Here is a 115,343-nt window from a genome sequence, read left to right as displayed (position 1 = left end):
TCTGCCCATAAATTTAGTAAATTACTCACGACTCTTTCGGCTCCACCTGATTCCAAAGAGTTTATGAGTATGACTATTTTTTTACTTTTCATAATACATTTCCATCCATTTGATATAAGATATTAAAGTCCATATTTGATGGTAGTTATTTTCTTTTCCATTCATATGATTTTCTATCATATATCTCCATTCATATATGTTTTTATATCATAGTCTGACATTCTTTCAAAAAAGTCTTTTTGACTATACAAATATTTTTTATATTCATCTTGACACAAAATGTTTTTTTGATTAAAAAGTTTTTCAAAATCAAATAACCTACCACTATATAAAAACAACTCTTCTAAATTATCAATATTTAAACCATCTGCTATTTTTTTGAAACGATAATTTGATGATTTATTTAATACAAAACTTGCACTGCTTCTTATGAATTTTGGAAGTTCATATAGTTTTCTAACTTTTGCCATCCTAAAGTAGTTGTTATAACCCCAAAAAAGTTCATCTCCTCCATCTCCTGAAAGAGCTACTGTTACATGTTTTTTTGTCTCTCTTGAGAGTATCATCATGGCTAGTGATGAAGAGTCATTGTATGGTTCATCATAATATTCATTTAGATTTTCAATCAGTTCTATCATATCTTCTGGTTTACACTCTAAAGTATGATGTTTTGTACCAAGGATAGTGGCTATCTCTTTTGCTATATTTGATTCATCAAACTCTGCCTCTGAAAACTTGATAGAAAAAGTATCAAGTTTTTGCCCTAATTCTTTTACAACTATTGAAGATACTAAACTACTATCTACTCCTCCACTTAAAAAGACTCCAACAGGTACATCACTATGAAGTCTTTGTTTTACAGAATCTACAATCAACTCTTTTAAATCTTTTTTTATAATTTCATAAGACTCAGTAAAATGCTCATTTGATATAGAGATATCCCAATACTGTTTTTTGGTAAATTCTGAACTACTCAAATTATAAATAAAACTATGACCTGCTTCAAGTTTATAAACATCTTCAAAAATAGTATAAGGCTCAGGTACATATCCATATCTAAAATATAACTTTTCACTTTTTTTATCTATTTTTAAATCTTTTTGAAATGTGATTTGTTTTAACTGTGAAGAAAACTCAAATATATCATCTTTTTTATAGTAATAAAATGGTTTTTTACCAAGCCTATCACGTGAACCAAAAAATATATTTTTAACAGGATCATAGATTACAAAAGCAAACATACCATTTAATTTATCAAGAATCTTTTCACCATAGGCTTTATATCCTATCAATAATACTTCAGTATCTGAGTTAGTATTAAACTTGTATCCAAATTTTATCAACTCATCTTTCAAAATTCCATCACCTAAAAAAAGAATTTCTAAATTATCATCTTCTTTTTGTAATTCAAAAAAAGCTGTTATCAAATCCATATTTCTTTTAAGAGGTATCAATCTACCAACAGAAATAATATATTTTTTGTTTTCTTTAAATTCAAAATCCACATCTTCACAAATATCTTTTTTACTATTTATATATTTTATATCAACTGGATTGTAAATTACTTTTGTATTTGTAGTTATGTTCATAATAGATTTTAAATCTTCATCTACACCTTTTGAGTTTGATATTATCAAATCTGCTTTATCAAATAAATTATTTATCAAAAATAAATTTATTTTACCTAATAAGCCCTCATTTTTATATCTTGAAGTTGTACTTCTTATATTTATAATACTCTTATGACTACTTCCAAAAACCTTAGCCAAAATATTTATATAGTTTGGTCTATACAAAAATGACATCACAGTATCAATGTCATTTTCTTTTATATACTTTTTTAACTTCAATGCAACAAATGGTAACTCTATAAGCTTTTGTACTCCACTTTTTTTTGAATTTGACAACACTATAGGAGTTATATATTTTGGTAAATCATAATCTATACCATCCTCCATCATCATAAAATGTACTTTTATGCTTCGTTCATTTTCAAGCTCTTTTAAAAGTAGAGATATTACTCTCTCTGCTCCACCTTTTTGCATGGAAGCACAAAATATTAAGATGTTTTTATTTTTCAAATTCTCAACCCTTTCAATTTATCCAACCAAAATATGGTTGCATTATTCTAGAACTATACATCATCATAAAGTATAAAACAAAAGCGAAATAAAACATTTGTTTTCGCCACTTAGTCAAACCTAGCCCTGTAAGCATCACAAGAATCAAAGCACTTTCAAACACTCTTGCAGTAGCTCCAAATAAAAAATATGTACTCAAATAAAAGATAAGTATAGAAATAACAAACGCATATCTTCTAGCAAACTGTTTACCTTCTAAAAAGTATAAGCTTAAAATACCAGTCCAAAAAATGAACCCTAAACCTGATGTTTCAGCACCATCTCCATAATAAACTTGTCTAGCTCCTAAACTACTTGCTATTAGGCTAATACTTACTCCTGTCACAATTCCAATAATAATATATACTACTGTTTTCAAATCTATTGCAAACTTCATTTTTGTCGCTAACCAATTTAATCCAAATAAGAAAACAATAAAAAAAAATGAAGCATGGATAAAAGGTGTCAAACCTATCAAAAATATACGCAATGTATTTTTCGAACTAAACCATCCTATAATAAAAAAAGCTATTGCTACACCCTGTCTTAAATGACTCACATGATTTTTCATTATTTGAGGTAAAAATAATAAAAATAATAAAAATATAAAATATTTAGGATTGTATCTTAATACATAATACGCAACGGCAAAAGCAGGTACACCCGCTACAAATCGTACAGTATCTTCTGGAGTAAAAAACTGAGAGAGTAAAATATTTATACCAAGCCATAATGGCTCATTTGTAAAAAAACTCAATACGCCTTGATGTAAATACCTTCCAGCCACTACAATAGAATAATCAGCATAGTCTAAGTAATTACCTCTATCAACAACACCCTCCATAGGAAAGCTTGCCATGAGCAATCCATACAAAAAAGCTAATAAAAGAATCAAAATCCTGTAAGAAACAGAAACTCTCTCCACCCCTCTTGGATCAAAAAAATAGCTAGTTATCACAATTCAAAAATCCTCTGTTCATAAATCTTAACAATATTTTTCACACTAAACCTCTCTGCACTTTTTTACTATTTTCTCAAAAGTTTTCTAGCTAAACTGTAAGCTACATAATAATACTTAGCTTTTATTTCTTCAATGGCGTCTTTAATGCTATATTTATATGTTTTATCTGACTGTATGTCATATTTTTCGATAAATATTGAAAGAGAAGCCAACCATGCCATTTGCCAGTCAAGCCTATCAGCATTTGGGTTATTGTCTGTTTTCCATTCTTTGCACCACATTTTTAAAGCTCTACTATTAAAAATGCCAATTTTCTGTAAATTTCCATTCATGATTTTTTCAATAACAAAATCTCTAAGATCATTTCTAAGCCAGTCTCCGTAGCGATGATGAGTTTTCAACAAATTATCTTCTACTGTTGCTTTATCTTGATTATATTTCTTTCCTGTTCTTGCCCATGGGATTTCCAGCAAATCTCCAGGAAGCTTTTGTAATAAATGCTCATACACATCGTCAGTTCTACACTGATAATCCAAACTCCACATAAAGCCAAACACCTCAGGGTCTGTAAACATCTGATACAGAGGTATCTTTTCATTTATAACTTGCATACATGAGTGCAGTTCTCTTCTCATGTAATGCATCTGCATCTCTATCTCTCTATATTCTTGTTCTCCTCTACCTGGAAATTTATCTCTTGCTATTTTCAAGACACTCCTAAGCTCTTTCATTGCATCTTTTTGTGCATCTTTTAGCATAAAACCAAAACTGTTAAGATCTACTTTTAATATATCTGGCAAGTTTTCAGCTCTCACTCCAGAATATTCAGCTCTACCTATACTATCTCCATAGCTCCCAGCAAGTACAGCATCTATATTTTGAAGTTCTGAAACAGCTTTCATGGCATGAAGATGCACAGGAGAATATAAAGCTCCTCTTTCTCCAGCTAAAATGATATTTTCTTTTAATATTTCAGGAGTTAGGTCAAAATGTATATGTTCCCATCCAAACTTACCTGCAATTCGTTTAGAATATATAACATCCCTTGAGTTTTTAAGTCCCCATGTTAAAGCTACTATTTCGCCTTTATATTCACCTCTTATTTGTAACTCTCTAATTATACCTGCCACAACTCTACTATCCATACCACCTGTTAGTAATATACCAACTCTTTTCTTGCCTTCAAGGAATTTCGATGCTTCATTTAATAGTCTTTTTTTTAGTTCATTTGAAATTTCATCATAAGAAAGTACATGCTTCTGATGCCTTGATAAATCAGTAATATTTGTTTGTGTATCTGTCATCCACGGCGAACAGTTCACACCTTCAATAGTAGTTTGCGTATCAAACGTATAGCCCTTAGTGAGTATCGATAAGACTGATGAGACATTAATTTTTTTGTCTGATAGTATAATAACATCCTTAATATTTGAAGATTTTTTTGATAGATCACTTTTGTGAATATAAATTTCATTACCAGCCAGATTGTTAAATTTATTCATTATTGTTCCTTTTTAGTCAAGAGTTTCTCTTGTCATTTATCACTTCATTAAAAAAATTCTCATACTCAGTTATCACTCTTTCATTTTTATAGATATCTGCCGTATTGTGGACTTTTGGAGGTTTAGCATTATCAAATATCAGATTCCCAATAGAGTAAAAAATAGGCTTACCATTATGGTATTCATAAGCCCCAGGCACATGTGGATGATGACACACTACAGCTTCTGCACCTAAATCTATATAATGCTTACAAAGTTTTCTAAGATTTGGTCGTGGGTATGGAAAGTATTCATTTCCTGCATGAAGTGTAACTATCACCATATCTGCTTGTTCTTTTGCTTGCATTATCTGATGATAATTATCTATAGCATCCATAGGTGATGAACCAGCTCTATTTTCATCTGCTTGATTAAACTCATGCTCTGCTAAGGCAATAAAAGCGACTTTAAATCCATCTTTTTCTATTACCTTAAACTTTTGTGCTTCTTTTATATCTGTTCCTGCTCCAACAGATGGTACATTTATAGACTCACAAGCTTTTAGAGTATCTTCTAACCCTTGTTTGTCAAAATCCATCACATGATTATTTGCAAGTCCGATGATACTAAAGTCTTTTAATGCTTTTACACACTTTGGATCTGCTTTAAGAGGTGGTCCAGATTTTTTTATAGCTTTATCATGGGTAGTCAAAGGACACTCTAGGTTTACAAATGAAATATCTGCATTTTGTATCAACGGCAATGCATCACCAAAAATAGTTTCTTTTTTTATTTTAGTGTTATTCACGACTTTTTTATATCCTCAAATTGTACTATTCTTGAATGATTATTATTATATTTCATGTTAATCCTATCTATTACTCTTGTAATTTCATACCAAATCTTATTATATTTAAAACTATCTTTAGGCATCTGTATATGTCGTAACTTTTCCATAGATTCTGAACAATACTCATTTGTAAAAATATCTATTGCATTTAAATGTTCTTTTTTAAGTTGCAGTCTTTGTTCATCGCTTAATGCAATATAATCTAAAATCATTTTTTCTATATCGTATAGTGGCAAACCTAAGCCTTTTATATTGTATTCTGCGTGATATACATCACTAAAATATCCATAAGTTTTTGGTTCTAACATATTTTCTATACCGACAATAGAAGCTACGCCTAATCCTGCTGCTTGAATTATAGCTGTGCCACTACCTATGAATATATCATACTCTTTTACTGTAGTATCAAAAAGGTCATATTCCAATGAACCTTTAAGTACCACACTATCTTCTAACTCTAACTCTTTTATTTTTTGAGCGATTTTTTCTTTGTCAGGTCCATCACCGTAAATATCGAAAACAACTGCAATTCCCTTGTCTTTAAGCTTTTTGATCACATCTAGCATAAAAAAGTTATATGTTTTAAACTCCACTAGTCTTCCTATTGCTATTATTCGCAGAGGACTATTTGTATCTGCAGAAAGTTCAATATCTTTTTTATCTACCACTCCTAGTCTAAAATTATTTGCACCTGTCAGGTCTAATCCCATCTGTTTTTTATAAAAGTCTTTAACCCCCTCAGTACAAAATAGTATTGACTTTCTAGGCAGATATTCAAAAACAAATTTTCTATTTATTTTCTCATAATAAGCAACATCCCATTTACCCCAAGCATATGTTATGTAGTGATAAAAGCCAAAAGTAATAGGTAAGTTTTGATTTGAGATTTTATTAAATCTGTTCGCCAACAAAAGGTGCATGCCTGAAAAACCATGAAATTGAGTTACACCATCTATAATTTCAATAAATTTATTTTTATCTATAGGAGCAATAAGTGGAAATCTTTTAGAAAATGGAGTAAATGTTGTGTACAATTCACTAGCAAAATAAACTTTAGCATATTTTTTCATCTCTTCTAGTAGTGCCTTATTGCTTTGTTCAGGAGCTGAAAATAATAATATTTTTGTCACCAGTCCTTGATTGTGCCTCTCTTTTGCCATTCTTACAAAAAAAGTTTCTATTCCACCTAAACCTAATGCACTGTATATGTACAACATATTATTTTCTCCTACTTTTATAATTTTTAATCTCTTTTATAGCTAAACTCACTCTATTTTTATATAATAATGTACTTATTAAAAATAAAAATATCCATACCAAATAAAAATATTGTATTTTTGCTTCTGTTAGAACAAGTACAATTGTTGTAATCATGTAACATATCAATAAAAAATAAATCTTTACTCTAGGTAAAGATACCCATAAGTACGCACTAGATTCAGTTCGTACCATAAAAAATATGAAAAATGATATAACGGTTGCTATAGCTGCACCTGATGCTCCATATTGAGGAATCAAAAAATAATTTAAAATTGCATTAGATACAAAAGCAGCTATAGATGCTGACATTGCAAACATCGAACGCTTTGTAATTCCTATTCCTACTACTGTAGTTTCTGAAAGCATATAAAAAAGTGGTATAGATACACAAGCTACTAAAAGATACTCTATAGAGCTATATTGTTCTGGTAAGAAATATAAAACTATCCATGATAGTAGTCCAACCATACTCCAAATAAAAACCACACCTAAAAACATATATTCAATAACTTTTTGAATAACTTGTGGTTCAACACCATCTTTTACCCATTTATACACTGTGGGATGCCAGAGGTTTGAGAATATTGTAGATATTATACTAACAGCCCCTGCGATGCTTACAGCAATAGCATACACGCCCAACTCTTCAAAACTAGATAAATATCGTATAAAAAATTTATCCATAGCAGTTAGACCCCAATAAGCAAGACTTCCTGCAACTAGTGGTAAACTAAATTTTAAAAGTTTTTTTATATATTTTTTATCAACTGTTGAAGTTATGGCAGGTATCCATATATCTTTTGTTATATATGAAAAAGTAAGTACTGAAAATACTATAGATACAGTATTTATAATCAAAAGATTAGTAAAACTATTTTCTAAATTTAAAAATATAACAAATCCAAGAAGTAGAACTAAAACTGCTTTTGGCATTATCTGTGTTATAGAAAAAGCTATACCTCTTTCTTGCATTCTTAAAACATGAGATAAAAAATTTATAAAAAAACTTGCAAATATACTTATTATAAAAAGTACACTAACAAATGATGATTCTATATCAAATAGTATTTTTGAAATGGAAAATGGTAGTATAGAAACTAGCAGTGTTACGCTAAACAGTATAATTAAGCCTGGAGATACTACAGATTTAAGTAATATTGATTTATTATTTATCTCATGGTATTCTCTTACATAAGCTTGATGCATAGCTAAACTAAAAAACATAACAGCAAAACTCAATGATACTTGTAGCATAGACATTTGTCCAACACTTTCAACAGGGAAATACCAAGCAACAAGTGGCAATGTAACAAAACCTAAACCTGCTGCTCCTATTGGACCTAATGAAAATTGCAGTATTTTTTTTAAAGTCAATTAAAAAAACCTTTCATACTTTTTATAACTTTTGATATTTCACTATCTTTTATCCCATAATACATAGGCAACCTCAAAAGCCTCTCACTCTCAACCGTAGTAAACTCATCAACTCCCTCAAATCTACCAAACTTCAATCCAGCAGGGGCAGAGTGAAGTGGTATGTAATGGAACACTGACCAGATCTCATTCTCTTTTAAGTGTTCTATTAGTTCACTTCTAGTTTCAAGATCTTTTACTTTTATATAAAACATATGAGCGTTATGAACACATTCTTTTGAAACTATTGGCAACTCTATCAATCCTTTAGTTTCCAATTCTTTAAGTCCATCGTAATATTTTTGCCAAGTGTTTAATCTATTTTGATTAATCTCATCTGCCTTTTCAAGGTTACCCCACAAATACGCCGCACTTACATCATTCATTAAATAGCTACTTCCTAAATCGACCCAAGAATATTTATCTACCATACCCCTAAAAAACAGGCTTCTATTAGTTCCTTTTTCTCGAATAATCTCTGCTCTTTGTATAAATCTTTCATCATTTATGATAAGGAGTCCACCTTCACCTGCGCTTGTGTAATTTTTCGTCTCATGAAAACTAAACGCACCTAAATGCCCTATAGTCCCAAGAGCTTTCCCTTTATAGCTACTCATCATCCCTTGAGCCGCATCTTCTACTACAAAAAGATTATGTCGATTTGCTATATCCATGATAGTACCCATTTCACACCCTACACCTGCATAATGAACTGGAACGATAACTTTTGTTTTATCTGTGATCGCTTGCTCTATCTTTGTCTCATCGATATTCATAGTATCTGGGCGAATATCTACAAATACAATTTTAGCCCCTCTTAGTACAAATGCATTTGCAGTACTTACAAAAGTATATGAAGGCATAATGACTTCATCACCCTCTTGTATATCTAGTAAAATAGCAGCCATCTCAAGAGCATGGGTACAGCTTGTAGTAAGCAGTGCTTTTTTACATTTTAGTTTTTCTTCAAACCATTGATGGCATTTTTTAGTAAATTGCCCATCACCTGATATTTTATTACTTCTCATCGACTCTATTACATATTTTTCTTCATTCCCTGTAAAAGGTGGTTTGTTAAATGGTATCATTATTCTCTTGCTCCAAAATATTCTTTTATTAATAACTTACAATTATCATCATTTTCATCCCAAACTTCAGGTAATAGCAAACTGTGTTCTATACAAAAATCTTCAATTTTCTCTATTGTTGCTTCACCTATTAATGCTCCATTTTTAAAAAGTAAAACTTTATTTTGAATTGATATAGAATACATTTTAATTCCTCCCTGCTTGTATAGCTGCATCTTTTACCCATTGACCTAAATTTTCATGACCTTTATGCTTGTTCCATAAATGTTTACTATATTTTTTTTCTAACATCCAGTTACATCTTGATGTTGTTTTCTTTTGCATGCATTTTATTTTACTGACATCAATCTCTAATAGACCGTTACCTCTTTTTATGCTCTCTTCTATCTCGTACTTTACCCATTTGCTCTGGCAAGTTTTTTCACCAACCAAAACTACAGTTACACTAGTACCTTTGAGTTGATTGTCTATCCAGTTTTTTATAGCTTGGTCACCTTTTTGTTTTACTTTTTCAAAATCTGCTTTATCTATAAAGCCAGCTGTTTCTTTATCAGGTTTTGTTACCCAACTATGTCTTACATTCATAGCACGACTCACATCTTCATATTTGAAACTAAAAAATACTTTTCTTGCCATTAGCTACACCTCATATACAAATAAATTAAAATTAAAAATAAACCCATACCAAAATAAAGTGGTAATATAGTCAGAGAACAAAAACTTGATACAAAAGTTTTATCTGTATACTTTGAAGCATTCATATTAAAATCTTCTATATCTTTATCTGCAACTTTATCGTTGTATAGTTCTCTATATCTTCTCTCCTGTGTCAAATAAAAACTATCAAGATACCAAAATAACAATATTGTAGGTAGTCCAGCTAATAAAAAATCTACATTATTACTTGATGCATATAATGCTAAAAAAGCAGAAACTATTGTAATACACCACCCTTTTATAGTAAAAGAGTTACTGTTCATTCTAGTAATCACATTTTGAATAAACTCTAAATGTTTTAGTTTTTCTTGACTCATTATCAGTTTATCCAATCCTCAAATTTTGCAATTTCAGTGCTTAGAAGCATATCTTTAAATAATCTTGCTGTTGAAGTACTTTTTTTATTCTCTTTTAATATTAAACCTCTCACTGATGAGTATGTGATATATGGATAAAGTCCTAAATACTCTTGCCCTTCATATGTAGTATCAAGATCATGTTTCATAATAGGTAATATTGCTACATGTCCATTCACACCATCAAAATAACCTAATTCCCATGGCATCCATTTTGAGGTTTCAGAGTTTTCGGTGGTAATATAGAGTAAACTTTTAGCACTATCCATTCTATTTTTTAATACTTGAGCTGTATTTTTAGTTACTTTATCCCTTTCAAGATGTTGATCTTCTATCCAATCTACATAAACACTATATTGATATTCATCTTCAAGTATTTCTTTAATACCCAAGATAAGATCTGCATCTTTGAAGCTATGAGATAAAAAAATATCATAGCTCTCTTCACTTGATTTAAGTTTTTCATTTGATTCTAGTAACAACTCTTCAGTAGATAATGACTTAAAACTTTTAGCTTGTGTAGCTTTTTGTCTTACTTGCGATTCTATAAAAAAACTCATTTAAACCTACTCCTAAAATTTATAAACATCTCATTGTCATTTTTATCTCTAATATCTTTCAATCCTATTAATCCCTCAACACAAACAACTATAGGCATCCCATCTTTGATAAATATCACTTTTCCTATATGTCGTTCTCTATGTTCAACTACTACATCTTCAACTATTTCAACATCAATAAACTTGACTATTTCACCATTTAGATATGCTTTTGCATTATCATATGGATATCCAACTGCATCTACAAATCTCTTGATTTTATCAGCACTCCAAGACCAATCTATAAAATAATCTTCACCATCAAGCCAAAGACTATAGGTAGCTTTGCTTTCATCTTGTTGTGTAGCTTTTAACTTATCTTTATCTTGAATAGTTGTAAAAATTTCATCTACAAGTTCAAAATAGAGAGGTTCTATTTGATTTATAGCTTCACTTATCTTTATAGGGTAATTTATCTCAAAACTTCTTTGAGCGATAATATCACCTTTATCGTATTCATTACTAGCAAACAAAGCTGTTACCCCCCCCCCCGATTTTCATTATTGACTAAGCAATTTACAAGTGGAGCGAAGCCTCTGTATTTTGGCAAAAGTGAATCATGAAAAACGATTAAATCTCTCTCATCTTTGATAAGCCATCTCCAACCTATAGCAAACTTATATCCGTTAAACTCTTTTTCAATCGGTACAACATTTTCAAATCGACTAAAAAATATGATTTTCTCTTTTGTAGCCAACTCTTTTATCTCATCAAAAAAATCTTTTTGGATATTTTTATCTTCACCACTTACTACATATGCAACAGATGAGCTTCCAAACTTCTCTATAAAGTTTTTAAGTACATAAAACCCTTTTGAATTCATAATATAAAAAGCTATTTTATTCATAGTTGACCCTCATTTTCTATGTATTTTTTTTCAAGTTCTAATAAGTCTTTTTTTCTGCTTGTGATTTTTTTAGCTGGATTTCCAAGATATATGCTCCACTCTTCAGTTTTTTTTCTAACTAAAGACAATGCACCTACTGAAGTTCCTTCTGCCAATACAACACCTGGCATAATAATACTTCCAGCTCCTACTATAGAATGCTTTCCTAAAATAATTTCTTTTTTTGCTTCTTTTTTATACTCATCTGGAATAGTTGGATTTGTCAAAGTTCTGCCACTATAATCATCAGACTGAGTAAATACTTGAACTTGATAAGCAAGTCCTGAAAAATCTTCAAAAACAATCCCTTTTTCTCCACCTGCAACTAAACAAAATGGAGCAATATGAACATTTCTACCAATTTTGATTTTTCCAGAAATAACACAAAAGTCATCTATTCTTGAATTATCACCAATTTCAATTTGGTCACAGTTATAAATACTTGCCTTGTCACTTACTTTTACATTTTTTCCAATATTCTTAAAACCTAATCGTTTTAATTGCTCTTCTGTATAATATGCCATTATTTATATTTCCTTAAATACCACTCAATAGTCTTAACAATCCCACTCTCAAAATTCTCATCTGCTTTCCAACCAAGCTCATTTTCTAGTTTTGTAGCATCTATCGCATATCTTCTATCGTGTCCTGCACGATCCTCAACAAAAGTTATCAAATCTTTATAACTCTTCGGACGTGAGGTTTCAACCTCACCTGTTTTAGGTGCGACTGAAGTCGCACGTCCGTTTGATGGAGGTACTTTTTCATCTAAAATAGTACAGATTCTATCAACTATTTGAAGATTTGTTCTCTCATTTCTCCCACCGATATTATATGTTTGTCCAATTTTTCCATTATGGAAAACTAGATCTATACCTTTACAGTGATCAAGTACATACAACCAATCTCTTATATTCTTTCCATCTCCATAAATTGGGATTGGGTTTTGTTTCAAAGCATTTCTTATAATCGTAGGGATTAATTTTTCATCATGTTGTTTTGGACCATAGTTATTTGAGCAGTTTGTAATAACTGTATTTAATCCATAAGTTTCATTATATGCTCTTATTATCATATCACTTGAAGCTTTTGAAGCGGAGTATGGAGAGTTTGGAGCATATGGTGTTTTTTCTGTAAACAGATCATTTGGATTTAGAGTAAGTGTTCCATACACTTCATCAGTTGAGATATGGTGAAATCGTGGAAGCACTTTGTTTGGACGTGAGGTTTCAACCTCACCTGAGTTTTCTACAGTCTCATTAGGTGCGACTGAAGTCGCACGTCCGAAATGCTCTTTATAGACAAATGGTTTATCCATCCAGTGTTTATAGGCTACATCTATTAGTGTAAATGTTCCATTTACATTTGTTTGCACAAACACACCTGGATTTTTAATAGAGTTATCTACATGAGATTCAGCTGCAAAGTGAATAACTCCTTGAATATCATATTCACTAAATATAAATTCAACTAATTCTCTATTACAGATATCACCTTTGATAAATTTATATCTTGGATTTGTTTCACACTCTTTTAGGTTTTCTAAGTTACCTGCATATGTTAGTAGGTCTAGGTTTATGAGATTGTACTCTGGGTATTTTTCTAAAAAGTATGGAACGAAGTTTGAGCCTATGAAGCCTGCTGTTCCTGTTAATAAAATATTAGTCATTTTTCACCAACTCTTTTAAGTATTGTCCATAGCCATTTTTACTAAGTGGGTCTGCTATTTCTAATACTTTTTCTTTATTTATCCAGCCATTATTATAAGCTATCTCTTCTAGACAAGCTATTTTGTAGCCTTGTCTATGTTCTATAGTCTGTACAAATGAACTAGCTTCTAAAAGGCTATCATGTGTACCCGTATCTAGCCAAGCGAAACCACGACCGAGTAGTTCTACTTGGAGTTTGTCTCTTTGTAAATACTCTTCATTTACAGTTGTAATTTCTAGTTCACCTCTATGAGATGGTTTTATACTTTTAGCTATTTCTATTACTGAATTATCATAAAAGTAAAGTCCCGTTACTGCAAAATTTGACTTTGGGTGAGCTGGTTTTTCTTCTATGCTTATCGCTTTTTGGTTTTCATCAAACGCGACTACGCCAAATCGTTCAGGGTCTTTTACTTGGTAACCAAAGACAACAGCACCCTCTTTTAAAGAAGCTGCTTTTTTAAGTAATGGAGTAAATCCATGACCATAAAATATATTATCACCAAGTACTAAACAGACACTATCATCACCGATGAACTCTTCACCAAGTATAAATGCTTGTGCAAGCCCATCTGGAGAAGGTTGAATCTTATAGCTAAGATTTATACCCCAGTCACTCCCATCACCTAAAAGCTCTTCAAATTTATGTAAATCTTCAGGAGTTGATATGATTAGTACATCTTTTATGCCTGCAAGCATAAGAACTGACAATGGATAATAAACCATAGGTTTATCGTATATTGGAAGTAGTTGCTTACTTATGCTTCTTGTTACTGGATATAGTCGTGTCCCACTTCCTCCTGCTAAGATAATACCTTTCATTTTCTATAATCTTCCATCACTATCTTTTAAAATTGATTTAATATCATAAACAATTTGATTTTTATTTTCAAATGTTAAATTTTTATATTTATCATGTGATACAGCTAAGATTATAGCTTCATAATCATCATAGCTCACATCATTATCTAAGTTTAGATTGTACTCATGTTTTACTTCGTCTTTATCTGCCCAATAGTCAGAAACTGTGATATCACATCCAAACTCTTTTAGCTCTTCTATTACATCTATCACTCTGCTATTTCGTATATCTGGACAATTTTCTTTGAAAGTGATACCAAGGACTAAAACTTTTGAACCTTCGATTTTGTGACCTTTTTTTATCATCAATTTTATTACTTGATTTGCTACATAGATTCCCATATTATCATTTAGTCTTCTTCCTGCTAGTATAATTTCTGGGTTATATCCTATACTTTGAGCTTTATGAGTAAGATAGTATGGATCTACACCAATACAGTGTCCTCCAACAAGTCCTGGTTTAAATGGCAAGAAATTCCATTTTGTTCCTGCAGCTTCTAGTACATCATTTGTATTGATACCAAGTTTATTAAAGATGATTGCAAGTTCATTTACAAATGCTATATTGATATCTCTTTGAGAGTTTTCTATAACTTTTGCTGCTTCTGCAACTTTGATAGTAGGAGCCAAGTGAGTACCAGCTGTGATGATACTCGCATAGAGCTCATTTACTTTTTGACCTATCTCAGGAGTTGAACCAGAAGTAACTTTTAGTATCTTTGTAACCGTATGTTCCTTATCACCTGGATTAATTCGCTCAGGAGAATAACCACAGAAAAAATCTTGATTAAATTTTAGATTAGAAAATTTTTCTAAGATAGGCACACAGTCTTCTTCTGTAGCACCTGGGTAAACAGTTGACTCATAGATGACTATATCATCTTTTTTAAGCACTTTACCTACTGTTTCAGAAGCCTTTATAAGAGGAGTTAAATCAGGTCTTTTATTTTTATCTATTGGAGTCGGTACTGTTACTATGTAGATATTACAATCTTTTATGTCATTTATATCTAAAGAAAATTTCATACCATTATTTATAGCTTCATTAACTTGTTCTTTTGAAAGTTCTAAAGTTCTATCATATCCACTTGTAAGTTCATCTATTCTCCACTTTGATATATCAAATCCTACTACTTCATACTTTTCACTAAATGCATGAGCTAGTGGAAGCCCAACATATCCAAGTCCTATTACACATATCTTGTTTTTCATTTTATTTAACTCCTTTAATATCATTTATATACCACTCTATTGATTCTTTGAGTCCAAGTTCAAGTGTATGAGTTGGTTCATATCCTAGCAACTCTTTTGCACTATCTATATTAGCATTTGAGTGCCTTATATCTCCAGCTCTAAAATCTCTATAGAGAGCATCTTTGATTTTTAGCTCTGGTAGTTTTGCTTCAAGTTCATTTCTGATAGCTTCAAAGAGATTGTTTAAAGTTTCTCTTCCACCTGCTGCTGTGTTGTAAGCCTTTGCAAAAGCTTGTGTATTTGTAGTAGTCCCTGCTAATATATTTGCTTGAACTACATTGTCGATGTAAGTAAAATCTCTACTTGTTTCACCATCACCATTTATATAGACATCTTCACCATTTAGCATTTGTGATATCCACTTTGGCATCACTGCAGCATAAGCTCCATTTGGGTCTTGTCTTTTGCCAAATACATTGAAGTATCTAAGCCCTATAGATTCAAACCCATAACATTTATAAAATACTCCCATATAAAGTTCATTGACATATTTTGTGACAGCATAAGGAGAGAGTAGATTACCTGTTCTGCTTTCCACTTTTGGAAGTTCAGCTGAGTCACCATATACAGATGAACTTGAAGCATAAACAAATCTTTTTACTCCATTCGCTTTGGAAGCTGTAAGCATATTTAAAAATCCACTTACATTTGAAGCATTTGAATTTATAGGATTATCGATAGACCTTGGAACTGATCCAAGTGCTGCTTGATGAAGAACTATATCTACATTTTTAGTGATTTCTATGCAAGTTTTATAGTCTGTTATATCACCCTCTGTAAAAGCAAAATTTACCCATTGATCTCTAGAAACAGAGTTTTTGATATGCTCCAAATTATGCTTATGTCCTGTAGCAAAATTGTCAAGCCCTATTACTTTTTGATTAAGCTTTAGTAATTGTTCTACTAGATTTGAGCCAATAAACCCTGCAACTCCTGTAACTAGCCAAGTTTTTTGATTGGTTAAAAGTTCTTTTTTTACTTCATTGTATTTCATTTATTATCCTCTTTCCTATAAAATTCTTTATACCACTTCACAAATCTTTCAATCCCCACTTCAAGCGATGTATCAGGCTTATAGCCAAAATCATTCACAAGGTCACTTACATCTGCATAGGTAGATACTACATCTCCATCTTGCATATCCATGAAGTTTTTTGTAGCCTCTTTTCCTATAGCTTTTTCTAGGGTTTTAATAAAATCTAAAAGTTGCACTGGAGAGTTGTTTCCGATATTGTATATTCTATATGGTGCAGTTGATATTGATGGGTCTGGATTGTTAGCATCGAATTTATCAGATTGTTTGGCTGGATTATCTATAACTTTGATAATACCATCTACTATATCACCTACATAAGTGAAGTCTCTAGACATATTTCCATGGTTAAATACTTTTATAGGTCTGTCATTTGTGATAGCATCAGCAAAAAGCATAGGTGCCATATCTGGTCGTCCCATCTCCCCGTACACAGTAAAAAATCTCAAAGAACTTGCCAAAATTCCATATAGATGAGAGTATGTGTGAGCCATCATCTCATTGCTCTTTTTAGTAGCTGCATAAAGAGATACTGGATGGTCTGTATGGTCACTAGTTTTGAATGGTTGTGATTTATTTAGTCCATATACTGATGAGCTAGATGCATAAGATAGGTTTTTTACACCATAGTTTCTACAAGCTTCTAGAATATTCATAAAACCTACTACATTACTTTGAATATAAGCATGGGGATTTTCTATAGAGTATCTTACTCCTGCTTGAGCTGCTAAGTTACAAACTGCATCAAATTTCTCAGTTTCAAAAAGGTTGTTTATAGTTTGGCTATCTTCTAGGTTTGCTTTTATGAATTTGTGTTTGGGGTAAGTTTTTGATGATAATAGCACATTGTCTTTTAAGTCATCTTTATTTATTCCAAGTTCATTTATCCTTGCATATTTGAGATTTACATCATAGTAGTCATTGATATTATCAAGACCTACTACTTCATCACCTCTTTCAAGAAGTTTTTTAGCTAAGTGATATCCTATAAATCCTGCTGTTCCTGTTACTAATATTTTCATTTAGTACAATGTGCCTTTTTAAGATTTGACAAATCATACATCTCTTCATACTCTTTTTTTTGCTTTTGAAGTCTATCGTATTCTTCTTTTTTGATTTCAATAAATTTATCTGTTAGAGCTATTTTTTCTTTTATTCCAGTTGGTGTTAAAAGATATTTGTATTGTATTTTACTATCTGAATTTACAAATCTATCAACTTTAACCAAACCTTTTTCCACAAGTTTTTTAAGAATATAGTTAACCTTACCCGCACTATATCCTATCTCTTCACCTATAGTTCGTTGATTAGTTACTTTTCCTAATGATCTTAAAACCTCTAATTCAATCTCTTCTTGAGTCAATTTTTTAACCTTTTGTATAAATCGTGTTTAGTGATTGAATTGTATAGTGTTTAGACTTTGAACATGATTAAATAATTTTAATTTTGAAACAGATATAATCACATTTATTACAAATTGTTATTATTGCAATTCAGGTAATTCTACTAGTTTAGGTTTTAATTGTAATATGATTGAACCACCTTTTCTTAAAATATCTTTTTGTACAGACTTAAATTTTTCATATAATATATCATCAACATCTGATATTGAATCAATTACAAATAAATATTCCTTTAAATTAATATCCAACTGCACTATCATTTTTAAACACATTAGATCTAAAAATCTTTTTTGATTTATCATATAACACATATTTTCTAAATTATCTAATATAAATCTCGTTCTACCTAGTGTTTCTAGGGACTCAATACTATTTACGGTATCGATATATAATACTTTTTTAACTATATTTTGTTTTAACATGTCACGAGCTACACAAAAACATAAGTTTGAATCATGTATATAGGTAATGCCATTTTTAATAACATAATCTTCAAATAAAAAATCTCTTCTTATTCCACTCTTTACTCCAGGGATACATTGAAAATTGTAAAATATATCATTTATATTTTTCATATCATCACAACTAAACATATTTTTAACTCCTAAATTTATTTTTAAAAAATTTTAGTAGAAAAAAATATGTTTGTTACTATGTTTACTCAATCTAGAATAATGAACTGGCTTTAATTTTGGAATAAAAAACCAAATGGTGTTTATACTTAATTTGAGAGTCTAATTTTTTCTCAAATTAAAAAAAGGCAATAAATTTCTACCTTTTAATCTTTGTTCAATTATTCTAAACTCTTTTGTAGCGGTTGATTTTTCTTTGAAAGTTAAAGTTTTATCTTTAGAGATAAGTTCAAATTGTTTTTTATAGTATTTCAATAAAAAATCACATAGTTGAATTTGATATTCTTTAAGTGTTAATGTTTGAAGTTCTGTTCTTGCAATAATTGATGTTAGCTTTTCTATATTTCCATTTAGTAAATATTCAAATTCTTCCCTGTGTAAATCAAACATTGAACTATCAAGTGCAGTTAAGATAATATCTTTTTTATAAGGATAGTTTAAAATCCCTTGCAGTATTAAAATTTCAGTAATGTCAATCATCTGATTTTGAGGGCTATTAGGTGTTTTGTAGTTGTTTTTGAGTGTGTTTGATTTTTGTGTTTTCGAGGAAACTCCTAAAGTCGTTTTGATGTACTTTGGGTGTAAATTTATAAGATGTGCAGCATAACCCTTGAACTCTTCTGCCATTACAGGCTTTAATGTAGAAAGAAATTCCTCTATTTTTACTAGTATTTTTTGCTTTTCTTCTGGTCTATTTATATCAAATCTATAGTTTCCTAAATTATCCTTAACAATATAATCTAATGCAAATTCTACAAAGTACTTTCGAGGAAACTGCACTCCGTTTGTTTTGGGCGATAAAAGTAAGGACTTTAATTCATCTACCCTACCCTCTTTTACATAATCAGCAGGATCTTGTCCATTTTGAAAAATCACAACTCCACCAACAAAGTCATTTTGTGCTAATAGTATTGAAGCTTTATAAGCAGCTTCCATACCAGCTTTATCACCGTCATAGCCCAATATTACTTTTGCATCTGATTTTTTTAAAAGCGGTATGTGTTGAGATGTAAGTGCAGTTCCAAGTGTTGCTACTGAATTGGCAAATCCTGCTTGATGGAGCATTACAACATCAAGATAACCCTCTGTAATTATTATCTCTTTTGATTGATAAATACTTTCTCTTGAAAGGTTGTACCCAAAGAGCAATGCAGACTTGTTAAAAAGTTTTGTTGCAGGAGAGTTTACATATTTTGCATTATGCCCTGATATAGTTCTTCCACCAAACCCTACTAACTTGCCACTTTGTAAAAATATTGGAAATGTAATTCTTTCTATAAATCTTGCATACAAGCCATTAGAACCACTATCAATGATTCCAAGCTCTATTGCCATGCTTAGATCAAAAAAGTTGTTTCTTAGATAGTTTATAGTGTCATTAGAGCTAGATGCATAACCTATTTGAAATTTATCTCTAGATTCTTTTGTAATTCCTCTTGAATAGAGATATTGTATGGCATTTTGATTACTCAATAAATTGTTTTGATAGTAGTTGTTAACTGCATCAAGAATTGAAGTATTTAGAGCTTGTGAGTCATTGTTATCATATTCAAGATTGAAGTTTGTAAGTGTGGCTATCTTCTCTATTGCTTCAGGATATGAAAGCTTTTCGTACTCCATAACAAACTTTATAGCATCTCCACCATTAGAACACCCAAAACAATGATATATCTGCTTTGCAGGACTCACTGTAAAGGATGCTGTATCTTCTCCATGAAAAGGGCAACAAGCTTTAAAATTTGCACCTGATTTTTTTAGCTCTATGAATGAAGAAACTATATCAACAATATCAATTTGATTTTTGAGATTTTCTATTGAAGTTTTTAAGATCAAGACTCCATATCCTTTAAAACATATCCACCAGTTTTAGGTGCTCCTTGGAACTCTATTTTGTTTTCCTCTTTTAATTGTTTAAGCCATCTTTGAACAGTTCTTAGTGGTGTGTCAATATGTTTGCTTAATTCATTTGCTCTCAATCCAGGATTTGTTTGTATAAACTCTAAAAGTTCTGTTACACCGCCAGATACTACGCCATTTACACCGCCAGATACTACGCCATTCAAAGGTGTTTCATTTTTATAAAAAATATTTTTCATATAGTTTTGTTTTATGAGAAAGCTATCTTTATCATATGCTTCAAGTATTCTATTTAGTCCTGAACCCAAATGCTCTACAAGTTCTAAGTCTTTATAAATTCTCATAAGCTCTCTACTTGTAGGGTTAGAATACCCAGAAAAAAAATCATCTATATTTTTTATAATCGATAATCCACCTGTGGAAGTTATCTCTATGCGGTCACTAAATATCTCAAATACAGGAGGATTTTCAGTGGTGTAATCATTGTGAACGATAGCATTTATAACCGCTTCTCTTAAGGCCACTTTATTCCAAAGGGGTTGTTCTTTTCTAGTAGTTGAAGTTATAAGTGCTGCTGTTTTATTTTCTATTTCTAATTTTTCAAGAACTCTTTTTGTAGCTTTTATAATTGAACAGTAGCCGTATTCATTGTTTTCTATAAGATCAACTTTATTTGTTCCAGCATATTTTGCTACTTTTATTGAAACCCCATTACTATCAGCCATAAGGTATGCTACATAATTGTAATAGTCATCATCTGTAAGAAGTTCTAAATTTGAAGCAAATTTTTCATTTAGCTTTAAACCTTTCTCTTCATAATATATTTTTAATTGCTCAAAAGTTAAATCTTGTCTTCTTGATTTTATATTTCCAAGTGAATTTCTAACTCTTTTAGCAAATAAATCTTCAATCATAGTTTGGCTCATAGGCTCACTACTGCTTCCAACTCTTATGTAGCAACCTTTTTCAGACATTCCATTTTTTTTGATGTAATAAGGAGTTTCTCTACCGCTTGCAATTATGATTTTTATAATTGACTGCTCTTCAATAGTTTCTAAAATAACTTCAAAAAGACCAAGGCAAGATGGAGAGATATTATGTTTTAGTTTATCTTTGATTTTGAGTTGCGTTTCATCAGGATTTTGGCAACCTACTATTTTGCCATCTTTATCAACTCCAATATAAATTATTCCACCCTCATGATAATTTAAAAAAGCTACTACTTCTTTTTCAAATGTATCAGTTAGGGATTGTTTATGCTCGACTCTATGAGATTCAATTAAATTCATCGATTGTCTCCTCTAGCATAAATAAAAACATCTCTAACCAGTTCCTTACTTGTCAATTGTTTATAAAAAAAAGCTATGAAATGTTTTTGAAAATGGATGATTATAAGTATATTCTTTGACTTTGTACTCAAAATCTAATGGTTCATTTATAATTGTATTTGCAAAAAAATCTGCTTCATATAATAACTCTCCATCATCTTTTAAAAATACGCTTCCTTTTGCATCATTAAAATTTGGATTTACAATATATGCAGCTTCTTGTAATGATTTATTTCTTTCAATTAAATTTAAAAATGGTTTACAATCTTTTTTGATTTTATAAATCGACAAATAAGAACCCTCAATATCAGCTAACATCTGTTTGTCAATATTAATTAGTCTATTATTTATAGTTTCCAAAATAATCACCTCTTTAAATCTAAAAATATCTACATTTTACATTAAATTTTATAAGAGGGTCATAAGTAGATTTTGAAAGATATTTAAATTTCAACATGGATACACTCTTTTGTAGCTTTAAATTGTAAATTATCTTATCAAATTATAAAGGTATTTTAGTATTATAAACCAATAATTAAAAAAATTTTCTGCTAAAATATAAAAAAACAATGACTTGGATTGCTTTTTCTTTCTAATTATTTTCTTCTTTTACTTTTTATGGACTCCTAAAAAGAGTCCTAATAAAAAGACTTCTTTAAAAGTCTTTTATAGTCTTTAGAGCATAGTGTACTTTGGTTGTAAACTAGTGTGATTTGGGTGTAAATTTCAATCGTTTTCGTGTACTTTGGGTGCTTGGTTAATGTACTTTGGTTGTATTTGATGTACTTTGGGTGAAGTGTAATCATTTGTAATTATAAGCTTTATCCTCTAAATACCCCTAAAAATCGCCTATATATATCATTTTGTAATTACTATTACTTACAATTCTATATAAAAATGAACCATATTCGTATAGTGTACTTTGGGTGTATTCCCCTTTTTTTGGTACTTGTACTTTGGGTGTAAGCTATGTTCAGTTGATGTACTTTGGGTGAATATAGTGTACTTTGGGTGTAAGTTGATGAGAAATGGGTGTAATTTTTGGCTTTAAATCCCTGATAATAAGCCTATTTATCGGCATTTATACTAGTTTTAGTACTTTATTTTTGTTAGTACTATCTATATTCTATTTTGATGTACTTTGGGTGTAGATTATTCATATTTCTGCTATTTACTTAAGAACACATGTACTTTGGGTGTAAATCTCATAGTATGTGGATACTTCTTTTACAAAGTTGGCTTTTTTCTACTATATTAGTAACCATTTTTAAAAAAAACTGTATAAGTCTTTAATTTTGTATAAGTGTAAAACCCTTATTTGGCTCCAATTTATAGGGCTTTAAAGAGTATGTAGTGTACTTTGGGTGTAAAAAAGTAGTTAGATTACTATTTCTATCAAAAAATCAATGGTTTTAATAGCAAATAGTATGTACTTTGGTTGTAAGTTTTAAAGAGAGTTTAAACTAGATATCAAAAAGATGTCCTCTTAATAGTAGATTTTCCAATACCCATCAAACCCATATTGATTTTTATTTTTTTGGGTATAAAAATTAAGTTCTGATTTTTGGGTATAAAATTTTTCAAGCTCTGTTTTTGAAAATCCAATTCTTTCTAGATAAAACCCAGCTAATTGAAAATATGGATAAATAAAATCAAATTTTTCTATGATAGTGTAAATTCTATCAATATCGAGTTTATCTTTAATTTTTGCAAACACTTCTATTATCGCTTCACTTGATTGTAAATATTGTACATTACTTATCATCTCTACAAAAGCTCGATTAATTGAAGATACTTTATATTCATTATATTCGATAATTTCAAATGTGTCAGTATTGTTTGCTTCCAATAAAACTACAATATGATTATTAATCTTATCATAGGCATTGGTTCTTCTTGGCTTTTTGCTAAAAGCATTATCTATATCTTCTTGAGTTAAAGTTACATTGCCCTGCTCTATTCTTGTGGTTCTTTCTTTTGAAACAAATATAAAATCTCTTCTAAAGTCACTTAACCCTTGAAGATTTAAAGCTGTACTCATAGAAAAAAAACTATTTTTTTCTAAGGAATCACAAAAATCGTAGATATTAAAATCTTGATAAAAAGTATATCTTGTTTTGATATGACCTCTTATAGTAAGACTTTTTTGAGTCAACCCTTCATCAATAAGTTTTAATAAAAAAGAGTTGAACGATAAACTGCTTGATACTAAAGATTCATCTTTTAGCTGCTCTAATATCTCTTTTAATTGCTCTTGAGATAAAAACTCAAATGCTCTAATAGTTTTCAAAATCTCTTTTTTATTTAGTGTAAAATAGTCTTGTTTCATTTATTAGTCTTAGTAAAGTAAATTTACTTTACTATATCATATATATAAAAAATTGTCAAGAGAAAATTCTCATAAAATATTTGACATTTATTTAAAGTTTGTTATAATTAAGTATATATACTTAATTAAAGAGTAAGAATGAAAATATTTGTAGTAAAAAATAAGCAATTTATAGGAACACTTAGCCAAGAGAGTGGAAAAATTAAATTTATTTATAGTGATGCACTATTAGTAGATAGTTATCTTCAAGGGTTAAAAGAGAAAGAAAACACTTCAAATACTCTATTTCCAATTTTTGAGAATATGTTACCAGAGTTTGAGCAAGTAAATTTTATAAAAGTTCAAAACAATATCACAACAGAAATTGAAGTTTTACTTTATCTTAGTGATATACATGGAAGCTATGAATTTTACACAGAAGAAGATTTTGAAAAACTTGACCTTCAAGAGCAAAATATTTTTCATTTTAATGATGTAAAAGAAGAGATACTTGATAATAACTATACATTTCCAAATATTTTAGAGTATTCTTTAGATATAGATGATTCAATCTTATATCCAAGTGGTCTAGCTAATAGTAAAGTGATAGGACTTTCAGGGTACCAATACAAGTTTAGTGTTATAAAAGATGATGATAAAAAGTCTATAAGATATGATGAATCAAAAAGTAGCAACTATTTTATGAAACCTTATAGCAAATATTATACAACTTATGCACCACATGACAAAGATAGAAGTTATATTCCTTTTTTACTTATAAATGAGCATATGTTTATGAGTTTAGCTCGTGATTTTGGATTTAGTGTTCCATACAATGCGATTATAAAGCATGGAAGTGATTATCACTATATTATCAAAAGATATGATAGGTATGGTGAACTTAAAATTGACCATCATGAAATTCTGACATTGATGAATAAAAATAGTGATCAAAAATATAAAGTTTCTATGAGAGATGTAATGGAGATTGCAAAAAAGCATATTTCAAAAGAGCAGCTTGTAGAGCTTTTTAGATTTATAATTTTTTCTGTTGTTATTGGTCATGGAGACTTGCATGCAAAAAATCTTTCGCTAATATATGCAAGTAATAGCCTTGATGAAAAAACTATGCAGCTATCCCCTTTTTATGATATCTCCACAACAAAAATCTATAAAGATACAAAAGTAAATGATGTGGGATTAAAAATTGGTAACAAAACTAGTAAAATAAAAAAAGTAGATTTATTACAACTTGCTTCCGGGATAGATATTAGTGAAGAAAAAGCTCAAAATTTAATAGAGCACACATCAAAGCAATTTATAGACATTTTTGAGGGTTATATTGAAAAATTCCCTGCTAATATAAAAGCCCTACCCTATTATACTAGCAAATATGGTGGACAAAAACCATTTGAAATTATTTTAAAAGAGTATTTTAAAAATAGGGTGGATTATTTAAATAATAACTTGTTAGAAAAAGTTATCAGTGATAGCATTTGGGAGTAGTCTATCGAAAAAAAGAATAAATATCTAATTAATCTAAAAGACCCTCTAATGGAGGAATAAATCTAATATCTGTAGTTCCAGTGTATTCAAACAGTTGTGAACCTGAATAGTACTTGATATTGAATTTTGCTAATTCTTTCTCATACTCTTTTAGATACTGTTTTGCAGAGGTTACTTGTCTTGGAGTTTGACAAGGATAGTTTATAGTTTCAAGAAGCTGCATTAGTTTCATTCTTTGAATATTATCTGCACTTGCATCGTGAGTAATGAAGAATTCTATAATTGACCTAATAAAAGCACTGCCCTTCCCTCTTATTCCAATAAGCTCATCAAACCTCTTATTATAGTTGATAGATATTGTTTTATTAAAATACTCTGCATATTGTGATGATAATACAATCACATATGCTTGTTCTTTTGAGCTGTATTTCATTTCCTGGATAATGTTGTAACTTGATGTAATAGAAGGATTATCTGCATCTGTTCTTACTATAACAACATCTTTGATATATTCTATGGCTTCTTGAATGTTTTTTTGAGTTTTACCATTCCACTCTAATCCTAATTGTTGAGCTATTTCATAGATACTAAAATAAATAGCAATCGTACCTTTGTAAACAACAGACCTTATATTGTGAACCATAATGCAGTCTAATATCATTTTGTGGTATTGAGTTAGTAACCTATTTCTTATCTCTACAGTACCAAAAGCAGTTTCTCTTTTTAGAATATTTTTATTTGCAACAAATTCTCTAGCCAGTGCACTATTGTGAGAGATTTTATCTACCGGCATAAATGGACTGACTCTTAGGTCCATTAAAGTTGAAGTTGATTCATTAATCTTTTGTTTTGTATCAAAAAGACTGTATTGTATCATTTGTCCTTCATCTGGGAGCAAACTCATATTTTTTTTAGGAGTTCTTTTTCTAGGGCTTGATGGTTTTTTCTTTTCGTTATTTTCTTCAGCCATTATTTCGTCCTCTTTTGAGTTTTAATTGTAGTCATAATTCTTCTACCTCTGTATCATCCAAATTACCAAGTGTTGGCATTGAATATTTTTTAGGAGTTTCTTTTTGCGGTTCGAATGTTTTAACTTCAACTTTTGTATCAAATAGTTTAATTATATAGTCATGTTTTTCACTTGAGAAGTGATTAGTTTTATCAATAACTACTTTTCTGCTTCTTGTGTCATTTTCAACTTTTTCAATTACATAATGCATTCTACATGCATCAATAAATGCACTTGCCCCTCTAGCACTAGATTTATTAGTCCCACTTGCTTTTGAATGATGATGTATTAAGATAATAGTTTTGTTTTCATCGACACACCATTTATTTAGCAATGACATAAAATATCTTGCATCTGCATTTGAATTTTCATCTGCTCCATAAAATGCTATTAATGGATCAAGTACGATTAAAGAAAAGTCTTTGAGTTGTTGTTTCATTAATTCAAATTTAGCATTGATGTTTAGGTTTTTATCTACGAAATGAAATACTTGAGTTTCTTTCCCAATTACTGTTATCCTATTGTTTATGTTTAAATCATTATGTATTTTACATAAACTAGATGCCCTCTTCTTGGATACCCCTATTTCATCTTCACTTAACCATAAAAAACACTTTTTAAGTGTATATTTGTGTATAAACTGTAATGCTATATATAGTGATACATAACTTTTACCACTTCCACCAGGAGCACTGATAATATTAATTTCATGTTCTTGTATAGGTAAGATATCTTCTAAAAAGAAATTTGGATTTTTTTCTTCAGCTTTTGAGAAATCAATGAAATTAAAAATTTCTTGTCTTTTAAAATCTCTACTTCTTTGAATAAGAGCTTCAAGTTCATTAACCTTATCAATACTACTAGTTTCATCTGCTGCAATTTTTTTAAGTTGGGTTTGTAAAAATATTTTATAGTTGTTTTCAAGTAGGCTATTGTATATTGAATCTATATGGCTTATTGGATTGGCACTTATGATGTTTAAAAGAGGTTGCTCAAATGTGCTATCTAGTTTTGCGATAACTGTTTCTTCATTTATAGGAAACTTGTTGAGATATAGTTCATTCATTATCTCAAATATTTTTTTATATTGGGGATTTGAAAATATATTTTCTTTAATCTCTTTAATTGTTTCATTATCAAAGAATACAGTGGCAAGTAATCCTCGCTCCATTCCATCAATAATATTCGTATCTAACTTATCAAACATAATACCTACTTAAAATTATATTTATTTACTTATTTATACACTAAAAAAGTGTAAAGATGCACATAAAATATCTATTATTTCATTTTTGAAAATTAACTTAAATTATACTATAATCCTCTTTAAGAGGTGATTTTTTATTATAAAGAAGTATTAACTTGGAAAAAAAAATTCATTTAGGATATCGGTATAAATTAAAAATTAGTGATGGACAAAAATCTTTTTTAGATCATCATATGTTTATTTATAATCAAGCATATAATATTTGTTTAAATCTTTGGTTAAAAGAAAATGAGAAGAATAAAAATTTACCAAAGAAACTAAAACAATATCGTAGTGCAACTGGTTATGACACTGTAGTAAAAAGAGCTTTGCGTTTTAGAAAACTAACATTTTCAACTGTTGTTACTCAACAGGCTAGAATTAATTTTTTAAAAGCAGTTAAAAGGGCATTTTCTAAAGAAATAGTATCTGCAAGATTAAAAGCTATTGAAACTGCTCAAACTCCAAAAGAAAAAGTTAAAGCAAATCAATTAGGTATGCCAACATTTAAATCTAGCCGAGATATCTTTCAGTCATTTAACTGGCATAATCAGGGTTTTCAAATCATCAATGATAAAAATCCTAAATTTAAAGTTATCAAATTTATGAAAGTATATTTTAGATACAGATATTGTAGAGAAATGTCTAGTCATTACAAGATAACATCTATTACATTTTCAAAAGATTTTACAGGATACTATGTAAGCTATGGAGTTGAGCTTAAAAAACAGGTAGATTTAGTTGTGTCAAGGGATAATCTTGATATTACTAAGTCTATTGGGATAGACTTGAATGCTTATAATATTGCAGTGTCTAATAATGTTGATTATATCAAAGAATCAAATATTAGTGACGTGAAACTAGGACACCTTATCGATAACGGTGCAACAAATAGAAAAGCTTTAAAATATAAATCTAATGTTGTTGTACTATTAAGAAAACAGTCAAGAAGAGTGTTAAAAGCTCTTGAAAAATCAAAAACAGATAAAACAAAACTAAAATTAGGAAGTAATCATAGAAAAACACAATCAAAAATTAATAAACTGAATAAAAAAATAGTAAATCAAAAAAATGATCTCTATCACAAAATATCTACAGCTTTAACAAATAAGTTTGATATGATAGTAGTTGAAGATTTAAAAACAAAAAATATCTCTAAAAGCTCCAAAGGAAATGAGATAGTTCACGGTAAAAAAGTGAGACAAAAATCGGGACTTAATAGAACAATTTTAAATGCTTCATTCTATCAATTTCTAGCAATGCTAGAGTATAAAACCACAATGCTCAATGACAAACTATTTGTAAAAGTAAATCCACAATATAGCTCTCAAGAGTGTTCAGTTTGTGGAAACATAGATAAAAACAATCGTCCTAAACAAGATAAGTTTAAATGTACAGCTTGCAACTTTGAAATAAATCCAGATATTCAAGCTTCTCAAACTATCTTAAAAAGAGGATTGGAGTCGTTTGGGCTAGGAACTAGCCTTGTGGACTTAAAACACAAAGCCTTTCGCTCAGAAACATTAGTTTCTGCTAGTTAGGAAGCCTGGTTAACCAAGAGTAGTTCAAATATTATAGTATCCGCTAATTTTTAATGACATTTTTAAAAGATCACTAACACTAATCATATATTCCCCTGCCCTACTCTCAAGCTGTTCTTTGATTACATCGGTTACAGGTACAGCATATTGTTTTACAACTTTTCCTGTATTGTTTCCAACATGTGCATTATTAGAGCTTATAGAAGTTGGAGTAAAATCTTGTTTAAGTGCATTACTAAGTGACATTCTAATTAATGATACGACATTTAATCCAATTGAAGTTGCCTCAGACTCTAAAATATCTTTTTCATATTGATTAGCATTTAAACTTACAACTGAACTTAATTTATCTTTATCATTTTTTTTAGGTCTGCCACCTCTTTTTATTACTTCAGTTTTTTGAAGTTCGGCATGTGTTACTACTTCTTTTTTACTAGTATTAAGCATTCCGAATTTTTTCTTTTCCATTATGTTTTATCCTTAAAAATATTCAATTATAATTATATATACACTAATAAACACTAATTATTTGTAATTATCAATACTTTGTTTTAAGTCTATGATATTTGCAGCAGCTTTTTTATAAGCAAATGATTTTAGTCCACCTGCATTTGCAAGTTCAAGTACACTTACATTTTGATTGATAGCTGTTTGATATGCTGCACTTACAGGTATCATGAATATTTCACATTCAAAACCAAGAACATCTTGAATGATTACACTAACCTCTTCTATATCTTCAGGTTTTTGTATCATGTTTGCTACAAACAAAATAGGTCTATCGAATTCTTTAACTACATTGATAGTATCAATTGTGCTTTGCAGAGTTTCAACAGTTGCATTAAATGGAATAATTACAAGATTACTTTGTTTAATAGCTTGTTCTATCTTCACATCATTAAATCCACCAAAGTCAAAAATAGTATTTTCAAATTGACCTAAGTTTTTTTCAGATAAATCTATTTTAGAAACCTTCTCAGGTAGTCTATCGGATAGATTTCCATATGGGTCTATTTCAACTCCATTGAACTCATAGCTTGTAATAAGTTGATGTGCAATCAAGCTTTTCCCAACACCACCTTTAAAATTGCAAATAGTAATATTCATGCACTACCTCTCTTAGTCTCATTATTTATATGTAATTATACACTAAAAAACTATATTTCTAATTAAATATAAAGAGCATTATATTATAATATACACTAAATAAATGTATTAATTGATATAGATGTGTATATTTAACAATTTACTAAGTACATTATAATAAATATTATAGTATATTAGCATTAATTAATTACACTATAATATATTTAGGGAAAGAGATGATAGAACTATACACACCATATGAAATTATAGAACAAGCTGTAGAAGTAATAGAAACTGAGCGAAAGATTCAACAATTACAACAAAAAGAGTTGGCTTTAAAAGCAGATATCCCCTTCTCTACTTACAAACAATTTATATATCAAAAGAAAATCTCTTTTGAAAATCTAATTAAACTTTTTATTGCTCTTAGAATGTTTGATAATCTTAAAGGGCTACTCAAAGCTAAAGATCATAAAACACTTGATGAGATAAAAATGGCAGATAAATTACCAAAAAGGATAGATAAATGAGTATGGAAGTTGAAGCATTTATATTTGATAAAAAAATTGGAAACCTACTTTTAAAAGATGGGATTGTCTATTTTGAGTATGATAAAGGGTTTAAAGCAAGTGGTCTTGAAATATCCCCATTAAAACTCCCACTATCACAAAGTGGTGTATATACAAACAATGACGATAGATACTTTGAAGGATTAGCTGGAGTTTTTCACGATACTTTACCAGACAAGTTTGGAACTAAAGTAATAGAGAGATATTTTGAGTCTAAAAATATTCCACCACATGAGTTAAGTGTGATACAAAAGCTTATGTTTGTTGGGGATAAAAGTATAGGAGCAATTACCTATAAGCCAGTCATTCACAAAATAGAAGAGAAAAAAATAGATGAACTTATAGAGCTTCAAAACTTTTATGAAAATGCAAAAAAAATTATCAGTGGTGACGCAATTGAAGTAGTTGATGAAATGCTAAGCTTCATGGATAGTGCAGCAAGTGCTGGAGGTGCTAGAGCTAAGGCAATCATAGGATACAACGAAGATACAAAAGAGATAATAAGTGGTGTAAAAAGAGATTTAAAAGATAACTTTGAACATTATTTGATTAAGTTCGATATTGCTTCTGTTGATGGGACTAGCAGTGACTACACAAAGCTTGAGTACCTTTATATGAGTATGGCAAAAGAAGTTGGAATAGATGTACCAAAAATTGAACTGCTAGATCATGGAAATTTAGCTCACTACCTTATAAAAAGGTTTGATAGAGTAGATGGAGAAGCTTTACATCTTCACTCTGTAGCAGGACTTACTCATACAAATTTCAATATCCCTATGCACTATTCGTATGATGAGTTATTAAGACTTACAAGATATCTTACAGGAAGCCAACAAGCAGTAAATCAACAATTTAAAAGGATGATTTTCAATATAGTCGGCAGAAACCAAGATGATCATGCAAAAAACTTTGCATTTACAATGGATAAAAATGGTGCTTGGAATCTAAGTCCAGCTTATGATATAACTTACTCAAATGGAGTAGGGTACACCAAAAATCATCAACTCTCTTTAAATGGCAAAATAAATGATTACACTCTGCAAGATATTTTAGGATTAGCAAAAAAACACTCAATAAAAGAGAATGTTGCAAAAGAGTATTTAGAACAAATTATAGAAGTATTTTCACAGTTTAAAAATAGAGCAGAGCAGTTGGATGTTAAGGGAAAAACAATCCTAAGAATAGAGAAGGAATTAAGAGTAAAATTCAATTAAATATACACTAAAAAAATGTAAATTAAAGTATTTGGACTTATATATTTGTATTTATGGTTCAGACTAATATTTAATTACAAATATATATGATTTGCAAGAAATATGTATTAATACTATTATATATACTAAATATGTGTATATATTAGTAATTCTATTGACTTATCTATAAAATTAATAGATTATACTATCCAAGTTAAAACAACTCTTATTTAAAACAAGATATAATAATCCATAAAATAGATAGATAAGGATAGTTATGTTTAAAACGGGAAGCCCAGTAAAAGGGAATGACTTTATAGATAGAAAAAAACATCTACCAATATTTAAAGCATATTTACAGAACAATCAACATGTAATGATAAAAGCTCCTAGAAGATTTGGAAAAACTTCACTTATCAAGCAAGTATTTGAACATGAAAAGTCATTTAACTATATCTATGTTGACTTAAGAAGAGCAACAAATTTAACTTCTTTAGCCAATCAGATTTTAGAAAAAGCCTATAGCTTTGCAGGTGTTGAAAATTTTATGGAGCAGTTCAAAAAGTCAATTACAGGGTTACTTAAAACAATACAATCAATTAAAATAGATGATATTGGAGAGATTACACTCCAACACTTAGAAAATGGTATCAAAGATGAAAGAGAGTATTTCTTACACTCTTTAGATGTAGTAGAAAAGATATCTGCAAAAAAAGAACTCAATATAAAATTTGTCCTTGATGAGTTTCAAGACATTTTGCGAATCAGTGATGATTTTATATTAGAACAGATGCGATCAGTTATCCAGCATCATGAAGCTGTGACTTATGTGTTTTTAGGAAGTATTGAATCTATTATGACAAATATATTCTCTTCAAAAGCATCGCCATTTTTTCATTTTGCAAGGATTATGAGTCTTGATGGACTTGATATTGATGAACTTTATGATTACACAAAAGAGGTGTTTGATAAACAAAATATCAAGTATGATGATTCTTTATTAAAAATGTTACAGTTTTTGCAAGGACATCCTGATTATTCAGCTCAAGTGTTACAAGCACTTTATTATAAAGGGATTGTAGAAGATCTAAAAATGATTGAGTATGATATTTGCTTAGAAGTTCTTACACAAGTGATACTCGAAAATAGGGCTTACTTAGAAGAACTTATCTCTAAAACAAAACTGAAAAAACATCATTTTGAAGTACTTCATTCTATAGCAAACGGATATAGTGTCGAGCTAAACTCAAAATCACTTTATAATATCCACATCTCATTAGAAGAGATGGGTCTTATAAAGAATATTCAAAGGGGAAAATACGCCATTAATGATATATTTTTAGAAGTTCTTTTGCAACAAAAAGATGAAGGGTTACTTCTTGAAGAGCAAATTTACATAACTAATTTTAAGCATTAATATATTTATCTACACTAATTAAATATAAATTAGTGTATCAATGCTTATCTTCAAGTATATGTTTCACTGCATCTAAATGGCTCATACCTTGAGATACAAGTTTATTCATTTTGCTTCTTAGATCTGCATCAGTAAAGAGTAGGGTTTGTAAAAACTTATCAAGTACAACTCTTCCTTTAGTTTGAACTTTATCAGTCATAATAAATATCTCTCCATACTCTCCATCAGCCGGTGCTGTATTATCCATTAGTGCATATGCATAAGGTGAGAGGTTGAAAAAACCAGATTTTTTGATTTTTTCTCTTGAGGTACTTCGTTGCATTAAAAAGAAATTCCAAAAAGAGTTTTCTATGATTACCCTTCCAACCTTACTAACACTATCTCCACCATATAGGTCCTCAAACCCTTGAGTTCCTAATAACATCGAAGCACCATGTTTTCTAAATCTCCTATATGCTTGCTCTACGAATATTTCAACATGTGCAGATTTTCCAAGGAACTTGTGTGCTTCATCCATGATTACGATATTTTTTCTATTATGGTTTGATTTGTTTTTCTCTTCTAAATAGATCTCTTTAGAAATTTGATATGTAAGAACCATCAAAATAGGATTTAGTAGGTCAGGGGAGTTTTCAAGTGAACCACATTCAAGAACTACAAAGTCATTTCCAAAATTGATATTACTTTTGCCATTGAAAAATTTACCATACATATTGTTTGATTGGTAAATCGATAAGTGCTTGATAAAGTCAATTAGTCTATCATCATTGTCGTGATCCGTAGCAACTATTTTTAATTTTTCAACAATAGTATCTACATCACTATTTGGTCCATATTCATCATAACTTGCATATATAGCTTCTAAAAGGTAGGTTTTCATAAGCTTCTCAAGTTGCTCTGACAACTGTCTCTCTTTTGGTAATCCCATCATAAGATACAAACTTGAAATAAACTCTATATATTCATCAAGCATTTCTCTATTTATCATTGAAGTAAAAGGGTTGAGAATAACTTTTGAATTTTCATTGAAGTCCAGGTATTGTCCATTAAAAACTTCACAAACTTTTTCGTAAGAGCCACCAATATCAATGATCCATATTTTGTTACCAGATAGATAGTAATTAAGAGCAATCCACTGCATCCATACTGATTTTCCTGAACCCGTCATACCAATTACAAATGCATTAAATCCACCTGCTTTATTAGCAAATAAATCAATTCCAAAAAGTTGCCCTTTTGGTGAAATCATAGGAACTTGCGGATTTGTGCCAAGCCATTCTGCTGATACTGGCATCATGCTTATAGCATTTTCACTAAATACTACTCTACCTCTTTTTTCAGATAGAAACTTTTGTATCTCCATATCAAATCCAAATGGAAGCATTGTGAGTAGGGCAGGGAACAAAACATATTTATCCTCTTCCATAGCAAATGTGAGGGTTTTAAAATATGATTTGAATTGACCTGCTAAGTTGTTAAGTTCTTCTGTAGTATTTCCAAAAATTGCAATTTGAAATGAGATGTAGTAGGGTGCTGCACCTTTTTGCATTGCATCCATTGCAAAGTTTAAATCCCTATGGATATATTTTAGTTTTGGAAATAGGTTGTAAGGCATCTGTTGTGAGCTAGTTAGTGCTGCTCTTCTAGTAATTTCAGATTTAGCTTTTTCGCCTAGTTTTACGACATTTAGAGTAATCAAAAATGGTGATGCATGATTTTGATTGTTTATAGCATCACCGGCATACCTAATAACATCAAATATCCCTAACTCTTCAGGATACTCTCTTACACTTAGTGTTTTGACATGTAGTTCATCAACTATAAGCTCATTCTCTTTTTGCACTATCTTATTGTCATTGGCAAATATGAAGTTATTTATATCGCTTCCATCCCATTTTGGAATATCTCTTAAATCATGATTCATATTTAAAATCTCATAGTAAAAAGCGATTGCTTTATCTGCATCCACAAGTCTTGGGTTTAAGTATGCTTGTTGAAGAGAACCAATGAATTGGTCTTTTGCTTGAATTAGTTCACTATACTTTTTAAAAAGTTCTGATTTATCAAACTTATCAGTGCCTTCATTATCTTTTGTAAATAGGGCTTTAAAATCAAATGACATTAGCTTTGAGAGTAGGGTAGGTTTATTATCTTTACCACCAACTTTAATACTTATTAAAAGTCTAAAGTTCCTTATGGGTGCTCTAAAGTTATTACTGATTTGAGATTTTATTTTACTTTCTAAAAACTGTTTATAGCTGTAAGCTATATCATGGCACAAAGGATCATTAAATGCTCTTTGTTTTTGTACATGCCAATTATCTACAATGCCAGTTACATTTGGGCTAGCAAGTAGCATTATTTGAATCGCTGTATTATCAGGTAATATAGATAGTGCAGATGAGATAGCACTTTCAACATTTTTATCTACACCCATAAGAGGTGAGCACTCTACTAATATCCCAAATCCATCATCGTTAGTTGCAAAAATTCCAGTATTTGTCTCGAAATCTCTAAATGGTAGATATTTAGAGATACTTTCTCTATCTGTGATATTACTCCAGTCCTGTACAGTTGAAAACATCTATTTTTCTCCTAGTGAAGTACCAAAGAAAATCTCTTTTTCATTTGGCTTTGAATTTTGAAATGCACACTTAATAGCATGGTCGATAAATGCTGATTTCATTTTTTTGTGAGTTAATTTATTGATAATTGACATTGATTCGTTGCTAATAAGCACTTGTAATTTATTTGAATTATTTGTTTTCCCTTTCACGATTATCCTAAAAGTTTTTTCCAAATTTTAGCAGATAGGTTATGTTTTGTGATTAATAAAACTTACAAATAAAAATATACTATTTAGTATTTAATTAAAAATACTTACAAAATAAATCACAAATATTTAAAAATGATTTATAATAGCAATAATGTATTAAATTTTGTAAGGATTATAATGGACTACAAGAAAGATAACTATGCTTGTTCCTATACTGAAATAGCAGAACGACTAAATTTAACTAGAAATCAAGTTATTGCAATAGAAAGAAGAGCAATGAAGAAAATAAAAGAGATTGTAAATAAAACGAATAAACTAAAAGATTACACAGAAATATTTGTAAATACTAAGAAATACACTAAATAAATATATTATAGATTATTTTTATTCCCTAAGAAGAGCCATTTAATTTGGCATTAGAGTTAATGAAGATATGAAATAAAACAGTATTCAAAATTTGGAAACAAACAAAACAAGAAAATTTATATTTTAATTTATGTCCCAACTATTGATTTTGTGTCCCAAAGTGGATATAATAAATTTTTGAAAGAGGAAAACTATGAAAAAAAAGAATGTATTAAATTTAATAAAGTACCATGCAGAAAAAAATGAAACAGCTTTCAGAAATGAAGCATATGAAATAGCAAAATATTTTGACAAAAGCGATGATTACCAATTATCAGAGTATATAATGGCTCTGTTATCAGATACAAATACATTTTCACCTCAAATAGATGCTAATGAAAATATGTTTGTAAAGAGAATGGAAACATCAAATAATCCATTACCACTGCCAAATTCAATTAAGGATAGTATATTAGGCGTAATAAATGCTATTGGACATAATGCAGGTATTAATAAATTTTTATTTGAAGGACCTCCTGGAACAGGTAAAACTGAGTCAGTAAAACAAATAGCCAGAATACTTGAACGAGAATTATTTATAGTAGATTTTGACTCTGTTATAGACAGTAAACTGGGACAAACTTCTAAAAATATATCCTTACTTTTTAAAGAGATCTCTTCAGTGGCAAATCCAGATAAAGTTGTTATTCTTTTTGATGAGATAGATTCTATAGCAATAGATAGAATTAATTCAAATGATTTAAGAGAAATGGGTAGAGCTACTTCTTCTGTTTTAAAAGGATTAGACAGCTTAAATAATAATATTGTCTTAATTGCAACTACTAATTTATACAAAGCATTTGATAAGGCATTATCTAGAAGATTTGATGCAATTATTGATTTTAGCAATTATACAAAACAAGATCTTATTGAAGTAGGTGAAGCTATTTTGAATGATATGTTGCAGAAGTTTAAATATGTTGGAAGAAATATGAGATTATTTAAGAAAATACTTGAAAGTATGGATGTAATACCATATCCTGGAGAACTTAAGAATCTTATAAAGACTTCAATAGCTTTTAGTGATTCTAGTAATGAATATGATTATTTAAAAAAACTATATGTTAATGTTACTAAATCTGATGAAAGTATGGATTTAAAATACATGCAAAATAAAGGCTTCACTGTTAGAGAAATTGAAATTTTGACAGGAATATCAAAAAGTCAAGTTTCTAGAGAGTTGAAGGAGTAACAGTGAATAACCTATTGGAATTAAAAGGAAGATTTGAACAAGCATCTAGATTAACAGATGGATTTGGTGCACCTAATTTACCTGCAAGCCAATCTGTAAGCGTATCAAAATTACAAGACTTACTGAAAAATTTAAAAGAGCTTAGGGAGTACTGGAATAGTCAAACCCTACTTCCTGGAGCACTTATTTCAGTACATTATATTAAAGTTGCCGCAAAAAGCAATAGGATACAAGCTCTTTTAGGAAATAATTCAAATAGACCTAATAGTTCTATAGTAGGTGCCAAATTTTCACTTGATGCTTCTCCTAAGCATATTATTACACATTATGTATCAAGAGATATTTTGAATGAATCGATACGGAGACTAACTGATAGTATTAATATTTTAAATCAACAGTTTAATGGAGAACTTGACCATGATACAATTGATAAAATAAATCAAAAAAAGATTCCTTATATTCATAAAACAATTTTCAAAACAAGTTTTCTTAAAGTTATTGTAGATGCATATTATGTTGAAAAGTTTGACTTATCTATAGAAGATGCAATGTTTGAACAAGATGCAATTATTACTATATATAAAACAGATGTAAAAACAACACAACTTTTGGAAAAAATAGGAATAAATATTCTCTCTAGCCGTATTATGGATGAAACAACTATCTTATTGAGACCTGATGAACTAGAAATTTTAAGGACAAAAGCTCCGTTTCTAATATCTATGGCAGTTAGTGATTTATCTGAAATTTCAAAAGATGATTTTGATTTTATTGAAGATGGTCTTATCACTATCGACTCTCCTAAAAATGAGCCAATAATTGGAGTGATTGATACACTATTTGATGAAAGAGTATATTTTTCAGAATGGGTTGAGTATACCAATATGCTCTCTAGTGATATACCTGTATCTGAAAGTGATAAAGAACACGGTACAGCAGTTTCATCTATAATTGTAGATGGTCCTACTTTTAATCCTCATTTAGATGATGGATGTGGTAGATTTAGAGTTAGACATTTTGGAGTAGCTAGTGGGAAAAGTTTTAACTCATTTACCATATTAAGAAACATTAGTGAAATTGTAGCTGCAAATAAAGATATTAAAGTATGGAATTTATCCTTAGGTTCAAAGCTCGATATTAATCCTAATTTTATATCTCCAGAAGCAGCTATTCTAGATAAGATACAATTTGACAATGATGTTATATTTGTGATAGCTGGAACAAATTTATCTTCTGGAGAAACTGTAATTAGATCTATTGGAACACCTGCTGATTCAATAAATTCCATAGTCGTAAATTCTGTAGATAAAGATAATAAACCTGCTTCATATAGTAGAAAAGGACCTGTGTTGTCATTTTTTATTAAGCCTGATATTAGTTATTATGGTGGTGATTTAAAAAATCCAATGAAAGTTTGCACTCCAAACGGAGAAGCATTTGTAAAAGGAACTTCATTTGCAGCCCCATGGATTTCTAGAAAACTATCATATTTGATCAATGTACTAGGATTAAGCAGAGAAATTGCCAAAGCACTGCTTGTTCACTCTGCTACTACTTGGGATAAACAACAAAGTGATCCAACACTTGTAGGACATGGAGTCGTGCCTATACACATCAAGGATATTGTGCATAGTCAAGATGACGAAATACAATTTGTTATTCAGGGTATTTCTGAAAAATATAATACATATAATTACAAGCTACCTGTTCCTGTAGTTAAAGATAAACATCCTTTTATTTCAAAAGCTACACTTTGTTATTTTCCTGCATGCTCTAGAAATCAAGGTGTTGACTACACCAACACGGAACTTGATATCTCTTTTGGAAGACTCAATGGTGCAAAAATTAAGACTATCAACAATAATTATCAAATAGATGAATTTAATCATTACACATGGGAAGAGGATGCTCGTAATTTTTTTAGAAAATGGGATAATATAAAACATATACGAGAAGTATTAACGGGAAGAAATGGGGAATTGAAAGCTTACGACAATCATTTGTGGGGTCTTAGTCTTAAAACAAAAGAACGGCTTGAAGAGAGATATGGAGATGGACTGAAATTTGGTATCGTGATAACATTAAAAGAGATCAAGGGAGTTAATAGAATTGAAACATTTATTCAAAATGCTCAACTTAAGGGCTGGCTAGTAAATCAAATAGATGTTGAAAATAGAATTGATATATTCAATATTGCAGAAGAAGAAATTGAATTTGAATAATTTATTTAAATTTGATTGTTAAATTTTTTGAGAGGAGGTAAAACAATATGGGATTAAAACCAGGACCAAAGCCTGTTGCAAAATCAACTGGTAAACTAGATCAAAGACGAAGAGATAACAAAAGTACACCCGGTAATAAGTCAAGCTTAAAACCATCAAAGAGTTCCAAAAAATAATAAAAAGATTTTCTGATTATTTAAATTTAGTTAGATTAGTAATAAAGTGGAGGGAAGCAGTGCAAATATCTCATAGACATCATTATGTTCCTAAATGGTATCAAAAAAGATTTATGCTACAGGGGCAAACTTCATATCATCGTCTTGATCTATTTCCTGAACAAATTAAAACACCAAATGGCAAAATTATAAAAAAAGCTGAAATTCTTCATAAAGGAGTAGATAAGTTCTTTTATGAGATTAATTTGAATACGACAAAATATTTTGATATTGAAAATGATGATATAGAAAAGTATCTTTTTGGTGAGATTGATGCAAAAGGAACTCAAGCAATTGATTCAATGGCTTCACCAAATTGGAAAAGAAGAATTCACAATCATATCCTAAATTACTATGAGTATATGGATGCACAAAGATTAAGAACGCCAAAAGGACTAGCTTGGATAAAACAAATATTACATGCAAAAGACCATAATGATGTGCTTTATAAAATGCAAACTATACGTCAAATGCACTGTACTATGTGGGCAGAAGCATCAATGGAGATTGTTAGTGCAGAAAACTCGTATGTGAAGTTTATCGTCAGCGACAATCCTGTGACTTTATATAATTCTTCTTTTTATCCTAAAAGCAAGCAATGTCTTTTTCCATTTGATCCTGGAATTGAGCTAAAAGGAACTAGAACTATTTTTCCATTGGATCTAAATCATTGTGCAATACTTACAAATCTAGAATATGCTCGTAGTCCTATAAAAGCTACTGAACCAAGAACAAATCCAAGATTCTTTGATGATACCATCATTAAGTATGATGATATTATCAAAGAACGATATTTAGATAAACAACAGGTTTTAGCAATCAATTATATACTTAAAACAAGAGCACATCGTTATATTGCTGCAGCAGAAAAAGAATGGTTATATCCTGAACGATTTTTGAAGAGAAAAGATTGGCGTGGACTTGACAAAGTTTTTATATCAGAAGCAAAAAACTTTAACCTTCTTGGTCGTGGAGGAGAAATATTTGTTGGAGGCAATGATGGAAAATTGATTGTAACACAAGATGAATATGGACGAAAACCTAAATCTCAAAAAGAATGGGATGAAAAAGAAAGACATGCTCAAGAAATGCATGAACATCTTATAAAACTACTTAAAAAAGAAAAATATATCAAAGTAATCGATTAAAGACTAGTAAGTAGATTTTTAATTTAAAATATAGGAAAGTTTTACTCAATGTATTTTATACACAAAAGAATAACTTAACAGATGAGTATGTAATATCAGAAGCTTTTGGTGGATATATTTGTATTTTGATTTACTATAGACAACTATTATAAAAATTTTAGTAGAATAATAAATGGAAATCAGAACTCCACCCGTTCTCGCCTTTTATGGTTTGGCAAAACTGATATAAATTCAAGTAAAGTCACCTTTTGGTTATATTGACTTTTACTACTAATGAGAACAAGTAGTCATTTTAAAAGTCAAATATGTCAATAGGAGATTTATATGAATACTACAAACACACAGCAATTACCATCAATTGAAGAGTTTAAACAACAAGCTAAAGAGCTTAAAAAATCACAAAACTTTGAAAAACTTGGACATGCTCAAAATGCTTTGGCAAAAGAGTATGGCTATAAAGACTATAGGGCTATAAAATCAGTTTTAAAAAGTGATGATGTTCAAAACAATGATATGCAGCCACAAATTTTAACTGCTGCACAATTTGAACAAATGATGAAAGAACAAATCTTCTCAAATAATAATCCAACAGTTAATTTTAAGAAAAAGCACTATTTTAAAAATCAAAAAAATATTGTAGATGGAATTGCTATAGATCCAATATTACCAGATGATTTTTGGAATACAGCTCATGAAGATAGAGAAAAAATTGAACTTGATGAGTGGTGGGAAAGACCTTTTATCGTAACTCAAGGTTATGACGAAGAGAGCTATGAAGAGTACTACTCAAGAATGAAGCCATATTACGATGATCTTATAGCTCATTATGGAGAAGAAAAAACTACATACAAAGTTGAAATCGAAGATGAGTTTAATACAAGAGTTGCAGAGCAAAAGAAAAATTGGTTTGATGCATGGCCAACAGGAATAAGATATGATGTTTATATTTTAGATGGTGGAGCTTGGGATAGGCCGACAAGTAAAGCTAAAGTTGGTAGTTTGGAAGAAGCTTTGGAGATTGCGAAGGATTGGTTGTAGTAATTAATTTAATAATATGTAGATATTGTAAGTTATAGTAAGCTATAATATACAAAAAATTGTATAAAAGGCTTTGATATGATTAAAAATATATCATTCTCTAATTTCTATTCGTTTTATGAAGAGACTTCTGTATCATTTGAAGTGAGCCAAAAACCATCAAAGTCACTTTATGATGTAAATCTTGAGAATAATAGACTTAATAAAGTAGTATCTGTAATAGGAGCAAATGGTTCTGGTAAAACTGGACTAATAAGACCTTTTGCATTTATTGGATGGTTTATTTCTAACTCATATATAGAATTAAAGCCAGATGATTTAATTCCTTATCATCCTCATAGTTTTTATAAAGCTGACAATACTATATTTTCAATCAATTTTATTCTTGCTGGTATTGAATATAAATACAATTTGACTTTAAATAAAAGTCAGGTTCTTCATGAATCCCTTTATGAAAAAACAAGTAAATTATTTAGCTACATATTCATTAGAGAGAGAAATAGTATTGATGAAGAGTTTGAGTATAAGCAAAAGAATTTTGATTTTCAAGTGAAAATTGCAAATAAAATGAAAGATAATGCTTCTATTATATCAGCTGCATTTATGAATGATAGTGAAGATGCAAAAAAATTCATTGATTTTTTTGGTAAATCTTTTGTATTTAATGTCACATTGAGTGGCAGAGAAAATTATAGTGAACAGGGCTTAATAGATAGTGCTAAATATTTTAAACAAAACTCAAAAAGTTTAGAGCAGATGATAAAAATCATTTGTGAATTAGATTTAGGTTTAAATTCTGTAGAACTTGATGAAGTTGAAATAAAGACACCAGAGGGTCAATTAGAAAAAGTATATTTACCAATTGGTGTTCATGGAGAGAATGATAAACAATTTAAATTGCCATTTTTTGAAGAGTCAAGCGGAACAAAATCTTTATTTGTATTACTAAGAAGATTACTTCCTGTATTGCAAAATGGAGGTTTGGCGATTATTGATGAGATAGATAACGATTTACATCCACATATGTTGCCTGTTATACTAGAGCTTTTTAAATTTGAACATACAAATCCTAAAAATGCTCAAATTATTTTTACTTGTCATACTCCAGAGGTTTTAAATATACTTAAAAAACATCAAGTGTATCTTGTAGAAAAAACTGATCTTCATAGTGAAGCTTGGCGATTAGATGAGATGAGTGGTATTAGGGTAGATGATAATTTATATGCAAAATATTATGCAGGTGCACTTGGTGCAACACCTAATATTTAAGTAGTATTTTATGGCTAAAAGAATTAAAAAAGTAGTTGTATCTACCCTTATCATTGTCGGGGAAGGTGCTTGTGAAAAAGCTTTTTTGAGTCATTTAAAACAACTTTTTTCAAATAATACAAACCAAAAAGTCAAAGTTGATTCTGCTGATGGTGGATCACCTTATGACATTGTAAATACAACTGTTAAAAAGACTAGACATATTGCATATGATAAAAAATATATTCTTATGGATAGTGATATTGTTATTGATGAAAAAACAAAAAAATTAGCAAAAGAAAACAATATACATATAATTGAATCAATCCCTCTTTGTTTAGAGGGAATGTTACTAGATGTTTTAGGACAAAAAATTCCACCAACTTCTATCCAATGTAAGAATATTTTGCATCTTCAGTTATCGGGTTCTTCTACTGATAAAGATAGCTATAGTTCTTTATTTATGAAGAGTTTATTGGAAAATAGCAATGTTACATCTATGAAAGAGTTAGTTGCTGTTATGAAAAATCAGTGAGGATTCTCACTTCAAAAAATAAAGTTAATAGTTTAGAAGAAACTTTGGAGATTGTAAAGGATTTATTGAGTTATGAAAATGATTTATAAATTCAAAATATCTAATTTTATATAATATTTTGAATATTTCATGTATAATATTTTCAATAACTACTAAAAAAGGATAGATATTGATAGGTAGAGAAAAAGAAATTGCACTTTTAAATAAACTTTGCGATACTGAAAATAGTAAGCTTGTAGTTGTACATGGAAGAAGAAGAATCGGTAAAACCTACCTTATTAACTATATGTTTAAAACCAATCGTGATGACTGTATCTTTTTTGAATACACAGGAAGTGATAATCAAGATGCTGATACCCAAAGACTCAATTTCATAGAAGCTATTTATGATTGGTTTAAAGTTGAACCTACAAAGCCTATAACTACTTGGGCTGAGGCTTTTATATTTTTAAAAAGAACTATAGAAAATGAGATAGCTCAAAAGAATCATCAAGGCAAAGTGGTAATATTTATAGATGAAGTTGCTTGGATAGACAATCATAATAAAGCTGGGTTTTTAAGTGCTTTTGGACATTTTTATAATACCTATTGCCAAAAAAAGCAAAATGTGATCACTATACTTTGTGGCTCAAATGCTTCTTGGATAAAAAACAAAATCTTAAAAGACACCAAAGGACCACTTTATCAAAGGGTTGATTTAGAGATACCGATGCTTCCTTTTACACTCAAAGAAACAAAAGAGTATCTTATAAAAGAGAAAAAGTTTGATATCGATAACAAAAGTGCAACTGATATCTATATGATACTAGGTGGAGTGGCTAAGTATCTTAGCTTTTTAGATTCATCACTATCTATATCTCAAAATATAGATCATCTATTTTTTAATATCTCCGCACCACTTTTTGATGAGTATGATGCACTTTTTAAATCACTCTTTTATGATAAGCATGCTTTCCATAGGCAAGTGATAGATATTTTGTGTTCTAAGCAATCTGGCATGAGCATAACAGAACTTGGAAGTATTATCGATAAAGAACAAACTGATCCAACAAATAAAAGGCTAAGAAATGCTATCTTTGAGCTTATCGATACAGGGTTTATAAAACCACTCAATAAACTGCACAATAAAACAAGAGAAACAAAATATATCATAGCTGATCCATTTTGTCTATTTCACTACAAATGGGTAAAGGATCTTAGTAAAAATGATATAGTCTCTATGAAAAATCATTTTACAAATATTGTATCATCACCTAGTTATATTATATGGTGTGGTTTTGTTTACGAAGCTGTGATGATGATAAATATTGATCTATATCTACAAAAGCGTGGATTATCAGCACTTTATAAAAATATCACCTATTGGCAATATATTGCCGATCCAAATATAGAAGATGATAAAGGTGCACAAATCGATATGGTCATAGAATATGAAAACAATATCTATGACATAGTAGAGTGCAAATACTACAATGATGAATTTACCATAACCAAAGAGTACGCAGAAAACTTGCGAAATAAAGTAGCAAAATTTAAAGAGCATGCCATAAAACAAAAAATAAGATACGATCTAAAACTTGTGATGCTCACCACCTATGGTATAAAGAAAAATAGCCATTTTAATGCTCTTAATATAGCTAGTGATATTACTTTAGGTGATTTGCTTGATTAACGAAATATATTCTTATTATATATTAAAAGGATTGTTTATCGTGACAGTTTTTATTTAAAAATAGCTATTGTTTAGTAACGATAAAAGAAGGAGAAGTTTTGATGATAATACAGCAGTTAGAATCCAAAATTAAAGCTTTACCATATGATAAAGTTTTTCCTTTTTCTTACATTGATATTGAAGGTATTTCTATTGATACACGTCGTCAATATTTACATAGATTACATGAGAGAGGTTTAATTTCAATAGTAGATAGAGGTCATTTTACAAGAATAAAACATTTTAATGAGTATTTGTTTGTATATGGTTCATTGAAGAAGGGTTTTGATAATCATAGACTTTTATCTAAATCAATCAAGAGAATAGGGAAAGCTCAAACAATTAAAAAGTTTGGAATGTTTGAAGATAGTTTTGGAAATTATCCATATTTAATACCGCAACCAATATCTAAAATAGAAGGTGAATTGTATCAAATTAATAGAAAAGAGATACTTGATGAGATTGATGAGTTTGAAGGTGCACCAGATTTTTATCAAAGAGAAAGAATAAAAGTTAAAACGCATAAAGGTGAAAAGATAGCATTTGTTTATATACGAAAAGATGCAGATATTCCAAAAGATCAGAAACCTTTGAAAGTTTGGGAAAATAATTCAGAATATAAAATTCAAAAGTTTAATCATTTTTTAGAAAGATTAAACTAAATGGCAAATCAAATATTAAAAAATATATTACTTTTCAACTTAATCTTAGTACTTAGATAGTTGATTCGAATTTTATATTAAATATGTATGGAAATTGCAGTGCTAAAAAAAGATACTAAGAATATTTCTAAGAGATTCTTAAAATCGAATCAAAAATATTATAATAAACTATTAAAAAAATTGTTAGCAAATAATGAATTTAGGCTCTTTGAATCTGTACGACCTGTGGTATATTATAATCATAATGAGTACATGGAAGATTGTTTTAGATATTCTCTTGATGGGAGTGGTTTTATAATTAAACATGCAAATGCTTACTTATTTCTGACTGCAAGACATGTTTTACATGGTAAATCAAGTATTCACAAAACACTTGAATTTTCACATGATATTGATATTATTATTCCTAGATATTTGTTTGGTAATTTTGACTTAAAAGATGAAACTTCGAGACTTAATTTAAATTATGTTTATTCTATGCCTATACCACATGAACTATGTAATTCATTTGAAAAAAAAGATGAAGCTAGTTCAGAGTTTAATGATATGTTTTTTTCAAAAGAATCTAGGGACATTTCAATTATAACTCTTACTGAAGATTTCTTAGAGAACTCTATACAATGGCAACACCAAGCAGGAAGTAATGATTTAAAAGACTTAGGTTATTTGTCATCAGGGGACACATTAGTTTCTATTGGTTTTCCTAAAAAGTTTAATCATATTATTCCAAATGAAGAACAGCAAAACTCATCCATGCAAATAGCAAGATGTGTTTTATTTGGTAAGTGTATAGGAACTGATGCCGTAGAAGGGCTTATGAGAATTGATTTTAGTTGCAAAAATTTAAAAAATATAGATGGGATGAGTGGAAGTCCAGTTTTTAAACTTGATGATGAAAAAAAATTAAAGTTTGTTGGCATGGTAATTTCGGCTGATACGAAAAGTGGTAAATGTTTAAGATTTTTAAATGTCAATTGGTTAAATATTTATCTAATGCAAACAGATTTAGCATTTCCTTATTCTTCTCAAGGGCTTGAAACATTAGAGCAAATAGCAAATAACTATATAAAAGATTTAGAACATTTAGTAGGTGAAGACAATGTTGTTAGAAAAGGTGATAATGTTATATTATCACTCCCTCATGGTGAATTTTATTCTTTCCATAAAACTCATTCAATATATTACATGGTTGTAAAGCTATTATTTAATACAAATGCTTATAAAAGTGAATACATTTATAAATTAACGAATATATTAAATTTTACAAACAAATTAGAAGATGGCTACGCTATTTTGAAACAAAATAAAAATAAAATTAATGTAGATTTAATTGATAATCTTGATCAAATGCTACATGACATTGATTATTTTGAAAATGGATCATTTAAGTTAAATGAAATCAAAAAATTATTTTTAGTTTAATTGGATTGTGAAAGAACGCTTGAAATACTTATTTAGTTGACTTTTTTGCATGAATTTGCTAAAATTTGGTATTAAAACAAGAAAGGATACCTATTGTTAGTTGATTTTAAGGTAAAAAATTTCTGCTCAATTAAAGAAGAACAGCTTTTAAGCATGGTAGCTTCTTCACAAAAAGAGTTTGTTGATACACATACTTTTTTGCCTACAACTTCAAAAAATTTGTCTTTGGTAAAAACAGCAGCTATCTATGGAGCAAATGCTGCTGGTAAGTCAAATATTTTAAAAGCACTTGATGCGATGCAAGATATTGTACTGGAGAGTGCTTCAAAGTACCAAAGAGGGGATAGAATTCCTATCAAACCATTTCTATTTGATAATGAGGTTAATGAGCCAACAGAGTTTGAAATTAATTTTATTTATGAGGGTATTAGGTATCAATATGGATTTGCTACTACAAGTGTAAGAATTACAGAAGAGTGGCTTATTGTATATCCTAAAACAAGACCCCAAAACTGGTTTGCTAGAGCTTATGATGAAGAAACAAAAGAGTATAAATGGCAATTTGGAGACAAATTAACAGGTCAGAAGCAAGTATGGAAAGATTCAACAAGAAGTAATGCATTATTCCTTTCTACTGCGGTTAGTTTGAACAGTGAACAGTTAAAGCCTGTATTTGATTGGTTTGCGGATAAATTAAAAATTACAGGTGTTTCTGGTTGGAACCCACTTTTTACTATGAGAATGTGTGCGGATGATAGTTATAAAAAAGAAATTTTAAAGTTTTTAAAAACAGCAGATATGGATATTGAAGATATTCAGGTAGAAAAAGAAGATTTTGATCCATCAAAGCTTCCTGAAGATATGTCTGCGGAGATTAGAGAAGATATTATAAAAGAGATGAAGGGTAAAGAAGTTATTAAAGAAGCTAAATTTTACCATTTAGACAATTATGGGAAAAAAGTTGCTCTTGATTTTGATGATGAGTCAGATGGAACTAGAAAACTTTTTTCTTTTATCGGACTATGGATTGACTCATTGGAAAATGGCAATGTACTTCTTATCGATGAACTTCATGATAATTTTCACACTTTAATGGTGAAATTTTTAATTGAGATGTTCCATAATAAAGATATGAATAAATCTGATGCACAGTTGATTTTTACAACACATGAAACATCAGTGTTAAATCAAGATACTTTTAGAAGAGATCAGATTTGGTTTTGTGAAAAACGAAATAGAGCTACAAACTTGTATCCATTAACTGATTTTAGCCCTAGAAAAGGGGTTGAAGACCTTGAAAAAGGATACTTGTCTGGAAGATATGGTGCGTTACCATTTTTTCAAGATATAAGTATGGCTATGGGGAAATAACTCATGGGTACGGATGATCTATTTCATAAGCGTAAAGCTACAAAAGTAACACAGCTTCAAAGAGCTAAAGAGAGCAGAGAGCCTTATGACAAAGTGCTTATAGTTTGTGAGGGAGAAAAGACAGAACCTCATTACTTAATGGCATTGAGAGGTCATTTAAAACTGTCTCAAGCAAATATTAAAATAGATCCAAATAGTGACTCAAGCCCTACAAGTGTAGTGAAGTATACAAAAGAATTGATAAAAGAGAGTCCTAAAGATCCTTATGACCATGTGTTTTGTGTGATAGACAGGGATAGACATGCTGATTTTGATGCAGCAATTGCTCAAATAAATGGATATAGAAATAAAGATACAAAGCTTCATGCCATAGTGTCAAATCCATGTTTTGAGTTTTGGATATTGTTGCATTTTGACTATACAACAAAACTGTTTGGAACAAGCGGAGATAGCCCTTGTATGGATCTAATCAAGAATAATTTGAAAGTATTCATTGAAGATTATGAAAAAGGCGATAGGGCGATTATGTTACCTATCATAAAGTCTGGGCTTGAGATGGCAGTAGCAAATGCAAAAAGAGCAAATGAAACAGCTAAAAGAAACGGTACTGATAATCCGACAACACAGATGGATGAGTTAGTTGATTATCTCAAAGATTTAAAAGATGAGAAATAATATGGCAATTTTTAATATTATTGAACCATTTTTAAAAAAGTTTGTAAAATTACTTAATTTTACAATGGGATAATATTCTCAATAGAAATTAAATACAAGGAGTTGATAGGGAATAAAGATAAAATCTAAGATAAATACACAGATGATATATGGTTATAAGCGTATAACCTGACGGCAATCAGGTTATTTGGTTACGCTATGCGTATAAATTAAGTGTTATCAAGCTAGTAAGTTTAAAACAATTAATCTATAATGTTTTTGATCAGACAGATTATAGTTGATTGCAGATTATATAAATATAAAACGATTGTATAGTCAATGTACTTTTTTAAGCTCATTACTCTTGGTAACACTATTTAGCTAGAAAGGATAATAGATTGGCTAATGAAGTTACGAGGTATATAAAAAAAGAAGTTGAAAGAGAACTTTGGGCAAGAAGTGCTGGTAGATGCCAGTTTGAAGGTTGTAATAAAATTTTATTCAAATCTTCAATTACGCAAGAAAGAGTAAATATCGCACAAAAAGCTCATATATACTCTTTTTCAGAAGAAGGTCCTAGAGGATGGGGTCCATTTGTTTTTAATAAAGATGCGTTAAATGAAACAGATAATTTAATGCTAATGTGTCATGAATGTCATGTCAAAATTGATAGAAATGAATCTAAATATCCTGCAAAAATGCTTCAAGAATGGAAGCAAAAACACGAACAAAGAATTAATGTTGTTACAGGTATTGAAACAAGTAAACAATCTCATGTAGTGTTTTATGGTGCTAATATAAGTGATCAAAAATCACTAATACAAAAAAATGAAGCAATTGCTGCGATGTTTCCAGATAAATACCCTGCAAATGAAAATCCTATAACATTATCTATGCAATCTGAATTGAAAGATAATGATAAAGATTTTTGGAATATTGAATTAAAACATTTAGAAGCAATATTTACGAAATATATTGAACCTAATATTGAAGAAAAAGATCCTGGAGATTTTTCAATATTTGCTATGGCTCCAATGCCTTTATTGATAAAGCTCGGTAGTTTATTTACAGATAAAATATCAGTAGATACATATCAACCAATTAGAGAACCAAAAACTTGGCGATGGCAAGAAGAGCCTAAAGGTTTTGAGTTTATTGTAACAAATGATGAAGAGTATGAAAAAGAGCCTGTTCTTATTCTCTCATTAAGTGGAAAAATCTCAAGAGATAGAATTTATGAAGTTACAGGTCAAGATGTAAATATATGGGAAATCACAGTTCCTGAAAGCTTTTTACATAATGATTTTATGAGGTCAAAATCACAACTCTCATTATTTCGTAAAGAGCTTAGAAAACTCATGGTTCAAATAAATGAGAAACATTCAAAAAAACCGCTAAAAATTTTTCCTGCAATGCCAATATCGTGTGCAATTGAATTAGGAAGAGTACGAATGCCAAAATCAGACATGCAGTGGATCATTTATGACCAAAATAACAAAGCTGATAAATTTATTGAAGCTATAACTATTGGAGAAGCCAAATGACAAAACAACAAGAGACACTAATTTTAGAAAATATTGTAGAGCTATTAGAGCTACCTGATACTGCTTATAAAAAAGCAAAAGAGAGATATGAAGACTTAGGTGAATGGTTCGGGAGAGATGAGTCATTATTTAAAGATAACGATGTACATGTATTCCCCCAAGGTTCATTTAGACTCGGAACAGCTATAAGACCTCTTAACAATAATGAAGAGTATGATTTGGATTTAGCTTGTAATATCAGGGATGGTATTTCAAAAAGTACACACAGCCAAAAAGATTTAAAAGAGCTTGTTGGGAAAGAACTTGAATTGTACAGAAATGCTAGAGGAATCAAATCAAAAAAAGATGAAAAGAGAAGATGTTGGAGACTTGAATATCAAGACTCACTAAGCTTCCATATGGATGTTGTTCCTTGTATTCCTCTTGATGAATCAATATCAAATTTGATTTATGAGGATATTTATGGAAACTATGTATCTGATGAAAACTTGTCTAGGAAAATTTCGAGCAAGTCTGTTTCAATAACTGATACTGATAAAGAAAACTATCCAAAAATTGATAGTGATTGGAATATTAGCAATCCAGAGGGATATGCGTTATGGTTTGAAGCAATGATGCAAAAAAATCAAGCTACACGATTGTTAATGGAAAAGGCTCAAGTTGATAAACTGCCAAGCTTTAATCAAAAAACAATTTTGCAAAGAGCTGTACAGCTGTTAAAAAGACATCGAGATAATATGTTTAAGGATAACGACGACTCAAAACCAATTTCAGTTATTATTACAACTCTTGCAGGGCGAGCATACAATGGGGAAGAAAATTTAGCGGATGCCTTAAAAAATATTCTTGATAATATGGATAAGTATATAAATAAAAGTGGTAAAAAAGTCCCCAACCCAACGCACCCAGAAGAAGATTTTGCAGATAAATGGGATGATGCATCATATGCTCATTTAAAATTGGAAGAGAATTTTTACCTTTGGTTAAAGTCCGCAAGAAGAGATTTCGCTTCAATGACTGGAAGTGATAATAGTGGATTTGATTCTGATTTAATATCTGAAAAAATGAACTTGTCATTAAACTCTATCGATAAAATAGGAACAATGTTAGGTTTAGCTGCTAGTTCAGCTTTTTCAAGTAATTATCATATTAAAAAAGAAGATACTGCTAGTCCATGGAAAAAATCTTAGATGAGTTTAATAAGTAAAATTAAGCTGGAAGATTTTTTAGATAAGCATAGATCTATGTCTATTAGGCCGTCAAAAAATGATGGCTTAATAGTTGAAGGTAAATTATATTTTACTGCTAAAACTGATGGATACAGAGAGGTTGAAGATTTTTATAAAATACGAATTAAAGTTGCAAATAATTTTCCGTTTACAATTCCAGAGGTTGAAGAGATAGGAAATAAAATTCCTCGTAAGGAAGAATATCATATCAATCCAGATAATACTTTATGCTTGGGTTCGCCGTTAAGACTATTGTATTTATTGAGTAAAAATAAAACTCTTGAAGGTTTTGTAGAATATTGTTTGATTCCATATTTATATGGAGTTTCATTAAAAATACAAGATGGCGAAAAATTGGTTTTTGGTGAGTTGGCACATGGCGAAAAAGGTATCATAGATGAATATGAAAAAATATTTGGTATCAAAGGAAAAGATTCTATAAAGCAGGTAATAAAATTGCTTTCAATGAAAAAAAGAATTGCAAATAAACAACCATGCCCTTGTGGTTGTTTCAGTAGATTAGGTAAATGTAAATTCAAGTTAAATTTTAAAATAAATGAGTTTAGAAATTATTCATCTCGTAAATCTTTTTTAATCAAACACAACAGTTTATAAAATTGTTGTGTTTTCATTTGCATACTTAACAATATCAACCCCATATTTATCTCTAACTTTGAGCAATTTTTCATTTAAAGAGGCAAATTTTAAATCCTTTTCGTAGTCAATTAAACAAAAGGTTTTATGGTTATGAGCACCTGCAAAATTAGAAGCACTTATAGCAATATAATGGATTTTATAACTTAAGTGATTGTCTAGTTTTTTAATCATAGATTTTGCTAAATCTATCAAAAATCGTTCATTAAATAGTCTGTTTTCCGTAATAGATTGAGAGTTTTTTAGTCCATATTCATATCTGATTTTGAAGTAAAAAGTTGTTGGATTAAGTCCCATTTTTGCAATAGTATAACTTAGATATCTTGCTAGTATCATGACTCGTCGATACACTTCATTTCTATCTATTATTGCTTTAAAGTTTCTACTAATACCTATACCTCTTCTATCACTGTAGGGGATCACTTTTTCATTATCAGTCCCACAAATTCTATGATATAAATCTCTACCAGTTTTTCCATATGAGTAGAGTAGGTTGGGGCGGTCTCTAAGTTCTCCAAGTGTTTTAACTTTGTAGTAATCAAGTTTTTTTGAAATGGCTCTTCCAATACCTGGAAAATCATTTACATTGATATTATTAGTATATTCATAAACTTTTTCTTGGGGCAGGGCGATTACTCCAAATGGTTTTACGCAATCTGTTAAAAGCTTAGCAATCCATTTACTTTTGCTAGCTCCAATAGTAATAGGTAAATCAAATTTCTGCATAATCTCATCACGAAGCTCTGTTATAAACTCTAAAGTATCTTCATCTTTTATCCAGCCATTCAAATCTCCAAAATATTCATCAATACTATAGGTTTCTAAAACTGGAATTTTAAGCTCTAAAAATGCTTTTAGCCTCTGAGAAAGCTCTACATAAAAGAGATGATCACTAGGTAAAATTATGAGGTTAGGACACATGTGAATTGCATCTCTTAGTGGTGTTCCTGTTTTTATACCATAGGGTTTACATTCATAGCTTTTTGCAATTACAATGCCATGAATTTTTCCATTTTCATCAATAAATTCGTCTCTCCACTCTTTTAAAATGTTATTAACATTGTAGGAATTCTTGAACTCTAAGACACTATTAAAAGCTCCATTATTTCCAACAATTACTCCTTCTTTTTTTTCTTTAGAGAAGATTCTTTTATCACTTCCTTTAGCAACAACAACATTTTTCCCTTTTAAAAATGGATATCTAGTTCTTTCCGCAGATACAAAATAGCAATCCAAATCTAGGTGTATTTTCATATAGTTTAACTCCAATAAAGTATTAATTGAATAAAATATAACTAATAAAAAGGTTTATACTTAAATAGTTGAAATATATTCAACTAATTTTGGTTCTTAGGAGTAATATGGACATTAATGAGATCATAGAAAAGCTAAAAGATATTTTGAGTTCAGAACATCCAAATAGAAAAATATTTGATAAAGATGTAGCTTCAGCACTTGGTATGTCAAAAGAATCTCTTAGCCATCTAAAGAAAAAAAATGGTGTTCCTTATGAACAAATTGCAAAATTTTGTGCAAAAAGAAAAATCTCAATCAATTGGATTTTATTTGAACAGCTACCAAAATCATTAGAAGAAGAAACCGAAAAATATACAAGAATAAAACATTTTACAAGAATTAATGCGAGTGCCGGCGGTGGAAGTTTTAATTATGATGAGGATTACGAGTATCTAAGTATTGATAAAAAACTACTTGATTCTCTTTATAAATCAAATAATTCAAATCCAAATGCAATAGCAGCTTTAAATGTTATGGGTGATTCAATGGAGCCGACATTGCTTGATAGGGAGGTTATATTATTTGATAAAGATGACCTTGATGTGAGCAAAGGGGGAATATTTATTGTTTCAACAAATGCAGGATTATTTGTAAAAAGAGTTGCATTGAAAGTTGATGGAGCACTAGAATTAATAAGTGATAACCGAAGTTATAATAGTGAGATTATAGTTCCTGATGAGTTAGATGCAATCAGACTTTTAGGTAAAGTTATAGGAAAAGTGGCACTTGTTTAATAGGGCAGAGGAGAGTGCAAAATCTGCCCACTTATAGTTCAGTTACCATCTCTTCTGCTTTAATTTTTTTTCTCTTTTTGGGGATAGGACGATTCGTCAAAATTTGAATAAATGTTTCAATTGAGAGGATATCACCTTTTCTTTGCATAGAAATTTTCTCATCTAAAGCCAGATATTGAAAGGCTTCATCAATGTTTAAATCTGAATATTTTGCCCGTAAATTGGTTATGTATTTATTTTGTTTTATCCTTCTTAATTTTGCTCTGATGTTTTGTTTGTGTTTTTTATAATAGTAATTTGTCGCATAACTTAAACCATTGGGAATAGGTTTGTTTTTCTTTTTCAATTTATACTCTAAAAGATTATGCAATTTTCTATATGAGAGTTCCTCTTCCTCTTTTGTAATTTTGTCTTTTGCTTGTTTGTATAGCATTGTTTTGATAGTAGTTTCTATTTTAGAATTTTTATTTTCATCCATAATTACTCCTTAGAATTATTTCTTGAAATTTTAGTATATTTATTTTGATTTGTGATTACTAGTTGAAAAATTTTCAACTTCTGAAATGAGTACTATTTAGCTATGCCTATATAGTATATATACTGTGGTAACGAATTAAGGTCAGAAAATTGGCTCAAAGTAGGTACTAATTAAAATTTGGAAATATAGATCAGGACTGAAATTTACTAAATCACAAAACGAATATTTTTTTATATGATTACAAATCAAAATAAAAATTAAGGATTTTAAATGGCTTCTAAAAAAAGTGTATTGGATATGATAAAAGCTGAACACAAAGAGAATATTCAAAAAAGCAATGAAACTAAAACTATTGTTATCAAATTGAATATTGAAGATTTTAAAGTGTTCGATGCAATATGTTCAAAATACAATAAGTCAAAACAAGAACTTATTGTAAAGGCTTTAGAGAATGAAGGGCTTTTTGATAAAGCAGAAGTAGAAGAGTCAACATTCGAGCAACCTATGAACTAGTTTCATAGGTATAAAGTTAAATTACTTTATCAAAATGAAAAAGTTTTTATAACCTTACCAATGATATTCAATTTAACCAGTTGTTCTTTAGAAAGCTCATTAGCAACTGTAAATCCAATATAGTTATATGCATAATCACCATCAATTTTAGTAAAAATATTTACAGCAGATACAGCATCATTTGTATTGATTAAGTAAGAACCGTTACCATCAAACTTGTTTATATTTTCATCGTAGAGCATGATGTCATGATTTAACTCAATTGCTTTTAAAGAGTTACCGGCAGATACTCTAGGAAGTCTTACATAGTCGTTACTATTGTAAAGTTTATAGTTGTAAAATTTATTGTTGTTTTCATGGGGAAGTACAGTGCTATCATCTGATGCTTTAAAGTCTTTATCAAAGAATAATTTATCTAAAGAGTATCCTGTTTTTTCACAGTAGCCAATAGCAGATTCAAATGGAATTTTAGATCTCATCTTCATTTGTGCTAAAGTATCTGGTCTTAGCTCCATTGCAAGAGCAAGTTGTCTATCGTTCTTTTTATTTTCGATAGAGCGAAGTCTTAATATGAATTCTTCATAGGAATATTTCTCATATTTATACATTTATAATCCCTTCTCGTAGCCGAATATCGTTTATTATAACATAAATAAAGACGAAAAAGCTCTTTATCTAGTCTAATATTTAAACGAATAAAGCTTTTTGTAATCAATTTTATAAAATATAGCAATATATAATCACAAAATACAAAATATTTTATATCATTTTGGAATTATAAGCCGGGAGATATAAAGTGTTGACAGATGAACAAAAAGAAGTTATTGAATGTTCTAAGCATTTAAAACAAAATGAAATTTTAAAAATAAATGCTTTTGCAGGAACAGGTAAAACAACTACTTTAATAGAGATTACCAAAGCCAATGAAAATAAAAAATATCTCTATCTTGCATTCAATAGCTCAATAGTAAAAGAAGCAAGAAAAAAGTTTGGAACTAATGTTGATGTATATACTTTACATTCACTAGCATATAAAGCTTTTGAGGATAAACCAAAAATCAGAACTAATGATTATGACATGTTAAGCATACAACAAATTTTAGGGCTAAGTGATGCAAATTTAAGTATTTGTAGTGACATTGTAAAAGTATTAAAAAGATTTTGCCAATCAGATGTGAATCAAATTATTGAAATGCGTCAATATTTTGATAAAGCTCATTCATCAGTTTTTGAGTATGCCAAAGTTTTGTGGGAAAAGATGGATAAAAGAGAAATAGAAATCACTCATGATTTTTATTTGAAACATTTTTCAATGAATCATAAAGCCCTTGAACTTTTGTCTGATGCATATGATGGATTTTTACTAGATGAAGCTCAAGACAGTAATCCAGTAACTATTAAAATATTCAATGCTTTAAAAGGACAAAAAATTTTAGTTGGCGACAAATATCAACAGATTTATCAATTTAGAGGAAGTCTAAATGCAATGGAGATGATTAAAGCTAAATATGAGTTCTTTTTAACACACACTTTTAGATGCAGTGCATCTGTAGTAGATGAAGCAAATAAAGTTTTAAAAAACTATTTGGGTGCAAAAAATTTTCTTTGTTCAAAAAGAAAAGCTGAAGCATTCGAGATAAACAATGTAGCTTTTATTGCAAGAACTAATGCTACACTGATTGAATTAATAGATAATTTTAAAGATGAAAAAGATGGTATAAATATTACACGAGATGTTAATGAAATTTTCAAAACCGCTATTAATTTATTTTATTTCATCAATGAAGAGAGTGATAAATTATCTAAAGAGTTTCAGTATTTAAAAAAGTTTAGTGATGAGGATGAATTAAAAGACTATATAGAGGATTACGATTTAATAGAACTCAAAACAAATTTGAAAATTGCCAAGAGATATAAAACATATCTTTTTACACTAAAAAAAGAAGCTACTTCAAAAATCTCACCTTTATCAAATATAGTATTAACAACAGCTCATGCAAGTAAAGGTCTTGAGTGGGATAGTGTAGTTTTAATGAAGGACTTTAAAGATTTGGATACAGTTGATGAAGATAAATTAGTAGAAGAAGCAAATTTACTTTATGTAGCAATCACTAGAGCCAAATATGAAGTAAGTTTTTTGAGTGATGAAGATGAGTAATAGTTCAAGTTTTTTAGTTGAAAAGTTAGCATTACAATATGACATTGATCCATATACAGCAAATATTTGTATTCAAGAAGCTCTATCAAAGATTTTAGAAAAAGAAGTGATAAGCACAGATAATGGATATGCTTATTACAGCACAGCAAGATCTATATTTGTGAATGTACGAATTACCAAGAGCATGACAAAGAGAATCAAATATTTATTTGAAAAAGAAGTAAGGAGTCTTAAAAACAAAAGGCTAAAAGATATTTATTATATGCCTAGAGAATTTAAAATATTTAAGTGTAAGGTGATTTACCAAAATGTAGATTGGTTTGAAATAGTAGAAGTAAAAAATCAAATAAGAGGTCGAGTATATTTTGATAATTTATTGACAACTGATAATGTTAGAGTTACAGATGAGATAGAACTAAAATTAAAGTCACTGATTAAAAGAAAAGGGTATTTTGAAGGAGTTTTTACTAGAAAAGAACCACTTATATACACTAAAATAGTGTATTCTTATATTGAGAAAAAATTGATCCAAAAAATCAAAATTGATTTTAAGGCTAATTCAATGGTTATCAAATTTAAAAATCTTGAGGATTTATACACTTCTGATATGCGAGAAAAGCTATATGGACTGAAAAGTTGCCTTCCTTTTAAAATACTTACAAAGTAATATATATAATCACAAAACAAAATTTAAGAGATATAATTAGCAATCATCAAAAAGGAGATTGCTATGTTTGGAATGGAGATACTTGTATTATCTCATACTATTGAAAACGCACATATTTTAAAAGCGAATGAAAATTTTTCTACTCTCAATAAAAAAGTTATTGAGCAAAAAACTGAAAATTCGACAAGTACCTTACAAAAGATAGTACAAAATAAAATTATTGAAGCAAGTAGCAACAAGTATAAAATCAGTATTTTTTTTGATTTTAATTCAGATGTTCCAAAAAATAGTAACGCATTAGAGCAACTTCATAATGTGGATTTTAAAAAAGTTTCCTCAATCATCATAGATGGATATGCATCTGCTCCTGGAACAAATCAATACAACCTTATTTTGTCAGATAAAAGAATTGAAAGCTTAGTAAAGATAATTAGGCAATTAGGGTATGACAAAGAGATAAAAACAGTTCCTCATGGTGAAGATTGTTTAGGTTGGAAAAAAGAAGAACAATGTCAGCGAATAGATATGCAACTATTTTTTTAATCCTATTTTTTAATATTAATTCTCTTTTTGCTCAGTGTTATGAAAATGACAAAGCTTTTTTTGATGATAGCCAAAGAGGATGGTTTTGGGGAGAAAGCTGTAAGAAGAAGTTAGAAAAAAAGGATGAGAATAAAACAGATGAAGAATTAGCAACACCAAGTGAACCGAAATATAAAATAAGTCCTAAAGAAGTGAATATTCCTTGGGACATAATAGATAGTTTAACAAGAGAGAGTGTAAAGCAAATAGAAAAAGAAACAAGAGATATTGCAGTTACATATCCAACATACACCAATGTATTAGAGCATAAGAAGCTTCAAAAATATATAAGTGATCGAGCAAAAGAATTTATGAACCAAACTATTAATGTTACAAAACAAGATTTTGATATGGCTCAATGGGTTGCATCACTTCCAGTAAGAAGTACTACAGCGATTAATACTGAGAAAGAAATCAATACTCAAAAAAGAATAGAAATATTTCAAAAGTATAAAAACAACATGATAGTAATGGTAGTTACAGCTAAAAACTGTAGTTTTTGTGCAAAACAAAAACCCATATTAAAGATGTTGGAAGAACAATATGGAGTTCAATACGACACTTATGACATAGATAAATTTAAAGACTTTGCATATGCCATGAAGGTTGAGAGAACCCCTGATATGTTTTTGCTATTTAGAGAATATGAAAATGACCCAAAACCTAAGATAGTAAGAATTGCCACAGGTTTTCATGGGTTATTAGATTTGGTAGAAGCGGTTGTTTATGGACTGAAAACAATTGGAAAGATTAAAAATGAAGAGGTTAAATAAATGAGAAAGATACAAATATCAGTATTTGCAAGTATAGTCATTTTTACAACTAGTCTTTATGCAGATTCGATGAAAAGATATGCAGAAAACATAACTATTACTCATGTTAGTCCAACCGGCGGTGATGGTTATTATAGTGGTGGTTCATATAAAATGAATTTTCCAACTATGACTATAAATCCCATAAATATTAAAGCACCATCATTTAAAGCTGGGTGTGGGGGAATAGATTTAGCATTTGGTTCTATTCAATTTTTAGATGCAGATAAAATTGTGCAATTTTTAGAAGCTACTTTAAGTAATGCAGCAGGTGTTGCATTTGACTTAGCACTTAAAGCAGCTTGTGAGGAGTGTTCTGAAACACTAAAGTCTTTAGAGGCAATGGCAAATGCAATTAACAATATGGCTTTAGATAGTTGTCAAGCTGCAACAGCATTAGTTAGTGCAACAGGATTAGGGCAACAAGAGCAAACTAAAAGTGAAGCAACAAACTGGATAAAAACTACAGCGGACAATGTTACAAAGTTTTTTGATTCAAAAGTCAATCCGTGGCTTAACGGGTTAGGTGCTAATGCTCCAAGAATAGTTAGATTTCTGAAAAAGGACCAAACAACATATAGTAGTTTGCTGTACTATTTGATTGGTAAAGATACATCAAATCCATTGAATGAAGAGGAAAACTTCTTGCGTTCAATAAGTGGAGAGATAGTTTTATATGGCAGACCATCAGGAGAAAATTATGGAACTTTTGGAGCTACTATACCAAGTAAAGATGATATTGATAAATTATTGACATGGAGATTGGGTGCAAAGGAATCAGAAAATTTATCAATTAAATTGTTAGATAGAAGTGGTGATCCAACCGTTGCTGTAAATGCAGATATGCAATTATTACCAGTATTTGAACCAAAAGTTAGAAAAGTTGCAGACAATATCAACACAAGAACAGCACACACATCAGATGATTTGAAATTTTTAAGTGGATTTAGAGCACCTGTTTATAAAATTTTTAATGCACTATCTCGTTCACCAGAAACAAGAAGTATTGCTACAGAAGTATCAAGTCAAATTGCAGAAGTACTTGCAGCCCAAGCTATGTATGAATACATATCAAATTATCACTACTTGCTTTTAAAAGAAAAATCTAGTTATGACTCATTAAGTAAAGAAGCGAAGGCTTCACTAGCATATGATGATCCACAAATAAAAGAGCATCAAATCGGACATAATTTAGAGCTAATGATAGAGAATGTTTCTTATGCTCTTCAAAAATGTGTAAAGATGAAAATTGCCGCCGACCTTAATTTTGCTAAAAAACTAAATTCTTATGCAGAATCTATAAATGCTGCTAATTCAATTAAAAATGCAGTTATGATGAAAAGAAATCCAGATTTTTATAACAATCTCCAAACTATGACAGCATTATCAAAAACAGCTACACCTTGATGTAAGGAATTTCAATGAAATATTTTTTTGTATTAGTATGTATGTTAGCACAAATAATTTATGCGGATGACATTTCATCATCTAAAGCAAGTGCCAAGAGTTTAGGTAATACAGCAGCATCAAAATTCAACTCTAAATCAAAGTTAAAAAGTAATGCTCTTAATCCTATGCAAGGTTCAGGAGCATTAACTACAGTTGATAATAGTACAACATTTGATGGTGCAATATCATGTTTTGACAAAGAGATAGGATTAACAGCCACATATTCTGTTTTATCATCGAGTATCTCTTTAACAATAAAACAAGATAGTAATTTAGATAAACTACTTGATCATACTTTGACAATTTCAGGAATAATAGGTGTTTGCCAAAATGGAGTTGTCACAGGGGACTGGAATAATCCAATTTATAAATCATTTTCTGTTAGTAATAGTAAGTTGTCTGTTACACAACTTGCAAAAGAGCAGATGCATGCTTGTTTTTGTACTAATAGTAGTTGTAGTTACACATTTGATTCAAATGTATATAAAACTATTGATGGAGGAATAAATGCGATATTATCAGCTAATAATATTAATATTTCCGGAGATAATGAGTGGGATAGTGGATTAAAAAAGAGTACAACATATTTCAATTATCCAACATCTTGTCAGTCTAATGTAATACCAAACAAATACACTAATACTGATCCAAGAAACTATTATCATTCACAAAGTGCTAATGATTTTACAGACTCAGTTTCAGCAGTGGATGGACAAAATTCAAAGTCTATATATAATGCAGCCCTTGTGCATTCTGCAACAACAATACCGCAAACAAATAACTCTATGAGTGTTAATTATAAGTCTTTAAATGAGTGTACTAAAGAGTATAAATTTGAGAAAAATCAAGTTACAAACACAATAGATTTAAAACTTATTGATAGTTGTGGTAATTTCAGTTCATGTAGTATTAGAACAAAACAAATATGTAATTCAAACGGTAGTGATTGCCAACAAGTCCTATTTAAAGGTGTCAGCTCTACTTTTAATAAAACTTTTTGTTCAGAGATTGTACTTGATAAATCCTACGAAGTTTGTGATAGCTCATCAGGTATAGAAATTAAAGATAGTACAGGAAATAGTTTATATACCTATACAGACAAACATTTATATGAGAAATATACTTATGATTGTGGTAGTAAAACTGCTACGGCAGATTTTACCCAAACTAATGAGCTAGATACAGATGGTAAAGGGCATTTTAAATATAAAGATGGAACACAAGCAACTATTAATGGATTACCAACAGCAGATTTAAGTTGCAAACAAAAATTTTGTACTACTAAAAAATCTATTAAAGACACTGATGTTCATTCAGACTCAAGCCAAGATAATACTACTAGAAATGAGATGAATGTTAAAGTGTGTATAGAAGAGATTAGCGGTTCATATACTTGTCCTTTAGAAGCAGGGGAATCAATAGTGGATCAATGTTCATGTGATGTTCCACAAACAATGTCAAATAAAACATTAGGCGAATTATCAGCTATTGAAGAAATGATTGATGATTTTACATGTTCTCAATAAATATAATCACAAAACACAATATAAATATTATAATGTCATTCAATCAAATATGCCAAATCATATAGTGCATCTTGATAATTCTCAAGAAGGAGTTTAAATGGAATTACACAAGAGCAAATTATTGCTCATTGGTTTGTTGTTGACACTTTTTTCGTCAGCAGCATTTGCAGGAACTGGAGGTGCGGAACTAAGTACATGGTACACAGATATCAGTGATGCACTAACTGGAACATGGGGAAAAATTATTGCCGCTTTTTTTATTGGTACAGCTGTAATTATTTTTAAACAAGGTGGAATCGTAGGAGGTATTTTTATGGTTTTACTTGGTTTATCAATCGGTTCTATACCAACAATTATCAATAGTAAATATACATTGATAGCAGGAGAAATGGCATCAAACTCATTGCTAACGACAATGGCTTCTTTTGTTGGGTAGAAATACTCAACAAAAGTTGTTTTTTGTAATGAAGTTAAAATAGACTTTATTCCACAGGACAATGAATGGAAAGAAAATATATACCTAAATACATGAATGCTGAAATGCAAATCTTATGGTGGGATTTGAGTGAATTCCTAATCCTTTTAGTGATTATTGCTTTTGGAGTAATTGCAGAAATGCAATTTATAGCAACAGCAATAGGGGTAGGTGTTTTAAAAGTTATTACCAAAATGAAAAATCATAAACAAGCTGGATTTGTAGGACATTATGCATATAGCAAAGGATTGTTTGGATTAAAGGGTAGGGTGCCTGAATTTTGGATCAAGGAGATAGTAAAGTGAAATTTTTTAGTGAATATACAAAAATGAGTGTACAGCTTGATGTAGTAAAAGTATTTGCACTATTGATGATTATAGTTAATGTGACTTTTGGAGTACTGTTTTTTATACAAGCTAGTAATGTAAGGACTATAATCATTCCACCATCATTTACTAGTAAATTTGAAGTGGTTGGAAATAGATTAGATAATAAATATTTTGAAGAAGTTGGAAATTATTTATCTCAATCAATACTCACAACATCTCCAGGAACTTTAGCGAATTCATTTAATGCTATTGAAAATTTTATTTCAAAAGATCCTGATGTAATTAAGGCAACTAAAGAATATTTTATCGAACAAAACAAGGTTATTAAAGAGAATAATATTTATCAAGCTTTTTATCCTTTACAAACATCGGTGAACTTTGAACACGGGAAATTCAGTGTTACGGGTATTTTGAGAAGAAATACAGGAAATGTATTTGTTAGTGAAGAGCGAAAGGTAATGGATTTTGATTTCATTGTAAAAAATGGGCAATTAGTTATAAAAAAATTTGGAGTTAAGTAATGGGATTAAAACAATATCAAAAGATAATTATTTCAATGAGCCTTATAGTTGTTTCTGTATTTGCAGATAACTTACCTAATCAAACAATAGTGGATGAAGTACAAGGATACAAATACATAGATATATCAAAGACTGATATCAATAGAGCATATTGTGAAAATGGAGAATTTACTCAGTTGATTTTTTCAAGTGAGAAAGAGATTGATATACAAAAAAATGGAAAAAATGCATTTATTAAATTGATACCAATTAACAAGACACAAGGAGATGAGATTCTTAGCACTACTATTAATACATTTGCAAGAGAAGCTTATTTAACTTGTGACAACAAAATGTTTTCACTTATTTTAGTTCCAAAGGATATGCCGGCTCAAACTATTATTTTAAAAACTGTAAAGGATGAAAGAAGAGTTGAAAGAAATAAAGAGATTGAAGTTGTAAGTGATTATCAAACAACTATTTCAGAGCTAATTAAATCGGTATATAAAGAGATTACTCCTGAAGGATTTGATCTTGAGTTCATAGATAAGTCAAAAGTTCAGTTTGATGAGCTTTCTCTTATAGAGTTTAAAAAATATATTGGTAGTACATTTATTATTGATGAGTTTATTATAAAAGCTAATCAAGATGTTTCTTTGAATGAAAAAATGTTTCTTCCATATTTACAAAACCCTTTAGCAGTTTCTTTAGAAAATCACAAATTAACGAAAGATAGTACTACTAGACTTTTTGTAGTGGCTAATGCTAATCCAATGAGTAATTATATTCAAAATAGTTCAAAGTATTCCAATGCGATAGAAGCAATCCAACAACAAAAAGAAAAGGAGGTAAAGGATAATTCAAAAAAATATCTAAGTGATGAAGTTATAGATTTTGCGAAAGAGCAGTCTAGTAAACAACCGATAGAAAATGTATTGAAAAATTTTAATAATGAGGAGTAAAGAAATGAAAAAAATTCTATCAAGTGTATTTATAGTAGGAATTTTGAGTATTAGTTTGAGTGCTAATGAATTTGAAGATTCGATGAAGTATGTTGACAAAGCCTTAACTAAATTAATTACAGAATATAAAAGTATGAAATCAGAATTAGAACTTGTAAAAAATAAAAATATTGAGCTTGAAACGAAGTTGACTGACCTTACAACTTCACTTAAAGCAGGTTTTGTTCAAAAAGAAACAAATCAAGATATTCAAGAGTTCATTCAAGAATAATTTAAATAGGAGAGTATTGTGTTAGCTAAGTTTAAATCAGAAAAGTTTAAATCATTTATATTTATGGCTACTTTAACGGTACTTCTGATTACCGTTGTTATGATATCTAGTGCTTTGGTTTCTGATGTAGCTACACAAGAAGATCCCAAAAAGAAAGCTGTATCTGATGTTGTAATTCAATATGATAATGCTGTAAAAGTTGAAGAGAATAGTTTTAAGCAAACATATGGGGATAAGCTTAATATGTTAGAACAAAACAATCAAGAGCTTTCAAAAAATATTGCAGAGATTATGTCAATGTTAAATGAACAAAAGCAAACCCCATCTATTAATTCATTTACAAATGACACGGCTCCACAAGTTAATCAAAATCAAGCTTTTAGTAATTTTGAACCACCTAAAGTTGAAGAACCTAAACCAATTAAAACAGTACTTGTAACATCTACACTAACTATTATTGCAGACCCAATAAAAGAGGAAAAAAAGGAAGAAGTTAAGGATAAAGAACTAAAAAAGCCAAAACAAATTATTGTACCAGCAGGTTCATTTGTTAAAGGAAGATTGTTAAATGGTTTAGATGCTCCAAGTTCAGGTGCTGCTAAAAGTTCACCACATCCTGTAGCAATACAAATTATTGATAAATCTATTTTGCCAAATAAATTTAGAGCAGATATTAAAGATTGTGTTGCAATAGGTAGCGGTTATGGGGAGCTTTCAAGCGATAGAGCGATACTTAGAGTAGAAAATTTAAGTTGTGTTAAAAAAGATGGAACTTCTATAACATCCAAAGGCTCATCTATAGGTTATGTAACTGGAGAAGATGGAAAAATAGGATTAAGCGGAAGGGTTGTAAGTAAGCAAGGAGCAATATTAGCTAGAGCATTAGTCGCAGGTTTTGCAGAAGGTATGGCAAAAGTTTTTACACAGAGTAATACCTATGTTGCAACTTCAGCGAATGGAACTGTAAGTACACCTGATCCAAATAAGGCATTTGAGAGTTCAATGTATGGAGGAGCAGCTGAAGCATCAAAAAAAGTTGCAGAATATTATTTAAAACTTAACGATGAGATGTTTCCTATAGTAGAGATAGCAGTTGGTAGAAAATGTGACATCATTTTTACAAAACCTATTATTTTTGAGGAGGTTAAAAGTGAATAAAAAGTCATTGATTTTTGTATTACTAGTCATATCTATTTTTATAAATGGGTGTACTTCAAAAGTGCTATTGCCATATGAAGAGTGCCCAGAGTGCAATGTAGGAAAAGGTGAGGGGTATTGTGGAAGCGTATCGGATGTTTATGAATATACAAAAAAGGAAAAGCCATGATTAAAAGAGTTGTATTAGCTTCTATTGTAGTAATGATGATGTTTCAAGGTTGTGCAGAGAAGAGTAAAATTATATATATTGATCCAAAAATAAAGCAGGATATAAATAGGACAGATTCTCTTTATGAGGTTAATAGGAAAGAAGAGTTGGCAAAGCTTATTCAAGAGCCAATCGTACCTTTGAAAACCCCTGATAAAGTACTTAGAGTTCTAATGCTTCCGTATGTTGATAAAAACAATTTACTTCAAACAAGTAATTTTATTTTTGTAAAAGTGGATGATGGCAAGTGGATTATTGGGGATTATCTAAATCAAGAAGTTGAAATTTCATCTAAAATACTGACTCCCTTAAGGTAATTACTTATTATTAAAAAAACATAAAAAATACAATATTTACATACTATTGTAAATTTAACAGTTTTTATGTTAATATAAGTTTATGAAAACAAAAAAAGAGATATTTGAATATATTCAAACTAGCACTAATTGGAAAATTGTACCAAACAATATTAGTTTTAACTTGCCACTATATTTAAAAGCTGGCTATGAGCTTTGGGGTGCAAAGATACAAGATATATATGTTGTATTTGCAAATGTAAAAGATGAAACACTAGATATTAGAGTTCATCAAAATGCCATCAAGAAACTTGAAGAAATTAGTTCTTGTCATACTGTTTTAGTATTTGATAAACTTGATAGCAGAAGCATTGAGAGCTTGGTAAAGAAGCATATACCATTTGTTATAAAGAATAAGCAAATTTATATGCCCTTTGCACTGATGCAGATACAAACACAAACAAAAAAGAAAGCTCTTTTGAGAAATGTTTCTTTAACAAGTGATGCAGATATGATTTTGATAGGTTATTTAGATGGTCAAATTAAAAGTGGCATGATGATAAAAGATATTGCTAGGGTTGTAAATAGAGAGCTTAGAGCTACATCACAAGCTTTAAAGGTTTTAGAGACTTTAAAGTATCTTCAAATAGAAGCTTTCGGTCGAAGTAGATATATATATTTTATTTCACCTATGGAAGTGTATGAGCGTTTAAAAGAGGAAGTAAAGTTACCTGTAAAATTTAGCTTTTTTGCTAAAGATTTTATAGGAGAAAAAATATATAGTGGATTTACAGCACTATCTCATTATTCTACATTGGTAGAAGAAAAGATAAAAACAATCGCTATCTCACATAAACAGCTTACATCAGAGCAGTTAGAAGCTTTGGAATGCGATGAAGATGAAGCCCCGTATAAAATTGAAGTATGGGATAGAGAAGCATCTGTTTTTGCTCATAAGGATACGATAAACCCATTGTATGTAATAAGATTTTTCAAAAATGATGAAGATGAGAGAGTACAAGAAGCAGTAGAACAACTAGAAATAAAAATGATAGATAGATTGAAGGAAAGAAATGAAAGAAACTGATTATGCAGGCTTGAGTCATTTTCAAGATTACTGTAAAGATTTAGATGAACATTATGTGGTTGTAGGTGGATTTGCAACTTTAATGCTTCTTGATAGTGAACTTGAAAATCATGGTAAAGCAACATTTGATATTGATTTGGTACTTTTAACAAACAATTCAAAACAGATGACAAAACGAATAAAAGAGTATATAAAAGAGGGTGGCTATAAAATCCAAATAGGTTCAAAAGATCAGTATCAATATTACAGATTTGTTGAACCTCAAAAAGAAAACTTTGCAAAAGAGATTGAACTTTTTGCATCTAATGAAAATAGTTTAGACTTAGATGATGAACAAAGAATCATCCCTATAGATCCAGAAGAGGGATTGTATTCACTTTCAGCCATTATGCTTGATCCAGAGTATTTTGAGATGATAAAAAATAATGTTGATAAAAATCATAGAGCACCTTGTACAAATACACAAGCTACAATTATGCTCAAGATGTCAGCATTTTATGATCTGAAAAATCGTGATGATAAAAAATGGAAAAAGCATCGAAGAGATATACTCAAACTTGCTCTACTTTTAACAGGTGATGAGCAGATAAAATTAGTAGGTAGAATGGTTCAAGATTTTGATGTTTTTATTGAGCATTTAGAACAAGATGTGGATAAGAAAATGCTCAAATCAATTGTTGATAATTTACCTGTGGACAAACTGCAAGTTATAGAGATACTTCAAAAAGTTTTTACAAAATAATTGTCATATTTTATCTAATAGTGATAAGATGATACTATCTAAAAATTATCATATAATGATAAATAAATACACTAGATAATCACAAAACACAATATAAATATTATAATTTCATCAAAATAAACCTAAGGGGAAAGTTGATGAAATTATTCACTACATTAAGCATAAGTGCAATTTTAGCACTATCTTTAAATGCAAAAGAATCTACACCTGTTGTATCACTTCAAAATAAAAGTGATATTGAAAAATCCTATGTTCAATCAGTAATTCCAAATACACAATTTACTAAATATGAAAAATCAAAAGAGCTTGAGGGTTACTATAAAGTTTATTTAGATAACGGCCAAATGCTTTATGTTAGTCCTTTTAAAAATTTGATAATTTTTGGAGAAATTTGGACAGCTTCAGGACAATCTCTAACTCAAAACGATGTTAAAAATTGGCAAGAACATTTACAAAATGAACAAATTAAAAGCATTTCATTAGAGCAACTAACTCAAAATGCTCTTGAAATGAGTTTTGGAAATGGAAAATCTAAATATGACTTTGTAATTTTTACAGATCCAGAGTGTCCATTCTGTAAAAAAGCAGAAGATTTCTTTGCTACTAAAGATGTCAAGCTATATATAAATTTTCTACCTTTAGATATGCATCCTAATGCAAGAAATATGAGCCTTCAAATATTGAGTTCAAGTGATCCAAAAAGTACTGCACAAAAAATAAAAAATTTTGAGACTGTTAATGTTGAAATAACAGAAGATGCGATATCTAAACTTTCAAGAATGGAATCTTTAGCTCAAGATTTAAAGATAACAGGAACACCTAAGATATTTGTCATTGATAATGATAAAAAGAAAATTATTGATGTAATAAATGGTGCAAATATACCGCAAATAGAAAAGTATTTTAATTAATACGAGTTATAGATGAAAACTATATTTTTGCTTATAGCTTTAATTGTCAGTGCATTTGGAAATATCGAGCAATATTTTTTAGAAGCATCAAAAAAATACAACATTAATCCTAAGATGTTGTACTCAATAGCAAAGGTTGAGAGTAATTTAAACCCAAAAGCATTGGCAAAAAATCGTAATGGAAGTTTAGATATAGGTTTGATGCAGATTAATAGTGTACATTTGCCATTTTTAAAAAAATACGGAATAGAAAAAGATGATCTTTTCAACCCAAAAATCAATATACATGTTGGTGCTTGGGTATTAAGAGGATGTGTTAATAAACATGGAGAAAACTATAAAGCTCTTAATTGCTACAACGGAAAGGTTCATAATAATAATTACTACCAAAAGGTTTTAAAGAACTTTTATTCTTTAAATTATTTTCCTCAAATTAAAAAAGAAGTCATATCATGAGTCGTATATTTAAAATAATATTACCGCTAATTGTTTCTATAAGTTCACTATTTGCAATAAATTGTGGAGACTATGGAGGAGAATTTAAAAGCTATGGAAGTCATTATTATGCAATAACTGGTAATACGATGGATTTTGAAACTGCAAAAGGATTTGCAACCGCAAATGGGGGATATTTAGCTATCCCAAATAGTAGTGGCGAAAATAGTTTCATTAAAGATATGATAGGTGCAAATTCAGAAAGTTGGATAGGTATTTATGATCCAAATAAATCAACTAACTATTGTTTCGACACTACTTGCTCATCAAAATATGATAGAAGTAGATTTCAAACGGTTGCAAATACTGCATTATCTTATTCAAATTGGGATTCTGTAGATATTTCAAATCTAGTATATTCTCAAGACTCAAGCAATATTGGTACTTCTGATGGTACAAGAGTGCTAATAGAAAATCCAGGTGAATATTATGTATTGATGTCAGGAACAACAGGAAAATGGAGAGATTATGGTCCTCATTATAATAATCCATCACCAAAATTTAGTGCTGTTATAGAATTCGATATTAAACCTACTTGTTATGAAGCACCATCTAATATTGTTGAAGAATTTTCTGGTAGAAAATGTAATACGCAGATAAAAGACAGTGAAGTTTTAAGCGGTTCAGCTTCTTTGGTAGATTGTCAAACAGATACAAAAGGAACAGAGTATTGTCCTAGTCAAATGGCAGAGTGTGCTCAAGAGTGGGATTATGAAAATGGGTACAGTGTTGAAAATACAGGAACAGCAGAAGACTATACTCAAAAAATTTGTGATGGAGTAATGATAAATGGAATTTGTTATGACAACAGTGTCAAAGATGCTACAAAGGTAACTAATCTTTCTTGTGTAACAAAATCAATAGCATGTGCTCCAGGTGCTAGCTCTTGTTGTCATATTGACATAAGTTGTAACGGCATAAGTGCAACAGTTAAATATTATGATTGTTGTCCTACTCAAGGAGGATTAAAAAATACAGTTAATGTGAATGATACTAATAATTTTTTGAGCGGTATTACATATCAACAATACGGAAGTGCAAAAATAATTTGTAATTCATCAGGAGCTTGCTCTATATATTTTCAGGATTATTATTGCAATGGAGGGCTAATTGGGAATCAATATCTTACAAATACATTCACTTTAGACACTTCTGATTCTTATGTTTGTAATGATAGTGGGTATGTTAATGGTTCACAAATTAGTGCAGACCCTACAAAGTGTTATAAACAAAAAGCTTTAACTTGTCCTTCTACTCATCCAAGTGTACAACCTGATGGTACTTGTAAAAAGAGTGTTAATTACAAATATTATACTTATGTTTGTTCAGATAGCCAAACATCTCAGGGTTTTAATTATGTACCGCAAAATACAGGTGGAGACTGTATCTCAAGTAAAACTGATCCAAACACTTCTGCTGATAATTCATCAACTCTTGACGATGCATGTAATAGCTCAACACCACCTGTTAATAATTGCAAAAGAGAAAAATTTACTTGTCAAGTTAGTGATGATAGACCGTGTGCATTAGTTGATAATAAATGGCAGTGTAGTCCATTTCCATGCTTTGGAATGACAGATTTTGAAAATGCAGGCACTGTTCAAGGCTCTAATGATACAAATAATGATGGGTGGACTGAAGATGGTAATTGTGCAGGAAATATATATATTTTTAGTGGACAAGATTTAAGATGTAGAAGTTGGGATGCACTTTACAATCTTAGTGGACATGCTTGTTGTGGTGGCTATGAAGATACTTTGTGGGGACTTGTAAGTTGTAAAGATAATGAGAAGCTTTTAGCAAAGAAAAAGGATGCTCAATTATGTAGAGAAATTGGGGAGTATTGCTCTAAAAAAATCAAATTAGGATTCGCAAAAATATGTGTGCAAAAGAAAAAATCATATTGCTGTTTTAATAGCAAGCTTGCAAAAACAATCGTAGAGCAAGGGAATATTCAATTAGGTCGTAATTTTGGAAGTGCAGAATCACCAAATTGTCAAGGCTTTCAAGTAGAAGATTTTGAAAAATTAGATTTTTCTAAAATGGATTTTACAGATGCATTCGATTTACCAAGTAGTTCAGACATCAATGGAATTATAAGTGGACTAAAAAATCTAGGGAATAACATATCTAAATAGGAGAAATTGAATGAGTACATCAAATAATAGCGGACAAGGATTTAGACCTGATATAAATTGGACTGATACTAGTGCATTTAACAATCAACATAGCAGGCAAAAAGAGAAAGGTGTATTTAACAAATTATCTTTATTTGAATATTTGTCACACCTTCAAACATTGTCAGTGCAAGAAAAAGTTGTAACCAATAAGTTGGATAAGGATTTATTTACAATAGGACAGTCTCTAAATGGATTTACCTTGGGCTTTAAAACAGGGCTTTTTATGAATATATTGATTGTTTTATATTTGGCTTGTTTTTATGGATTTACATCTCAAACTCCTCGAGTTAGTGTTTTAGCAGATACTTTTTTTATTAATGTGTGGGTTGTATTGGTAATTGTATTGACTATGTGGCTTGGCTCGTATTCAAGATATGTTAGTGGTGAAGTTACTAAGAAAATGATTACAGTACTTTTTATGGGAAAAATGACATCATCTATAGTTTCAGGAGTTTTAATACTCTTTGGAGTTTATACTTTAAAAAGTATTCTTGCAAGTGGTGAATTTGAAGAATATATATCCTATCTTCATCTTGATATAACAGTTATATTGCAACACTATAATCAAGCTATCTCAATGTTAATTTTTCAAGTGGTAGTTTCATCTTTTTTAGCACTAGTAATGCTCAAATTTAGGAATTATTTTACTTCCGGAGATATGAAAGATACATATGAAAAGTATTAAACCTTGTTGTCAAAATTTTAAGTACTTAAATATCTTAAAAGAGTATTTTAAAGGGCAATATAATCAATATATTCAAGAAAAAGAGCAAGAATATAAAGAGTTTATTGAAATTGGAGCAGGATTTGATATTAATGATTTAGAACAAAAAAATTTTATACCTATAAAAATGATGAATGCAAATAGAAAAGGGCATCTGTTTTGTTTTGGAACAACAGGAAGTGGTAAATCAAGACTTATTGAAGTGATGGTAGAGCAAGATATAAAAAATGGTCATAATGTAGTAATTATTGATCCAAAAATTGACAATGAACTAACTAGTAGAGCATATCAGTCTTGTGTACAGTCAGATAGAATGAACGATTTTATGCTATTATCGACTGTTTATCCAGACATTTCTATTAAGATAAACCCATTAGCTAACTACTACATGGTTGATGAAATTATAAATCATACAGTTGCTTCAGTACCTGCAAAAGATCCATTTTTTTATTCAATAGCTCAAGAAACAACAAGTGCAATTGTTTATTCACGATTGATTCAAAAAAAAGAAAATAGAGATACTACTCCTTTAACTTTTTACGATATTTACAGCTACGCAAGTCATGCAGGACTTACAAAGTTAGAAACAAGTCTAAAGGCTATAAAGCTTTCTCCTAGATATGTATTAGAAGATGATTTAGAATTAGTTTTAAACCTTTTACACAATGTATTATCTTCGCCTGTTGAGTATTTTGGAAAAGTTACTACAACACTTAGAACAACTCTAACTCAACTTACAATAGGTAGCGTAGGGCGAGTGATAGGTCATGGTAAGTCAAATGCATTTATTGATAAATTAGATAGTGACCAAGGAGTTGTAATGTATGTTCAAACTCCATCAATGTTATCAAAATTAAATAGTGATACTTTATCTAAAACAGTTTTATCGATGATTCAAAGCTCAATTGGTAGAAGAAATGTTGACAATAGACCTTTTGAGAAACCTTTATCAATCTATATTGATGAGGCTTCTAATTCACTCTATATGGGAATTGAGAATTTATTTAATAAATCTCGGTCAGCAAATGTGATGATTAGTGCATTTTCTCAAAGTTTTGCAGATTTAGATGATGCAGTTGGTGAAGAAAAAGCAAAAATGATTTTGGCAAATACGAACACAAAAATATTTTTAAAACTTGTTGATATTGAAACAGCTAAAAGTGTTGCTCAGTATGGAGGAGAGAGCATACAATTTTCATCGTTGATTTCAACTCAAAACCTCATGATGAGGGAAGATAAAAAAGAAATTTTAGAGCCAAGAATGTTTTTAGATTTAAAGCCTAGAGAATTTTTTTATTTTGGTTTTGAAGGTAATTACAAAGGCAAGGTGCAACGGGTTGATGGAACAGAGATTAAAGTTGTAATGCCAGCTCAAAAAACATCAAGGTAGCAATATGTTGTATTACTTTATTGCCTTTGTGTGGATTTTATTTTTTTCATTAGTTCTAGGAAATATTTTTCATTATTATGACCACGGAACTTTTGGCATTAAAATTTTTCAAAATATTGCTTCATTTCAAACGAAGCTAATTTTATTGTCTATAGTAATCATTTCTTTCTTAACACTTTTTATTGTGATACAAAGAAGATTTTTTAAACACAAACTAGATAATAGAGCAAATTGTCAGATTCAATTTGTTGATATGGAAAAAATCTCAAATATATGGCTTGATAGAAGTGATATAGAAAGAATAGAACAAAATAAAAAAAGCTCACTTACAAATAGTTTTTATGAATCAGGTATGGTTAAAACAAGTGTGCTTGATATTGTGTTCAATTATCGTATTAGAAATACAGACATTATCAAAGACTATATAGTAGAGTATATAAATGCCTATGATGAGAATGAAATAGAAATTGCATGTGTTTTGTTAGCAATGATTGAACACCATGGAGATGTGCCTAGTGTTGTTAGTTTATTTGATAAAGATAATGAAAAAATAGAACTTGAGAAAGTTTCTATCACAAATAAAAAGAATTCATATCAGATACTGAAAAATATTAAATTGGAGCAACATACACTAAATGTTGTAAGACATATATTTGAAATAGGTTTAAAAAGTGATAAGAGCATGGTAAATATTCAAGCACCTAAAATGCTCATTGCTGCATTGAGTCATGACATAGGAAAAATAACAAATTTTGAAACATTAAATAAAATTCATCACTTAAATTTAGAAGAAAAAATATTTGCGACACAGCATCATGAGTTTATTAGTGATCTTATTTTAAAAAATAAGTTCCCATCTTATAAGTCAATAGATTTAATTTCAGAAGTAGTGAAATTTCATCATCTTTCTATTGAAGATACTGAAGAGAACCGTGTCATTTATAGTTTAGGAACACTTTTAAAAGAAGCGGATTCTAGTGCAAGAAAACAAGAAATTAGAGAGTATAGAGAAAAAGAGACAAAAAAAGACAATTCTGAATCAGATAAAAAAAATGAAGAGGATAATGAAGAAGAGAACCAAAGTTCAGAACAAAAAAGTAGTCAAGATTATTATGATGACACACCAATTTTAAATCAGAAAAATATCCAAATTTTAAAACACAAGATATCTAAAACACAAAAGATAAAAAATGAAGATATTGATGAAAATGAAACTAATGAAAAAAATCAACAAATAGAGGAGGATGATATGCAAAATAATAAAGGAATGGGAGAATTATCGTTAGGTGATCAGCTAATAATAGACAATTTTAATGAGTTTGCTTTCAAATCATTATTAAAACAAAACCTAATCAGTGTAGAGGAACTTCCACAAGGACGAAATAGATTAAATTCTATAGCTAGTAAATCAGGAAAATATGTATATTTTCAATTTACATATTTTAAAAATGTAATCAGACAAGTTTTAAGTGATGGAGATGAATTTATAAAAATAACTGATAAAAAAGTTATACCCGTATTGCAAGCTCTTACAAATAATGACATTATCAAGTCTCAAAAAATTCTTATAAGCAATGCTCCTATGGTATTTTCTCCAAGACTTGCTCATACTACTTATCGAATGGAGAGTAAATATTTAGGCTATAGCGAAAGTGAAATGAAAATGTTGCAAAGAGCTTCACGATATTTTCATAATGCTGAAACAATAAGTGTTTAGGAGAGTATATGAAGTTTAATACATCACAAGCAAAAGAACTCCACCAATTGTCATTATTTACAGATGTGGTTTTCGACAAAATGTATAAAAAGCTAGGACAAAATGTTTCAAATGAAGATATTTTGCTTTATCAACAGAGGTTAAATGAGATTTCTACAGATATATATAATCTTCTTATTGAAATGAGTGAAGAATTTGAAATAAAAAGTGTTATCCCAAAATTAGAAAAATACTATAGCTAATGAATGTTTCTACATATTAGTGCCTAAAAGGAAATAAATCTTTAAATATAGTATATATTTCAGTTTATATCATATATAATTAGAAATATAAATAAAAAAGGAATAGCATGATAATAGGGAGAAAAAAAGAGATTGATATCTTAAATTCCATTTGTGATGAGCCAAAAAGTAATTTTGTATCTATCTATGGAAGGCGAAGGATAGGGAAAACTTATCTTGTGGACCAATTCTTTAAAAATCATCGAAAAGAGGCTATTTTTTTTGATTATACTGGAGCATATCAGTTAAGTAGCGATTCTCAAATCAAAAACTTTCTCAATCAAATCAATCTTTGGTTTAAAAAAGAGCCACAAAAAGAGATAACAAGATGGGGAGATGCTTTTAATTTTTTGACCAATATTTTAGAAGAGGAATCAAAAAATTTCATGGAAAATCAAAAAATAGTAGTTTTTATTGATGAAGTACAGTGGATAGATCCAAGTGGAAAAAATGAATTTCTAGGCTCTTTAGGGTACTTTTGGAATAGTTATTGTGAAAAGAAAAATAATGTAATACTTATTATATGTGGTTCCAATGCATCTTGGATAAATAATAAAATATTTCAAGACTCTCAAGGGCCATTTAACAGACGAACTACAAAAACGATTGCAATGTTTCCATTTAATCTTCAAGAGACAAAAGAGTATCTTCAAAAAGAAAAGCACTTTATGGTAGATGATAAAACAGTTATTGATACCTATATGATATTTGGTGGAGTTGCCAAATATCTTAGCTATTTGGACAATACAAAAACTATAGCACAAAATATAGATGAGCTTTTTTTTGATATCAACGGTGAGCTTTACGGGGAATATGACATAGTGTTTCGCTCACTCTTTCGTGAAAGATTTAAGATGCACAAATCTATTATGGATCTGCTCATATCAAAAAGATCAGGTTTTAATACCTCGGAGATAGTTGCTCAAACAGATTTTCAAATGGGTTCAAAACTCAAAAATATTTTAGTGGAGCTTGAGCAGTGTGGTTTTATACAATCAATTGCAAAGTTTAATGATGAAAGGGAAACAAGATATATAGTAAGTGATCCGTTTTGTATTTTTTATCATAAATGGATAGAACCATACAGTAAAAATAAAATAGCAAAATTTTCTAAAGGTCACTGGAGCGAAACTCAAAAAACATCCTCTTACATATCTTGGGCTGGGTTTTCATTTGAAACTATTTGTTTGATAAATATTGATCTTTATTTAAAAGCTAGAGGTACAAATGGAGTATATAAAAATCATTACTACTGGCAATATACACCTAAAACAAGTGATGAAACAGGTGCACAAATCGACTTTGTAGTAGAGTATGGGCAAGGGCTTTACGATATAGTTGAGTGTAAGTATTACAGTAAAGAGTACTCTTTAACTGGATCAGATGTCTCCAATATTGAAAATAAATTAGAAAAATTTATAGAATATGGAATCAAAAAAAATTCAAAATTTGAGTTAAAGTTGGTATATATTACTAGTTATGGTTTAAAAATGAATCAGTATCACAATAAGTTAAATATATCAACTAGTATACAATTAGCGGACTTACTCAAGATGTAATCACAAAACAAAATAAGTGTTGTATTATTTCACTATCTTAATTATGAAGGATAGATATGGAAAATACAGCACAAAAAAGAGATGCTAGTTTCAATCTTACAAAAAAATACATGCCTAAACTGATGTGGCTTACAATTATTGTATTCACTAATGTTTTAACTCTTTTCCTGTATGACAGATATTTATCTCTTCATATTAAGACTGTTGATATGCAAAAAATTATTCAAGATCCAATTACAGTAAAAAAATTTTTAAATAAAGAGATGAATGAAAACCAATATGCAATAACTTTGCAAAAAAATTTGGAAGTTCTAGAAACATCTTTGAAAAGATTTTTAATTGATGAGCCTAATACATTATTTCTCATAAAAGGGGCAGTAATTGATGTAAAAGGTTTTAAAAGCAATAAAATAGTGGATATAACTGATGAAGTTTACAGAGACATTCAAATACATTCTCACAAGTAGATTTTTTTATATTTCCTTATTATTTTTAACACTTTTCCCACCTGTTTACAAGAACTTGCCAATTAGGATTGATTACACCCTTGATTCTTGTTTACCACAAAGTGTTTGGATTACATATAAAGACTTTAATCCAAGTGTTCATAAATATATTTTATTTGTACCAAAAAAAGATTCATATACTCAAAAAGCAAAATATTTATTGAAATATGTAGGTTGCAAAAGTGGTCAATATTTAGAGACAAGGGGCTTAAATTATTATTGTGATGGAAGTTATATTAGTACCGCTAAAAAGTTAGACATGGCAGGAAAACCATTGTCACAGTTTATATTTAGTGGTGTTATTCCAAATGATAAATTTTTTGCAATAGCTACGCATCCATATGCTTATGATAGTAAATATTTTGGTTTTGTAGATAAATCACAAATTGAAAGAGGAGCATCCCCTGTTTTTTAAAATACTTGTATTTACAGTTTTATCAAGTGCAGTGTTTGCAAAAACATATTCTATTGTAGAAAAAAATTTTATAGATGAAGTAATGGAAAGAAAACCACTAATTGAAAAGAATGCAAAAGAATATGTAAAAAAGCTAAAAAATGATGCACAAAATATGTCAGGTGAATCAACAATAAGTGCAACAAAGAGCTATGTATATTATATTGATCCAACCTATACACTAGAGCAAGATATACCTAAATACAATAGATATGGACAATACGAAGGTGTTTTATATAAAAAAGGGACTCAAGTAAATCCAATCAAATTTATCAAAGTAATTCCTCCGGATATAGTAATTTTTAATCCTTGTGATCCTGATGAAAAAAGTTTTGTACAAAAGTTGAGAACCACTAGATATAAAGACAAACATTTTTTAGCTACATCAACAATGTGTAAAGCAAAAGATCTTGTAAAAGATGATTTAGGCAAACAAGCATTTATGTTGACAAAAAATATAAAAGAGAAATTTAAAATCAAAGAAACTATCAGCATTGTTAGTGTTGACAAAAGTGTTAATAAGATTAAAGTAGAGGTATTTAATGCTAAAAAAAGTAAATAAGATTATTTTAGTCATTCTTTCAACATTTCAATTTGCATATGCTAGTCCTAATGCAGCAGCTTGTGAAGCAGCAATAGGGGGTGGAGCTTCATTAGGAATTGTTCTAACAAATATGATAACAACTGTTTATAATCTATTGCCAATACGATTTGCAGGCATACCATTAGGTGTTTCTACTATGGCAGAAGATTATGCAGATGTTTCAAGTCCTATATGTGTTTGTCCAGACCCATTTCCTAGAATAGGATTAACATTATCATTTTGGGAACCTTTTGCAACTATGGATGTGAGTGGAATATCAAATTGTATTCCTTCTTTAGGAGTATCGATTCCACTTCCAGGATTAGGTAATAATTTTCAAGCAGGTACTCCATCAGCTCAAGGAGCTAGCAATAATGAAAGCTATCAAGTTACATACATCAAATACCCATTCCTAAAATTAGCCCAGTTACTTGTTGATGTAGCTTGTTTATCTCCTGATGCTAGTGTAGATAGTTTATATCCTACTTCTATTGACCCTACATGGCAAAGTGATAGTTGGTCAATAATCTTAACACCTGATGCATTGTTATTTACCAATATGTTTGCTCAATTTGCTTGTATAGCTGATAGTGTTGCTGCAAACTTTGGTTTTCCGTTAGACCCACTTTATTGGTGTATAGGTTCATGGGGAAATATTTTTCCATTGGGTTCATCAAATAGTGGTGTAGCAAGTGCAGATAATGCAATGGCAGCAGGAGCTAGAATGATATTTAAAATGCATAGGGAACTAATTTTATGGGGCAGTTTGGGCAATGTCGGACTATGTGGTAAATATCCAATGCCAATAATGAGAAAATCTGCTTATGCACTCTATCCAATTTATCCATTAATGCTATGGCCATTTAGAACACCAATTGGAAGAAGTGGAATGATATGGGCACACGGACAAAATACACCAGGTGTTAATAATCATGTTTGGACAATTATGACTTATAGAAAAAGGGATTGTTGTGTATTCTAAAATAATTATATTTACACTAATTATATGTATAAATGCTTTTGCAGATTTTTATGATCAGATTGAAAAAATTGATAAAAAAAGAGAAGATATATATTTTGATATAAATAAAACTCTTAAAAAGCCAGATACAAGTATTTATCAAGAGAAAATTCAAAATGCTATGAATGGGTTACAAGACAGAATTAACTCTTATGAAACTAAAGTTTATGGCGGAGCAACAAAAAAAGAGATATTTAGCAATATTCAAACTTCTTTAAATCAAAATAGTGGACAAAAAATTGATATTAATCTTGAAGATTTTGTATCAAATAATAGAATATATATTTTTATGAGTAGTTCTGTACCACTCTCTGTATGGCATGAATATGGTTTGTTTTTAGATAAAAATAAATTGAGAAATGGTTCTTTACTTTTAAGAGGATGTATTAATGGTTGTGAGAAAATTATGCCAACGATGGAGTTTCTAAAAAAAGTTATTGAATATAAGCCAAATGAAAAGATAAATCCATCTATATTATTAGATCCATTATTATTTGAAAGATATGAAATCAATGAAGTTCCTTGTGTTGTTTATGCAAAGGATGTTTCTTATCTAAATAAAGGTTTTCAAGGTAGTGAAGGTTCAAAAGATGAAGTCAAAACAGGAAAGATTTATAAAAGTTGTGGTGATTGGAATATGCTATATCACCTTGAAGAATTAGAAAAACAGTCAAATGATATTTCATTGTCAAAATTAATTAAAAAAATTAGAGAGCCTAAATAATGAAGTGGATAAGTATTTTCCTTTTAATATTCAGTACTTCACTATTTGGTGCTGATTACACTGTATATTCGTGGGGATATGGAGATATTTTAGGTGAAACATTACAAATGATAGCCTTTCTATTTCATTATGACGATTATAAGGATGCATGGAAATTAACATTATCATTAGCATTATTTGTAGGTGCTATGGCAACGGTTATACCTAATTCAGATATTTTAAAAGTACCAAAAATATTTTTGCTTTCTACTGGTGTATGGTCAGCATTTGCAGTCGCACAAGTATCTATTGAAATAGATGATCTAACAAATACGGGCAATAATAAAGTAATTAACGGTGTACCATGGGCAGTTGGATATCCCATGAGTTTGATTTCAGCTCTTGATTATAAGTTGGGACAAGCATATGAGAGTGCATCTTCAATACCTGCTACTCTTAGATATACAGATGGTGGGATGATGTTACCATTAAATCTATTCAACTCATCACTTAGCTATAAAATCACAGATACAAGATTATCTCAAAATGTTTATAACTACTCAATAGAGTGTGCATTACCTGATTTTGACGATGGTATAAAAGATTATGATTTAGCAATGCAAAGTACTGATTTATGGGCATATATGGGAGGAACTAATCCAGCAGTTTTAGTAGAATACATAAAATCAGATGGTACAAAAGAGGTTAAGAGTTGCACTGATGCATATTCATCAATAAATTCTGATATGACCACATATTTTTCCGCAGGTGGTAAAGCAATGCAAAACTTAGCTACACAAATGGGATTTGGTAGTGCTGCTGCTATATCTTCTAAACTTGGAACAACACATCAGTGGCTTCATGGTGCTACAGCTTCAGCAAATACTATGTTAATGCAAAATGCTTCAATAAATGCTTTCAATGGAGCATTTAAAAGTTATGCAGCAATGAATGCTTCAAACTCAGAAAGTTTGGCAATGTATGCAGGTAAAGCTGAAAGTGTAGCTAGTTCAAATATGATTGTTTCTGGAATATTAGGTTCTAAATATATCCCTGTAACAAAGGGCATATTGATGTCCGTTGTTGCAGGACTTACACCTATGCTTGCACTTATTATGTTAACACCATTGGCATTTAAATCTTTTGTTGGATATTTAACAATGCTTATGTGGCTAGCAACTTGGCATTTAGGAGAAATTATATTAAACCATCTTGTATCAGTTAAAGCTCAAGGGGTCATTGATGCTTATGCGGATAGCACATTAACATCAATGACTAAACCACTTGTTGAATCTACTGCACTAGATTATATTAACATGATATCTTCAATGTATTGGATGGTTCCTACAATTAGTGGACTCATAGTTGGAGGATTTTCAATGGGGGCACTAGCAATGATGACTGGAGGAATCACTGGAAGAGTTGCAAAAGGAGAAGCTGTTGGAAGCGAGATGGGTACAGGTAGTTGGCAAAGTGGAAATATTAGAATGGATAATACTACTGCTAATAAACATGACACTACTTCAATGCTAGGTATGGGACAATCATATAATATTCAAAGAGAAGGTTTTGGAGCAAATAATTTAACTACAACTCAAGGTATGACAAGTCAGTCTAATCAAGGTATTGTAAGTGGTGCTATGCAAGGAATTTCTCAAGGACTTAATACAATTGCAGGACATCATGGAGGTGGAAATGTTGGTGCAAATTGGAGTGCAAATACACAAGTTAAAAATAATGCTGATGGTTCTTCATATCAAAATGGAACATGGACAAATGTTGGAGCAGATGGAACAGTTACACAATTAAGTGGTGCTATGACATTTGGTAAAAATGGAGAAATTTTGAGTGGTACCGGTATTAAATATACTTCTACAGATAGTTCAGGAAAAACTGTAAGCGGTGAATTTGATTATAATAATGGCGAATTAACTCACTCTAAAATCAGAAATGAAAATGGTACTACAGTTGAAACAACTTACAATGGTGATGGAACATCAACACAAAATGTAACTACATCTAGTGGTTCTAAAGGAACATTCACAATTGATGAAAATGGTAGAGCCAAAGATATTAAAAATGTCGATATGGCTCAAGTTAAGGCAACTGAAGAATATGCTAAACAAAAAGCAGTTGAAAAAGCTACAAGCGGAGTTTTAACAGAAGCATTTAAAAAAGCATTTACTCATTCTGATACAGAAGGTAAAGATACAACGGTTAATGACACTACAGGTTATTCAAAAGACAATACAACAGCAAATGTCGCACAAGTTTCCCCTACTTCAGGACTAAATGCTTTATCTGGACTATTTAAAGGCAAAGGTGGTTTTGGAGGAGCATTAGCTAATGCCACAAATATTGCTACAAAAGCTGTTGGGGTTACATTAACAGATAGTGATTCAATTTCTACAAATAAAAGTGGTCAATTAGTTGTTACAAGTAAAGATGGAAAAACAGATACTTATCAACTCGATGATAGTTCTACAAAACAGCTGCAACAACTATATGCACAAAAAGAGAGTGAAGTTAGTGGCCAAAAATTTTCAACAAATGAACCTATTAGAAATTTATTTAAAGATGAACAGGCTAAAAATACCAATGAGACAGCAGTTGAAACATTAGAAAGAATGGATACTAATATATCAAAAACTGAACAAGATCTAAAAAAAGCAGTTATAGATTCTAATCCAGAGCCAAACTCAACATTTACTAATGGTGTGAAAGATGAAATCAAAAAAGTTGATGAGGCTACTAAAAATGAAGAACAAATTACTACTAATGGAACAAGTGTTACTAATAATCAAAGCCCTGAATATCAACAAGCAAAAAAAGATTTTTTAGACAATTTTTCAAAAGCTAGTAAAGAAACACAAGATGGAGTAAAAGAAGAAGCTGCAATGATGTTAGGAGCAACTGTAGCAGGAATTGTGGGAACTAGATTCGCACCGCAAATTCAAGAAGCTTTTGAGAAGAAGTTTTCTAAAGCTACAGATTTTGAAAAAGCGGTTAATGATATAGAACAAGCTACAAAAAAAGTAGAAACAGCAATAGATACTGGTAAAGGTGGAGCAGGAACCAAAAAAGCTTTTGAAGATTTAGGATTAGGAGAAGCTGCAAATAAAAATGGTTTTGTATTTAACAATGATGGCTCAGTAAATGAAAAAGCAACTGCTTTTAAACAAAATGCATTAAGAGCTGAAGGAAAATTAGAAGAGACTTTTGGACATCGTCCTCAAGCTTCAAAAGGTGTTGAGCAAGTAGGTAGAGAAGAATTTACTAAAAAAATTGATGAAGCAATTACACATTCCAATGATCCAAAAGAAATTAAAGGGCTAAATGCATTAAAACAGGATGTTATCGATGGTAAACCAATTAGTAATAAGAGAATGGCTAACTTTGGTTTTGGAGCAGGTGCACCTGTAAATGAACCAATTAAAGTTGGTTCAACAGTGCAAGCTTTTGATAAGGGACATTCAAATTATGGAACAGTAACTGGATTTAATAAAGATGGAACAGCAAGTGTTTACTTTAAAAATAATGCCACAGGAAATGATGCAACAGTAAAAATTGCTCAAGAAGATTTGAAAAATGTAAAATCAGTTCCTCAAAGCGGAAATTTTGATTTTAATAAAGCTGGTGCAAGCATAGTGGCTTCTAATCCTGAAATTAAAAATCAAGTTCATCCACAAAATTCTGTTCATACTCCATCTAATGTGCATGGAAATACCGATGTACATACTCCAAAAGGCGGTGGCTTTTTTAGTATGGTAGTATCAACAATTGGATTGACAGCTTTTGCAGGAGCTGCTGCTAATGCAGATGAGAATGTAGGGAAATATGTTGAAGCAGGATTGAATTTAGCTAGTGGGGCTAGCTCATTATTAATCCCTACTCCACTAGGACAAGGTTCAGATTTACCACCAGTAAATTCGCCTGAAATGGAAAAATTTACTTCACAATTTAACCAACAAAATATTGATTTAAAGACATTGAATTCAGGCAATCAACAAACATACAATCCAGTAGGTAATATTAAGTATGATCCTGAACAAAAGTTACAGACTTACAACCCTACTCCAAATTATGATCCAGAAAAAATTTTAAAGCAAGAGAGCCAAAGAATTGATAATATTGTTAACAAGAATAAAGAATAGATAGTAAGTAAAGATAGAATTTACATACCATATAATGGTATGTAAATATTGATTTTTCACGCCATTTTAGCTATACTCACTCTATGAAAAAACAAAAATGGATATGGGAGTATGATGAATATCCCAATTTTAAATACAATAAAGAAAAACTAGAACCATTGTTAAGAAATATTGCTTATGAACAAGGAAAACTAAAATCTTTTATGCTTTTGATGGATAAAGAGAGCACAAACTATTCATTAGCACAAACTTTAGAAAATGAGATTATTGCAAGTTGTGAAATAGAGGGTGAGATACTTAATCGCCAAAGTGTTCGTTCCTCCATTAAACAAAAACTTGGACTAGAGTCTCATGAACATTATAAGGCTCTAAGAAAAGAGGATAATTATGTAGATATTCTCATTGATGCTAACACAAACTATGATGAGGATTTAACGTGTGATAAACTCTTTGGTTGGCACCATGCAATGTTTGAAAAAGGGTATAGTGGATTTTCAAAAATAAAAGTGGCCCAGTTTAGAGGCGAAGGTGCTATGCAAGTAGTTTCAGGGGATTATGGAAAAGAGAAAATTCACTATGAAGCACCGCCCTTTTATACTCTTGAAGATGAAATAAATAGTTTTATAAAATGGTTCAATACCACCTCTGCAACACTTGAAAAAGCTGCTATTACTCATCTTTGGTTTGTAATCATACATCCTTTTGATGATGGTAATGGAAGAGTTACAAGAGCACTAACTGATAGAGTGTTATCAAAATTAGAACAATCTACTTTTTCAAAAATCTATACCATGTCAAAGAGTATCTACGAAGATAGAAAAGGTTACTACGAAGCTTTAGATAAAACTACTGGAAGATTTCAAAAAGATGATCCATTGGATATCACTTACTGGATGGAGTGGTTTTTTAAAACCTTACGCCATGCTCTATTAGATGCACAGAAGCAACTTAATTACATCGTAGAAAAAACAAAATTCTGGGATACTCATAGAGAAGATGAGCTAAATTCCAGACAAATAAAAGTATTAAATAGGCTTCTTGATATTGGAAGCGAAAATTTTAAAGGTGATCTTACAAAAGCTAAATACGTAAAAATTGCTAATACCGCTGAAACTAATGCTTCAAGGGATATTGCAGATTTACTTCAAAAAGGGTGCATCAAAAAAGTAGAGGGTACAATAGGAAGAGGCACTAGATATATGATAAATCATAATTAGTAATATACTTATTTAGTGTTTTACTATATGAACCTTTAGTTCATTTGACACGCCATTTTGATTAGCTTATAGTCTTACTCCAAGTTATGATCCAAAATAAATTAAAGCTTGAAAGTCAAAAGGTTGATAAAATTATTGGTAATAATAAAGGCTAAGATTTTATTAATTCATTATATAAAATAAGTAAAATGCAGTGTGTGAGGATTACCCTTTCCTCACTTGGTTCCAAAGGCAGCGCACTGACAATGGATAAGATTTAACTATTAAATTATATTGGTATATTCGTTAAAAGAAGCTTAGATAATATCAAACATCTTTTTAAGTGAATTTTTAACACTATTTATAACTACAGGTGATAAAGGTTTGAAATGATTATTAAACACACGTTTTGTTTCTTTTATATTAATTCGTTCTAAACTTATATGTTTTATACTATCTAAAAGGATGTATGAATCATTTAGAAGAAAGCTGTTATATTTTTTCTCAATCAAAATACTATTCTTACGTTTTGTTGATGATATCGGTACAACTATAACAGTTTTTACATTATTGATATATTTATGATGAATATCACTTAATATCAAAGCCATATGTTCATAACAAAATTCATATTCACCATAATTAAGACCTTTACAACTTTTCATTTCTTCAACAGTAAATGAAGCATTTGTTTTGCGATATTTTAAATGAATGTCTTTAAGTAAATGATCCCCAAAACCAACCATAACAAAGTACCATTTAGCAATTTTATTATCTTCTAAAAAAGTTTGTACCTTTAATATTTTATTTTCAATTTCTTTTTTTTGTATATCAGAATAATTATTTTCTGATTCTTCATATAATTCATTTAATAAACTCATCATAAAACCTAATATAAATTTGCTATTTTATCAACTTTATAATAAGCAATCAAATATTTTTAAATAATAAAAACATATAAGTTTACAGCGACTGCAACTGTTATAAGAAACAGATCAGTTTTCCAGCCCCAGTTGAAATTGATATTAGTATTTGAATAATATTTATTTGTATCATCATTAGTAGTTGTAGAATTTGGATTACCCATTACATCAATTCCATTGTGAGATGGTAAACCGCTCATTGGATTAGTGTCATTAAACATAATTAATTTCCTTAATATATATTGTGTTTTGTAAGTATATAATATTTTTCTACTACTGTCAATAAACTGCCCTATTCTCTTCTTTTTACTTAATGGTGTATTTAAAATTTAAAAAAAAGCTTTTTATTAATACACTATTATCATTATAATAGTGTATAATATAGAAAAATTTGTAAAAAATAGGGGGATTTGATGAAAAATGAGTCGTTTGCACTAGAAATTGAACGATTTTTCGACTATTTCGTAAATGAGCTAAAACTCACAAATAAATCAAAATACACTATCATCTCCTATAATACTACAATAAAAAGTTTCATAGAGTTCATAAGACAATATGAAAAATCTGTTTCGTTTGAGAATCTAAAAAAAATTGACATTATGAATTTTCTTGAATACAAAAATATGGTTTTAGAAAAACAAAGTGAGCTTGAGATGAGTTCTAAAAAACTTTACATCACTCATTTAAAAACATTCTTTACATTTATCAATGAAAATCTTGATACTGATATTAAGCTCTCTACTATTTTTAAGATCAATATAAAAGTTCCAAAAAGGACTCCAAAGGGTGTTGAAAATAAAGATGTTCAAATTTTGGAAGAGTATCTTGCCAATATTCAACTCAACAATTTTTTAAATATTAGAGCTTCATTAATTTTGAAAATTCTCCTATATTCAGGGGCTAGAAGAGGGGAACTTGAAGTATTGAAAACCAAAAACTTTGTTGCAGACGGAGAACTTTATATAATTTATACTATAGGAAAAGGGGATAAAGAAAGAACTTTATATATACCAAAAAAATATATTCAGAAAGAAATTTCTTATTATATAAGTAATGATATAGAGTTTATTGCAACAACAAAGTCTGGTAAAGTGATGGATGGTTCACAAATATATAGATTTTTAAATAATACCTACAAAAAAATCGGTATTAAATATAGTGGTGCTCATATTTTAAGACACACATTTGCAAAATCAATGATTGCAAAAGATGTAAACATTGTGACTGTAAAAGAGTTACTTGGACATGCAAGTATTCAAACAACAATGATCTATACTAATCCAAATCAACGAGAGGTTCAAAAAGCATATTTAGATACTATAAAATAAGTACTATTACACTTTATTAGTGTATAAATACTTATTTTATAGTTTATTTAACTGCGTCTTTTAAAGCTTTACCAACTTTAAATTTTGCAACTTTTGTTGCGGGAACTTTAACTTCTGCTCCAGTTGCTGGAACTCTTGCTGTTCTTTCAGCTCTTGTAGATGTTGAAAATGTACCAAATCCTATGAAGCTAACACTATCACCTTTTGAAAGTGTTTCAGTAATTGTTTCAAGTACAGCATCTAATGCAGCTTTTGAATCTTTTTTAGTAAGTCCAGATTTTTCAGCTACGATATCAATGAAATCATTTTTGTTCATATTTTATATCTCCATTCTAATTTGTGAGTAGATTTTATCAAAATTTTGATATGTTTTACCACAATTAGCTATTTTGATTAATCTTTGTAATCATTTTATATAGTACTTTAACAAATAAATTCGCTTCTTCAATATTATTGAATATTTCAATCTCTACTCTATCAGGAACAATAACACAGGAAGGTTCTATCCCACAAATCATATCAACTGAATATTTAGCAAAGATAACAGATGTTTGCCCTTCTACAATATAGGTATCACTATCTATTTCATTTACTGATATAGTTATGATTTTATCCATATTGACAAGTTTATCATCAATTGATAGATAATTATTTGCTAAAGAAACTGAATGCTCTTGATTCAATTTCTTATATTTATCTGTAATTATATAGTTTTCAGTCATTTAACCGTCACACACTAAAGATTTTATTCTCATCAGTAGCTAAACCGATTACTACAGTATCATTTACACTTATAACAACTAGAATTTTTCCACTAAAATCGTGTGATGTAACAAGTGCACCTTCATCTACAGAAAACCTTGAACCTTTATTTATACATTTTTCCGCAAGTATTTTTTTTCTTCTATGTGAAATGCTATTCATCATTAGATCAAGCTCTAAATGTTCTAAGTTATCATAAGATAACTCGTTCAAGAGGTTGTGTAAAGTTGTATTTTCATATTTTATTGATGTTTTCAAAGTATCGCCTTTATTATTAATATATTTTAATAACTTCGATAGCCTTTTTTTAGTTTAGATGAGACTATGAGGTTATACCTATTTTTGAGTTCTTCAAAAGACTTAAATTCCAAAAAATATTTTCTAGTGAATGTAGTATTCTGGAATGAGCCATAGTATATTATTAACAAGAAGTCGCCAAATAGGGACTTCTGGACTTCTAATTTATAATATCTATGTCTTTGTTTTACTTGTCTTTTTAGTTGTATCCTCATCTACTTTTGGTTCCTCAGTTTTAGGCTCATCAGGTTTTACTGTTTGATCTACTTCATCTTCTTTAGTTTGAGTTTGTTTTTGATATAGATATCCCTTTTGTCTTGCTTCATCAATAATATCTTCAAAGAGCTGCGTAAGCTCATCAATCTTTGAAGAAAAGTATTTATGATCTTCAAGAGTTTTTACAGTTCTATCAATATCAGTTCTAAAACCACCAACGGTATCAAAACCTCTAATTCGTCTATTCATTGAATTCATCATAGTATCAACAATTGTTGCTATGTTCATCAATCTAATAGTTGTTTGAGAGTTTGTAAATACTGTAGCAATTTGCATATCAGGCATTTTATTCATTTTAATGACTGCGTTATACAAATTGTTTACGAATACCTCATTGGTATTGGTGCAGGTAATATCTTGTTTTTCAAGATATTTTAGTTTATCTGCAAGAGAGAGATTTTTTCTTTTTTGTTGTTTTTCTGCCATATTTATCCTTTTAAAGTATTTATGGCATTATAATATTTATATTGTATTTTGTGATTATTTTGAATTTCTACTTATCTACACAATCAACACCGTATTCTTGAGGGTTAATAGACAATCCATTTTTAATCTCATCATACATAAATGGTGATACTTCAGCTAAAATTCCCTCGCTTTGCTCATCTACAATACCATTCACGACATCAAATGCTAATAATACTTTATTATCTTCATCTGTTCTCACGGTTGTATTTGTTTGTTTTATAAAAATTTCGTCCATTGTTAACTCCTAATATTTGTAATGTGATTTTATAGTATATATTGTATTTTGTCAATATATAATGAAATAAGTTCCCTTGCTCTGCAATGTTCTAAAGTTGCCTATTATTTGAAGATTGTGATATATAGATTTCGTGAAATAGTTAAAAATACGAAATATAGTTAATATTTGATAGGAAGATTTCGTATTTATAGTTCAAAAACATTAGGAATATCTACTTGCTTATTTGTAGTAATTTTTGAAGATGATTTTTGTATCTTCTGTTGTTGTAATTAAAAAAATAGATATGCTCTAGAATTGTATATTCTCATATATTTTTAATAAATTATACACCTATCGTGTATATTATTCTTCGAGTTCAAGCCACCAACCTATTTCACTTTTATACTTACTTGCTGTTTCCCAAAACCACTTCTCTTGAGCTTCCCAATCCCAATTTCCACTTCCATCATCAAACATCTTTTCAAACTCATAGATAGATTTTACCCCTTCATGTATAGCTACTATAACATATCGAGCACCTATATTGTCATCTGGGTTTGATTTTAAAAGTCTATTGAAAATCACAAGGGCATTTTTCTTATCACTATTGAGCCATAAAAGTGCAGCAAAATTAAACATCACTCTAATGATGTGTCTATTTTCAGTGAATCCCCAAGGTAAGCTATCTGGGAATTTACCATTTTTATTAAGGACTAAATTCATAGCTCTTTCATACCCTTTTTGCATCAGGTTATAAGCTTTTGTCCCTTTACCGCTATTTAGATAATACTCATGAAGCACTGTATAGGTATCATAGAAATCTGGGTCAAGTTTGATGAGTTTTACTAGTATCTTTTCACTTTTTTTATAATCATCAGCCTCAGGACTCTCAAGAAACTCATAATACTCCTCACTCACTTCAAATCTATCAATATCTACAAACTCATAATGTTCTTTGAGATCATCTGGAAATATAGCACTTCTATTGACTATACAATCCACATCGAATACTTTTGAATTGATAGCTTGTGGCTTTACACCAAAGTAATCAGCCAACTGTTTTGTAGTGATTCCACCTCTTCCATTTAATTTATGCTCTCTTAGGTAACTAAATATAATGGCACCCGATATAAGCTCTGGTTTTACTGCATTTTCTATTATGCTTGAGCCAGAGTTTACTAATTTTTTAAATCGCTCTAATGGCTCTTGATTATTTTTGAGTTTCTCGAAACAAAACTTTTTTATTTGGTGTTTTATTAGGTCGTGGTTAGTCATTATTATTAGTCAATTTCCATATGTTTATCAATAAGCCTAAAGTAACCTTTTATCATCATTGGATTTCTTATTGCAATTTGAACATGTGTTTTTTCATGAAAGCCAGCTCCTTTATAAAGCTCTTCTCCTTCTACAAACATTCCTCTTACAGAATCAAATTGTTGCTCATCAGTATTTGTAGCATGCAGAAATTCAATTACTGCTCTATCTAATGGCCTTAAAAGTTTATCGTGATCACCTGAATAAGCTTCTTTATTTTTAGGCATCTCTGCACCTGTTTCTATCGCAAACTTTTCAAACCTAAAATAAGCATCCTTCAGTAACTTTTTATAGTGATTTTCTGAAAGATTTAAGCAATGTCCTAAGTCAAGAACCGCTCCAACAACTGTTGGGTTAGGATATTTATCTGGATTTCTTAATTTAGCTTCATTTACATATTCCCATGCTCTTATAGGATCATTTTCCCAAAAATACATGCCATTTCCTAGCCAGTCATAATGATTTTTACTTTGCTTAAAAGTAGGTTTTTCAGATAGTAAAGATTTGGCTGTTATTTCATCACAACCATGAAAACCCAAAACTAATTTCGGATTATTTGTATATAATTCAAATGAATTTGAGTTCAAATTATTTAAAAGATGCAGTCAGCTTCATGTTTGTATCATAGATACCACTAGCTATTAAAGCTTTTTTTATTGATTCATTATCCATTGCTGTAAGATGGTTCTTAATAATTACTACATCATCAGCTTTAGAACTTCTTAAAAACCTACTGTGCTTAGGAGTTCTCGTAATTATTTTAGATGTTTTTCTCATTGTTACACCTCATTTAAATTATGATTTATTATATCTAATTAATCTATAAAGTTAGTTTACTTATTGTTGATTTGGAATCTTTTAAATCTTTCCAAAAAGACTTAAAAAACCCCAATAAGGGGAAAACTGATTAACAGTTTTTAAAAATCAAATAAAGTAGTTTGTATCGGATCAATATTTTTTCTAGTAAGCTCATAGGCTAACCTAAAAATCTCATCACCTTTGATACTAAATACGATAACTTCTTTATCATTATAGTCGCTTCGTTTTAGCTCATCGATACTTCTACCTGCGAGTTCTCTTGCATAAATATTTTGTTTAATTGTAAGTTCCGGCAACTTCCCATCTCTATTAATAGAAGACGAAAAACCATCAATACAATATCCACTAGAGCCACCATTGGAATCTAAGTCATTGCTTTTCATAAAGCTCATAAAGTCAGCTTTTAAATGCTTCCAATTTTTACATGTTCTAATCTTTTGAAATAAATTATATTCCTCTTTTTTATACCAAAGCATCGATTGTAATGTTTCAACAACTTTGCTTTTAAGGATATCTTCATCACTCATCATATCTTTATATGGTATATTAAAAAAATCTCTAAGCCACTCTATGAACTCTAAATCATAAAGTTCATAAGAGGGTAAGTCATTTTCTTCATACCAATGATGTCCATGTGAATTAATTTTTCTACCATCAAACCAAAACCTATAATCGGTTTTTTCTTCAATAATCCAATGACTATAGGACAAATCTACAGATACATATCTATCTCTATGGTATGGAACTAAATAGAGTCTGACTAAATTTTTTACCCTTGAAATGATTTCATAATCACTTAAAGCTCCATCTCTAGTCAATAGCGATAGGTAAAATTTTGATGTTATCTCCATCTTTTCCCCCGCTTCACACCGTGCGTGCGACTTTCATCGCACACGGCGTTCCATCGAACTTATTTAACTTTCAAACATTTAAACTTTTATAATTCTAATCACCCTTAGAAACAGATTTCCTGCATATTTGCTTGTTTTCTCAACCTATTAACTTTTTCAAGTTCTTTTGTTGATAGTCCAAGTTTTCTGACATATTCCGCAATGATCTCATCTTTAGTTAAATGCAATAACCTATGAATATTCTCCTCTATAAGTACAAGATTTTTATATTCATCTGTTCCACCTAAAGCACGAGGCTTTTTGTGGTGACAGTGCATTTCAGTTATATTGAGTGGTTTTCCTGTTACATAGCATTTTCCATATTGTCCTACAAAGAGCGATACACGATTATCATTATATTCAGCAGATTGTCCTTGAATAGGGTTTTCTACTAAATATTTTAAGTCACTTGTACTAATTGCTTTTTGGTTCTGATGGATTTCTTCTCTATCTTTTGAAACATATATGGACTTTTGACTAAAGTTCATCTGTTTTTGATGTTGAATATATCCTATGGGTAGCATTGGGGTTTCATATAGAAACCTTAATTGCTTACTATCTCCGTAACTTTTCTCCATATATTTTGGGATTTTGTCATTTGCATTCTTCTTGCGAAGAGGTAATCTATTTTTCAGAGTTGCACGAGTAATAAAGGCGATTTTGCTAAAATCTAAGTTGCAGTGTGTAGCACAATTATAATAATTGTGTACCCCTAAAATATAAGAGTTATAAGCATTTACGGCTTTACTACCTTTATTATCTTTTGGTTTCTGCATTTTCTTAGCGTATTCTCTAACTGTAGCAACCATCTGCTGATAGGCTTTGTTTCCTATTTGAGATTGAACTACAAATTTATCTCTATTATTTTTGTCTTTTTTCTTTTTGGTAACTTTTAACTTTATGCCTAAGAAATTTGAATAATTCTTCCGAAGATTAACTATTTTTGACTTTTCAGGGCTTATTTCAAGTTTGAGTCTCTTTTTTAACCACTTCTTAGTAGCTTCAAAGATTTTAACTGCATCAGTATGGTTTCTACAGAATAGCTTAAAGTCGTCTGCATAGCGTACTATGTAAACTTCTTTAAGTTTGGTTCTTTTCAAGGCTCTGATTTTATTATCATTATACAATAAACCACTAGCTTTCACTTGTGGTATATATTGGTACCTTGTTATCATCTCTTCCCATTGGGATTTAATCCAATGGTCATACTCATTAAGTGCGATATTTGCAAGTAATGGTGAGATGATACCTCCTTGCGGAGTGCCTTTTGTTGGAATTCCAATTCCCTCTATTTCTGCTTTTAGGAGTTTTGAGATTATGGCTATAAGTGTTTTATCTCTTATTCCTAATGACCATATTTGTTTTAACAGTTTCCCGTGGTCGATGTTATCAAAGAACCCTTTTATATCAACATCTACTACATAATGTAGGTTTGCCTTTTGTGCAAGGTGGTAAGCTCTAGCAATAGCATGTTTTGTACTCCTAAGAGGTCTAAAACCATAACTATGTTTGTAAAATTTTGCTTCACAAATTGGTTCCATTACTTGTAATATACATTGTTGGACTAACCTATCACTAATGGTAGGTATTCCTAAAGGTCTTGTTTTTCCATTTGGCTTTGGGATTTTAACTCTTCTTACCTTTTGAGGTTGAAAATTTTGCAACTTATTTCTAACAAGCATTACAAGGTCTTTGGTTTCAAGTTTAGCAAGATTTGCTATTGTTTTACCATCAGTTCCTTTTGTGTTACTTCCTGTGTTCTTTTTGATGTTTCGATATGCTAGTAAAATGTTTGCTTCACTAACGATTTTATCCATTAGATTTTTGAAGATATAGCCATTTTGACTCTTTGCATATAGGTTATCTTGAACTTTTTGAAAGTCGTAATACTCATTATTTCTCAATTTTTGTCTCTTTGGGTTCTTAGTCTTACTCAAAGTTGGCTCCTTTATATTGGTTTTGCCTCTTTTAGTCTTACTCGAACCTTTGAATTTTAGTTTTAATGTTTTGTGTATTAAATACTTCCGACTAAAGCCCTTTGCTCCACTTCCATTACAGAAGCTTCATCACTCGTGGCTTCACTATCACTTAGATTAAGAGATTTTAATATCTTGCGAATTTATATATCTCAATACTTCATAACTCGTTAAAGCTCCATATTCTAAGCTTTCCTTGTTCCGATTATTTTATCTTTACATATAACATTAGGTGTCATCCTTTAGTCCTGTAAGCTTGATAGTGCCTGTAACACTATATGGTTTTTCATAAATGGAATTTTTACTCAACCACACTTACCTCGCCATTGGCGATAAATACATTTCTGTATTTCATATATTTAGAACCTTACATTCGGAGATTCGTCAGTATCTTTTAATACATTCTCACCATAGTTATTTTATAGACTCCCGACCTATCAACACTCGACCACCTCTGGTTCGCATTTCCACAGCTTGACCTGTTTGGGTGTCTCTCAGCCGACTTCAACGGGCTTATAACCGCAATTATTTAACGATAATTACCGCTATCCGTAGTATCAGAGAAAGCGTTTCAGGGCGTTACTCCATCATTCCACTTTTCAAATAATCAGTTTGCTAACTGTTTAAAGACTGTTAGCAGAGTATCTTTTAAATACTCAACAAGTCGCACTCCATTTATATTCATCATCCCACCAAAAATCATCAAATCTTCCATGACCTTTTTCACTTGTAGTACCCCTTATAATGGCATCTTTTACAAGCTTAATCATCTCCTTATTTGTTTTTGGTAAATGCTCTCTGTAGTCAATATCTTGATAAGTTCCATAGGTATGGCCATTTAATGGACACAACTCAAAGAAACTAAATTTTTCTAATTGTTTTCTTTTGTATTTTTTCTCTTCAGCCCAGTATTTTGTCCAACTTTTTTCTTCACCAGATTCAGGTCTAACTGGAGGTTTATCCTCAGTTTTTTCATCTCCAAATAAAGATAATTGAGCACTTTTCTTTTGCTTATCAAAATACAAAAGTTTATCTTTCCATTCTAGTATTTGTGTACATACATGCTCTAGCAATTTCTCATGTCCACTGCTATACATCCCACTTGCATAAGCAATTTTAACCTGCAACCACACTTCATAATCAATAATGGTGTCTCTTTTTTTAACTTGATTTTTTAAAGTGAGAACTCTATATTTTTCTAAATCTTCAAGTTCTACAAAATCAAAATAATCTCTTAGTTGGTCTAATTGCTTGATAGAAGAACTTTTTTTAGCTTTTGGAATTACACAACAGCTCATTTGTGTTCTCCTTTTATCTCTTGTTTTGTCTTACCATCAATAAAACCAATTTCAATAACTCTTTCTTTGAAAAATGCCTTTTGTGCATCTTCAATACTATACTTATATGAAGTTGCTCTAGTTTGTGTTATTCTAGCCATGATACAACTCCTTAGAAGTAATATCTAATTCATTAAGCTTTACCATAAACTCTAAAGAGTCTTGATTGGCTAGTGCAAGTTCATATATTTCATCATAACTTGTACATTTATCAAAATGTATCTCTTCACCTCTACTACTGCATACTCCCTTATACACTTTTTTACTGTATGTTAGTGTATATTCTTCAGCAATTCTTTTATCAAATAAAACAGTGATATTTCTGACTTCATCTCCGAAAACAACCACCTCTTGAACAACAAAAAGTTTTTGAATTGGGTTCAAAAGAATTGTTTTATATTCAAAACCGAAGTCTCTCATACTTCCTTTTTCACTATTACCTGATATTAAACGCTTTGCTAAAGTTTTTGGAGTAAATCCATTGATTTTATAATTTGGATATTTTGTAGCAACATCATTTGCTACTTTCACAGTAGATAAAAATTTATATTCTTTTGCAGACATATTTTCTCCTTAATATGTAATATTAAAGAGGTAGAAGTACCCTCATAAAGGGGTATTGCTACCCCTTTGTATGGGTTAATTAATATTTCCAGCTAATATTTGTTACTTCTATTGAGTAACCTTTTTTTACCGTTTTTACATCAAACTCAAAACCAAAATCTCTAAGACTTTTTAGAACATTTTGAATATCTCTATATACTCCCTCAATTACTCTCAATGTATCATATTTAACTTGTTGAGAAAAATAAAATGCATTTTGAGAGAGATTAGTTTGTACATTTATTGAAGATCTCCAAGAGTTTTCAAAAGCTTTTTGTGAAAGATGATGTAAAAAATAGAACCTAAAATCATTTGCAATCTTATATAGTTCAAATTCTGATGTTAAATTATCCATTTTACACCTCGTCAAATACATTGATTGGTAACTCACTTATCATGACACCAAATTCAAACCTGTCACTAATCAATTGATTAGCACCGTTTTCGTAAATATCAGCATTGAAACCAGGATAAAGTTTTTCAAAGCCAAGCTTCATCTCATTAAGAGCTTTTTCGTATGTATCAAACATTCCAAAAACAACTTTGCTTGAATCACTAAACCAAACATCAAACTGTTCTACCACATAAATATTTTTTGGTAATATAGACTCCACAAGACGAACTAAATCATCATATTTTGATTGCATTAGTCCTCTAATATCTCGTGCATTATCTAATTCAAACTCTTGACACACTTGAAAGTTATCTGGAAACTCTAATGTAGAGTTTTTCATAAAACTATCCCAATCATTATCTTCAAATGGTCTTTCACAAAAAATATCATCCATAATATGCTCTTTAATTTTCTTTTCCATCTTTTACACCTTGTAGTATTTTCATCATATTTGATTCTAAACATAACCCATCAAAACATCTAGGGATTACAGCCGTTTGATCCTCTAACTTTGTTCTTTTATTAACTCTCATAAAATTGAATTTTTTATCAGTAAGATTCAAAGAATCTCGTAATGATGCAAATTCAATCAAAAGCTCTTTGACACAATTTATGTCATCAATTGAGTCACTTTTTGCATAGGTCCAATATGTTGGTCTATCAAAAATTCCGAATTTAGTTAGTATTTCTTTTGCAGTAATATGTGGATTTTCATCGAGATGCCTTTGAATAGTTTTAACAGCACCATTAGCTATTCCAACACCTAGCAACTCTTTAGCAGTAATTGCAGGATTTTTCTCAAAAGCACTCAATAATCTTTCACTATCTGAAGATATTGCAAAGTCAAGACAATACATACCTTGATTGTCTTGATAAATCCTCTCTTTTCTGTAATATGCGATGTTGTAGTAATAATCAGACGGGAATAATATGCCTAAATCAATGAATTTTTTCATTTTTATTAGAAGCTCATCGAGATTATCACAATCTTGAGTTTCTTCATTATTCTTATAAGCACCAGTGCTACTTGTTTCATGAATATTTTGGTCAAATTCAAATAAATTAGGTTGTCTAGCACTCATCTAACATCCTTATTTCTATTGCCTACCCATCCTGTTATCAGATGAATAGTATTGTGCTCATCAACCGAATACACAATAGTTGAACGACCTATATCGAACTCTATCTCCTTGTCTTTTTCAATCTGTTCCAAATTATCTTTGACATATAAATATGCAGGTACTAATACTGAAAGCTCAAAAGCTCTTCTAATTAGCTGCATAATAAAGTGCCAAGTGGGAACTATTTTAAATAAAGGAGGGTTTGTCGTGATTTTAATTCTATCTTTATCCATTGCAATTCCCCCAAATTTGCGTACCTTTTGGAAGTCGTGAAACTCCCAAAAATTTACGAGCAGAGTCTTTAACTTCTTGTAAACTTTTACAATCAAAAAACTCTGTTGCATACACATCACCAGGAAAATGAACGAACCATTTTTTTACTTTATTAGACTTCATATCACACCTCATTCAAAATCTAACATTAGATATTTTGCTTCATGTGCATCAAGTAAAGAAAGTAATGCATTTTTTAATGCCAAAAGCGTATTAGATTGCATTGAATTATCTTCATTCTCAATCAAAGATACTGTTTCATAAGTGAATATCCAAGCATGTATATATGCAGGATCATTTGGCACAAAATCAGCTAATTGGTCTAGCTCTTTTAGAAGCAATGGGTGTAATTGATTTACATTCAAAGAAACTATTTTAGTAGTGTTGTTGAGTTGACTAATATTTACATCTTCTTTGAAAAGAATTTTGTAGGGATTTGTATTATTTATCATTTTTTATCTCCATATATTTTTCTGGAGTGATATAACACAAACCCTACATAGGAGAATGTGTTAATCACTCCCCTATTTTGGGTATTAAATTAAATTTGTGAGGCCAATGCTAGTGTATATGCTAAACCATTTGCATTGACACTCCTATTCGTATTTAACAAATTGTCCATGAGTTAAATTTAATCCATAAACAACTGTTTTGTAAGAATCAACAATTTTAACTTTGTCGATATTTCCTTTTTCATCACTTTGCTCAACCGAACTCTTTACCTTTGTACTAGTGCCTTTTAAAATTACAAGATCACCATTGTTTAAAGTAACCTCTTTATTCAAAGCACCACTAGCAATTAAAATTGCTGCTTGACCTTCATTTGGATGTTCTATGGATGAATTTAGTAAATTTGCACGTCTAAGCTCATCAAAAAATATCTTTTTGAGTTTAGATTTTGCTAAGTGCTCATCTACTTTCCATCTTGGAATCTCAATCTCTTTAAACATTTGTGGTTCACCACCTGTTTTAATAGTGATCTTTTCAAAATCAATATCATCATCGATGTTTAAAGGGTTCTCAAATAAACTAAGAAACTTAGGTATTGGGGAACGGAAGTTTGGCAACTGTTGATGTAACACGATAAAAAATTGTCCAAACTTTTTGTAATCTTCATTGTTTGGATCATAGAATGAAATAATTGGCTTATATCCTTGTAATTGTAGTTTTTTAGCCATCTCCTCATCAGCAGATGAAGGATTAATAACTAACAATAAAACTCCGCCAATAGCTGTTGTAAGTCCCCATCTTTCGATGAATTCAATTTCAAGTCTATTTCCCATTGCATCTAAATCATATGGAGGATTTAAAAAATTAATTCCGACCCAATGATTTGATTTTCTAACACCACTTAGAGCATTTGCATTTAATACCTTGTCAATTTTCCTATCAAAAGCATTTTTAGCACGATTTTCATCAAGCTCAACTGCAAATGTTCTACATTTATACTCTTTGCCTATAAACTCTATAGCTTCTCCCTCACCTGCACAACAATCTAGTGCATAAACAGTTTTCGCTTCAGGTAAAAGCAGAGTTTTATCAATTACTTTTTGAATGGTTTTTATATCTGTTGGATAAAACCCCATTTTTGTTTCACAAGCTAATCTAGCCATTATTTGTTCCTTTGTAGATTGCAACACACATAAATATCCCTTTAAAAATGATGATTTATGAGATTACAATGATTAATTAGATTTTTTTGAAATGGAAGAATTTACATAACACCAAACCCATATAGGGAAAATGTAAAATCTCCCATATATACTTTTAAGTGGTGTTTTAATTTATTGAAAAGAAAATATTTTAAATCCTAAATCTTTAGGATTTAAAGCTTATTCATACTGTAGATCTAGTACTACTTTGATGGCATCTTTTAGTTTTAAATAAGTACCATCATCAATATGGCCAATCTTTTTTAATATTCTATCGTGTGAAACAGAACGAATATGCATAGGATCAGCTGTTGAATCTTTTGATAGTCCTGTATTCTTCGTTGGTTCAATTTTAACGAGCCAACTTTTGTTATGATGCTCTTTGTAACCAATTAAGGGTACAACTATTTTTAAAGGTAAAACACCAACATCATCATTACTGACAATAATACAAGGTCTTGCTTTATTTATTTCAGCACCTTTTGTAGGATTGAGATCAACTAAATAGATATCTTTAGTATTCAACTATATCCTCCTCAAAATTACAAAGCTCTATCATCTCAGGATTTGTTTTATATTCCTCTACCATTTGCGAAGCTTCAAGTCTTAATTTTTCTCTATTTTTTTGCTTTACATATTCTTGTATGGCAGTTTGATAGATACTATTCATTGAGATTTTCATCTCATCTTTGAGTTTTGCTACCTCTTCTTTTATTTGAGTAGGCAGAGTGATGGTTACTTTTTCTTGTTGAGCTAATACCATTTTATACTCCTATTGTTTTCTTATGGTATATTTTACCATCTTTTTTAACATATTGTCAATCACGCTACCTCCTGCTCTAGTAAATCAAATAAAGAGAGTTGTTTTTTAGGTACTGCTGTAGTATTTGAAGAAGTAGATATGCTTGAGCTATGCTCCACTAGTTTATCTTCTATCTTTTGAGCTTGAATTTCCAACTCTTTTGCTTTTCTTCGAGCTTCTTCTTGTTCTTCTTGAAGTCTTAATACCTCTTCATCTTTAGAGAATTTGTCATAAGCTTTAATAGCCAGTTTGATTTCATATCTCCAAGTTTCAAGGTACTTATAAAAAGCATCTTTGATAGCTTTATCTAAATCAGCATAATCTCCATATCCACCGTAATTTCTATTGTTGATAATGGTGTCATAAAATGCACCTAAACCATTTCTTGTTCCATTAAGCTCTTCATATATCTGATAAAAAGCTTGTTTTGCAGATAAACTATCTTTGCCTTCATGCTTTAAACCACCCACATAGAATCCATCATATTCTGTTGGTTCTTTTTCATATCCATTAGCAATTTTGTGAAATCTTGCAGCTGTCCCAAAATACTCACCATAGAACCCATTAATATTGTAATGAGCAATAAAGCCACAATGTAAGTGACAATGTTCGTAAATATCTTTTTTGAAACTTGTTGGTTTGAAGTGGTTATTTAAAAATGAAACAAAGTTTTTGTAGATTTTAGACTTTTGAGTAGAGGTCATAAATTTTACATCCTCAAACTCAAAATTCTCAACTTTTAACTTGAAATTTTGAACTTTTAAAAAGTTTCTTGCATCCATAATAAGCCCCCTAAAGACTAATTTTTTCTAAAAAAATAGGCAATAGGAATCCTTTTAATGGAGTCCTATAACCTAAAAGGTTGAACTCCATTAAAGGAGAAAAACTAATTTATAAACGAATCAATTTTTATACTGCTGAATTATTCATTTTAGACGCTCCATCTCCTCTTTAGTGAGAATTTTCCCACTTTGAGTAATGTATCTATCTTCAAAATAAAGATCTTGCTCAAACCCAACGACAATTCCACCTTTTGTACCAATTGCAGGAACTTTTACCCCTATTTCAAGATAGTAAGGGATATTGATATACCCCCACTCCGAACACTCAGGAGCAGACAAATTCTCAACATACCCAAAACATTGAGTATGCATGCTTTCAAATTCATCTTCATAACTTCCTTTATCTGCTTCAACTACATATAAATTGAAGTTCGGTCCAAATAGTTTTAAACCAACAGGTTTTATATCTACACCATCAAGCTCATAAGTCTTAGGCATCTTATCTAGTGTGTCAAAGATTCTTTTGACTTGAATTTGCGTTAAATACGGAGATTTAGGTAATGGTGCTTTTGGCTTTAGAGGAACTGCATCAGGACTAATTAGAGAATTTTCTTTACAAACTTCTAAAATCATCTCTTGAATATCGTTGTATTCATCTTCTAATATAGTAAGGTCTATTTTTACAGCTTCAATATTAAATGTTTGAAGTGCTATTATTTTTGACCTATCTTGTAATTTTTCATATATTTTGTGAGTAAGATGCTTAGGATAAGGTAGCGGTTGACTTTTTTCAAGCCAACTTGCAAATGAAAGCAACAGCTCCTCTTTACTCCTTCCAATAAGTATATTGAAACCAACATCACTGATAGAAGGTGAATAATATAAAATAGCATGTGCTACTCCATCATCAAGGGAAACCATTTTTCTTTTATTACCAGCTTTATTTATATCAAAAAAGCCAAATGAAGCATCAACTGCATGATCATTCATTCTAACACGACCTTGCATAAGTACCGAAGTGATTGATTTCACCATGTACTCTTGCCCTACACACTCCAAATAAACTAGTGTTCCACCATCTTTGATATAAGATTCCATATCAGCAACAGCACCGTTGTATCTAATTTTAGGCACATATTTTTCATGAGCTTCGATTAAGTGCTCTATCTCACCAATAGGTCTTACATCATAACTTCTTGAAGGATTTTCCACACATAAAGTATCTTTGTGTTTCCAATTCTCAACTACTTTCCACCAAAGTCCTTCTATTAAGACTTTATCACTTAATTTATATTGCGACATCTATTTTCTCCATGTAATTTATTGATAACCACAAAAGAGAAAACGGGCATATAGCCACTATTAATCTCTTAATGTGGCTATCTTTGCCGATTATTTAAAACAATTTTCTAAAAAAGACTTAGTTGTATCCCACCTTTTAAATCTTCAGGAGGAACATAACCTACAAGATCTGCTGAATTAACTTCAACTTTTTTCTTGTTTTTACCTTTGCCTGAATAATAGAAGAAAGTATTTGAAGTAAGCTCTTCATCAAAATCAAATAATGAATCAGCAATAACAGCTTTTTCTGATTTATGAGAATTAACAAACTCTTTTATCAAGTTTGCTAGTGCTTCAATATCCTCTTTACTTTCATCTATAAACTCTTCAAATTTTAAAATTGGCATTAAGATTTTTGAATTAGAAATAGGCTCAAAAGGAGCTTTCCCTATTTTAACCCTATATATCTCAATACCATTTACAATGCAGTAATTACTACTTACTGTATTAATACTGTAAGAAAGACCATCAACCAACCCATTGTTATATTCATCACATCTTTCAAAACAATGACTTCCACCGGCATACGACCATGATGTTTGCTCTTTTCCTTTATCATCAATGTACTTGTTTTGTTTTCCATACAAATTTCCATTGTGATAAATCTCTAAAAGCTCTTTAGCCATATTTTTATACATCTGCCAATCTCTATCATCTTTGCTAAATGCTACTGTTTTAACCGATTCAAAATCTTTGAATAAATCTTCAACGATTTTTGGTTCACTATTAGGTTTTGGAAGCTCTTTATAAAGCTCCATCTGTTCCTTGTACCAAAGTTCAAAGTTATCCCAATCTCTATCATTACCGAAGTTCTTAATAGAGTTCATCTGTATATCTTTAGATGCAGATTCACCTTTTAAAATAGCTTTTGCGAGAGCTAACTGTATATTGTCATCCTCATCAGCCATACTTGATAAATCATCATCACCTGATAATCTACCCTCAAGTGAATTTGCAGCAGCCACTTTTGCACCAATAAGTTCCAAAGCTTTATGCTGAGGAGTATTTTCATAGGCCATAAACATTACTTTAACATCATCTCTTTGACCTATTCTCCAACTTCTACGACTTGCTTGTTTGAGTGTAAACACATTATAAGTAGTCTCGTAAAATATAATTGTGGGAAACTGCAACAAATCAAGACCTGTTTTTACAAGTTCTGGATTACACACCAAAACATCGCTAGGATTTTTTTCAATCCATGCTTGTCTTTTCTTTGCTGCAATAGTAGGTGAAAGAAATTTTGTGGAATATTGAGGAAGCTCTTTAGTTAACATATCTGTTATGTCATCCCCTACTCCTTTATTAGAGAAGTGAACATACACAAGGCATCTTCTACCATTTTTTAACTCTGATTTGACAATCTCAAGAAGTCTCTTCTCTTTGTTAGTGTAGCCATAATCTTCTCTTGTAAATTCAGGCTCATAGAATATCTCATTTTGTGCAGAGTGGATTTGAAAAGGCATATCAGGTACTGCAATAGCATCTGTTGCTAAGTTCCCTAAAAACCTTTTGTCTTTTCTAATTCTTGATGAAATTTCTCCAAGGTATGCCACATATGGTTTTCTTAGATTTTCATCCATTTCAACTAATTCGATGCTCTCATCATAATCAGGTAAACCTAAACCACCATCCATCTTAATTTCATCAAGCCTAAGGAATATTGTCATATCCAATAGAACCGATAATAAATAAGGGGAAATTTTAGGTTTTTCCTTTAATGAAATCTGTTTACCCATTTTTGTTACTACACCCTCGTGTGTAACCTCTTTTGCTTCTACTATTTGTTCATGTGCTCCGTATGTTTCTACAAACAATTTAACCTGATTGTAGTCATAACCTAATCTTTTTTTCATCAAATTAGGATTTAATCTATACAAGATATAGAATAAACTTGAAGCATAACCATTTAGGAGAGTACCAGTCAGTCCAACGATTTTTTTACTCATTGAAGCAAGTTGTGCTAAAGCATTTCCTTGACCGGTATTACCCCCTTTATACTCATGAATCTCATCGACTATCAATAGATCAATAGCACCTTTTGTCCAAGTTCTTTTTACATACTCTGCAATACTAATTCTAGTTTGCATATTAGGACTAACCGTTCTATCTACACTTCTTAAAACAGCTCCACATTCGCACTTATAAGGGATAGTAGAAGTATCTATAAACTCACTATTACCCTCTTCCAAAACACTATAACAATCAGGACAACGAGCAACTTTAACAAGTTGTTTAACCATTAAAGACTCGCCATCAAGCATTTTTTCTTTAATAATTTGCTTGAATGAGATTTTAATAGCAGGTTGTTTTGGATAGCCAAGTTTTGCTGTTTCTCTTGAGATAATGAAATAGTATTTAATACCATCTTTTCTCATATCTCTTTTTGTGTAAGGGATTAAATCTTCCCATCTATTGACTTTAATTACTTTGAATGACTTATGATCAATATAATTGACCTTTATCTCATCTTCCCATTTATCAACTAAATGTGGAGGACATAAAATAAAATTGACTTTAAATTTATCAGCCATAGAGATTTTTACTCCCATGTCGCTCTTTCCAGAACCCATTTCAGCTGATATTAGTAACGATTTATTGCTCTTTTTTGTAATATACTCAACGCCAGCAGATACTAATCTTGCTTGTCTAGCAAAACTTTTTCTATTAGCTTTTTTGAGCATATTATGAACAATATTTGTATATTTTGAAGGATTATCCAAACCATCAAAAGAGGGTTTGATAACCTCTTTTAGCTCTTTGTAGAATATGTCTTTATTCTGCGAAATTAAACTCTCTAATTTTTCAATGTACATGTAAGTCCTTTGACTAAAATTTTTCAATCAAACCTACAAGACAGAACTATTTTGTCCCCACACCGGCACAAAATAAATTCGTGCCTGTAGGCAACATTTAATTATTCAACATGAATTGCTTGAAGATATGAATGAATCATATCTATGACTTCTCCATCACTCAAAATATCACCATCAGTTTCAATGCAATGCAAAATCTTTTGAAATGCATTTTTAACTTCACTATTGTAAATTCTTACATCAAAACCGCTAATTTCAAGTGTTCCACTATCTATTTCTATATCACTTAACATCAAACCTCTCCTATCATAAAATAAACAGCATCTTTTGCACTACCTGTGCATAAGCCACCGTCAACTTGCTCATCATCGATTAGTTGATTATCTTCATCAAAGATTTTGTCTTTGTCGTTTGGATAGACATTAACAACCCATCCATCTTCACAAGATGATTCAAACAGATCATAAAATAACCCATTATAAACAAATTGAACAGCACCGTCTTCTTCTAATGTAATGGCACAAAGCTCTAAATAACGCTTGTTCATTGCATCAGTAATTTTTTTTGAAACAGGATGATTTTTAATATGCATATGTTGCAAATAAGGTAATGTCCAGTCTTTGAAACCTTTTTTATACTCTTGGTTGAGATAAGCTTTCGTTGCTTCCATTAAAACTCCCTTGCAACTAGTAAATTTGTAAAACTTCTTGTAAAAATTGAACCAGAATTGGAAAAATTTTTACCTAATGTTTCATGTGCCATAAGTGCTGATGCACTAATAACTGCAAACCCTAAAATATAAATGAGCCAAAACTTTATTGCTAAATGTTTCATACTTTTCTCCTACTATTTGTTCTTTTTAAAATCTCTTGTAACTCTCTTTGTCCAGCAAATGTAAATGAATAAAAAGTGTATGTATTCCCATCAACTTTGCTAAATTTAATCAAGTTACCGCTCACTGATTCAAGTACTAGATTATTTGATTTGATTTTTGAGATTTTTTCACTCTTAATCTGTTCAATGTATCTATTTCTATCCTCTGTTTTTCCCTCTTCAAACCAACAGCTTCCTAACCATCCTGAATAACTAGGAGGGCTAGTAAATCTGCTATCACCATTCAAATTTATGACCTTTTTCAAAACAAATCCTTTCAAAAGCCCCAACGGTTATATTCCGCTAAAGCTTCATCATATGTTTTAAAATCCATATCCGTACTTGGTGCACCATCAGTCCACTCTATGCTTACTTGCCACTCATATGTTCCATCTTCAAATGAAACATAATCGAGTGCGACATTAAATGGTCCACACTCTTTGTACTTTTGATTTTCTCTTTCTATATTCATCTTACACCTCTAAAAAAACTCTATCAGCTTCTTTTTCAGAGTAACCCTCTTCATCTTGCCAATAAAGCCATTCATTTGAAAAAGCTTCTTCAACTTCACCCTCACTATCATCAAACAAATTACTAATGCAATCTGTATTGATGCAGGTTTCGTTTTCATACCAATTTAATCTCTTACAAGCCTTGCAGACTTTAAAATCTGAAGGCTTTGAGTAGATATCTATTAATTGAACTTCTATTGCCATAACACTCTCCTAATAGACTTTTCTAAGTACAAATTTGATTTTAATTACACCATCATCATTAACTATCATATACTTGCTCTCTTCAGATCTTGTATCGTAGTCGTAGCCATTAAATAGCTTGATAGATTTTGTTTGTGTAATTGTCAAAGTATCAAGAAAAAGTCTCCAAACTCCATCAAATGTGCTATATCCGTATTTTGTTTTACGAAATTTTGGAAACACTCCTACTTTTTTTAAAAAATAACCAAAGACTTTGTGAACTTGAACATGATTAGGCAGCTTTTGCATTGTCCTCTCCTTGTTCAATTACTTTCTCGTCTTGAATAATGATAGGCATCACAATCTCTTTGTATGTAGTATCTGCAATAAGTACAAATGGAAGGTTAGAATGGTTAAAACCAATAGTTATATCATCATCGCTATATGATGATATGAAGTCTAAAATATTTTTTGCATTGACATGAAAATTCATATCAATATTTGAATCACTTACAGTATCCTCAACTTCCGTATTGCCATCGAAATCTTTAATTAAAATCTTTTGATCTTTAATTTTTACAGTTATTTGAGTATCAAATAATGAAGCTTCTTTGACTAAAGTTGCAAACTTATCTTTGTTGATAGTAAACTTTTGAGTAAAAGATTGAGGAACTATTCTTTGCCAAGCAGGAAATTTCCCACTAATTAGTTTTGTGCTGTAATCTAAAATCTCAGTTGAAATTGTCAATGATGTCTCATCAACAAAAGCAGTAACATCTAAATGACCAAATAGCCTTATAATTGAGCTAATGGCATCTTTAGGAACGATTATTTCCATGTCGTCATTGCTTGTTTTTGCAGTTACCAAAGATAATCTTGTAGTATCTGTTCCAACTGTATTTAAAAGACCGCCTTTAATCTCGATAAGTACTCCATTTACCTCATATTTTGGCATGTTGATACCAACCGAGTGGATTACTTTTTTGAAGTTTTCAATTAGATTATCTCCAATATCAAGAGACTTTCCTTTTTTAGAAATCTCAACCTCTTGAACTTCATCAAAAAGATTGATTTTAAACTTTGAACGACCTGCTTTTATTTGCAAAATATCTGAACTTCTTTCAAGTTCTATGTTCTCAGTTTTAACCGCTTTGAGTGCTGTTAAAAGTTTTTTCCCATCAATACTAAATGCTTCAATGCTATCAAGTGTCATGTCAGAACTAGAAAAAGGAATTTTTCTAAGTACTACTGTTTGAACATAATTCGTAACCTTAACTTCTAAATGACCATCGATGCCACTTATTGTTAATTTTCCTGCATGTTCTCCATCTTTAGCAACATAACTACTTGCAGTTGCAACCGCATTTAATATTCTCATTGTATTTACACTAATTTTCATGATTTACCCTTTTATGTTTTTTGATATTTGTTAAATTGATAAACCACTACAAGATATAAAGAAGTAGCCATAAGCCACTATATTTGTAGTGGCTTACAGCCTAATTTACGAAAGTTACGATATGAAAGAGAGTTAAGAAGCTTTACTCATTTTTGATTTTTGTTCATCAATAGCCTTTAGATGTTCTAAAAACTGTTTTTTTGATGAATAGTAAAATGTTACAGGCTCACTTTTCTCATCTTCTTTGACATTTAAAACCCATTTTTCAACCGATTCATATTGACCTGTTTTTGGATTAAAATCTTTGATTTTTCTATATACGAAATTTGCTTGCATACCTTTCCTTGTATTGATTTTTGAAAAAAAAGACAGAAAACAAAGGCATTGTGAGCCATATATTTTCTGGCTCACCAGCTACTTACCAACTAAGAGGAAACTCCACAGTTGTATTGAAATTTGTGTTGTCATAAGAGATATGTGTGTACAATGTAGGCAGAATAGATTTGAACATTTTTACTTGAGTATTTACAGTTTTACTGTATTTCCAAGCAAAATAATCACTCAGATCAAATTTATCAAAAAGGGAAAATCCCTCTTTCTTTGACTTTGTAACCCAGTCTAAAACCACTACCTTTTTTGCTACAGATTTGAGTTGCTCTTGAAGATTCTCATTAAACTCAAAACCTGCTTTATCATAATCACCTGCGATGATTACTTTCATATCTCTAAATAGTTCAAGATACTCAAATTTTAAAGATACACTAGCACCGGCACCACCTATACAAATAGCTCTAATACCATTTGCATATGCCACTAATGCATCTTTTTCACCCTCAGTTATCAAAACATATTCATCTTTGTTTTTTCTATACTCAAGCATTTGAGCAATAGCAAAAGGGGGACGATGCCTCTCTTTTGAGTACAAAACTTTCTTATGTTTGATAACCTTGCCATCTTTATTAATATAGACTTCACCATACTTTTTATACTTCCAAAAAGTGATAATTTCGCCATATAGATTTCTAACAGGCATAATCAATCTTTTTGATTTTTCTACAAATTTAATCTCAAATTTTGAAGCTATCTTTTTGACAGACTCAAAATCACATACAGGCAATTGCTTACCATCTACTTCACCTGTAAAAAGATTTTTCAACTCATTAAAGTACTCATCTCCACTGTTTATAAAAGCTTCTAAATAGCTTTGTGGGATAGGTTGCTTCTCATCTGCACTTAAACTACCATTTTTAGTTGCATGTTCTTTAAAAACTAAAGTATCACTATGCCCTATTGCTTCTTGAACAAACTCTTTAGCCTCATTGAACCCACAACCTTTGATATACATTACAAACGCTATGGCATCTCCGCCATCAAATGCTCCAGTCCAACACTTGAACATTCCATTCTTTTTATAAATGGAAAAATCTTCAGTATCTTTAGAGTGAACATGAAATTTGAAATTTCTATTAACTTCAAATCCAAGCATTGTTGCCACAGCAGCAGATTCTTCTGCGGTTGTAGTCATGATAAGCTCCTTACTGCTTTTGTTCTAGCTTGTCTAAAACATTCTCCATATAACTATTTCTTGATTTCGCATCCTCAATAGATTTTGAAACCACCTCAATTCCTGAAAAAAATATTGTGCAAAACATTGCAACTACAACTAAAATTTTCATCTTTCATCCTTTGTGTTTGATTTTTTTGTATAATTTGAATAAGTCTGACGACTAGTGAATGTTTAAGGAGCTAAAAGCTCCTTAGAAGATTTTTGCTATTTTTTTTGTGCTATAAACTCTTGCAACTTGATGTCAATAACCTCTGTATTTGCAAGTAACAATTGAATCTGATCCACATCATTTGAGGTAATCTTCAACCCTTGTTTTACAAACTCCCCTGCTTCATCTCTTGTTAAACCTTGAGATTCCAAATAGGCTAAAAGCTTTTGAGGAAGAGATTTTGATTTTTCATCATTTTTTGATGTTGCATTAATTTGTGTTTGTTGATTCGATGATTCATCAATGACTGTTACATCAATTGTTCTTTCATCTGTATTTGAAGCTTTAGGAGTATCACTTACAGCCGCATTTGCTTTTGCAAGTAATCCACCTGGAGTTGCTTTGGCTTTTTCTTTTGAGGGTGCTGGAGTAATTGCAAGGGTATCTGAAGATTCAATATCAATAACTTCATCTACAGTTTTAAACCCATGTAACACTTCAGGAGCATGTACTCTTGCGAAAAAAGTAGCTGCTCTATACATCAACATCTGCTCAGACATTGTTTGCCATTTAGAGCCATTCTTTTGATACCAACCCTCTTTAACAGCCATAACCATATCGATAGTTGCACCCTTAATAAGTTTGCCACTACGATTAGTTGCATACGCATAACAACTTCTATTGTGAACTTTGAGTTTTTTCTTAACTCTTTGACCTTTTATATCTCCCCAATCTTCATACTCAACCTCTATCTCTCCTAAGTCCTTCATCTCAAAATCAACACCATCAGGAAATTTATTTGATGAGTTAAGTTTTGCGATTACATAAGTAGAGGACCAAGAGGGTTTACCTTGAATAATGTCAAGGTTTTGCATAACAGTTAGAACTCTTTGCGGATCATTAGGATCGTTTGCAATATCAAGTGCTATTAAAAATGCACCAGGTTCACCTTGATATGCTTTAGGAAGTAAAGTATTTGGAGTAGATTTTGTACCGACAAATTGATTAGCCATATCCCAAGTCCTATTGAAAGAATCAGGATTGAAAATTGTTAAAGTTTGAATATTTTGTGCCATGATATTTTCCTTCACCACTTACAGATTTCCCAAAATCTGTTTTGCACTAAGAAACACTTTTAAGTGGATTTGATTGTTTTTAAATGAGAGGGATTGTGTTGATTTATAAGCTTTACAGCTTCAAAAGAAGAGAAAATATCCACCCAATATAGGGAAATATTTTTCTCCCCTATTTGGAGTGTAAGGCAACAATAAGACAAAAAGCGATAAAATTTCAGTAATTGCCTACCTCAAAGACAGAAACGACTCTGTTATAGTCTTGTGAGGGGGATCTTACTTACTTTAAAAATCCAAAAATTCTTTTAATTCACTACCTCTGAAACTTTCAGGATTAAATCCAAATAGTACAGAAGCGGGAACACCATTATTCCAATACTCTAAAACCTCTTTTATATGAAGTAAAATTGCATCAACTTTTACTTTTAAGTCATCCAGTTCAAACTCAAATACCCTTAATTTTGGTTCTTTGGTTTTTACTAATAACTCTATTCTTGCTTTGTGTATCTCTACACCTGTTTCTATTTGATAAAGCATTGCATAAATCGCTAATTGAAAGCCATACTTTGCCTTAGCTGCAATACAATCGTTTAAGTGTTGTTGATGAGCAATTTCATCTTCTAAAGGTTTGATTTTTTCATTAAATAAAGAGAGTTGAAGCTCTAATTCATTTTCAAATTTTTGAATTTCTTTCTCAATCTCAATCTTTCTCTCATCAGATGTTTTTTTGAGTCTTTTTTCTGAATTGAGTGGCTTAAACTGCTCCTTGATACTTTTTTCAAAAAGAGTTTTTTGAGATTTTAGCTCTACTAGTTCTGTAGGTTCTTCAACTTTTATGCCATATACATTGGAAGCTGATGTTTTTATATCTACAACGATATGTTCGCCATATTCATCAACTTCAATTCTATCGAGTGTGCCTTTTACCTCTAACCACTCATCTAATTCAATGCCACAGGGCATCTCAGAATAAAGAGGGTTTTGAAGTAGTGCATGTTCGAAATATTGTACAAATAATCTTTTAGCTTCACAATATATGGAGTATCGCTCATTTGCTTTACACATATACCTAATAGCTCTAGCAGACACAAGCATACACTCTTTAAATGTTGCAACCTTGCCTTGAATTTTGTTCTGATAAAAATGATCCGCTGCAATATGCAATGCTGTACCCGTGTGAGTACTATCATTTCCATCAAAAAACAAGCCAAGAAGTTGTGCTGTTGCCCAAGCTAATCGATTCGCCAAAAAAGTTTGTACACCAGAAGGTCTAATAATTACTTTTCGACCACGATTATTGTCAATCAAAGAGCATATTGAGTAATAAGCATTACTTTTATCAATGAGCTCACCTAATTCATCTTTTGTCAT

The 115,343-nt window shown here is 30.2% G+C and carries 129 protein-coding genes (1 of these 129 running past the window's edge); 53 read left to right on the top strand and 76 right to left on the bottom strand.

What is annotated here, in order from left to right; genetic code table 11:
• From AC6H4V_RS12470 to AC6H4V_RS12345, 26 genes are all read right to left on the bottom strand, one after another.
• A protein-coding gene (locus AC6H4V_RS12470; RefSeq protein ID WP_497607985.1) for a glycosyltransferase crosses the window boundary here: on the bottom strand, positions 1–92 show its beginning. 1,039 nt of this gene lie to the left of the window's left edge; only the first 92 of its 1,131 coding nucleotides appear in the window; it begins with the start codon at positions 90–92; the stop codon falls past the left edge of the window.
• A gap of 84 nt (positions 93–176) precedes the next feature.
• On the bottom strand, positions 177–2,081 hold the full coding sequence (gene asnB / locus AC6H4V_RS12465; RefSeq protein ID WP_497607984.1) for an asparagine synthase (glutamine-hydrolyzing): 1,905 nt from the start codon (positions 2,079–2,081) through the stop codon (positions 177–179).
• A 13-nt stretch (positions 2,082–2,094) separates the two neighbouring features.
• Positions 2,095–3,078: an EpsG family protein gene (locus AC6H4V_RS12460; RefSeq protein ID WP_497607983.1), complete on the bottom strand. Its 984-nt coding sequence runs from the start codon at positions 3,076–3,078 to the stop codon at positions 2,095–2,097.
• Between the two features lie 68 nt (positions 3,079–3,146).
• Complete coding sequence (locus AC6H4V_RS12455; RefSeq protein ID WP_497607982.1) at positions 3,147–4,583, bottom strand: asparagine synthase-related protein; 1,437 nt, start codon at positions 4,581–4,583, stop codon at positions 3,147–3,149.
• 16 nt (positions 4,584–4,599) lie between these two features.
• Complete coding sequence (locus AC6H4V_RS12450) at positions 4,600–5,370, bottom strand: CapA family protein (protein ID WP_497607981.1); 771 nt, start codon at positions 5,368–5,370, stop codon at positions 4,600–4,602.
• Positions 5,367–6,629: a glycosyltransferase gene (locus AC6H4V_RS12445; RefSeq protein ID WP_497607980.1), complete on the bottom strand. Its 1,263-nt coding sequence runs from the start codon at positions 6,627–6,629 to the stop codon at positions 5,367–5,369. Before AC6H4V_RS12445 ends, AC6H4V_RS12450 begins: the two co-directional genes overlap by 4 nt.
• Position 6,630: 1 nt before the next feature.
• Positions 6,631–8,046, bottom strand: a complete 1,416-nt coding sequence (locus AC6H4V_RS12440; RefSeq protein ID WP_497607979.1) for an oligosaccharide flippase family protein — start codon at positions 8,044–8,046, stop codon at positions 6,631–6,633.
• Complete coding sequence (gene rffA / locus AC6H4V_RS12435) at positions 8,043–9,173, bottom strand: dTDP-4-amino-4,6-dideoxygalactose transaminase (RefSeq protein WP_497607978.1); 1,131 nt, start codon at positions 9,171–9,173, stop codon at positions 8,043–8,045. The genes AC6H4V_RS12440 and rffA overlap by 4 nt, the downstream gene beginning before the upstream one ends.
• Complete coding sequence (locus AC6H4V_RS12430; protein ID WP_497607977.1) at positions 9,173–9,358, bottom strand: hypothetical protein; 186 nt, start codon at positions 9,356–9,358, stop codon at positions 9,173–9,175. Before AC6H4V_RS12430 ends, rffA begins: the two co-directional genes overlap by 1 nt.
• Position 9,359: 1 nt before the next feature.
• Positions 9,360–9,809 (bottom strand): TIR domain-containing protein, encoded by a 450-nt coding sequence (locus AC6H4V_RS12425; RefSeq protein ID WP_497607976.1) that lies wholly within the window; start codon positions 9,807–9,809, stop codon positions 9,360–9,362.
• Positions 9,809–10,207 carry a hypothetical protein gene (locus tag AC6H4V_RS12420; protein ID WP_497607975.1) on the bottom strand — a complete coding sequence of 133 codons (399 nt, stop codon included), beginning with the start codon at positions 10,205–10,207 and terminating at the stop codon, positions 9,809–9,811. Before AC6H4V_RS12420 ends, AC6H4V_RS12425 begins: the two co-directional genes overlap by 1 nt.
• Positions 10,208–10,209: 2 nt before the next feature.
• Positions 10,210–10,806, bottom strand: coding sequence for a toll/interleukin-1 receptor domain-containing protein (locus tag AC6H4V_RS12415; protein WP_497607974.1), 597 nt, complete (start codon positions 10,804–10,806; stop codon positions 10,210–10,212).
• Positions 10,803–11,318, bottom strand: coding sequence for a hypothetical protein (locus AC6H4V_RS12410; RefSeq protein WP_497607973.1), 516 nt, complete (start codon positions 11,316–11,318; stop codon positions 10,803–10,805). Before AC6H4V_RS12410 ends, AC6H4V_RS12415 begins: the two co-directional genes overlap by 4 nt.
• 5 nt (positions 11,319–11,323) lie before the next feature.
• Positions 11,324–11,692 (bottom strand): formyl transferase, encoded by a 369-nt coding sequence (locus AC6H4V_RS12405; protein ID WP_497607972.1) that lies wholly within the window; start codon positions 11,690–11,692, stop codon positions 11,324–11,326.
• A complete protein-coding gene (locus AC6H4V_RS12400; protein ID WP_497607971.1) occupies positions 11,689–12,255 on the bottom strand; it encodes an acyltransferase in 567 nt (188 codons plus the stop codon). Before AC6H4V_RS12400 ends, AC6H4V_RS12405 begins: the two co-directional genes overlap by 4 nt.
• Positions 12,255–13,400, bottom strand: a complete 1,146-nt coding sequence (gene rfbB / locus AC6H4V_RS12395) for a dTDP-glucose 4,6-dehydratase (RefSeq protein WP_497607970.1) — start codon at positions 13,398–13,400, stop codon at positions 12,255–12,257. Before rfbB ends, AC6H4V_RS12400 begins: the two co-directional genes overlap by 1 nt.
• Positions 13,393–14,262 (bottom strand): glucose-1-phosphate thymidylyltransferase RfbA, encoded by an 870-nt coding sequence (gene rfbA, locus AC6H4V_RS12390; RefSeq protein WP_497607969.1) that lies wholly within the window; start codon positions 14,260–14,262, stop codon positions 13,393–13,395. The genes rfbB and rfbA overlap by 8 nt, the downstream gene beginning before the upstream one ends.
• A gap of 3 nt (positions 14,263–14,265) precedes the next feature.
• Positions 14,266–15,513, bottom strand: a complete 1,248-nt coding sequence (locus tag AC6H4V_RS12385; RefSeq protein ID WP_497607968.1) for a nucleotide sugar dehydrogenase — start codon at positions 15,511–15,513, stop codon at positions 14,266–14,268.
• Position 15,514: 1 nt separating this feature from the next.
• The gene (locus AC6H4V_RS12380; protein ID WP_497607967.1) at positions 15,515–16,549 is read right to left on the bottom strand and encodes an SDR family oxidoreductase; all 1,035 of its coding nucleotides are present in this window, start codon (positions 16,547–16,549) and stop codon (positions 15,515–15,517) included.
• Entirely contained in the window at positions 16,546–17,610 is a 1,065-nt protein-coding gene (locus AC6H4V_RS12375) for an NAD-dependent epimerase (protein ID WP_497607966.1), read from the bottom strand. The genes AC6H4V_RS12380 and AC6H4V_RS12375 overlap by 4 nt, the downstream gene beginning before the upstream one ends.
• Entirely contained in the window at positions 17,607–17,951 is a 345-nt protein-coding gene (locus AC6H4V_RS12370) for a MarR family EPS-associated transcriptional regulator (protein ID WP_497607965.1), read from the bottom strand. Before AC6H4V_RS12370 ends, AC6H4V_RS12375 begins: the two co-directional genes overlap by 4 nt.
• Positions 17,952–18,071: 120 nt before the next feature.
• A complete protein-coding gene (locus AC6H4V_RS12365) occupies positions 18,072–18,584 on the bottom strand; it encodes a hypothetical protein (RefSeq protein ID WP_497607964.1) in 513 nt (170 codons plus the stop codon).
• A 141-nt stretch (positions 18,585–18,725) separates the two neighbouring features.
• On the bottom strand, positions 18,726–20,456 hold the full coding sequence (gene dnaG / locus AC6H4V_RS12360) for a DNA primase (protein WP_497607963.1): 1,731 nt from the start codon (positions 20,454–20,456) through the stop codon (positions 18,726–18,728).
• Positions 20,453–21,769: an RNA/DNA-binding domain-containing protein gene (locus tag AC6H4V_RS12355; RefSeq protein ID WP_497607962.1), complete on the bottom strand. Its 1,317-nt coding sequence runs from the start codon at positions 21,767–21,769 to the stop codon at positions 20,453–20,455. Before AC6H4V_RS12355 ends, dnaG begins: the two co-directional genes overlap by 4 nt.
• Before the next feature lie 60 nt (positions 21,770–21,829).
• Complete coding sequence (locus AC6H4V_RS12350) at positions 21,830–22,168, bottom strand: hypothetical protein (RefSeq protein ID WP_497607961.1); 339 nt, start codon at positions 22,166–22,168, stop codon at positions 21,830–21,832.
• A 1,126-nt stretch (positions 22,169–23,294) separates the two neighbouring features.
• Entirely contained in the window at positions 23,295–24,137 is an 843-nt protein-coding gene (locus AC6H4V_RS12345; RefSeq protein ID WP_497607960.1) for a hypothetical protein, read from the bottom strand.
• A 138-nt stretch (positions 24,138–24,275) separates the two neighbouring features.
• Here AC6H4V_RS12345 and AC6H4V_RS12340 point away from each other — a divergent pair, with 138 nt between their 5' ends.
• The gene (locus AC6H4V_RS12340) at positions 24,276–25,622 is read left to right on the top strand and encodes a type II toxin-antitoxin system HipA family toxin (protein WP_497607959.1); all 1,347 of its coding nucleotides are present in this window, start codon (positions 24,276–24,278) and stop codon (positions 25,620–25,622) included.
• 28 nt (positions 25,623–25,650) lie between these two features.
• Here AC6H4V_RS12340 and AC6H4V_RS12335 read toward each other — a convergent pair whose 3' ends face one another.
• Together AC6H4V_RS12335 and AC6H4V_RS12330 are read right to left on the bottom strand one after the other, a co-directional pair.
• Complete coding sequence (locus tag AC6H4V_RS12335; RefSeq protein ID WP_428017866.1) at positions 25,651–26,592, bottom strand: hypothetical protein; 942 nt, start codon at positions 26,590–26,592, stop codon at positions 25,651–25,653.
• Positions 26,593–26,623: 31 nt separating this feature from the next.
• Positions 26,624–27,838 (bottom strand): AAA family ATPase, encoded by a 1,215-nt coding sequence (locus tag AC6H4V_RS12330; RefSeq protein WP_497607958.1) that lies wholly within the window; start codon positions 27,836–27,838, stop codon positions 26,624–26,626.
• A gap of 155 nt (positions 27,839–27,993) precedes the next feature.
• Between AC6H4V_RS12330 and AC6H4V_RS12325 the strand changes: the two genes are divergently transcribed.
• Positions 27,994–29,418, top strand: coding sequence for an RNA-guided endonuclease InsQ/TnpB family protein (locus AC6H4V_RS12325; protein ID WP_497607957.1), 1,425 nt, complete (start codon positions 27,994–27,996; stop codon positions 29,416–29,418).
• A gap of 24 nt (positions 29,419–29,442) precedes the next feature.
• Here the strand turns inward: AC6H4V_RS12325 and AC6H4V_RS12320 are convergent, their stop codons facing one another.
• Entirely contained in the window at positions 29,443–29,886 is a 444-nt protein-coding gene (locus AC6H4V_RS12320) for a hypothetical protein (RefSeq protein WP_497607956.1), read from the bottom strand.
• A 57-nt stretch (positions 29,887–29,943) separates the two neighbouring features.
• Positions 29,944–30,525 carry a ParA family protein gene (locus tag AC6H4V_RS12315; RefSeq protein WP_260876252.1) on the bottom strand — a complete coding sequence of 194 codons (582 nt, stop codon included), beginning with the start codon at positions 30,523–30,525 and terminating at the stop codon, positions 29,944–29,946.
• A gap of 215 nt (positions 30,526–30,740) precedes the next feature.
• On the opposite strand from AC6H4V_RS12315, the gene AC6H4V_RS12310 reads away from it, so the two are divergent.
• The 3 genes from AC6H4V_RS12310 (at position 30,741) to AC6H4V_RS12300 (ending at position 33,683) form a co-directional block, all read left to right on the top strand.
• Positions 30,741–31,034, top strand: a complete 294-nt coding sequence (locus AC6H4V_RS12310; protein ID WP_497607955.1) for a hypothetical protein — start codon at positions 30,741–30,743, stop codon at positions 31,032–31,034.
• 2 nt (positions 31,035–31,036) lie between these two features.
• Positions 31,037–32,287, top strand: coding sequence for a type II toxin-antitoxin system HipA family toxin (locus tag AC6H4V_RS12305; protein ID WP_497607954.1), 1,251 nt, complete (start codon positions 31,037–31,039; stop codon positions 32,285–32,287).
• 256 nt (positions 32,288–32,543) lie between these two features.
• Positions 32,544–33,683, top strand: a complete 1,140-nt coding sequence (locus AC6H4V_RS12300; protein ID WP_497607953.1) for an AAA family ATPase — start codon at positions 32,544–32,546, stop codon at positions 33,681–33,683.
• A gap of 37 nt (positions 33,684–33,720) precedes the next feature.
• Here AC6H4V_RS12300 and AC6H4V_RS12295 read toward each other — a convergent pair whose 3' ends face one another.
• Entirely contained in the window at positions 33,721–36,267 is a 2,547-nt protein-coding gene (locus AC6H4V_RS12295; protein WP_497607952.1) for a TraC family protein, read from the bottom strand.
• Positions 36,268–36,459, bottom strand: coding sequence for a hypothetical protein (locus AC6H4V_RS12290; protein WP_497607951.1), 192 nt, complete (start codon positions 36,457–36,459; stop codon positions 36,268–36,270).
• A 177-nt stretch (positions 36,460–36,636) separates the two neighbouring features.
• On the opposite strand from AC6H4V_RS12290, the gene AC6H4V_RS12285 reads away from it, so the two are divergent.
• From AC6H4V_RS12285 to AC6H4V_RS12215, 15 genes are all read left to right on the top strand, one after another.
• On the top strand, positions 36,637–36,825 hold the full coding sequence (locus tag AC6H4V_RS12285) for a sigma factor-like helix-turn-helix DNA-binding protein (protein WP_497607950.1): 189 nt from the start codon (positions 36,637–36,639) through the stop codon (positions 36,823–36,825).
• Between the two features lie 193 nt (positions 36,826–37,018).
• Positions 37,019–38,056, top strand: a complete 1,038-nt coding sequence (locus tag AC6H4V_RS12280; protein WP_497607949.1) for an AAA family ATPase — start codon at positions 37,019–37,021, stop codon at positions 38,054–38,056.
• A gap of 2 nt (positions 38,057–38,058) precedes the next feature.
• Entirely contained in the window at positions 38,059–40,278 is a 2,220-nt protein-coding gene (locus tag AC6H4V_RS12275) for a S8 family peptidase (protein WP_497607948.1), read from the top strand.
• Positions 40,279–40,513: 235 nt separating this feature from the next.
• A complete protein-coding gene (locus AC6H4V_RS12270) occupies positions 40,514–41,641 on the top strand; it encodes a DUF4238 domain-containing protein (RefSeq protein WP_497607947.1) in 1,128 nt (375 codons plus the stop codon).
• Between the two features lie 324 nt (positions 41,642–41,965).
• The gene (locus tag AC6H4V_RS12265) at positions 41,966–42,679 is read left to right on the top strand and encodes a hypothetical protein (RefSeq protein ID WP_497607946.1); all 714 of its coding nucleotides are present in this window, start codon (positions 41,966–41,968) and stop codon (positions 42,677–42,679) included.
• Positions 42,680–42,757: 78 nt separating this feature from the next.
• On the top strand, positions 42,758–43,948 hold the full coding sequence (locus tag AC6H4V_RS12260) for an AAA family ATPase (RefSeq protein ID WP_497607945.1): 1,191 nt from the start codon (positions 42,758–42,760) through the stop codon (positions 43,946–43,948).
• Positions 43,949–43,958: 10 nt separating this feature from the next.
• Complete coding sequence (locus AC6H4V_RS12255; RefSeq protein ID WP_497607944.1) at positions 43,959–44,462, top strand: hypothetical protein; 504 nt, start codon at positions 43,959–43,961, stop codon at positions 44,460–44,462.
• Between the two features lie 169 nt (positions 44,463–44,631).
• Complete coding sequence (locus tag AC6H4V_RS12250) at positions 44,632–46,134, top strand: AAA family ATPase (protein WP_497607943.1); 1,503 nt, start codon at positions 44,632–44,634, stop codon at positions 46,132–46,134.
• Between the two features lie 101 nt (positions 46,135–46,235).
• The gene (locus tag AC6H4V_RS12245) at positions 46,236–46,835 is read left to right on the top strand and encodes a gamma-glutamylcyclotransferase family protein (RefSeq protein WP_497608071.1); all 600 of its coding nucleotides are present in this window, start codon (positions 46,236–46,238) and stop codon (positions 46,833–46,835) included.
• 87 nt (positions 46,836–46,922) lie between these two features.
• Positions 46,923–48,257, top strand: a complete 1,335-nt coding sequence (locus AC6H4V_RS12240) for a hypothetical protein (protein ID WP_497607942.1) — start codon at positions 46,923–46,925, stop codon at positions 48,255–48,257.
• Positions 48,258–48,350: 93 nt separating this feature from the next.
• Positions 48,351–49,628, top strand: coding sequence for an AAA family ATPase (locus tag AC6H4V_RS12235; protein WP_497608070.1), 1,278 nt, complete (start codon positions 48,351–48,353; stop codon positions 49,626–49,628).
• 3 nt (positions 49,629–49,631) lie between these two features.
• Positions 49,632–50,303, top strand: coding sequence for an RloB family protein (locus AC6H4V_RS12230; RefSeq protein ID WP_497608069.1), 672 nt, complete (start codon positions 49,632–49,634; stop codon positions 50,301–50,303).
• Between the two features lie 377 nt (positions 50,304–50,680).
• Positions 50,681–51,826, top strand: a complete 1,146-nt coding sequence (locus tag AC6H4V_RS12225; protein ID WP_497608068.1) for an SAVED domain-containing protein — start codon at positions 50,681–50,683, stop codon at positions 51,824–51,826.
• Complete coding sequence (locus tag AC6H4V_RS12220; protein WP_497608067.1) at positions 51,823–53,016, top strand: nucleotidyltransferase domain-containing protein; 1,194 nt, start codon at positions 51,823–51,825, stop codon at positions 53,014–53,016. The genes AC6H4V_RS12225 and AC6H4V_RS12220 overlap by 4 nt, the downstream gene beginning before the upstream one ends.
• Positions 53,017–53,670 carry a hypothetical protein gene (locus AC6H4V_RS12215; RefSeq protein ID WP_497608066.1) on the top strand — a complete coding sequence of 218 codons (654 nt, stop codon included), beginning with the start codon at positions 53,017–53,019 and terminating at the stop codon, positions 53,668–53,670. It abuts the gene before it with no gap.
• On the opposite strand, the gene AC6H4V_RS12210 is transcribed toward AC6H4V_RS12215, so the two are convergent.
• A complete protein-coding gene (locus AC6H4V_RS12210) occupies positions 53,665–54,963 on the bottom strand; it encodes a DNA polymerase Y family protein (RefSeq protein ID WP_497608065.1) in 1,299 nt (432 codons plus the stop codon). The two genes, AC6H4V_RS12215 and AC6H4V_RS12210, sit on opposite strands and share 6 nt — an antisense overlap.
• Before the next feature lie 107 nt (positions 54,964–55,070).
• On the opposite strand from AC6H4V_RS12210, the gene AC6H4V_RS12205 reads away from it, so the two are divergent.
• Entirely contained in the window at positions 55,071–55,739 is a 669-nt protein-coding gene (locus AC6H4V_RS12205) for a LexA family transcriptional regulator (RefSeq protein ID WP_497608064.1), read from the top strand.
• Between the two features lie 31 nt (positions 55,740–55,770).
• Here the strand turns inward: AC6H4V_RS12205 and AC6H4V_RS12200 are convergent, their stop codons facing one another.
• The gene (locus tag AC6H4V_RS12200; RefSeq protein ID WP_497608063.1) at positions 55,771–56,217 is read right to left on the bottom strand and encodes a hypothetical protein; all 447 of its coding nucleotides are present in this window, start codon (positions 56,215–56,217) and stop codon (positions 55,771–55,773) included.
• Between the two features lie 270 nt (positions 56,218–56,487).
• On the opposite strand from AC6H4V_RS12200, the gene AC6H4V_RS12195 reads away from it, so the two are divergent.
• Complete coding sequence (locus tag AC6H4V_RS12195; protein WP_497608062.1) at positions 56,488–56,730, top strand: hypothetical protein; 243 nt, start codon at positions 56,488–56,490, stop codon at positions 56,728–56,730.
• 29 nt (positions 56,731–56,759) lie between these two features.
• On the opposite strand, the gene AC6H4V_RS12190 is transcribed toward AC6H4V_RS12195, so the two are convergent.
• Entirely contained in the window at positions 56,760–57,338 is a 579-nt protein-coding gene (locus AC6H4V_RS12190) for a hypothetical protein (RefSeq protein WP_497608061.1), read from the bottom strand.
• A gap of 191 nt (positions 57,339–57,529) precedes the next feature.
• Between AC6H4V_RS12190 and AC6H4V_RS12185 the strand changes: the two genes are divergently transcribed.
• The 30 genes from AC6H4V_RS12185 (at position 57,530) to AC6H4V_RS12040 (ending at position 87,847) form a co-directional block, all read left to right on the top strand.
• Positions 57,530–58,888 (top strand): 3'-5' exonuclease, encoded by a 1,359-nt coding sequence (locus AC6H4V_RS12185; RefSeq protein ID WP_497608060.1) that lies wholly within the window; start codon positions 57,530–57,532, stop codon positions 58,886–58,888.
• Positions 58,881–59,555 carry a hypothetical protein gene (locus AC6H4V_RS12180; RefSeq protein ID WP_497608059.1) on the top strand — a complete coding sequence of 225 codons (675 nt, stop codon included), beginning with the start codon at positions 58,881–58,883 and terminating at the stop codon, positions 59,553–59,555. Before AC6H4V_RS12185 ends, AC6H4V_RS12180 begins: the two co-directional genes overlap by 8 nt.
• Before the next feature lie 63 nt (positions 59,556–59,618).
• Positions 59,619–60,098: an OmpA family protein gene (locus tag AC6H4V_RS12175; RefSeq protein ID WP_151944417.1), complete on the top strand. Its 480-nt coding sequence runs from the start codon at positions 59,619–59,621 to the stop codon at positions 60,096–60,098.
• Complete coding sequence (traF, locus tag AC6H4V_RS12170) at positions 60,065–60,910, top strand: conjugal transfer protein TraF (RefSeq protein ID WP_497608058.1); 846 nt, start codon at positions 60,065–60,067, stop codon at positions 60,908–60,910. The genes AC6H4V_RS12175 and traF overlap by 34 nt, the downstream gene beginning before the upstream one ends.
• A complete protein-coding gene (locus AC6H4V_RS12165; RefSeq protein ID WP_497608057.1) occupies positions 60,911–62,356 on the top strand; it encodes a conjugal transfer protein TraH in 1,446 nt (481 codons plus the stop codon).
• 14 nt (positions 62,357–62,370) lie between these two features.
• Positions 62,371–63,924: a hypothetical protein gene (locus tag AC6H4V_RS12160; protein WP_497608056.1), complete on the top strand. Its 1,554-nt coding sequence runs from the start codon at positions 62,371–62,373 to the stop codon at positions 63,922–63,924.
• Positions 63,925–64,021: 97 nt separating this feature from the next.
• Entirely contained in the window at positions 64,022–64,360 is a 339-nt protein-coding gene (locus AC6H4V_RS12155) for a hypothetical protein (RefSeq protein ID WP_497608055.1), read from the top strand.
• Positions 64,361–64,425: 65 nt separating this feature from the next.
• Complete coding sequence (traL, locus tag AC6H4V_RS12150) at positions 64,426–64,704, top strand: type IV conjugative transfer system protein TraL (protein WP_497608054.1); 279 nt, start codon at positions 64,426–64,428, stop codon at positions 64,702–64,704.
• Positions 64,701–65,249 carry a TraE/TraK family type IV conjugative transfer system protein gene (locus AC6H4V_RS12145; RefSeq protein ID WP_151944422.1) on the top strand — a complete coding sequence of 183 codons (549 nt, stop codon included), beginning with the start codon at positions 64,701–64,703 and terminating at the stop codon, positions 65,247–65,249. Before traL ends, AC6H4V_RS12145 begins: the two co-directional genes overlap by 4 nt.
• The gene (locus AC6H4V_RS12140) at positions 65,249–66,190 is read left to right on the top strand and encodes a TraK domain-containing protein (protein WP_497608053.1); all 942 of its coding nucleotides are present in this window, start codon (positions 65,249–65,251) and stop codon (positions 66,188–66,190) included. Before AC6H4V_RS12145 ends, AC6H4V_RS12140 begins: the two co-directional genes overlap by 1 nt.
• A gap of 4 nt (positions 66,191–66,194) precedes the next feature.
• Entirely contained in the window at positions 66,195–66,461 is a 267-nt protein-coding gene (locus tag AC6H4V_RS12135) for a hypothetical protein (RefSeq protein WP_497608052.1), read from the top strand.
• A gap of 18 nt (positions 66,462–66,479) precedes the next feature.
• Positions 66,480–67,619 carry a TraB/VirB10 family protein gene (locus AC6H4V_RS12130; protein ID WP_497608051.1) on the top strand — a complete coding sequence of 380 codons (1,140 nt, stop codon included), beginning with the start codon at positions 66,480–66,482 and terminating at the stop codon, positions 67,617–67,619.
• A gap of 165 nt (positions 67,620–67,784) precedes the next feature.
• The gene (locus tag AC6H4V_RS12125) at positions 67,785–68,144 is read left to right on the top strand and encodes a TraV family lipoprotein (protein WP_497608050.1); all 360 of its coding nucleotides are present in this window, start codon (positions 67,785–67,787) and stop codon (positions 68,142–68,144) included.
• Positions 68,145–68,226: 82 nt separating this feature from the next.
• Positions 68,227–69,210 (top strand): hypothetical protein, encoded by a 984-nt coding sequence (locus AC6H4V_RS12120; RefSeq protein WP_497608049.1) that lies wholly within the window; start codon positions 68,227–68,229, stop codon positions 69,208–69,210.
• Positions 69,197–69,952 (top strand): hypothetical protein, encoded by a 756-nt coding sequence (locus AC6H4V_RS12115; protein ID WP_497608048.1) that lies wholly within the window; start codon positions 69,197–69,199, stop codon positions 69,950–69,952. Before AC6H4V_RS12120 ends, AC6H4V_RS12115 begins: the two co-directional genes overlap by 14 nt.
• A 137-nt stretch (positions 69,953–70,089) precedes the next feature.
• Positions 70,090–70,863, top strand: a complete 774-nt coding sequence (locus tag AC6H4V_RS12110) for a DsbC family protein (RefSeq protein ID WP_497608047.1) — start codon at positions 70,090–70,092, stop codon at positions 70,861–70,863.
• A 12-nt stretch (positions 70,864–70,875) separates the two neighbouring features.
• Positions 70,876–71,319 carry a lytic transglycosylase domain-containing protein gene (locus AC6H4V_RS12105; protein ID WP_497608046.1) on the top strand — a complete coding sequence of 148 codons (444 nt, stop codon included), beginning with the start codon at positions 70,876–70,878 and terminating at the stop codon, positions 71,317–71,319.
• Positions 71,316–73,496, top strand: a complete 2,181-nt coding sequence (traN, locus tag AC6H4V_RS12100; protein WP_497608045.1) for a conjugal transfer protein TraN — start codon at positions 71,316–71,318, stop codon at positions 73,494–73,496. The genes AC6H4V_RS12105 and traN overlap by 4 nt, the downstream gene beginning before the upstream one ends.
• Positions 73,497–73,506: 10 nt before the next feature.
• Positions 73,507–74,223, top strand: a complete 717-nt coding sequence (locus AC6H4V_RS12095; RefSeq protein ID WP_151029544.1) for a hypothetical protein — start codon at positions 73,507–73,509, stop codon at positions 74,221–74,223.
• Complete coding sequence (locus AC6H4V_RS12090) at positions 74,210–75,652, top strand: type IV secretory system conjugative DNA transfer family protein (RefSeq protein WP_497608044.1); 1,443 nt, start codon at positions 74,210–74,212, stop codon at positions 75,650–75,652. Before AC6H4V_RS12095 ends, AC6H4V_RS12090 begins: the two co-directional genes overlap by 14 nt.
• 4 nt (positions 75,653–75,656) lie before the next feature.
• Positions 75,657–77,369, top strand: a complete 1,713-nt coding sequence (locus tag AC6H4V_RS12085; protein ID WP_497608043.1) for an HD domain-containing protein — start codon at positions 75,657–75,659, stop codon at positions 77,367–77,369.
• Positions 77,370–77,377: 8 nt separating this feature from the next.
• Entirely contained in the window at positions 77,378–77,611 is a 234-nt protein-coding gene (locus tag AC6H4V_RS12080) for a hypothetical protein (protein WP_497608042.1), read from the top strand.
• 107 nt (positions 77,612–77,718) lie between these two features.
• Positions 77,719–79,209 (top strand): AAA family ATPase, encoded by a 1,491-nt coding sequence (locus AC6H4V_RS12075; protein ID WP_497608041.1) that lies wholly within the window; start codon positions 77,719–77,721, stop codon positions 79,207–79,209.
• Positions 79,210–79,265: 56 nt separating this feature from the next.
• Entirely contained in the window at positions 79,266–79,676 is a 411-nt protein-coding gene (locus AC6H4V_RS12070; protein ID WP_497608040.1) for a hypothetical protein, read from the top strand.
• Complete coding sequence (locus tag AC6H4V_RS12065; RefSeq protein WP_497608039.1) at positions 79,636–80,130, top strand: S26 family signal peptidase; 495 nt, start codon at positions 79,636–79,638, stop codon at positions 80,128–80,130. Before AC6H4V_RS12070 ends, AC6H4V_RS12065 begins: the two co-directional genes overlap by 41 nt.
• The gene (locus AC6H4V_RS12060) at positions 80,102–80,731 is read left to right on the top strand and encodes a hypothetical protein (RefSeq protein ID WP_497608038.1); all 630 of its coding nucleotides are present in this window, start codon (positions 80,102–80,104) and stop codon (positions 80,729–80,731) included. Before AC6H4V_RS12065 ends, AC6H4V_RS12060 begins: the two co-directional genes overlap by 29 nt.
• Entirely contained in the window at positions 80,712–81,734 is a 1,023-nt protein-coding gene (locus AC6H4V_RS12055) for a TraU family protein (RefSeq protein WP_428015979.1), read from the top strand. The genes AC6H4V_RS12060 and AC6H4V_RS12055 overlap by 20 nt, the downstream gene beginning before the upstream one ends.
• The gene (locus AC6H4V_RS12050) at positions 81,724–82,497 is read left to right on the top strand and encodes a TrbC family F-type conjugative pilus assembly protein (RefSeq protein ID WP_151944437.1); all 774 of its coding nucleotides are present in this window, start codon (positions 81,724–81,726) and stop codon (positions 82,495–82,497) included. The genes AC6H4V_RS12055 and AC6H4V_RS12050 overlap by 11 nt, the downstream gene beginning before the upstream one ends.
• Positions 82,497–86,630: a conjugal transfer protein TraG N-terminal domain-containing protein gene (locus tag AC6H4V_RS12045; protein ID WP_497608037.1), complete on the top strand. Its 4,134-nt coding sequence runs from the start codon at positions 82,497–82,499 to the stop codon at positions 86,628–86,630. The genes AC6H4V_RS12050 and AC6H4V_RS12045 overlap by 1 nt, the downstream gene beginning before the upstream one ends.
• 83 nt (positions 86,631–86,713) lie before the next feature.
• Positions 86,714–87,847: a Fic family protein gene (locus tag AC6H4V_RS12040; RefSeq protein WP_497608036.1), complete on the top strand. Its 1,134-nt coding sequence runs from the start codon at positions 86,714–86,716 to the stop codon at positions 87,845–87,847.
• A 296-nt stretch (positions 87,848–88,143) separates the two neighbouring features.
• Here AC6H4V_RS12040 and AC6H4V_RS12035 read toward each other — a convergent pair whose 3' ends face one another.
• The gene (locus AC6H4V_RS12035; RefSeq protein WP_497608035.1) at positions 88,144–88,710 is read right to left on the bottom strand and encodes a type II toxin-antitoxin system PemK/MazF family toxin; all 567 of its coding nucleotides are present in this window, start codon (positions 88,708–88,710) and stop codon (positions 88,144–88,146) included.
• Between the two features lie 56 nt (positions 88,711–88,766).
• Positions 88,767–88,970, bottom strand: a complete 204-nt coding sequence (locus AC6H4V_RS12030; protein WP_497608034.1) for a hypothetical protein — start codon at positions 88,968–88,970, stop codon at positions 88,767–88,769.
• 192 nt (positions 88,971–89,162) lie between these two features.
• Between AC6H4V_RS12030 and AC6H4V_RS12025 the strand changes: the two genes are divergently transcribed.
• Entirely contained in the window at positions 89,163–90,077 is a 915-nt protein-coding gene (locus tag AC6H4V_RS12025; protein ID WP_497608033.1) for a tyrosine-type recombinase/integrase, read from the top strand.
• A 43-nt stretch (positions 90,078–90,120) separates the two neighbouring features.
• Here the strand turns inward: AC6H4V_RS12025 and AC6H4V_RS12020 are convergent, their stop codons facing one another.
• From AC6H4V_RS12020 to AC6H4V_RS11830, 39 genes are all read right to left on the bottom strand, one after another.
• Positions 90,121–90,393 carry an HU family DNA-binding protein gene (locus AC6H4V_RS12020; RefSeq protein ID WP_151944440.1) on the bottom strand — a complete coding sequence of 91 codons (273 nt, stop codon included), beginning with the start codon at positions 90,391–90,393 and terminating at the stop codon, positions 90,121–90,123.
• Between the two features lie 64 nt (positions 90,394–90,457).
• Entirely contained in the window at positions 90,458–90,799 is a 342-nt protein-coding gene (locus AC6H4V_RS12015; protein ID WP_497608032.1) for a hypothetical protein, read from the bottom strand.
• A 7-nt stretch (positions 90,800–90,806) separates the two neighbouring features.
• The gene (locus AC6H4V_RS12010; protein WP_497608031.1) at positions 90,807–91,097 is read right to left on the bottom strand and encodes a hypothetical protein; all 291 of its coding nucleotides are present in this window, start codon (positions 91,095–91,097) and stop codon (positions 90,807–90,809) included.
• 26 nt (positions 91,098–91,123) lie between these two features.
• Positions 91,124–91,351, bottom strand: a complete 228-nt coding sequence (locus AC6H4V_RS12005; protein WP_497608030.1) for a WGR domain-containing protein — start codon at positions 91,349–91,351, stop codon at positions 91,124–91,126.
• On the bottom strand, positions 91,311–91,838 hold the full coding sequence (locus AC6H4V_RS12000; protein ID WP_497608029.1) for a hypothetical protein: 528 nt from the start codon (positions 91,836–91,838) through the stop codon (positions 91,311–91,313). The genes AC6H4V_RS12005 and AC6H4V_RS12000 overlap by 41 nt, the downstream gene beginning before the upstream one ends.
• Positions 91,839–91,905: 67 nt before the next feature.
• Entirely contained in the window at positions 91,906–92,115 is a 210-nt protein-coding gene (locus tag AC6H4V_RS11995) for a hypothetical protein (protein ID WP_497608028.1), read from the bottom strand.
• A gap of 345 nt (positions 92,116–92,460) precedes the next feature.
• Positions 92,461–93,372: a tetratricopeptide repeat protein gene (locus tag AC6H4V_RS11990; RefSeq protein WP_497608027.1), complete on the bottom strand. Its 912-nt coding sequence runs from the start codon at positions 93,370–93,372 to the stop codon at positions 92,461–92,463.
• A gap of 5 nt (positions 93,373–93,377) precedes the next feature.
• Positions 93,378–93,950 carry a hypothetical protein gene (locus AC6H4V_RS11985; RefSeq protein WP_497608026.1) on the bottom strand — a complete coding sequence of 191 codons (573 nt, stop codon included), beginning with the start codon at positions 93,948–93,950 and terminating at the stop codon, positions 93,378–93,380.
• Positions 93,951–93,999: 49 nt separating this feature from the next.
• Positions 94,000–94,188 carry a hypothetical protein gene (locus AC6H4V_RS11980; protein WP_497608025.1) on the bottom strand — a complete coding sequence of 63 codons (189 nt, stop codon included), beginning with the start codon at positions 94,186–94,188 and terminating at the stop codon, positions 94,000–94,002.
• Between the two features lie 140 nt (positions 94,189–94,328).
• The gene (locus AC6H4V_RS11975) at positions 94,329–95,081 is read right to left on the bottom strand and encodes a hypothetical protein (protein ID WP_497608024.1); all 753 of its coding nucleotides are present in this window, start codon (positions 95,079–95,081) and stop codon (positions 94,329–94,331) included.
• A gap of 104 nt (positions 95,082–95,185) precedes the next feature.
• Positions 95,186–97,057: a group II intron reverse transcriptase/maturase gene (gene ltrA, locus AC6H4V_RS11970; protein WP_497608023.1), complete on the bottom strand. Its 1,872-nt coding sequence runs from the start codon at positions 97,055–97,057 to the stop codon at positions 95,186–95,188.
• Between the two features lie 695 nt (positions 97,058–97,752).
• The gene (locus AC6H4V_RS11965) at positions 97,753–98,394 is read right to left on the bottom strand and encodes a hypothetical protein (protein WP_497608022.1); all 642 of its coding nucleotides are present in this window, start codon (positions 98,392–98,394) and stop codon (positions 97,753–97,755) included.
• The gene (locus AC6H4V_RS11960) at positions 98,391–98,534 is read right to left on the bottom strand and encodes a hypothetical protein (protein ID WP_497608021.1); all 144 of its coding nucleotides are present in this window, start codon (positions 98,532–98,534) and stop codon (positions 98,391–98,393) included. Before AC6H4V_RS11960 ends, AC6H4V_RS11965 begins: the two co-directional genes overlap by 4 nt.
• Complete coding sequence (locus AC6H4V_RS11955) at positions 98,527–98,997, bottom strand: hypothetical protein (RefSeq protein ID WP_497608020.1); 471 nt, start codon at positions 98,995–98,997, stop codon at positions 98,527–98,529. Before AC6H4V_RS11955 ends, AC6H4V_RS11960 begins: the two co-directional genes overlap by 8 nt.
• A 79-nt stretch (positions 98,998–99,076) precedes the next feature.
• The gene (locus tag AC6H4V_RS11950; RefSeq protein WP_497608019.1) at positions 99,077–99,391 is read right to left on the bottom strand and encodes a hypothetical protein; all 315 of its coding nucleotides are present in this window, start codon (positions 99,389–99,391) and stop codon (positions 99,077–99,079) included.
• 1 nt (position 99,392) lies between these two features.
• Positions 99,393–99,851, bottom strand: a complete 459-nt coding sequence (locus tag AC6H4V_RS11945; protein WP_497608018.1) for a hypothetical protein — start codon at positions 99,849–99,851, stop codon at positions 99,393–99,395.
• On the bottom strand, positions 99,835–100,512 hold the full coding sequence (locus tag AC6H4V_RS11940) for a hypothetical protein (RefSeq protein WP_497608017.1): 678 nt from the start codon (positions 100,510–100,512) through the stop codon (positions 99,835–99,837). Before AC6H4V_RS11940 ends, AC6H4V_RS11945 begins: the two co-directional genes overlap by 17 nt.
• The gene (locus AC6H4V_RS11935; protein ID WP_428017954.1) at positions 100,509–100,784 is read right to left on the bottom strand and encodes a hypothetical protein; all 276 of its coding nucleotides are present in this window, start codon (positions 100,782–100,784) and stop codon (positions 100,509–100,511) included. Before AC6H4V_RS11935 ends, AC6H4V_RS11940 begins: the two co-directional genes overlap by 4 nt.
• A complete protein-coding gene (locus tag AC6H4V_RS11930) occupies positions 100,777–100,947 on the bottom strand; it encodes a hypothetical protein (protein ID WP_497608016.1) in 171 nt (56 codons plus the stop codon). Before AC6H4V_RS11930 ends, AC6H4V_RS11935 begins: the two co-directional genes overlap by 8 nt.
• Before the next feature lie 8 nt (positions 100,948–100,955).
• Positions 100,956–101,276, bottom strand: coding sequence for a hypothetical protein (locus AC6H4V_RS11925; RefSeq protein WP_497608015.1), 321 nt, complete (start codon positions 101,274–101,276; stop codon positions 100,956–100,958).
• Positions 101,277–101,420: 144 nt separating this feature from the next.
• Positions 101,421–102,464, bottom strand: a complete 1,044-nt coding sequence (locus tag AC6H4V_RS11920) for a DUF6094 domain-containing protein (RefSeq protein WP_497608014.1) — start codon at positions 102,462–102,464, stop codon at positions 101,421–101,423.
• Between the two features lie 192 nt (positions 102,465–102,656).
• Complete coding sequence (locus AC6H4V_RS11915) at positions 102,657–103,001, bottom strand: type II toxin-antitoxin system PemK/MazF family toxin (RefSeq protein ID WP_497608013.1); 345 nt, start codon at positions 102,999–103,001, stop codon at positions 102,657–102,659.
• Positions 102,991–103,239, bottom strand: coding sequence for a hypothetical protein (locus tag AC6H4V_RS11910; protein ID WP_039659269.1), 249 nt, complete (start codon positions 103,237–103,239; stop codon positions 102,991–102,993). Before AC6H4V_RS11910 ends, AC6H4V_RS11915 begins: the two co-directional genes overlap by 11 nt.
• Positions 103,240–103,298: 59 nt before the next feature.
• Positions 103,299–104,060: a hypothetical protein gene (locus tag AC6H4V_RS11905; protein ID WP_497608012.1), complete on the bottom strand. Its 762-nt coding sequence runs from the start codon at positions 104,058–104,060 to the stop codon at positions 103,299–103,301.
• A 144-nt stretch (positions 104,061–104,204) separates the two neighbouring features.
• On the bottom strand, positions 104,205–105,362 hold the full coding sequence (locus AC6H4V_RS11900; protein ID WP_497608011.1) for a hypothetical protein: 1,158 nt from the start codon (positions 105,360–105,362) through the stop codon (positions 104,205–104,207).
• 107 nt (positions 105,363–105,469) lie between these two features.
• Positions 105,470–108,217: a helicase-related protein gene (locus AC6H4V_RS11895; protein WP_497608010.1), complete on the bottom strand. Its 2,748-nt coding sequence runs from the start codon at positions 108,215–108,217 to the stop codon at positions 105,470–105,472.
• A gap of 101 nt (positions 108,218–108,318) precedes the next feature.
• Positions 108,319–108,510, bottom strand: coding sequence for a hypothetical protein (locus tag AC6H4V_RS11890; RefSeq protein WP_151944467.1), 192 nt, complete (start codon positions 108,508–108,510; stop codon positions 108,319–108,321).
• Positions 108,510–108,887: a hypothetical protein gene (locus AC6H4V_RS11885; RefSeq protein WP_151944468.1), complete on the bottom strand. Its 378-nt coding sequence runs from the start codon at positions 108,885–108,887 to the stop codon at positions 108,510–108,512. The genes AC6H4V_RS11890 and AC6H4V_RS11885 overlap by 1 nt, the downstream gene beginning before the upstream one ends.
• Entirely contained in the window at positions 108,887–109,051 is a 165-nt protein-coding gene (locus tag AC6H4V_RS11880) for a hypothetical protein (protein WP_497608009.1), read from the bottom strand. Before AC6H4V_RS11880 ends, AC6H4V_RS11885 begins: the two co-directional genes overlap by 1 nt.
• Positions 109,048–109,356, bottom strand: coding sequence for a hypothetical protein (locus AC6H4V_RS11875; protein ID WP_497608008.1), 309 nt, complete (start codon positions 109,354–109,356; stop codon positions 109,048–109,050). Before AC6H4V_RS11875 ends, AC6H4V_RS11880 begins: the two co-directional genes overlap by 4 nt.
• Before the next feature lie 11 nt (positions 109,357–109,367).
• Positions 109,368–109,562: a hypothetical protein gene (locus AC6H4V_RS11870; protein WP_151944470.1), complete on the bottom strand. Its 195-nt coding sequence runs from the start codon at positions 109,560–109,562 to the stop codon at positions 109,368–109,370.
• 1 nt (position 109,563) lies between these two features.
• Positions 109,564–109,806, bottom strand: a complete 243-nt coding sequence (locus AC6H4V_RS11865; protein ID WP_497608007.1) for a hypothetical protein — start codon at positions 109,804–109,806, stop codon at positions 109,564–109,566.
• Between the two features lie 9 nt (positions 109,807–109,815).
• Positions 109,816–110,094: a hypothetical protein gene (locus AC6H4V_RS11860; RefSeq protein ID WP_445696777.1), complete on the bottom strand. Its 279-nt coding sequence runs from the start codon at positions 110,092–110,094 to the stop codon at positions 109,816–109,818.
• A complete protein-coding gene (locus tag AC6H4V_RS11855) occupies positions 110,078–111,184 on the bottom strand; it encodes a DNA polymerase III subunit beta (RefSeq protein ID WP_497608006.1) in 1,107 nt (368 codons plus the stop codon). Before AC6H4V_RS11855 ends, AC6H4V_RS11860 begins: the two co-directional genes overlap by 17 nt.
• A gap of 132 nt (positions 111,185–111,316) precedes the next feature.
• Positions 111,317–111,520 (bottom strand): hypothetical protein, encoded by a 204-nt coding sequence (locus AC6H4V_RS11850; RefSeq protein WP_497608005.1) that lies wholly within the window; start codon positions 111,518–111,520, stop codon positions 111,317–111,319.
• An 82-nt stretch (positions 111,521–111,602) separates the two neighbouring features.
• Positions 111,603–112,709 (bottom strand): toprim domain-containing protein, encoded by a 1,107-nt coding sequence (locus AC6H4V_RS11845; protein WP_497608004.1) that lies wholly within the window; start codon positions 112,707–112,709, stop codon positions 111,603–111,605.
• 10 nt (positions 112,710–112,719) lie between these two features.
• Entirely contained in the window at positions 112,720–112,860 is a 141-nt protein-coding gene (locus AC6H4V_RS11840) for a hypothetical protein (RefSeq protein WP_497608003.1), read from the bottom strand.
• Positions 112,861–112,955: 95 nt separating this feature from the next.
• Positions 112,956–113,975 carry a hypothetical protein gene (locus AC6H4V_RS11835; RefSeq protein WP_497608002.1) on the bottom strand — a complete coding sequence of 340 codons (1,020 nt, stop codon included), beginning with the start codon at positions 113,973–113,975 and terminating at the stop codon, positions 112,956–112,958.
• A gap of 282 nt (positions 113,976–114,257) precedes the next feature.
• Complete coding sequence (locus AC6H4V_RS11830) at positions 114,258–115,343, bottom strand: PD-(D/E)XK nuclease family protein (protein ID WP_497608001.1); 1,086 nt, start codon at positions 115,341–115,343, stop codon at positions 114,258–114,260.

The organism is Sulfurimonas lacustris (assembly GCF_059705355.1).
Note: the sequence above shows the minus strand (reverse complement) of the source record. Positions and strands in the feature narration are given on the sequence as shown.

What these genes read in the sequence shown, in the direction of transcription:
- AC6H4V_RS12455 (WP_497607982.1), bottom strand. Translation starts at nt 4,583, where the DNA reads ATGAATAAATTTAACAATCTGGCTGGTAATGAAATTTATATTCACAAA.
- AC6H4V_RS12445 (WP_497607980.1), bottom strand. Translation starts at nt 6,629, where the DNA reads ATGTTGTACATATACAGTGCATTAGGTTTAGGTGGAATAGAAACTTTT.
- rffA (WP_497607978.1), bottom strand. Translation starts at nt 9,173, where the DNA reads ATGATACCATTTAACAAACCACCTTTTACAGGGAATGAAGAAAAATAT.
- AC6H4V_RS12430 (WP_497607977.1), bottom strand. Translation starts at nt 9,358, where the DNA reads ATGTATTCTATATCAATTCAAAATAAAGTTTTACTTTTTAAAAATGGA.
- AC6H4V_RS12425 (WP_497607976.1), bottom strand. Translation starts at nt 9,809, where the DNA reads ATGGCAAGAAAAGTATTTTTTAGTTTCAAATATGAAGATGTGAGTCGT.
- AC6H4V_RS12420 (WP_497607975.1), bottom strand. Translation starts at nt 10,207, where the DNA reads ATGAGTCAAGAAAAACTAAAACATTTAGAGTTTATTCAAAATGTGATT.
- AC6H4V_RS12415 (WP_497607974.1), bottom strand. Translation starts at nt 10,806, where the DNA reads ATGAGTTTTTTTATAGAATCGCAAGTAAGACAAAAAGCTACACAAGCT.
- AC6H4V_RS12405 (WP_497607972.1), bottom strand. Translation starts at nt 11,692, where the DNA reads ATGAATAAAATAGCTTTTTATATTATGAATTCAAAAGGGTTTTATGTA.
- AC6H4V_RS12400 (WP_497607971.1), bottom strand. Translation starts at nt 12,255, where the DNA reads ATGGCATATTATACAGAAGAGCAATTAAAACGATTAGGTTTTAAGAAT.
- rfbB (WP_497607970.1), bottom strand. Translation starts at nt 13,400, where the DNA reads ATGACTAATATTTTATTAACAGGAACAGCAGGCTTCATAGGCTCAAAC.
- rfbA (WP_497607969.1), bottom strand. Translation starts at nt 14,262, where the DNA reads ATGAAAGGTATTATCTTAGCAGGAGGAAGTGGGACACGACTATATCCA.
- AC6H4V_RS12385 (WP_497607968.1), bottom strand. Translation starts at nt 15,513, where the DNA reads ATGAAAAACAAGATATGTGTAATAGGACTTGGATATGTTGGGCTTCCA.
- AC6H4V_RS12380 (WP_497607967.1), bottom strand. Translation starts at nt 16,549, where the DNA reads ATGAAATACAATGAAGTAAAAAAAGAACTTTTAACCAATCAAAAAACT.
- AC6H4V_RS12375 (WP_497607966.1), bottom strand. Translation starts at nt 17,610, where the DNA reads ATGAAAATATTAGTAACAGGAACAGCAGGATTTATAGGATATCACTTA.
- AC6H4V_RS12365 (WP_497607964.1), bottom strand. Translation starts at nt 18,584, where the DNA reads ATGTTTAGTTGTGATGATATGAAAAATATAAATGATATATTTTACAAT.
- AC6H4V_RS12355 (WP_497607962.1), bottom strand. Translation starts at nt 21,769, where the DNA reads ATGAATTTAATTGAATCTCATAGAGTCGAGCATAAACAATCCCTAACT.
- AC6H4V_RS12345 (WP_497607960.1), bottom strand. Translation starts at nt 24,137, where the DNA reads ATGAAACAAGACTATTTTACACTAAATAAAAAAGAGATTTTGAAAACT.
- AC6H4V_RS12340 (WP_497607959.1), top strand. Translation starts at nt 24,276, where the DNA reads ATGAAAATATTTGTAGTAAAAAATAAGCAATTTATAGGAACACTTAGC.
- AC6H4V_RS12335 (WP_428017866.1), bottom strand. Translation starts at nt 26,592, where the DNA reads ATGGCTGAAGAAAATAACGAAAAGAAAAAACCATCAAGCCCTAGAAAA.
- AC6H4V_RS12330 (WP_497607958.1), bottom strand. Translation starts at nt 27,838, where the DNA reads ATGTTTGATAAGTTAGATACGAATATTATTGATGGAATGGAGCGAGGA.
- AC6H4V_RS12320 (WP_497607956.1), bottom strand. Translation starts at nt 29,886, where the DNA reads ATGGAAAAGAAAAAATTCGGAATGCTTAATACTAGTAAAAAAGAAGTA.
- AC6H4V_RS12315 (WP_260876252.1), bottom strand. Translation starts at nt 30,525, where the DNA reads ATGAATATTACTATTTGCAATTTTAAAGGTGGTGTTGGGAAAAGCTTG.
- AC6H4V_RS12310 (WP_497607955.1), top strand. Translation starts at nt 30,741, where the DNA reads ATGATAGAACTATACACACCATATGAAATTATAGAACAAGCTGTAGAA.
- AC6H4V_RS12305 (WP_497607954.1), top strand. Translation starts at nt 31,037, where the DNA reads ATGGAAGTTGAAGCATTTATATTTGATAAAAAAATTGGAAACCTACTT.
- AC6H4V_RS12300 (WP_497607953.1), top strand. Translation starts at nt 32,544, where the DNA reads ATGTTTAAAACGGGAAGCCCAGTAAAAGGGAATGACTTTATAGATAGA.
- AC6H4V_RS12295 (WP_497607952.1), bottom strand. Translation starts at nt 36,267, where the DNA reads ATGTTTTCAACTGTACAGGACTGGAGTAATATCACAGATAGAGAAAGT.
- AC6H4V_RS12285 (WP_497607950.1), top strand. Translation starts at nt 36,637, where the DNA reads ATGGACTACAAGAAAGATAACTATGCTTGTTCCTATACTGAAATAGCA.
- AC6H4V_RS12280 (WP_497607949.1), top strand. Translation starts at nt 37,019, where the DNA reads ATGAAAAAAAAGAATGTATTAAATTTAATAAAGTACCATGCAGAAAAA.
- AC6H4V_RS12265 (WP_497607946.1), top strand. Translation starts at nt 41,966, where the DNA reads ATGAATACTACAAACACACAGCAATTACCATCAATTGAAGAGTTTAAA.
- AC6H4V_RS12260 (WP_497607945.1), top strand. Translation starts at nt 42,758, where the DNA reads ATGATTAAAAATATATCATTCTCTAATTTCTATTCGTTTTATGAAGAG.
- AC6H4V_RS12255 (WP_497607944.1), top strand. Translation starts at nt 43,959, where the DNA reads ATGGCTAAAAGAATTAAAAAAGTAGTTGTATCTACCCTTATCATTGTC.
- AC6H4V_RS12245 (WP_497608071.1), top strand. Translation starts at nt 46,236, where the DNA reads ATGATAATACAGCAGTTAGAATCCAAAATTAAAGCTTTACCATATGAT.
- AC6H4V_RS12240 (WP_497607942.1), top strand. Translation starts at nt 46,923, where the DNA reads ATGGAAATTGCAGTGCTAAAAAAAGATACTAAGAATATTTCTAAGAGA.
- AC6H4V_RS12230 (WP_497608069.1), top strand. Translation starts at nt 49,632, where the DNA reads ATGGGTACGGATGATCTATTTCATAAGCGTAAAGCTACAAAAGTAACA.
- AC6H4V_RS12220 (WP_497608067.1), top strand. Translation starts at nt 51,823, where the DNA reads ATGACAAAACAACAAGAGACACTAATTTTAGAAAATATTGTAGAGCTA.
- AC6H4V_RS12215 (WP_497608066.1), top strand. Translation starts at nt 53,017, where the DNA reads ATGAGTTTAATAAGTAAAATTAAGCTGGAAGATTTTTTAGATAAGCAT.
- AC6H4V_RS12210 (WP_497608065.1), bottom strand. Translation starts at nt 54,963, where the DNA reads ATGAAAATACACCTAGATTTGGATTGCTATTTTGTATCTGCGGAAAGA.
- AC6H4V_RS12205 (WP_497608064.1), top strand. Translation starts at nt 55,071, where the DNA reads ATGGACATTAATGAGATCATAGAAAAGCTAAAAGATATTTTGAGTTCA.
- AC6H4V_RS12200 (WP_497608063.1), bottom strand. Translation starts at nt 56,217, where the DNA reads ATGGATGAAAATAAAAATTCTAAAATAGAAACTACTATCAAAACAATG.
- AC6H4V_RS12195 (WP_497608062.1), top strand. Translation starts at nt 56,488, where the DNA reads ATGGCTTCTAAAAAAAGTGTATTGGATATGATAAAAGCTGAACACAAA.
- AC6H4V_RS12190 (WP_497608061.1), bottom strand. Translation starts at nt 57,338, where the DNA reads ATGTATAAATATGAGAAATATTCCTATGAAGAATTCATATTAAGACTT.
- AC6H4V_RS12180 (WP_497608059.1), top strand. Translation starts at nt 58,881, where the DNA reads ATGAGTAATAGTTCAAGTTTTTTAGTTGAAAAGTTAGCATTACAATAT.
- AC6H4V_RS12175 (WP_151944417.1), top strand. Translation starts at nt 59,619, where the DNA reads ATGTTTGGAATGGAGATACTTGTATTATCTCATACTATTGAAAACGCA.
- traF (WP_497608058.1), top strand. Translation starts at nt 60,065, where the DNA reads ATGTCAGCGAATAGATATGCAACTATTTTTTTAATCCTATTTTTTAAT.
- AC6H4V_RS12165 (WP_497608057.1), top strand. Translation starts at nt 60,911, where the DNA reads ATGAGAAAGATACAAATATCAGTATTTGCAAGTATAGTCATTTTTACA.
- AC6H4V_RS12160 (WP_497608056.1), top strand. Translation starts at nt 62,371, where the DNA reads ATGAAATATTTTTTTGTATTAGTATGTATGTTAGCACAAATAATTTAT.
- AC6H4V_RS12155 (WP_497608055.1), top strand. Translation starts at nt 64,022, where the DNA reads ATGGAATTACACAAGAGCAAATTATTGCTCATTGGTTTGTTGTTGACA.
- traL (WP_497608054.1), top strand. Translation starts at nt 64,426, where the DNA reads ATGGAAAGAAAATATATACCTAAATACATGAATGCTGAAATGCAAATC.
- AC6H4V_RS12140 (WP_497608053.1), top strand. Translation starts at nt 65,249, where the DNA reads ATGGGATTAAAACAATATCAAAAGATAATTATTTCAATGAGCCTTATA.
- AC6H4V_RS12135 (WP_497608052.1), top strand. Translation starts at nt 66,195, where the DNA reads ATGAAAAAAATTCTATCAAGTGTATTTATAGTAGGAATTTTGAGTATT.
- AC6H4V_RS12125 (WP_497608050.1), top strand. Translation starts at nt 67,785, where the DNA reads ATGATTAAAAGAGTTGTATTAGCTTCTATTGTAGTAATGATGATGTTT.
- AC6H4V_RS12120 (WP_497608049.1), top strand. Translation starts at nt 68,227, where the DNA reads ATGAAAACAAAAAAAGAGATATTTGAATATATTCAAACTAGCACTAAT.
- AC6H4V_RS12115 (WP_497608048.1), top strand. Translation starts at nt 69,197, where the DNA reads ATGAAAGAAACTGATTATGCAGGCTTGAGTCATTTTCAAGATTACTGT.
- AC6H4V_RS12110 (WP_497608047.1), top strand. Translation starts at nt 70,090, where the DNA reads ATGAAATTATTCACTACATTAAGCATAAGTGCAATTTTAGCACTATCT.
- AC6H4V_RS12105 (WP_497608046.1), top strand. Translation starts at nt 70,876, where the DNA reads ATGAAAACTATATTTTTGCTTATAGCTTTAATTGTCAGTGCATTTGGA.
- traN (WP_497608045.1), top strand. Translation starts at nt 71,316, where the DNA reads ATGAGTCGTATATTTAAAATAATATTACCGCTAATTGTTTCTATAAGT.
- AC6H4V_RS12095 (WP_151029544.1), top strand. Translation starts at nt 73,507, where the DNA reads ATGAGTACATCAAATAATAGCGGACAAGGATTTAGACCTGATATAAAT.
- AC6H4V_RS12090 (WP_497608044.1), top strand. Translation starts at nt 74,210, where the DNA reads ATGAAAAGTATTAAACCTTGTTGTCAAAATTTTAAGTACTTAAATATC.
- AC6H4V_RS12085 (WP_497608043.1), top strand. Translation starts at nt 75,657, where the DNA reads ATGTTGTATTACTTTATTGCCTTTGTGTGGATTTTATTTTTTTCATTA.
- AC6H4V_RS12080 (WP_497608042.1), top strand. Translation starts at nt 77,378, where the DNA reads ATGAAGTTTAATACATCACAAGCAAAAGAACTCCACCAATTGTCATTA.
- AC6H4V_RS12075 (WP_497608041.1), top strand. Translation starts at nt 77,719, where the DNA reads ATGATAATAGGGAGAAAAAAAGAGATTGATATCTTAAATTCCATTTGT.
- AC6H4V_RS12070 (WP_497608040.1), top strand. Translation starts at nt 79,266, where the DNA reads ATGGAAAATACAGCACAAAAAAGAGATGCTAGTTTCAATCTTACAAAA.
- AC6H4V_RS12065 (WP_497608039.1), top strand. Translation starts at nt 79,636, where the DNA reads ATGAAGTTTACAGAGACATTCAAATACATTCTCACAAGTAGATTTTTT.
- AC6H4V_RS12055 (WP_428015979.1), top strand. Translation starts at nt 80,712, where the DNA reads ATGCTAAAAAAAGTAAATAAGATTATTTTAGTCATTCTTTCAACATTT.
- AC6H4V_RS12045 (WP_497608037.1), top strand. Translation starts at nt 82,497, where the DNA reads ATGAAGTGGATAAGTATTTTCCTTTTAATATTCAGTACTTCACTATTT.
- AC6H4V_RS12040 (WP_497608036.1), top strand. Translation starts at nt 86,714, where the DNA reads ATGAAAAAACAAAAATGGATATGGGAGTATGATGAATATCCCAATTTT.
- AC6H4V_RS12035 (WP_497608035.1), bottom strand. Translation starts at nt 88,710, where the DNA reads ATGATGAGTTTATTAAATGAATTATATGAAGAATCAGAAAATAATTAT.
- AC6H4V_RS12030 (WP_497608034.1), bottom strand. Translation starts at nt 88,970, where the DNA reads ATGTTTAATGACACTAATCCAATGAGCGGTTTACCATCTCACAATGGA.
- AC6H4V_RS12025 (WP_497608033.1), top strand. Translation starts at nt 89,163, where the DNA reads ATGAAAAATGAGTCGTTTGCACTAGAAATTGAACGATTTTTCGACTAT.
- AC6H4V_RS12020 (WP_151944440.1), bottom strand. Translation starts at nt 90,393, where the DNA reads ATGAACAAAAATGATTTCATTGATATCGTAGCTGAAAAATCTGGACTT.
- AC6H4V_RS12015 (WP_497608032.1), bottom strand. Translation starts at nt 90,799, where the DNA reads ATGACTGAAAACTATATAATTACAGATAAATATAAGAAATTGAATCAA.
- AC6H4V_RS12005 (WP_497608030.1), bottom strand. Translation starts at nt 91,351, where the DNA reads ATGAGGATACAACTAAAAAGACAAGTAAAACAAAGACATAGATATTAT.
- AC6H4V_RS12000 (WP_497608029.1), bottom strand. Translation starts at nt 91,838, where the DNA reads ATGGCAGAAAAACAACAAAAAAGAAAAAATCTCTCTCTTGCAGATAAA.
- AC6H4V_RS11995 (WP_497608028.1), bottom strand. Translation starts at nt 92,115, where the DNA reads ATGGACGAAATTTTTATAAAACAAACAAATACAACCGTGAGAACAGAT.
- AC6H4V_RS11990 (WP_497608027.1), bottom strand. Translation starts at nt 93,372, where the DNA reads ATGACTAACCACGACCTAATAAAACACCAAATAAAAAAGTTTTGTTTC.
- AC6H4V_RS11980 (WP_497608025.1), bottom strand. Translation starts at nt 94,188, where the DNA reads ATGAGAAAAACATCTAAAATAATTACGAGAACTCCTAAGCACAGTAGG.
- AC6H4V_RS11975 (WP_497608024.1), bottom strand. Translation starts at nt 95,081, where the DNA reads ATGGAGATAACATCAAAATTTTACCTATCGCTATTGACTAGAGATGGA.
- AC6H4V_RS11965 (WP_497608022.1), bottom strand. Translation starts at nt 98,394, where the DNA reads ATGAGCTGTTGTGTAATTCCAAAAGCTAAAAAAAGTTCTTCTATCAAG.
- AC6H4V_RS11960 (WP_497608021.1), bottom strand. Translation starts at nt 98,534, where the DNA reads ATGGCTAGAATAACACAAACTAGAGCAACTTCATATAAGTATAGTATT.
- AC6H4V_RS11955 (WP_497608020.1), bottom strand. Translation starts at nt 98,997, where the DNA reads ATGTCTGCAAAAGAATATAAATTTTTATCTACTGTGAAAGTAGCAAAT.
- AC6H4V_RS11950 (WP_497608019.1), bottom strand. Translation starts at nt 99,391, where the DNA reads ATGGATAATTTAACATCAGAATTTGAACTATATAAGATTGCAAATGAT.
- AC6H4V_RS11945 (WP_497608018.1), bottom strand. Translation starts at nt 99,851, where the DNA reads ATGGAAAAGAAAATTAAAGAGCATATTATGGATGATATTTTTTGTGAA.
- AC6H4V_RS11940 (WP_497608017.1), bottom strand. Translation starts at nt 100,512, where the DNA reads ATGAGTGCTAGACAACCTAATTTATTTGAATTTGACCAAAATATTCAT.
- AC6H4V_RS11935 (WP_428017954.1), bottom strand. Translation starts at nt 100,784, where the DNA reads ATGGATAAAGATAGAATTAAAATCACGACAAACCCTCCTTTATTTAAA.
- AC6H4V_RS11930 (WP_497608016.1), bottom strand. Translation starts at nt 100,947, where the DNA reads ATGAAGTCTAATAAAGTAAAAAAATGGTTCGTTCATTTTCCTGGTGAT.
- AC6H4V_RS11925 (WP_497608015.1), bottom strand. Translation starts at nt 101,276, where the DNA reads ATGATAAATAATACAAATCCCTACAAAATTCTTTTCAAAGAAGATGTA.
- AC6H4V_RS11910 (WP_039659269.1), bottom strand. Translation starts at nt 103,239, where the DNA reads ATGGTATTAGCTCAACAAGAAAAAGTAACCATCACTCTGCCTACTCAA.
- AC6H4V_RS11905 (WP_497608012.1), bottom strand. Translation starts at nt 104,060, where the DNA reads ATGGATGCAAGAAACTTTTTAAAAGTTCAAAATTTCAAGTTAAAAGTT.
- AC6H4V_RS11900 (WP_497608011.1), bottom strand. Translation starts at nt 105,362, where the DNA reads ATGTCGCAATATAAATTAAGTGATAAAGTCTTAATAGAAGGACTTTGG.
- AC6H4V_RS11895 (WP_497608010.1), bottom strand. Translation starts at nt 108,217, where the DNA reads ATGTACATTGAAAAATTAGAGAGTTTAATTTCGCAGAATAAAGACATA.
- AC6H4V_RS11890 (WP_151944467.1), bottom strand. Translation starts at nt 108,510, where the DNA reads ATGTTAAGTGATATAGAAATAGATAGTGGAACACTTGAAATTAGCGGT.
- AC6H4V_RS11885 (WP_151944468.1), bottom strand. Translation starts at nt 108,887, where the DNA reads ATGGAAGCAACGAAAGCTTATCTCAACCAAGAGTATAAAAAAGGTTTC.
- AC6H4V_RS11880 (WP_497608009.1), bottom strand. Translation starts at nt 109,051, where the DNA reads ATGAAACATTTAGCAATAAAGTTTTGGCTCATTTATATTTTAGGGTTT.
- AC6H4V_RS11870 (WP_151944470.1), bottom strand. Translation starts at nt 109,562, where the DNA reads ATGAATATAGAAAGAGAAAATCAAAAGTACAAAGAGTGTGGACCATTT.
- AC6H4V_RS11865 (WP_497608007.1), bottom strand. Translation starts at nt 109,806, where the DNA reads ATGGCAATAGAAGTTCAATTAATAGATATCTACTCAAAGCCTTCAGAT.
- AC6H4V_RS11860 (WP_445696777.1), bottom strand. Translation starts at nt 110,094, where the DNA reads ATGCAAAAGCTGCCTAATCATGTTCAAGTTCACAAAGTCTTTGGTTAT.
- AC6H4V_RS11855 (WP_497608006.1), bottom strand. Translation starts at nt 111,184, where the DNA reads ATGAAAATTAGTGTAAATACAATGAGAATATTAAATGCGGTTGCAACT.
- AC6H4V_RS11850 (WP_497608005.1), bottom strand. Translation starts at nt 111,520, where the DNA reads ATGCAAGCAAATTTCGTATATAGAAAAATCAAAGATTTTAATCCAAAA.
- AC6H4V_RS11845 (WP_497608004.1), bottom strand. Translation starts at nt 112,709, where the DNA reads ATGACTACAACCGCAGAAGAATCTGCTGCTGTGGCAACAATGCTTGGA.
- AC6H4V_RS11840 (WP_497608003.1), bottom strand. Translation starts at nt 112,860, where the DNA reads ATGAAAATTTTAGTTGTAGTTGCAATGTTTTGCACAATATTTTTTTCA.
- AC6H4V_RS11835 (WP_497608002.1), bottom strand. Translation starts at nt 113,975, where the DNA reads ATGGCACAAAATATTCAAACTTTAACAATTTTCAATCCTGATTCTTTC.
- AC6H4V_RS11830 (WP_497608001.1), bottom strand. Translation starts at nt 115,343, where the DNA reads ATGACAAAAGATGAATTAGGTGAGCTCATTGATAAAAGTAATGCTTAT.